The following is a 113,585-nucleotide window of genomic DNA, read 5'->3' as shown; positions in this document are numbered from 1 at the left end:
TCGAAAACCGTTGAGCGCGCAAGCGTTCCGAGGGTTCGAATCCCTCCCTCTCCGCCATCGTTCCGTCGAACGGCCTGCAAACGCGCGAAACGGCGCGTTAAGCCCCCTCAACCTGCCCCCTCTCCCTGGAACCCCGAACAACCTTCGGCGGGCGGCGTGCAACGCATCGCGCACCGGGACAATCCATCCCGACCATCGGGAGCCCACCGCAGCAACGGCGGAGCCGGCAGCGGTTCGGGCGGCTCATCGCCCTAACCTTTCAGCCGTTTCGTGGTGTCTTCATGCCGCTCGCCCCCTGCCATCCGTGCAAAGGCCGCGCGCCAGCCCTCTGCCAGTTGCGCCATGCCGGCCAACTCTGCCGCCTCTGCCACCGAGACCTCGCGCCGAAGCCGCGCCGCGGTGACGCGCGCGACGCTCCAGTCCGGACAAGGCCTTTCGATCAGCGTGAGATTATCCCCGACACCGACCTCTCCTGGTGCGAGCACCCTGTAATACCACCCCGTCCGTCCCGATGCCTGAAAACGCCAAGCCATCCGGTCGTCGCCCGTGTGGGCATTGAGCTTCCAGCAGGGTTGGCGCCCCTGGCTGATCTGCACCGTTGCCGTTCCCAGCTTGAACACGTCGCCGATGCAGACCGTGTCCTCCGTCAGACCGATGGTCGAGACGTTCTCGCCGAACCCGCCGGGGACGAGATCGTCGCGGGCCAGTTCGACACCCCAAGCGGCATAATGCTCGCCCGGATAATGATGAAGGGCCTTGTCCGGTCCGCCGTGCACCCTGAGGTCGGCCTGCGCGTCTCCGTCGAGACCGTTTTCCGTGAGCGAGACCGCCCGCGAAAGCAGCCGCTTTCTGATCGCAGAGGGTGGCTTCCCGGCCCAGCGGTCTTCGACGCCCCCAACGAACACGCCTTCAACGGTGATTTGGATCGTCATGCCGCAACCTGTTCGTGACAGATTTGGTCGCCCTCTTCGAGCGAAAGGGGCAGCGAAAGCAACGCGCAGAATGCACTGTCTTCCGTCCTGCGATGATACGCGCAGCCGCAACACAGCCCGAATGCGCGTCCGCCCCTCGCTGCCAGGCGGGATGTCAGGACCGTCGAGAGGGCTTCGGAAAGTTCCGCCTGCCGCTCAAAGGGCAGGGTTTCGATGGCCTCGACCAGCGCGGCCGTGCGGCCCGCCACGGCCTGCCCCGCAACGGTGAGATCGTACCGGATTGATCTCCTGTCCGCATCGGATCTGGTTTCAGACACATAGCCCTTCCGCATCAATGCCTTGAGCGTTTGCGACATCGTTCCGCGCGTTGTGCCGAGATACTCCGCGACGTGCGAGGGCGCACGCGAGAACCGGTTCGCGCGCAACAGATACTCGAGGGCCGAAATCTGCGCCGGGTTCAGGTCGTCCCCCCACGTCTCCGAAGCATCCAGGCGGGACAGGCGGTTGATGAGTGCGCGAATGTGAGCGGCATGCGTCATACAATATTAGTATCGACTCGACACCAAGCGTGCAATGGCCTAGAAGATATCGACTCGCTATCAGGAGGCCATCATGTTCCGAATTTGTCTGACGTCCGCTTGTGTCCTGGCTCTCGTCAGCGGCGCTTTCGCCGGCGAAAATCACGCCATCCACACAGACGGGGCCATTGTTTCGGAGGCCGACGGTCCCAGAACCGCCGCATTCGACATTCTCGCCGCCCATGCCCATCGCGACGGGCGTCTCGTGACATTCCACATGACGACAAACGGCGTCGCCGGTGCAGAACAACCAGAGCCGATCGGGACGCTCGGCGGCGCGCCGGTGTTCTCCTATGTCTGGCCCACCTCGCTCGACCCCGCGACCGTCGGCTTCGAAGGCGGCAGCGGCATCCTGGCTCTGGCAGCGACCAGCCACCCGGATTTTGACGACACCCCGCTCTTCGACGAAAACAACGATGGCGATCCGGCAAATGACGGGCTCTCGTGGCACAGCCACTGGGTGGTTCTGACACCGACCGAAGCCTGCGGTGACGGTGCGCTCGGCGTCAGGGACATCCCTGAGGGTGCAACGCCCGCCATGCCCGCAACATGGCCAGGCCTGCCGATCTTCATCGACAGCCCGGGCTACACGCCCCTGTTCGACGGACCGGAAGTCTCCATCACGGTGCCCTTCGCCGATCCGGACGCGGTCAGTGGAGCCACCTATGACGGCGTCACCTCAGCGCTGCGGGTGAATGCGAACATCCACGCACCGCTTCTTTGCGTGACGGATGTTTTCGATATCGCTTCAGGCGATCTCAGCCTGCCTGGCATCCTCGACTGATCCCGCAGGCGCGTCGCGTTCGCGCGGCGTGCCGTTGACGTATCGGAGACCGATATGGCCGGAACCTGGCTGCCAACCCTGCTTACGGACACGCCGCAAGATGGCTACGCCCTCGCGGTGAAACTGGCGCGTGTCGCCGTCAAGATGACTCAAGCAGATCCAACAATCCGCGAAGATCTGCGCACCGTGTACGAAAAGGACGCCGGTGCGCTCATTGCGGTCTCCTCGGTCGTCGCGACCCACTTTCAGACAGTCGCGGCGGCCAACAACTACTGGAGAGACCGATGAGCGAACGGCATAGGATGCTGCCCGACTGGACCGTGGATCAGTGGTTCAACGCGCCGAATCCCATCTCGCTCGGCGACCTGCGCGGCAAGGTCGTCGTGATAGAGGCGTTCCAGATGCTCTGCCCAGGATGCGTTGCACATGGATTGCCGCTCGCACAACAGGTCCACGACCAGTTCTCGCGCGACGACGTCGCTGTGATCGGCTTGCATACCGTCTTCGAACACCACGCTGCGATGACGCCGGTATCGCTCGAAGCCTTCCTGCACGAGTATCGGATTGGTTTCCCGGTGGGCGTTGACCGGCCGGGCGACGCAACCCTGCCCGTCACCATGGAGCGCTTCGCCTTGCGAGGCACCCCGTCCTTGTTGATCGTGGATCGAAAGGGGGTCCTTGCGGCTCATCATTTTGGCGAGATCAGCCCTCTCAGACTGGGTGCTGGAATCATGTCCCTCATACTGGCCGCGCCGCCATCTCACCCCGACCCCGGCTCGAACCCGTGTGACGGAACCGGGTGTATCGCCTGAACGCGGTGGAGAGACGCAAACCGGCGCTCCGGAGGACACGGTGGCCCGGCCGGCGTGGTGATGGAGATGCCGATCAACCAGGCCCAGAGACGCGCTGGCCGGCCGGATCCGCTTCACCCACTACAGCGACTTCGGCCCGTTCTACGCCAAGCCGATCATCGACATCGTCGCCGCCTACACGCATGCGCCGGCCTTCAACGAAAGCGGCGCGGGCATCTGGAACCTGCATTATGACAGCCAAGGCGATGCCCAGGTGGCGTTCAGCCCCAGCCTGGAGATCGGCCGGCGGATCGACCTGGGAATCGGTGTCCTGCGCGCCTACGCCCGGGCTGGACTGACCTACTGGAACGACAACGACTGGTCTCGGGATGTCACGTTCGAGGGAATGGCGGCCGGAGATGCCGGCCACGCCAACGTCTTTGACGGCAACGAATTCTATGGGCGTGGCACCCTGGGCGCGGAGCTGATCTCGACACGGAGTCTCGCCATGCGCTTCGAGTATCAGACTCGGGCAACGACGACTTCCTGAACCATGGTGTCTCGGGCCGGCTCAGCTTCCGGTTCTAGCCGGTCCGCTCTTGCCCGAGTTGCGGGGCGGCTACGCCCAGGTCTGACGGGGCGTCGTGCTCCGGCGCCACGGGCCTGACCGGTCTGCGGCGCCGACGGAGATGGGCGCGATTATAGCCAGAACGGGAATAATGAACTCGGCTGATCCGCGTTTATAGCCGCCGAGAGAGGCTTTAGGTTGGGGACAACAGACACCCCAACGGATTCCTCCCGTGAAAGCGATGACCCTCGAAGCCTATGGCGAGACCGCCCTCTTCCGGCCGGCAGACCTGCCCGATCCGCAGGTCCAGGCCGGCCACGTGGTGGTGGGGATTGCCGCGACAAGCGTGAACACCATCGATACGATGATCCGGTCGATGGGCAAGGACCTGCCGCTGGCTCCGGACCTTCCGGCGGTGCTCGGCATGGACTTCGCCGGCACGGTCACCGCGGTCGGTGACGGGGTCACCGGGTTCGCGATCGGCGACGAAGTCTACGGCTGCGCCGGTGGCCTCGCCGACCTGCAGGGCGCGCTGGCCGATTCCATCGTCGCCGACGCCCGCCTCATCGCCCACAAGCCGAAGAGCCTCACCATGCGCGAGGCTGCCGCCCTCCCGCTGGTCGGCATCACCGCCTTCGAGGGCCTGACCCGCGCCGGCGTGACGACGGACAAGAAGGTCCTGATCCAGGGGGCGCGGGCGGCGTCGGCCACGTCGCCGTGCAACTGGCCAGGGCCTTCGGTGCCGACGTCTTCGCCACCGGAACCGGCGCCGCGCAGATCTCGGTGATCGAGGGCTTCGGCGCCACGGCCATCGATTTCCGTGAAGAGACCATCGACGACTATGTCGCCCGCCACACCGGCGGCGCCGGCTTTGACGTGGTCTTCGACACGGTGGGCGGCGCCAACCTGACCAACTCGTTCGCCGCCGCTGCCCTCAACGCTCACGTCGCCACCACCGTCACGCTGCTCGAGCTCGACCTGGCACCGGCCCATCTGAAAGGCCTGTCGCTGCATGTCGTGTTCATGCTGATCCCGATGCTGCACGACGTCGGACGCGCCGAGCATGGCGCGATCCTGGCGAAGCTGGCCCACCTGGTGGACGCCGGTTCCCTCAAGCCGCTTGTCGACGACCAGGCCTTCGGTCTGGAGGACGCCGGGGCCGCCTACGCCCGGCTCACCAGTGGCCAGGCGATCGGCAAGGTGGTCATCGACGTCTGACCCGGGGCCGGACCGGCCCCTCTCGCCGCCGCCCTACTCTGCCGCGGGCGGCGTCGCGCCCAGGGCGTCCGCAAGGAACGCGACCACGTCGGGCACGGTGGCACCGAACAGCTCACCGCCGTGCCCAGCACCCTCGACAAGACGCACCTCCAGGAGGCCGGTGCCCGGCCGTCCAGCCAGGTGCTCGTGCAGGCGCGCGGTCTGAAGCGGCGACACCACCGCGTCTACGGTCCCATGCATCAACAGGGTCGCAGGCAGCGGCGTGTCCGGGTCAAGCCGTTCCAAGAAGGCCAGCGGGCTCGCGGCATCCGCCGCCTGCCGATCCTCGGCAGCGACCGCATTGATGAGGATGTCTTCCGGCGGTCGCTCGCCGCCCGGGAGCGGCCGGTCGGGCACGTCGTCACGCTGCCGGTCTGCAGCCAGGTTGAAGAGGTCGGATGGCGCGTACCAGGACACGAGCGCATCAAGCGCCGTGTCCGGATTGCCAGCCTGCTCGTAGGCGGCCCAGAGCGCCAGGTGCGCGCCGGACGATTGCCCCCAGACGGCAATTCGATCGGCATTGTAGCCATAGGTATCGGCGTTCTCGCGCAGAAACGAAAAGGCGGCCCGGAGATCCTCCAGCTGGGCCGGCCACGCCTGTTGGGTGCTGTACGTGTAGTCGATGGTCGCGACCGCCATGCCCGCGCTGGTGAGGGCGTCCACCCGATCGTAAAGCTCGACCTGCGTGCGGTCGTTTCGGAACCATCGCCCTCCGTGGACGAAAACGACGAGCGGCGGGCCCGTCATCCCCTCGGGCACGACGAGGTCGAGCCGGTTGCGCTCGCGGGGCCCATAGGAGATGTCGCGAACGGTATCCGCCATGGCACCGGTTCCCACACATAGAAGCGCCAGTCCCGCGCCGAATAGCCTGATCATAGCGTTGCCATTCCGGTTGCATGACGAGGCTGCCCAGCGGGGCCCCGCCGCAGATGTCATTCAGGACAAGATGGGGAGGAGCGGCCATCCCGCCATACCCCGCCGCGCCGGCGCGTCGTGGGGACGCACCTCTATCCGCGGCATCGGCAGACCCGTCATGGGGTTGTCGATAAATGCTTGTATCTGCCGGACAATCCGGGCCACATGGAGCCTGGTGGGTATTCTTGCGCCGCGCATCGTCATCGAACCGAGATCCCGGACGGAAGGGCTGACGCTTCCGGACGCGAACACGGCGGCGAAACAAAACGGCGCGGCGGATTGGCGATCGGACGCAGTGGCCTGCCCGGCTTTCTGGGCTGGGGACCGCTTGCCCCGATCGTGGCTGGAGTGGGCAAATGGGGTCTGGTGTGTCGCGCGGAAAACGGAAACCGGACCGCGCTGAGAGGGTCAAGGCCCAGTCCGCAAGGCCTCGCGCCGCAAGCCGCATCCGCCGGGTCGCGTCCTCTCTGCTCTTCCAGTCGACGGCGCTTGCGGGAACAATGGCCGGCATTCCGATGCCGATCTATTCGCGCGCCTATGCCCAGTCGGTGTCGTGTTCCCCGTCGGTCTCGAGCTACGTCCTGTCCGGCGGTAGCTCCGCCGCGCCCCCGAGCGATACGATTTCCAAGACGACGTTCACCTGCACGGTGTCGTCGAGCACCACGATCACCTCGCCGCAGTACGCCTACGGCGGGGCGTACATGTTCTACAAGGACCCGCCCCCTTACGGCGTCTACGATTCCGCCACGGGCTACTACAAGAACTACTACGGGTCGGGATCGGGCCAGCCTGGCCTGAACATCACCGTGACCAACACGGCGGATATCGACGTTACGGCATCCGCCGACACGGCGCTGATCCTGGCGCCGGGCACCTCGACGTCCAATCTCAGCGACCTCGCCAAGACCCAGTCCAACGCGCTGGCCGTGGTCTCGCGCGGCAGCCGCAACTGGAACAAGGACGCCAATGGCGGCGTCATCGGCAGCGGCGGCAATGCGGGCGCAATCTCCATTACCAACTCCGGCACGCTGACCAGCACCGTCGGCGGCGGCATCTATGCGCTGTCCCAGGCCGGCGACGGCCGCTCGGCCTACCGGGGCGGCAATGGCGGCGATGTCACCATCGTCACGACGGGAGACGTCACCGGGTCGAGTTCCGGCATCGTCGCCATCAGCCAGGGCGGCCGCTCCAGCGGCCCCGTCTACGGCTACTATTTCAACGCGCAGGCGGGCTCCGGCGGCAATGCCTCCGTCACCGCCTACGGATCGGTCTCCGCGACGAGCAGCGGCCCGGCGATCCTCGCCGCGTCCTACGGCGGCAACTCGCCCCGGGCGAAGAGCGGCTTCGCGGACAACACGCTGCTGCGCACCGAGTATTCGCTGAAAGGCGGCGCCGGCGGCAACGCGGGATCCTCGACCGTCACGGTGGGCTCGTCGGACACCCCGTTCGCGGGAACCATCGCCACCACCGCGTCCGGCAAGATCGGGACGGACAGCCCCGCGCGCGCGTCCGGCGCGGCCATCGCCGCCATGAGCGTCGGCGGCCAGGGCATTTCCACGGTCGCCGACGGAGGCGACTACACTAACTACTACACCGGCGGCACCGGCGGCGCCGTGACCGTCACCGTCACCGCGACCTCCGACGCCAAGATCACCACCAAGGGCGCCTCCTCGCCCGGCGTCATCGCCCAGAGCGCCGGTGGCGCCAGCAAGTCCGGGTACTATTCCAACACCTATGTCGGCGGCGACGCGGGCGCCGCGAACGTCACCCTGGGCGGTGGCGGCAGCATCTCCACGTCCGGAGACGGCTCCAGCGGCATCGTGGCCCAGTCGCTCGGCGGCGCCGGCCAGTCCACCTTCTACGACAGCTCCTACGGCAAGGCCGGCAAGGGCGGCACCGTCAACGTCACCAACGACTTCGCCATCACCACCGAGGGCGACCGCGCCCACGGCATCGTCGCCCAGTCGGCGGCCGCGGCCGCGGGCTACGGCATCCTGACCAACACCAGCGGCAAGGCCGTGGTCTGGGGCGACCAGAACGACAACTCGGTGGGCAGCGACGCGGTCTCCGTGACCAACCATGGCGCGATCGCCGTGCACGGCGTGGACGCCCACGGCATCGTCGCCCAGTCGCTGGGCGGTGGCGGCGGGCTGCTCGCCTCGACGACCGCCCTTTCCCGGAACGGCAACGGCTCCCTCGACAGCGGCGCCACGCAGCAGGTCGGCGGCTATTCCGGCAGCGCCGATGGCGCCTCGGTGACGGTGAAGAACTACGGCGCCATCACCACCTATGGCGGCTACGCCTCCGGCACCGCTGCGAGCACCAGCAGGTCGGGAGGCGGCAACCCGAAGCTCGGCGGCGGCATCGCCATCCTGGCGCAGTCCGTTGGCGGTGGTGGCGGCGTCAACACCGGCCTGGGCGCCTACGGGGTGATCGGCGGCGGCTACAGCTCCCAGAGCACCTCCGGCACGGGATCCAACGGCGGCACGGTGACAGTCACCAATGCCGGCGCGCTCAAGACTTACGGGTCGGAGGCGCACGGCATCGTCGCCCAGTCCATCGGCGGCGGCGGCGGCACGGGCCGCAACTCCGACGGCCTGTTCAAGGCGGTCGGCGGGGCCGGTGGTCCGGGCGGCACCGGCGGCGACGTCACCGTCAACAGCCAGGCCGACATCACCCTCTCCGGCGACTACGCCGCCGGCATCGTCGCGCAGTCCGTCGGTGGCGGCGGCGGCCAGGGCGGCAAGGCAAGCTCCTGGGGCCTGTTCTTCTCTGAGGCCACCGGCGGCACCGGCGGCGCGGGTGGCGACGGCGGTACGAGCAAAATCTACACCAGCTCCGGCACGACGATTTCCACCGGCGGCATCAACGCCATCGGCGCGCACGCCCAGTCGATTGGCGGCGGCGGCGGCACCGGCGGCGCTGCCAAGTCAAGCTCCGACGGGCTGTTGTTCGATTTCGCCATCGCCACCGGCGGCAACGGCGGCGATGGCGGCGATGGCGGCACCGCCTACGTCAAACATGACGGAGCGATCGCCACCAAAGGATACGATTCGGCCGGCATTCTGGTCCAGTCGATCGGTGGTGGCGGTGGCGCCGGTGGCGGCGCCACGTCGAAGGCGCTTGGCATCAGTGTTCCGGTCAGCGAAACCGGAACGGAGTTTTCCGCCACGATATCGATCGCCCATGGCGGATCCGGCGGAAGCGGCGGCAGCGGCGGCGAGGCCAAGGCAATCACCCACACCGATTCTTCGGTGACCACCAGCGGCGCCGGGTCCATCGGTCTGCACGTTCAGTCGATCGGCGGCGGCGGCGGTGCCGGCGGCGACTCCAGTGCCTCGTCCGCGTCGGTCACCCTGGCGGAGTTCTTCGAGAAGGAGGAAGGCGGCGACGACAACGACGACGAATCCGGCGGCGACGATTCCGGCGGAGGCGAGAATGCCAAATCGTCCGCCAGCAGCGGTGGCGGCGATGACGGGGGTGACGGCAAGAAGCCGGAGCCCAAGAACATCTCCATCAAGCTCGACGTGTCGCTCGGCGGCTCCGGCGGCGACGGCGGCGACGGCCAGACCGCGTTCGCCCATTCCTACGGGGCGATCACGACCACGGGCCAGTTCTCCGACGGCATCCTCGTGCAGTCTATCGGCGGCGGCGGCGGTCAGGGCGGGACGGGCGAGTCGGAAGCCGCGACCTACGGCGGCGGCACCTCGGTCGCCACGGCCTTCACCCTCGGCGGCAGCGGCGGCAAGGGCGGCCATGGCGGCACCGCCACCGGCGGCGTTGCCGGTTCGGGCATGGTCAGCACCAGCGGCACCGGATCGCGCGGCCTCGTGGTGCACTCGATCGGTGGTGGCGGCGGCTCGGCCGGCGGCGGCAGCGGCGACCTCGACGCGGGAACCACCCTCAGCGTCGGTGTCGGCGGGGCCGGCGGCGACGGCGGGGATGGCGGCAGCGTCTATGCCTGGAACGCTGGTACCATCAAGACGCAGGGCGACTGGTCGCATGGCCTCATCGCCCAGTCGATCGGCGGCGGTGGCGGCATCGGCGGTTCCGGCACCTCCTCGGTCAGCCACGAAAAGGAATTCGAGAAGAAGTTCGGCAAGGAGAAGCGTTCCGTCTCGCTCACCACGCAGCTGACCGGACAGACTGGTGGCTCCGGCGGCTCCGGCGGTGACGGCGGCACCGTTCTCGTCGGCAAGATGTCGCCGACCGCGTCCATCGCCGCGGGCAAGACCTACACCTACTCCGCCTTCTCGCCCGGCATCCTGGCGCAGTCCATCGGTGGCGGCGGCGGTGCCGTCGCCCAGTCGTCGAGCACCGATGCGGGAGACGACAACGACGTCCCGGATTTCAGCAAGCTGACGGTGAACGCCGCCACCATCACCATCGGCGCCTCCGGCGGCACCGGCGGCTCGGGCGGGTCCGTCAGCGTCTACGCCAATAGCATCTACACCAAGGGCTTCGCCTCGCACGGCATTGTGGCGCAGTCGATCGGCGGCGGCGGCGGCACCGGTATCTCGACCGGGTTCGCCATGAGCGATATCGATCTGAGTTTCGGCGGCACCGGGAGCGATTCCAGCGCCAACACCGGCGGCGCGGTCAAGGTCAGCACCGGTTCCGGCGTTGTCATCTCGACCACGGACAGCCGCGCCATGGGCATCATCGCCCAGTCGATCGGCGGTGGTGGTGGTCTGGGCGACGTCTCGCTGGGCACGGGCAGTGCAGTCAACGACGACAGCCTGTCCGATCTGATCACGATCTCCTCGATCGGCACCGATTCCGACCCGAAGGACACTACTTCGCTCGACGGCGGCACTGTCAGCATCGACCACTCCGGCACGGTATCCACCAAGGGTGAACGAGCGGTCGGTATCGTTGCCCAGTCGATTGGTGCGGGTGGCGGTTTCCTGACCGCGTCGGAAACCAGCATCAAGAGCGTGTCGTTCGTTTCCGAGCAGTCGCGGGGCGCCGGCTACGCAGTCACGGTCGCGTTGCAGGACGGATCGTCCATCGTTACCACCGGCGATGGCGGCATCGGCGTGCTCGCCCAGTCGATCGGCGGCGGCGGCGGCGTCTTTGCCGACCTCAACGCCCCGCTGACCACCTACTATGTCGCGTCGGAATCCAACTACACCTACGACAAGGGCGACGGCCGGCATTCCAGCGTGGTGACTGTCACGGTCGATTCCAACGCCTCGATCTCCACCACCGGCAACTATGCCCACGGCATCGTCGCGCAGTCGGTGGCTGGATCGGGCGGCATCTTCGAGAAGAACGGCAAGACCTACGCCGGCTCCCTCCACCGCAACGGCGAGAACAGCGAGGCGGGGGTTGCGGTGACCGTCAACGGCTCCGTCGCCACCAAGGCCGACAATGCCTGGGCGATCTGGGGCCAGACCCAGGACACCTACGTGAATGTCACGGTCGGGTCCGGCGGCTCCGTCGCCGGCTCGTCCACCTCGTCCGGCACCGGCGGTGCCATCTTCGCGGCAGTGGACAGCGACGGGTCGGTGAAGCTCGACAACTCCGGGACCGTCAGCGGCAACGTCGTCAAGTCGGTCGCCGGAAAGGAGACCTGGTCGAAGGACTACGCCGCCACGAACACGGCCTCATCAGCGGCCGACGGTGCCGTCCGCCTGAGCGCCGTACCGGCCACCGGCCAGGCAATGTTCCTCAACCAGGGCACCGGCACCTTCGTCACCGGTGCCATCGCCGACCTCGACACCGTTCTCAACGCCGGTTCGATCAACATTGGCGGAACCGACCGCTTCCTGCAGACCCAGGTCACCGGCGATCTCCTCGGCCTGGGCACAAGCGGCAGCGGCAGCGCCATCGACGTGAACGCCGCCGGCCTGAAGCAGGCGTTCGCGGCGGCCCACTACTATTCCGGCATCGAGCGCAGGATCTGGCGCGACGAAACGTCCAGCCGCGGCGGCCTCCTCACCGGCGTCGACCTCGACATGGAATATGGCGAGGCGGACCAGCTCATCGTGCGCGGCGACTTCGCCGGCACCTGGGGCGCCATGCTCGATCCCGAGGCGCTGCTGCCCAACACCCGCACCGACCTGATCAAGGTGCTGGGCACCGACACGTCCGATCTGACCGTGCTGTCCTCGCTCGTCTTCGACTTCACCGACGTGACCACCTCGTCGGCCGGTTGGAAGGGCTTCGAGGTCCAGAGCGCCACCTTCGCCAACACCGGCGTGGCGCTCGGCCGCAACGCGACGGGCGTCAGCAAGGGCCTGCAGAGCGCCTGGGACAAGATCGAGGACGGCTCGGCCCAGCCCATCCGCTATTCGCGCGACGAGATCTCCATCGCCAACGCCTTCGCCGCCTTCCACGCGGCCACGCCGGAGACACTCGAAACCATGTTGCGGGAGGTGGCCTCCGAGACCACCGTCGCCGGCCCCGCCGGATCGTCCAACAAGGCGATCACGGCGGCCAACAGTGTGCTCTCCTGCCCAGCCTTCACCACCGGAGCGGTCATGGACGAGGGCGAATGCGTCTGGGGCCGCTTCCTCGGCGGCCGCGCCACTCAGGACGCGACGAGCAATTCCACCGGCTACAAGGATGAGACCAGCGGCATCCAGACGGGCGGTCAGAAGGCGCTCGGCGACGGCTGGTTCCTGGGCGGCAGCCTCACCTATGAGGACTCCTGGCTGCGCAACGACGCGGGCACGGAAAAGGTTCGCTCCAGCGCCTTCACCGCCGCCGGCGCGCTGAAGAAGGAGGTCGGCCCCTGGCTGTTCGCGCTCGTGGGCGGCGCCGGCTACACGTGGAGCGATTCATCGCGCTACATGACGCTGGGACCGCTGTCCGCGGTGGCCGAGGCGGAGCCGAAGACCGCCACCTTCTTCGGCCGGGCACGGGCATCCTACGAGTTCACCTTCGACGAGCGCTTCTACCTGCAGCCCCGGGTGGATCTGGACGTCATCACCATCCACCAGGAAGGCTACCGCGAGAGCGGCGCTGGCGCGCTGAACCTCATTGTCGACGACGCCACCGCGACCCTGTTCGGCGTCACGCCGGGCGTCGAGTTCGGCCGGCGCTACGACCTGTCCGATGATCTGCCCGCGCGCCTCTTCGCCGGCGTCGGCGTATCGTTCATGTCGGATGACACGTGGGAATCCACTGCCCGGCTTGCCGGCGTCACCAACATGGAGCAGTTCACCACGGCCATGCCCATCGCCGACGTGGTCGGTCGGGTGTCGGCAGGTGTCGACCTGCAGAAGGTGCACGGCATGCAGCTCAAGCTGCAATATGACGGGTCCTTCGCCGACGGCTACCAGTCGCACGGCGGGTCGCTGCGCTTCGGCTACCGGTTCTGATAGACCGACGGGAAAGCCGCGCCGGGTCCGGCGCTCGCGCCTCCCCTGCCCGCCGTTGCGTCCCGCATCCACGCTGCGCCCGGCGCTTGCGAACCGATCGAGCATGACATGAGCGATACCAAGCCAGACGCGCCGCAGACCGAGGGCGATCCTTCAGGCGGAGCGGTACCGACCGACGCCGCCCCGGCTGAAGCCTCCCCGCAAGCCGCGGCCGACGCGCCCGGCGCGCAGCAGGATGCGCAGCAGCTGCAGACCAACATCAGCTGTTCGCGCGGCTTCCCGCAGTGGCTGGCAATGCACAACTGCTCGCTTGCCTTCACGTCCTATCAGACCGGCCAGCTCTTCCTGGTGGGCGTGCTGCCGAACGGCGCGCTGTCGATCCACCAGCGCAACTTCGTCCGCGCCATGGGGCTGATCGGCGACAGCCAGCGCCTGCTCCTGGCCGGTCTCGCCCAGATCTGGCGCTTCGAGAACGTGCTGGCGCCCAACGAACGCGCCAACGAGCACCACGACCGGCTCTACGTGCCGCGCCGCGGCCAGACCGTCTCCGACCTCGACGTGCACGAGCTCGGCATCGACACGGCCGGCCGGCTCCTGTTCGTGAACACCAAATATTCCTGCCTCGCCACCGACAGCGTCGTGCATTCCTTCAAGCCGGTGTGGCGGCCGCCCTACATTTCCAAGCTCGCGCCGGAGGACCGCTGCCACCTCAACGGGCTGGCGATGGAAAACGGCGTGCCGCGCTACGTCACCTCGGTCTCGACCACCGACATCGTCGACGGCTGGCGCAACCATCGCCGCGACGGCGGCGTGGTGGTGGACGTGGAGACCGACAAGATCGTCGCCGACGGGCTGTCGATGCCGCATTCGCCGCGCATCCACGACGGCGCGCTGTGGGTGCTGGATTCCGGCAACGGCTATCTCACCCGCATCGATCGCGAGAGCGGATCGCGCGAGCGCGTCGCGTTCTGCCCGGGCTTCCTGCGCGGCCTCTCCTTCCACGCCGGCCATGCGGTGGTCGGCCTGTCGCTCGCCCGCCACGAGGGCGTCTTCTCCGGCCTCCCCCTTCAGGAGGAGCTGGAGAAGCGCGGCGGCGACGCCTGGTGCGGCATCCAGATCGTCAACCAGCGCACCGGCGACATCGTCGAGTGGCTGAGGCTGGAAGGCGGCATCCGCGAACTCTTCGACGTGCGCGTGTTGCCCGGCGTGCGCTGCCCGATGGCCCTGCCGACCTTCGGCCCGGACCTCGCCAGCTTCATCACCATCGAGGCGCCCGACCGCCCCCTCTCCGAACGCGGCTGGCACGTTCCCGGCTGAACGCCCCCGCGACCGGTCCCCTCAACGAGAAAGGCGCCCCGGGTTTCCCCGGAGCGCCTTTTTTGGTGGGACGCGGAACGCGAAGCCTGCGTCCCTGTCCGCAATCAATGCCGGCGGAAGGTGCGGCGCTGGCCGGTCGGGCCGGAGCCTTCCGTCTTGTGGCGGAAGGTGATGCGCCCCTTGTCGAGATCGTAGGGGGTCATCTCCACCGTCACGCGGTCGCCGGCGAGCGTCCGGATCCGGTGCTTCTTCATGCGTCCGGCCGAGTAGGCCAGGATCTGGTGGTCGTTATCCAGCTTCACGCGAAAATTTCCGTCCGGGAGCACTTCGGTCACGACGCCCTCGAACTCGATCAGATCTTCCTTCGCCATACTCGTTCCTCTACCTGTTCTGGGAAGCGGCGGGTGCGGCGGACGACCGGTGAGGCCGACCGCGCGCCGGGCGCTTCGGTTGCATGAAGTTCACATCGCCGACGCCCGAAGCGCCGGCGTCCTGGCGTTTGCGCCCCTGGGGCTTGCCCTTGCCCGCCGGCCGATTGCCGCCGCGACGCTGCGGGGCCGACCCGTCGTCGTCGTGACGGCGCGGACCGCGCTGGTGCTCGCCGTTCGGCTTGGCTTCCGCGCGACCGCCGTCTTGACGACCGCCTTCGGAGCGGTTGCCACCGGTGCGGCCACCGGCCCCACGACCGCCGCCATTGCCGGAGCGCTGGCCACGGCCCTTGCCGTTGCGACCCGAAGGAGCAGCGTCGCCTTCGCCCGCGCCTTCCGGAGCAGCCAGGCCTTCCGGCGCGGCAACGACCGGCACCTTCTGCTTGATCAGCCGCTCGATCTGACGCAGCAGGCTGCGGTCCTCGGGCGAACAGATGGTGATGGCGCTGCCGTCGGCACCGGCGCGCGCGGTGCGGCCGATACGATGGACATACGTTTCCGGCACGTGCGGCAGATCATAGTTCACGACGTGGCTGATTGCCTCCACGTCGATGCCGCGCGCCGCGATGTCGGTGGCGACCAGCACCCGGATGGAGCCCTTGCGGAACGCCGTCAGCGTCCGGTCGCGCTGGTTCTGCGACTTGTTGCCGTGGATCGCCTCGGAGGGAACGCCCATCCGGACGAGGTTCTTCACGACCTTGTCGGCGCCGTGCTTGGTGCGCGTGAAGACCAGCGCGTGCTTGACCTCGTCCTTCTTCAGGACATGGACCAGTGCGTCGGTCTTCTTCGCCGGATTGACGAACATCACCTCCTGGTCGACGCGGTCCGCGGTCTTGGCGACCGGGGTCACCGCGACCTCGACCGGATCGGTCAGGATGTTGTTCGCGAACTGCGCGATCGCCTGCGGCATGGTCGCCGAGAAGAACAGGTTCTGGCGCTCCTTCGGCAGCTTGGCGACGATCTGCTTGATGGAGTGAATAAAGCCCATGTCGAGCATCTGGTCGGCCTCGTCGAGGACGAGGACTTCCACTTCGCTCAGGTAGAGGGCGCGCTGCTCGACCAGGTCGAGAAGCCGGCCCGGCGTGGCGATGACCACGTCGACACCGCGCTCGACGTCGCGCTTCTGGCGGCCGATGGACACGCCGCCGATGACCAGGGCGGTCCGCAGCGGCATCTTCGAGCCATAGGCCTCGAAGCGGTCCTGGATCTGGCCGCACAGTTCGCGCGTCGGCGACAGCACGAGGACCCGCGCGCCGCGGCCGCGGACGGACTTCTTGGTGGTTGCGAGATAGTGGAGGATCGGCAGCGCGAAGGCCGCGGTCTTGCCGGTTCCGGTCTGGGCGATGCCGAGAAGGTCACGGCCTTCCATGACCGGCGGAATGGCCTGCGCCTGGATCGGCGTCGGGGTAACGTGGCGCTCGGCTTCGAGCGCTGCGAGGATCGGCTGGTGAAGGCCGAGATCGGAAAACTGTGTCAAAGGTCTCTTTCGAAGAGTGACGGGAGACACGCAAGCAAAGCGCGACCCCCGGGATCAATCCCGGCCCTGGCCCTCATGGCTCAGCGGCGGCGGTCGATCGCATCGGAAATCAGACCGAGGCCATCCATCCGGACGGCGACTCGCTCTGGCGAGGTCGCGAGGACCCCGCGTGCCGGGCACTCAGCGAATATCATATGGGAGAAGCAGCCTCGGAGCTTGACGCCCCGTCCACGCGTGCTTGGACGGCTATATGGACGATTGCACTGCAAAATGCAATGGGTCGCATGTATTTGGCACACGCGTGCCGGTCACCTCGGGATCAGGAGTGCGGCCGCAAATCCCGGTTCGACCATCGTGACGCTTCCGTCCGGAAGGCCGAGAATCCGGTCTGTCGCCACGCCCAGCGCGACCAGCCGCGCCTCCAGTCGTTCTGCCGCAGGCGCGGCGTCCGGCGTTGCCGCAGCGCTGATCGCGTCCGCCACCGCATCGCGGCTCGAAGCGCCAAGGTGCAGCAGGATCTCCGCTGTCGCCTCCGGATCGGCCACGCGAAACGTGCCCTCGCGTGTGCCGTCGCGCAGAAGGTCGGCCACGAGCGGCTTCAGCACCGCGATCTGGGCGGTGTGGATGCGCTGGTAGAGCACCAGATTCTCGGGCCGGAACAGGGTTCGGAAGGCGGCAAGCAGCTCCGGCGCCTGCTCGCGCTTCATCGCACGCGCTTCGCCGAGGAAGGCATTGAAGCGCGTCAGTGCATCGCGCGAGGTATCGGCCAGTACCGGACGCGCCTTCTCTGCCGCTTCCCGTGCCAACCGCTCCGCAAGGGCCGTGAGCACGTCCTCCTTGGCGGCGAAGTGATGGTAGAAGCCACCCTTGGAGACGCCAGCCGCCGCAATAATATCGGCCACCGACGTCGCTTCGTAGCCGCGGTCGAAGAACAGCGTCTGCGCGCAGTCGAGCAGTTCGGCTCTACGGGCATCCGGGTGTTTGACCACGCGCGGCATCGAAGCGATCTCTCTTCACTCAATTTACAGACCGACCGGCGGTCGGTATAGTGACCGTCGGTCGGTAAAGACCCTATCGGCCAGCCTGAACACGGACAAGGCGCGCCCCATGACACTCGGCGAGACGGCGACCGGTGCCACGCTCCACGGCAGGGACCAGACGCAGGATCCGGACCCGGCCATCGATGTCCGGACCCTCACCTATGCCTATCCGGGCTCCGCGAAACCCGCCGTCGAGGCCGTATCGCTCACCATTCAGCCAGGTGAGATCTTCGGCCTGCTGGGCCCCTCGGGCGCCGGCAAGACGACCCTCCAGCGGATCCTGACCAAACAGCTTGCTGGCTACGAGGGCAACGCATCGGTACTCGGGCGCCCGCTGGGCGACTGGGATCGCGCCTATTTCGAGGAGATCGGCGTCGGCTTCGAGCTGCCGAACCACTATCTCCGCTTCACCGCCGCGGAGAACCTCGCCTTCTTCGCTTCGCTCTATGCTCGCCCCTGCCGCCCGACCGCTGAGCTTCTGGAGCGTGTCGGCCTGACGGACGCCGCCGACCGCAAGGTGGAAACCTTCTCCAAGGGAATGCGGATGCGGCTCAATTTTGTGCGCGCCATCCAGCACGCCCCCCGGATCCTGTTCCTCGACGAGCCGACTGCCGGGCTCGATCCCGTCAATGCCGGCATCGTGAAGCAGATCATCCGCGAGCTGCGCGCCGCGGGCACCACGATCGTTTTGACCACCCACAACATGAGCGACGTGGACGAGCTCTGCGACCGCGTCGCCTTCATGCTGGACGGACGGCTGGCGACTACTGACGCGCCCGAGGCACTCAAGGCCCGCTACGGCCGGCGGACGGTGACCGTCACGTTCAACGGTCCAAGCGGCCTTTCCCGCGAAACCTTCCCGCTGGACGGTCTGGGCAACGATGCCCGTTTCCTGGAACTCCTGCGCTCCGCCCGCGTCGAGCGCATCCACAGCCAGGAGGCGAGCCTCGACCGGGTTTTCCGGGAAGTGACCGGCGTGCACCTGGAGGCCGAGCAATGACCGCAGTCCGGATGCTGCCGACGCTGCTTGCCTGGGAGATGCGTGTCCAGGCGCGCGCGGGCATCTACGTCTTCACCGCGATCACGACGCTCGCCTTTGCCACGATCCTCGCGCTCTTGCCCGACGCCGCGCCCGATACGGTCGTGACCGCGATCCTGTTCCTCGATCCGGCTGTGGTGGGCACCGGCTTCGTGGCGGCCGCGATCCTGATGGACCGCAGCCAGAACACGCTCGCAGCCCTCGCTGTCTCCCCGGCCCGTACTGCCGACTATGTCGCCGCGAAGATGATCACCCTGACCCTCCTCACCGTGGCCGGCGGGCTGGTGCTTGCCGCGGTGGCTTACTGGCCGCTGTCTTCCGCCAGGGCCGTTCGGTTCGCCGCCGCCCTCACCGTCACCGGGGCCTTCGGCGTGGCAATCGGCGTCGTCCTGGTGGCCACCGCGCGTTCCATGAACCACTTCATCGCCCGCGCCTTCCCGCTCTCGCTCGTCCTCTACCTCTCCTTCCTGCCGCATTTCGGTGTCGTCGACGGCCCGTGGGCCTGGATCGGCTTCGGCTGGAATCCCGGCTACCCGATGCTTCTCGCGCTCCTCTGGGCGGCCGATCCGGCGCAGGTGACCCCGGGGGAAGCGGTCTACGCCTTCGTCGTCCTGACGGTCATGACGGCCGCACTCGCCGTCTGGTCCGTCCGCCTCGTCGCCACCAATGTCGCGCGGGGCACGGAATGACAGGCTCCGCCCTCCCCGGTCTCGCCGCGCTCGCCCGCCACGACCTGCGGACCATCGCCCGCGACGCGGTGATGCGGAACATCCTGGCGCTAATGATCGTGCTGGTCGGCGTGGCGGCCTGGGTGCGCGCCGCCGGCCTGTTCGAGGCCTGGTGGCTGCCGATCCAGATCGTGCTACTGCTCGGCTACATGCCCGGCTTCGGCTACGTCTTCGCCATGCTGCTGGTCGACGAGGTCGACGCCGGGGTGGACCGGGCGCTGTCGGTGACGCCCCTGCCCCGCGCCGCACCGCTGCTCCTGCGCACCGTGGCCGGCAGCTTCTTCGTCTTCGCCTACGGGCTCGTCATGGTGCTTGTCATCGGAATGGTCAATCTGCCGGTCTGGCAATGGCTCCTGCCTGTCGCTGGCCTCGCCCTCGCCACGCCCACCGCAACGCTCGCCATCCCGGCGCTCGCCCGCGATAAGGTCCAGGCGATGGGGCTCTTCAAGATCCTCAACCTCCTGACCCAGATCGCCGTGGTCTATCTCTTCGTGCCGCACGAAGCCTGGTATGCGACCCTCTTCTTCCTCGTGCCCTCCACCTGGTCAGTGGCCGGCATTCTCGCCTTCGTGGACGGCAACGTCGCCGCCGGACTTGCCTGGTCGGCCGGAGGGCTGGCTTTCGCGGCTCTTCTGCTCGCCGCTGCTGCCCGCCTGCACCGAAACCGGCGCCTGCTTGCGCCGGCCTGAGCCCGAGGGCGGTGTCACGCGCCGTGGAAGGCGGCCTCCAGCGTCGCGATGTCGAGCTTCTTCATCTGCATCATCGCCGCCATGAACCGGCCGACCGCAGCTGCGTTGCCGCTCGACAGCATGTCGCCCACCGCCGCCGGCACGATCTGCCACGACAGGCCGAACCGGTCCTTCAGCCAGCCGCAGGGCCCCTCTTCGCCGCCGTCGGAAAGCCGCGTCCAATAGTGGTCGACCTCGGCCTGGTCGGCACAGCGAACCGAGAGCGAGAGCGCCTCGGTGAAGTGGAACATCGGTCCGCCGTTCAACGCCATGAACTCCTGCCCGGCCAGCCGGAACGTCATCACCATCACCGAGCCCGGTTCGCCGGGTCCGCTGTCACCGTAGCGGGTGAGGCTCAGCACCTCGGAGTCGTCGAAGACGGACATGTAGAAGTCGACAGCCTCCTCCGCGTTGCGGTCGAACCAGAGGCACGGCGTGATCGTCTGAACGGAAGCCATGATCCTTTTCTCCGATTGCGCGGGGACTGTTGGGGCCCCGGTCTCTGTCTGGCCGGTCAGGCCGCGGCCTGCCTGCCTTCCTCGACGGGCGGAAGCAGAAGCTCGAGATAGCGGCCTAAATGGTCGAGGCATTCCCTCGCGGCGTCCGTGCCACCGCCGGCCTTGGCCAGGATGAAAGCCCCCTGGATCACCGCCTGGATGTGCCTGCCGAGGCCTTCAGCCGACCAGTCGGCCTCCGGCGCACAGGCCGCCTTGGCGGCCGCCGCCATCGCGCCGACCTCGTCGGCATGGGCGAGGATGTGTTCGCCGGCCGCCCGGCCGATCGCGGGATGGATCTCGTAGGTCTCCTGGACCAGCGTTCCGAGCAGGCAGGTCACCTCCGGCAGCGGCCCGTCCAGCAACGCCCGCCGCAGCGCCACGTAGCCCAGCAGCCTTTCGCGCGGGTCGGCGACGGCCCGGTAGGGCGCACCGGCAAACAGCGTATCGGCATGCTCGGAAAAGCGCTCCGCGGCGGCGACCGCCAGCTCTTCCTTGGTCTTGAAGTGGTGAAAGAAGCTGCCCTTGGTCACGCCCGCCTCGGCACACACGTCCTCGACGCGGGTGGCGGTGTAGCCCCTTGTGCGGAACACAATCAGCGCCGCATCCAGCAGTCTTGCCCGGGACTCCGTCTGTCGTGGCATCGTTCGCCCGCTCCATACCGATTGGTTGGTATCTTTCTATACCGACCAGTCGGTATGGATCAAGGATCGATCGCGCACATGGAACAGGGGAGCGTGCGTCCCGACGGGACGGCGGCCGTCAGCCCTCCCGCGCCAGATCGCCGGCCATCTCGACCAGGTGCGCCACCGTCGGCAGCGCCTCGCCCTTGCGCCAGACGAGCCCGGTCTCCACCTCCGGCGCCGCGCCGGAAAGCCGCAGGTAGCGCACGCCGGACCGTCCCAGGTCCGTCAACGACTGCGGCACCAGCGCCAGCCCCAGCCCCACCGCGACGAGCGCCACGATGGTCTGCATCTGGATCGCTTCCTGGAAGATCTGCGGCGCGGCGCCCCGCACCGCGTAGGCCCCCGTGACGATGTCGTGGAAATCCGGCGCGATGCGGCGGGGAAACAGGATCAGCGGCTCGTCGAGCACGTCGTCGAGATCGAGCGTGCCGCCGCGCCCCGGCGTCACTCGGCCGTCCGCGATCCACGCCTCCGGCACCGCCGCCACCAGCGGCTCGCGCACCAGCGGCAGGTAGTCGAGGCTCACGTGCAGCCCGGCCTGCGGGATGATCAGCCCGGCGTCGAGGCTGCCGGCCAGCAGCGCCTCGATCTGCAGGTCCGACGTCGCCTCCTGCAGCGCCACCTCCACCTCCGGATAGGCCGCCTTGAAGCGCGCCACGATGAGCGGCAGGATCGAGTAGTCGGCCGTCGACACGAACGCCAGCCTGAGCTGGCCGAGCTGGCCGCGCGCCAGCCTGCGCGCCACGTCCGGCAGCGCATCGGCCTCCGCCACCAGCCGGCGCGCATGCGCCCGCCATTCCGCCCCCACCGTGGTCAGCGCCACCGAGCGCTTGGTGCGGGCGAACAGCCGCACCCCCAGCTCCTCCTCCAGCGCCTGGATCGACTGGCTGAGCGGCGGCTGGGTCATGCCGAGCCGCTCCGCCGCGCGGCCGAAATGCAGCTCGTCGGCGACGGCGAGGAACTGGCGAAGCTGGCGCAAATTCATGGGCTTGAGTCCCGCATCGGCCGGCAGGCTTACTCATATCGAAAACGACCGAGTTGCGCAGGAATAATATATTTCCTGTTGGCTTTGGAAAGCGTCTAAGGTCCCTTTCGCAGCCGGCCCAGCGCCGGCCGGCTCCCGTGCCCGCGCCGCCCGCATCCGCTACGCGCCGCGCCGGGGCCGATCGAGATCAGGATCCGCAGGCCGCCTGCCCGGAGCGCACCGGGAGCGCCTGACCAGACAAGCCGACCGGGGAAGGAAACCGACATGGCCGCCAACGACCGTTCCAAGCACGTCACCCAGGGCGTCGAGCGCTCGCCCAACCGCGCGATGTACTACGCGCTCGGCTACAAGAAGGAAGACTTCTCCAAGGCGATGATCGGCATCGCCAACGGCCACTCGACCATCACGCCCTGCAACGCCGGCCTGCAGCGCCTGGCCGACGCCGCCGATGCCGCCATCCGCGCCGCCGGCGCCAACCCGCAGATGTTCGGCACGCCGACCATCTCCGACGGCATGTCGATGGGCACCGAGGGCATGAAATATTCCCTCATCTCCCGCGAGGTGATCGCCGACTGCATCGAGACCTGCGTCCAGGGCCAGTGGATGGACGGCGTCGTCGTCATCGGCGGCTGCGACAAGAACATGCCCGGCGGCATGATCGGCATCTGCCGCTCCAACGTGCCGGCGATCTACGTCTATGGCGGCACCATCAAGCCCGGCCGCTGGAAGGGCCAGGACCTCTCCATCGTCTCCGCCTTCGAGGCGGTCGGCGCCTACAAGGCCGGCAAGATGAGCGACGAGGACTTCGAGGGCATCGAGCGCAACGCCTGCCCGTCCTCCGGCTCCTGCGGCGGCATGTTCACCGCCAACACCATGAGCTCCTCCTTCGAGGCGCTCGGCATGTCGCTGCTCTATTCCTCCGACATGGCCAACCCCGACCAGGAGAAGGTCGACAGCGCCGCCCGCTCTGCCGAGGTGCTGGTGGAGGCGGTGAAGAAGGGCATCAAGCCGCGCGACATCGTCACCCGACAGTCCATCGAGAACGCCGTGGCGCTGATCATGGCGACCGGCGGCTCCACCAACGCCGTGCTGCACTATCTCGCCATTGCTGACGCGGCCGAGGTGGAGTGGACGCTGGACGACTTCGAGCGCGTCCGCCGCGAGGTGCCGGTGCTGTGCGACCTGAAGCCGTCCGGCCGCTTCATGGCGGTCGACCTGCACAAGGCCGGCGGCATCCCGCAGGTCCTCAAGATCCTGCTCAACGCCGGCCACATCCACGGCGATTGCCTGACCATCACCGGCCGCACGCTGGCCGAGGAGCTCGCCGACGTGCCGGACGAGCCGCGCGCCGACCAGGAGGTCATCCGGCCGATCTCCGACCCGATGTACAAGCAGGGCCACCTGGCGATCCTCAAGGGCAACCTCGCCGAGGGCGGCTCCGTCGCCAAGATCACCGGCCTGAAGAGCCCGGTCATCACCGGCCCGGCCCGGGTCTTCGACGACGAGAAGTCGGCGATGGACGCGATCCTCAACGACCGGATCACCCACGGCGACGTGCTGGTGCTGCGCTATCTGGGCCCGAAGGGCGGGCCGGGCATGCCGGAGATGCTGGCGCCCACCTCCGCCCTCATCGGCCGCGGCCTGGGCGAGACGGTCGGACTGATCACCGACGGCCGCTTCTCCGGCGGCACCTGGGGCATGGTGGTCGGCCACGTCACGCCGGAAGCCATCGAGGGCGGAACCATAGCGCTGGTGGAGGAAGGCGATTCCATCACCATCGACGCGCACGATCTGAAGCTGCAGCTCAACGTCGACGACGCGGAGATCGCGCGCCGCCGCGCCGCCTGGAAAAAGCCGGAGCCGCGCTACACCCGCGGCGTGCTCGCCAAGTTCGCCAAGCTGGCCAAAAGCGCCAGCGAGGGCGCTGCGACGAACTAGAGCAATCCCAGGAAAAGTGGGAACCGGTTTTCCGTCCGGGATTGCGATGAGAAAAACTTGGATGGCGACCTGACTTTCTAGGTCACCACTGCAATGCACAAAGGGCGGCCCATCGGCCGCCCTAAAGGCTGCAAATATCCAGCGTTGGGTATCCGTATTGTCGTGAATACCGCTATTTAGCGCCACCTGATCTGAGGATCCCAATCCGCCCTGGGTACTGGGCCTTCGGATTATCCCGCCAGCGAAACTCAACCACCACCGGAATGCGCCATTTTTTGGCAAGACGGTCGACTTCCTTCCAACAGTCAGACGCCGACTGCCCTTGAAGCGAAATGCCGAGGTCGGGGTGATACTTGAACCCATCTTCCTCGTACTGTGTCGCCCTTGCTGGAATTGATAGTTGGCGGACCAGATCCTCGCCTTTGCTCCCCTTTGCCTTCACCTGGCTAATGACGGCGAGCAAAATGGCAGACCAGTTTAGGTTCTGCGGTGAATGGCCGTTGATTGACGCGGCTAGCGGCTTTGTGAAGGCAAGTCCCGGGGCTGTGTCGAACTGCATCGCGCCATTGCTGGCAGTGGCAGCATCCTCACCTGATCCCTCGCCCCGCTCTATACCAAGTTCCTCCATCGCTATTTGGACGAGCCGGTCAATGGTCTCGCTTGGGGTCTTAGTGTCGTACCATGTCTTGAGGGTACTTAGATCGGCAAAGGTGGCATCGTTGACCCTAATTACCGGCATCATGTGGCGCTCCATCCGTTCGCTCGAGACGGATATGTTACATATTGTTTGAACCGGCTTCAACCAGAATATGTAACATATTATCGCACGAGAACGTCGGCCTTCCGGCTACACTTGGGAAGGGTGGTCGGCCACGTTGCCCCGGAGGCCATCGAGGGCGGCACCATCGCCCTAGCGAGCGAACGTGACTCCATCACCATCGACGCGGAGGAATAGGTCCGGCAGTTCAAGCTCTTGGGCAGTCGCGTCCGGACCGTCCAGTGCCCCATCGGATTCGCTAACAGCTGGGTGCTCACGCGATTACCAAACTGGCGGACGATCCTCTCCACCCCTCTCCCCCAAACTCCGCTCATTCCAGCGAAGGCTGGAATCCAGTTGCCGAGATTGCTGCAGGCGGCGAAGTGGGATGAGGCACTCGGCGGGCGGCTGCGCCCATCCTCCCGCACTGCAGCCCCGATCGTCCGCCACATCTGGATTCCAGCCTTCGCTGGAATGAGCGGAAGATGGGGCCGGCTCCAGGGACCCGACCAAGGCCATGCTGGACTGCACCCCGCCGCTCACGCGCCCTCCCCGCATACCCCCACCAGCGCGCGACCGCGCGCCGGCCGAGCAAAGCCAGGCGAAGTGGGAACCGGTTCGCCGTCCGGCTTTGCGACCCAAAAACCCAGGCCGCCCTCGCGGAGCCGATGCGCGCCAGCGCATTCGGCGTGAGCGGAAAACAAATCAGGCCGCAAATTCCACGTGAGCGCACCAAAAGCCAATCTCACCCCCATCTTATCCCCGCCCCCTCAATCCTCCCGTATCCTTCCTCCCGTCGCTTGACCCGCTGGGAGCCGTGTCCGGACCGTCCGCCACGTGGGTCGAGGGCCTGACGGCCTGGCTGCGGCCCGTGTAACGGACGGGCGGGCTGGGTGTACCGATGGCGTGTGGGTCCGCCGGGACAAAAGGCGGGACGCGCCGTGCATGGCCTCGAAGACGCGGTTCTCGCGAACCGCCCCAGTAGAGGTACTCGCGACTGCGCGGCGTCCGCGGCCCGGTGGAGGGGCGGAAGGTCCGACTCCTTCAGCCCAGGAAAGTGGGTGGCCGCATCGGTTCGAACGTCAGGGTGGGGCGCCGAAGGGCGACCGCAAAAATACAAATCGGATGGCCGCCATTTTGCGCCCCACCGATCCCTGTTTCTGGAAAACCCCGGCCGGACGCGGCGCGGGGGTGATGGTGTTTGTTTTGCCCCTCACGCCGAGTGCGCTTGCGGTTTTTTCCGCTCACGCGAATTCGCTTCGCTCATCGCTCCGCGAGGGCGGCCTCCGGCCGGCGCGCGGTCGCGCGCTGGTTGGTGCTGTCCGGAGAGGCAGAGGTTGGTTCACACCGACCGCTGCCTCAAATCTCCGCTCATTCCCGCGCAGGCGGGAATCCAGGGCTGCGGGCTGAGGCCTGCCTGTTTACCCCTCCCTCCCCTCACCCGGCCCGCTGCCCGCGCGCGTACGCCACCGGCGGCATGCCGACATGGCGGGTGAAGGCCACGCTGAAGGTGCTGGCGGAGGCGTAGCCGACGCGCTCGGCGACCTGGGCGACGCCGGCCCGGCCCTGGCGCAGCAGGTCCTTGGCGAGCGCCATGCGCCAGGAGGCCAGATAGTCCATCGGCGCGGTGCCGACCTCGCGGCGGAAGCGTTCGAAGAAGGTGGAGCGCGACAGCCCCGCCGCGCGGGCAAGCGCGGCCACCGTCCACGCCTCGGTCGGCCGGGCGTGCATCTGGCGCAGCGCGATGGCGAGCCGCGCGTCGGCCAGTCCGCGCAGAAGCCCGGGCGGCGCGTCGGGCCCTGTGGTGGAGCGCAGCGCCTCGATGAGCATCACCTCCAGCAGTCGCTCCAGCACCACGTCGCGGCCCGGCCGGGCGGCGCGCGTCTCGCCGGCGATGAGCTCCAGCAGGGTGGTCAGGCGGCCCTCGCCGACGACGTGCACCACGCGCGGCAGGAGCGGCACCAGGAGGCTCGCATCGTCGGAGCCGAAATGGCAGTGGCCGACGAGCATGCGCGCGTCGGGCGGCGCCTCCGGGTCGCCGAGCCGGAACACGCCGGGGCGGATTTCCGTGCGTAGCGAGCGGGTGCCGTCGGGCGGCGGCGGCAGGCTGGTGGTGGTGAAGTCCTGGGCCATGGGCACCAGCACGAAGTCGCCCGCGCCGATGCGCACCGGCGCCTCGCCCGGGATCTTCAGCAGGCAGTCGCCCTCCAGCATGGCGCAGTAGAAGGGCCGGCCGACATCGGTGCGGCGCACGATCCAGCGGCCGCCGGCGATCACCTGCTTGGAAAAGGAGGCGCTCGGCCTGAGCAGCCCGACGATCTGGGCAAGCGGGTCGGACATCTGGACGAATCCCAATGAAATTCGGACTTGGAATTATAGATCGTCCGGCGTTTGCCGCCTAGCCTCTCGTCATTCCCCCCACGGAGGCTCTGTCCATGACCACCACCCAAACCGTTCTGATCACCGGCTGCTCGTCGGGCTTCGGCCTGGAAACGGCCCGCCTCTTCCACGACCGCGGCTGGTCCGTCATCGCCACCATGCGCACCCCGCGCGAGGGCCTGCTGCCCGTCTCCGACCGCATGCGGGTCCTGCCGCTCGACGTCACCGACGCGGACAGCATCGCGGCCGCCGTGGCCGCCGCCGGCCCCATCGACGTTTTGGTCAACAACGCCGGCGTCGGGCTGCTCAACGCCGTCGAGGGTCTGTCGGACCGGATGATCGGTGAGGTGTTCGACACCAACACGCTCGGCACCATCGCCATGACGCGCGCCGTGCTTCCGCAGATGCGGGAGCGGCGGTCGGGCGTCGTCGTCAACGTGACGTCGACGGTCACGCTCCTGCCGCTGCCGCTGCTGCAGGTCTACACGGCCAGCAAGGCGGCGGTGAACGCCTTCACGGAGTGTCTGGCGCTGGAGCTGGAAGGGTTCGACGTGCGCGCCCGCATCGTGCTGCCCGGCCGGGCGCCGGACACCGCCTTTGCCGACAATGCCCGCGAGCGCATGGGCTTCGACATTCCCGAGGCCTATCAGCCGATGGCGCAGGCCGTTTTCGCCGCGTGGCAGCAGGAGGCGGGCGACCTCACCCTGTCCGGCGACGTGGCCGAGGCGGTGTGGCGGGCAGCCACCGATCCCGCCTGCCCGATGCGGCTGCCGGCTGGCGCCGATGCGGTGGCGCTCGCGAACGCCGCCTGAGGCGGGATCACCCCTCGCCTCGGCCGCGCCGGATGCGAGAAAACGGCCAGAAACGGCGGGACCGGGGCACCTGTGCCTCGGTCCGTTCCGGAACCGCCTGTTCCGACAGCGGTGGCGCGCCCTCTGGCGGATAGGCGATACTGCCCTCGATGGCGGCAATCTCCTCGGCGGTGAGATTGGGAAAGGGCAGCCGCCCCTCCCTGCGCCAGGCGGCGACCGTGTCGCCCGCCTCGCCGCCCCGGTCGGTGTCCACACCGGGGTCGCGGCCCAGATAGAGCGTCCGGCCGGGGAAGGCGAAGTCGGTTCCCGCCGCCTCGACGATGTCCGCCAGCCGCAGCATCACGTCCTCCTGGGCGGCCAGGAAGTCGGGCCACTCGGTTTCCTCGATCTGGGCGTAGACCTCGATCTCGAACCGGTTGTCGACGATGCCGGTGAGACGCGCCCGGGCCGTTTCCGTGCTGACCCTCGGATGGGCGGCAAGCAGCTTGCGGATTTCGGCGAGGATGTAGCGCAGCTGATCCGGCGTCGTCTCGGAGCGCAGCGCGAAGGTCTCGCGCATCAGCGCCCTGTCGCGGCGGGTGAAGTTCTCCAGGTGGAAGTTCACGAACTCGGAGTTGGGCACCGCCACCAGCGTGCGCTCCAGGGTCCGGATCGTGGTGGCGCGCAGGCCGATGTGCTCGATGGTGCCGATGCGCCCGTCGAAGCGGCCGATCTCGCCCACGTCTACCGGCCGGTCCGCGAACAGGATGAATCCGGAGATGACGTTCTCCAGGGTGGAACGGGCCGCCAGCGCGATGGCGATGCCGCCCATGCCAAGGCCGGCGAGCGCCGCGCCGTAGGGGATGCGCAACGCCTCCGCCAGAAGCAGGATATTGGCGCTGATCACCAGCACCTTGATCACGCCCACCAGCAGCGACGCGAGAATGTCGCCGCGCGCGCTGATCAGCCCGGCATCGGAGAAGCCCGCGCGGCCGCGGTCGATCAGCCAGAATTCGAGCGGAATGGAGCCGAGGATCAGCGCCAGCACCGCCAGCGTCTTCACCACGCCTGCAAACTGCGACGGCAGGCCGAGCACGGTCATGCCTGCATAGGCGACGGCGCCGAAGGCCATCAGACGGATGCCCCACACCACGTGCGCCCGGGCGCGGTAGCCGGCGTCGCGCCGCCACAGCCGGGCCAGCAGCACGACCAGTGCACCGATGACGAACGCCGCCAGCGCCGCGCCGATGAACACCGCCGTCAGCGCCACCCACTGCCAGATCTCCAGCGGCCCGACCGAGCGCAATCCGACCGGGGCCACCGAGGCGATGAGCGCACGGATGCGGAAATACGGCGCCTTGGAGTGGGCGTCATACGGCAGGATGCGCACCGCCGGAGGGAAGTTCTCCGTCGCCGCGTACAGCGAGCGGATGGATCGCAGCGTTTCCGGCGTGAACTTCCAGCGCACCCCGTCGCTGGTTGCCACCGGCGCCAGCACGATGTCGCCGGCCGGGTGGGTGAAATAGACGAAGGGTTCGCGGGAGCGCGGATCATTGGGGATGACCTGGAAGATCACCTCGCTGATCCGGGCCAGCACCTCGTTCAGATACTCCGCGACCAGCAGCGCCTCGCGATCTCGGATGACCGGCGGCATCTCGGAGAGATCCAGCGTGCTGATCGCCACCTCCTGCGTGGCCGGGCCTGCCCGTATGGCGTCGAGAAAAGTCTCCATTGTGCCGCGCGGGGTGGTCATGTCGGCGCCTGCGGCTCCCGCGACGCGTTTTCCCTCTGATTCCTCAAGAATGCTGTCGAGCATGGTGCGGACGTCGTCCGCCGACGGCGCGACCATGAACCATTGCTGGCCGAGTCGCTCGAACCGGAGATCCAGGGTGCGGCCGTCATAGCGCGTCAGCGTCACCACGGACTGATCGCCCTCCGGCCGCTCGGCGTCGAAGATGTCCGGATCGACGGTGAACTGGTCCATGAGAAGCGCCAGCGGACCGAGCTCGCGGACGTGATTGACCTCCGCGCCGTCCGGAAACAGCAGCAGCGCAATCAGGTCGTCCTGATATTCCAGCCGGCCGTTCTGCACCGCCTCGGCCGCCACGAGGAACGTGCGCAGCGTCTCCGCCGGCGTCGCCTGCAGCGCACGCAGGTTGCGGTCATGGTCCGGTTGAATGCGGGCGCCGCTCCACCACTGGTTCTTGCCGAACCGGCCGACGAAGCTCTGGCCATCGTCGGCAAGAATGAACTCGAACGAGCCGGACCCTTTCGGCGCGGTCCAGGTGCCTGTCAGCGTATTGCCGTCGACTGCGCCCTCCAGCCGGCCGCTGTAGGCGGAATAGCGGCCAGTGACCTGATCGCCGTCCTGGCGCAGGTAGAGCCGGGCACCACCCCCCAGCCAGCGCGTATCCCAGGTTCCGGTCCAGTCGGCTGCGGCGGCCGGTGCGCCGGCCAATCCCATCGCCAGCACGAGCGCGGCGAGCGCCACCAGCACCACGGTGGCCGGCGCCTTCGGCCTCCGGCGGTGTCCGGCGGGCTGCGACGGCAGGGTGACGGCAAACGGCATCGTCGGTCCTTCGCTGTGCACGGGCGAGCTCCGGCCAGCCTAGTGCCGTTCCTCCTCACACAGAAGTGGCAAGCGAATTCAACCCGTTGCTCCAACGCCGCCCGCGACGGCGAACCGGATGCCGCGTCGCCGGACGCCCCGGTCCCGTCCTTACGCCGGAAACAGGATTGCCGGATCGCCGGACCCGGCGGGCCTACCAGCTGCCCAACCGACGCAGCTGCGGCGTCTTCTTGTGGACGTGGTCGCCCATGCGCCCGAGCAGGCCAACCAGGGCGTCTAGCGCGTCGAGCAGGAACGGCCCCTTGTTCAGCATCACGCATTCTGCGCGAACCGCCATCGCCGCGTCGGTGAGTTCCGCGCGGTTCGGCACGCCCTTCTTGACGAAGTGCTCCAGAACCTGGGTCGCCCAGATCACCGGCACCTGCGCCGCCTCCCCGATCCACAGGATCTCTTCCTGCATTTCCGCAAGCCGGGCGAAGCCGATCTCGATGGCGAGGTCGCCGCGGGCGATCATGATCGCCACCGGCTGCTGCGCCCCGGCCCGCACCACGATGCCCGGCAGATTGCGCACCGCCCGTGCCGTCTCGATCTTCAGGACCAGACCAATCTCCTCCCAGCCGTCTGGCCGGGCCACGGCGAGCGCGGTCTGCAGGCGGGCCACGTCTTCGGCGGACTGGACGAAGGAATATTCGACCGCATCGGCGTGCTGTGCCACGAACGCGAGGTCTGCCTCGTCGCGCTCCGTCAGCGCCGGCACGGAAAGCGCGGTGTCGGGAAAGTTCAGCCCTTTCTCCGGCTTCAGCTTGGCGTCTCCGCCATCGCAGCGCGTCACCCGGAGCGTCAGCACGCCCGCTTCCGAGGTTTCCGCCACCGCCGCGATCTTGCCGTCGTCGATGAAGACGCGTTCGCCGGGCCGCACCGCCTCCAGCGCCTCCACCAGCGTGCATTCGACAGCTGCGGTGACGCCCGGCTCGAGGGTCGCCGGCAGGGCGCCGGGAGCCACGACCGCGATCCGGTCGTCCGCCCCCACCCGCTTCCGCCCCTCGCGCAGCATCAGCGACCCGGTACGGATCTTCGGCCCGGCCAGATCCATGAACACCCGCATGCGGTGGCCGGTCGCAGCCTCCGCGTCGCGGGCATGCGCGATCATCCGGCTCCAGGCCGCGGCATCGTCATGGGCACAGTTGATCCGGATGGCGTCGACACGGCGCTCCGCCAGTTCCAGCATGAAAACCGGATCGTCTGCCGCCAGGCTCGGACACGTCACCATAAGCGCGGTCGGACGGCCGGGTGGCCGCGCCCCGAAAAGGCGGTCGGCCCGCGCCTTGAGCCGTTCCTCCCCGGCGAAGAAGACCGCTTCATCGCCGGGCTGGTCCACCGGCTCGCCGCTGAGGGCCGACAGGGCTGCCCGTACGGATCCGAGCGTCGGCTGGACACGGCTTTCCAGCCGGCCCAGGGAGGACAGTCCGAGTGCCATCAGCGAGCGCTGCAGCGGCCGCAGATCATGCTGTCGGAGCGCCAGGTAGGCGGCCAGGTTCTCCACGCTGCCGCGGAATTCGGGGCGGATATCCCATGCCTTCCAGTCCGCAAGCCGCGCCGTCGCGGCCCCGCCGACCTCGTCGATCAGGCCGTCGACGTCACGAAGCAGGCGGGCGGGATCCGGCATGGCACGTTCCTCGGCGGTTTGCGGCGCGCCATTGGCCGACGGCGCCACCGTCACTCTTCCACCAGCCTTAGGAACGCTCGGCTGCGCTTTTATGACCCCGCGGTCCAACCTCGTGACGGCCGAACCAATGGCCGAGGCTTTCCTACCAGTTTTCCCGCGGCGCCAGGCGCCCCGCGCTGACAAGCGGCGCCCGGTAGTTGCGGCGCATCGCGACCATCCGCATCGAGAAGGCGCCCAGCATGACAAACAGCGTGGCGGCGATGATGACCGGCAATGTTACCCAGGCCAGCGGCTCGATCCACACGATGAACACCGAGTAGACGGCGCCCCAGAAGACGCTGATCTCGGCGTAGAAGGCGCCTTTGAGCGTCGGGTTGTCGGCCCGCGCACGCACCACATCACGCACGATCCCGCCGCCGGAACTCGTCAGTGCCGCGAATGCCGGTCCCCAGAGCCAGAGCGGATCGGCGTCGTATCGGTGCGCCACCAGAACGCCGATCACGGTGAAGGTCGCCAGGCCGATGGCGTCGGACACGCCGAGAAGCGTCATCGGAGGCAGGCGCCTGCGCTGTTGCACGAACCACGCGACCAGATCGAAGAAGACCAGCGAGCGGCCCCGCAGCCTATCGATGGTCTTCAGGAAGCCGATCGACAGGGCCACCGTTGCCAGGATGAGCAGCACATAGACGGGAGATTCGATGATGGCGGGTGGCGACCGGTCGAGGATCACGTCGCGGATCAATCCCCCGCCGACGCCGGGCAGAAGCGCCATCACCAGGCAACCGAAGAAGGAGTAGTTTTCCTCCCGCGCGATGATCACGCCTGACAATGCGAAGGCGAAGGTCCCGAGGAGATCCACGGCCAGGAACCAGTCCTGCCCGGCAAGAGCCTGAAGATGATGATCGATCAACCCCGGCCTCCACAGCCTGCATCCCACATTCACCCGGCATACCATCCTCGGGTTGCAGGATTTCGACAAGGGGCATCTGGGATGAGGCAGGCGGCCGCACACGGTGAAAGGGCGCCCCGGTTTCCCGGAGCGCCCCGTCGGTGTCAGTCATTCGATCCGAAGTCGGAAACCGTGCGGGTTACGCGGTCTCCACCTCGGCCTCGATCTGCTTCTGCTTGGCCGATGAAGCCTGGATCTCGATCTGCCGGGGCTTCTTGGCCTCGGGGATCTCACGCTTCAGCTCGACATGCAGAAGACCGTTCTCGAGGCTCGCGCCGTTGACCACAACGTGGTCGGCGAGCTGGAAGCGCCGCTCGAACGCGCGGGACGCGATGCCGCGATAGAGAATGTCCTTGTTCTCCTCGCTCTCGGCCAGCTTCTCGCCCTTCACGGTGAGCGTGTTTTCGCGGACCTCGATGGAGAGGTCGTCGTTCGCGAATCCCGCAACGGCCATCGTGATCCGATAGTCGTTCTCGGCGGTGCGCTCGATGTTGTAAGGCGGATAGGTCGAGCCCGCATCGGGGGCGCCCACCTGGTCGAGCATCGAAAACAGCCGGTCGAAGCCGACGGTCGAACGATAAAGGGGGCTCAGGTCGTAATGACGCATGGATGTCCTCCAATGAAGCGACGTTGAATCCTCCGGTCCGGTTTTCTGCCGGATGACCCGCCCTCCAATCCGTGGCAGAGCGGTAACCCCGAAGGCGCGGACCCTCTACGGGCGTCCGCGTTTCGTGATATGGGTTCATCCTTTCCGGGGTGCAAGAGTTCCGAAGGCGCCGAGAATGGCCGAAAACGCTGCCGAGCCGACCCTCGTCGACATCGAGGAAAACCCGCTTCCTAAGGGCGGAAAATCCGGGTGGCTCTACTTGTCGAGGGGCAAGGTCTGGCTTCGGGCAGCCTATTGGCCGGCTGCTGTCGACGAGCCGGAGGGAACCATCGTGCTGGCCACCGGCCGGGCCGAGTTCATCGAGAAATATTTCGAGACGATCGAGGATCTGCTGGCGCGCGGCTTCGCCGTTGCCGCCTTCGACTGGCGCGGCCAGGGGGGATCGAGCCGCCTATTGCGCAACCCGGCCAAGGGCCACGTCGCCAGCTTCGACGACTATGTCGACGATCTGGAGGCCGCCGTCGCAGGCGCTGCCGCGCAAGGCCTGCCCCGCCCCTTCTATCTTCTTGCTCATTCGATGGGCGCCACCGTCGCCCTGCTCGGCGCCTCGCGGCTCGCCGACCAGATCGAGCGGATGGTGCTGACTGCCCCCCTCATCGAGTTCGCGGACAGGCGCGCCTCCAGCCCCTGGGCGAAGACGGTCGGCGGATTCGCCGCCGGGATCGGTCTTGCCCGGCGGTCAGTCCGGCCGGGCCGCGCACCCGCGCCCCAGGACATGCCGTTCGACGGCAATCCCGTGACATCCGACCAGCGCCGCTTCGCCCGCGCTCAGGCGGTTCTGCGCACCGAGCCACGTCTTGGCCTCGGGGCGCCGACCATCCGCTGGTACGCGGCGGCCAACCGCGCCACCCGAGCCCTCACGGAGCCCGGCTACGGCGAAGAGATCAAGATCCCGACCCTGGTCGTTGCCTGTGGCACGGACGAGGTGGTGTCCGTTCGCGCCATCGAACGCTTCGCCAAGACGCTGCGCGCCGGCGGCCGGGTCTTCATTCCGGGCGCCCGCCATGAGATCCTGATGGAGCGCACCGCGTTTCGCACCCTGTTCTGGGCGGCCTTCGACGCCTTCGTGCCGGGCTCCGATCTGCGGCTGGCCACCGACATCGCCGCTCCGAAGGTGAAGATTGCGCCGCCGGCGAAGGCTAACGGAGCGCCTGCTGCCGCCGGCGTGGCGCTTGCGCCCGCAGCGACCGAGGCGGAGGACGCGGAAGGCTCTGCCGTGGAAACGGCAACGGCCGAGGCGCCTTCTCCCGAAACCGCCTCGTCCGAGGCCATCGCCGACGCCGTCGAGGCCGGAAAGGCGCTTGAGGCAGACGACAAAACGCCCGAGATCGGGCCTTCGGCCGAAGTGCAGTCGGCGCCGAAAGCCGAGGCCGGGCCGGATGCCGATACCGCGTCAGAAACGGGGACCAGCGCCTTGGCCGGGTCTGACCCGGCCCGCCAGCCAGAGCCCGCCGAGCCGCCCGCCACCACGACGGAAGACCCCGTTGCACTGGCGCCCGCCGCGCCCGATGCCGCGGAGAGCGAACGCCAGGGCTTTTCCTTCTTCCGGTGGCGCAGGCGCACGCAACCGCAGGCTGCGACAACCGGCGCCGACAGCGGCAACGGCGGGGACAATGTCCCGGCGAATGGCACGGACGATATGGCGGCGACGCCCGTCGCGACCGACCCTCCAGCCTCGCCGGAAGATACTGCCAGCAAACCCGATCCTGACCATGTTTCGGCCGAAGCGGCGCTTGTCGCGGCCACCTCTCTGGTCGCCGAGGCCACGCGGGCAGACCAGCCTGGGGAGAGGACGTCCGACGCGTCCGAACCGGCGTCTGGGGATGCCGGCGGGACCACGGACGCACCCGCGCCGGAGGCCAGTTCGACGGGAGCCGGCGACGCAGCGGCTGCCGACGACGCAACAGCGACCGGCAAGCGCAACGGCCGGGTCGGTCGGCTTTTCCGTCGCCGCGGTAACGGATCCGATTCAGCGAACACCTCCGCGGGCGAAGACCAGCTTCCGAGCGAGGCCGCCCCAGCCTCCGTTACTCCGGACGATTTGCCGGAGACAGGCGCGCCGGCCGAGCCCGGAAGCATCGATCCGGCTCAATCGCAAAACGATGGCAAGGCGGAGACCACGACCGCGACCATCAGCTTTGTGACCGCTGCGCCAGCGACGGACGAGCCGGTACCCGCCGCGACCGACAGTGACGCTCGCGGCCAGGTCGACACACCGGGCGATGCGGCCACGTCCGCGAAAAGGGAAACCCGGGTCGGCGCGACAGGCGAAGCCGGGACCGAATCCACCATAGACGCACGGAGCGCGGAGCCAGATGCTGCCGGCATCCCTGCCGCGGCGCAGCCCGACGGTGCCATCCGCTCGCGCAGGTCCATCGGCGAGGCCGCCCGCCCGACACCCCGCCCGGTGAAGCGCGGGCGCGGCAAGTCCGGCAAGCGCTAGGGGCGGCCGGCATGTCCATCTGGTCGCGCATGACCGCGGCGGTTCAGGATATCCAGACCGCCAGCGCAGACATCGTTGAGCGCCTCGTGGAGGGGGTCGCCGGCACCGAGGAGGAGCGCCATGCCGTGGCCTTCACGGCGGCCATCGTCGCGCTGGCCGCCAAGATGGCCAAGGCCGACGGCGTGGTCACATCCTCCGAGATCGCCGAGTTCCGGCGCAACGTGCAGATCCCGGAAGGCGAGGAACGCAACATCGAGCGCCTCTTCCGGCTGGCCCAGCAGGATGTGGCGGGCTTCGAGATCTACGCCGAGCGCATCGCCCGCCTGTTTCCCGACGACCCGGCCTTCCGCGGCGATGTCATTGACGTGCTCTTCAACATCGCCGCCGCCGACGGGATCGTCCACGAACACGAGCTCGGCTTTCTGGAGGAGGTCTCGCGCATCTTCGGGATCGACGAGACCGAGTTCCGGCGCATCCGCGCCCGACACGTGCGTCAGGGCGAGCACGACCCCTATCACGTGCTCGGCCTGGAACCGGACACCGATCCCGAGGAGATCAAACGGGCCTATCGCAAGCTCGTCGGCGAGCACCATCCCGACCGGATGATCGCCCGTGGCGTGCCGGCGGAGTTTGTCGACATCGCAAACGACCGGCTGGCAGCGATCAACGGCGCCTACGAACAGATCCGTCGCGAGCGCGGGATCTCCTGATGAGCGAAACCGAACCCGGCGCCGGTGGCCCAGGCCGCGATCCGCACGCCGCATGGCGTCCCTCCCCCAACACCGATTCCCGGGAAGGCGTTCGCCCGTCGCTGGTCATCCTCCACTATACCGGCATGCCATCGGCCGAAGGCGCGCTTTCCTGGCTTTGCGACCCGGCCTCCAGGGTCTCCTCCCACTATTTCATCTTCGAGGACGGTCGCATCGTGCAGTCGGTCGATGAGGCTGACCGCGCGTGGCACGCCGGCGTTTCCGGCTGGCACGCGATCCGCAACGTCAACGCCGCTTCCATCGGCATCGAGATCGCCAATCCCGGCCACGACCACGGCTACGTGGACTTCCCCGACGACCAGATCGAAGCGGTCCGGGGCTTGGTGCTGAGGATCATGGGCCGCTGGGGCATTCCCGGTCGCAACGTCATCGGCCATTCCGACGTCGCGCCGGGCCGCAAGATTGATCCCGGCGAACGCTTCCCGTGGGAGCGGCTCGCCCAGGCCGGCATCGGTGCCTTCGTGCCGCCGGTCCCGGTGACGGAAGACGGGCCCGCTCTGCGGCCGGGCAATCGCGGCGAGATCGTGGCCCGCATCCAGCGCGGGCTCGCGGCTTTCGGCTACGTGCTGGACGAAACGGCCCGTTACGACGAGCGCACCGCAACGGTGGTCGCCGCATTCCAGCGCCATTTCCGTCCCGAGCGCATCGACGGGATTGCGGACCTCTCCACGCTGGAGACGCTCGACCGGCTGCTGTCGCTCGACCGCTAGCGTTCTGGGCAGGCGCGCCCCCACCGACCGCACACGAAAAAACGGGCCGGCGCACGGCCGACCCGTTTCAGGCTCGGGCACGAGGCCCGAAGCGCTTCGATCAAGAAGAGGTTCAGCCCTTCACGACGCCGAGCACCTCGCCGCTGCGGGCGTCAACGACCACCGTCTGGCCATTGATGTTGGCGTAGGCGTAGTCGGGATGGTTCGGAACCTTCACGACCTGCACCGTCTGCGGCAGCGGTTCGCCGATGCGAACCGGCTGCTGGACATTGGTGCGGGGCGCCGGGTTGTTCACGGTGTAGGATCCCACCTCGCGGGGGACCCGCTTCACCACGTGCGCCCGGTTCACCTGGCCCTGCTTCATCTCGCCTTCGGCCGTGTCGACGGACGCGCCGGCGGTGCCGCCGACGATTGCGCCGATGACGGCGCCGGGCGGGCCACCGATGACAGCGCCGGTTGCGGCGCCGCCGGCCACACCGGTCACGGTCGCGTCCTGGGCCATCGCGGGCGCCATGCCGGCGGCTACGGCGATGGTTGCGGCGGATGCGAGAGTAAGAAACTTGTTCATGGTCGGAACTCCTTGCTGTGATTGCCGGCCCGACCGCGAGCAAAGCCCGCGCAGGCCGGTCGTTTCAGCGTCTGGCAAGACCTTGCATCGTCGATGCTTGGCTCTTGCCTGTTCACGGGGCGGCTAACGGCACGCCCCCCGCAGATGTTCCGAAAAAAGTTTTGCTCGGTTCGCTTTAACAGCGGTGTTGGCGCGTACATTTGCCAGCGCGTCCCGGCATGAGGAAACAGATGGCCACATCGTTGTCCGACGGTTGCGGTCCAAATATTCGCAGCCCCGAACAAGCGCTTTGGTTGCAACAACGGCGTGAGTCGACTTTCCTCGCAAAGAGGACTAAATGTATTAGGCACCTAAATGAGTAACAAAAGGTGCCAAATTTTCTTTCTGGCGCTATTGTGACGCTCAACTGGGACGAGGGATTCGAGGAAGAGCGATGGGGGACGGGAACAAGGCGGCAGCGGATCAGCTCGAACACGAGATGGTCCTGCTCACGCGGCTGCTCGAAGCGTTGACGCGGCGTCGCAATTATCCGCTCGATCGCGCGCCCTATCTTTTGCTGCTGCAGCTGGCGGAAGGCGCCAAGAACATCAATGAACTCGCGACGACGCTGGCCCTGGACGGCACCACGGTCACCCGCCAGATCGCGTCGATGGAGGCCCGCGGCCTCGTCGAGAAGACATCGGATCCGTCCGACGGGCGCATCGCCCGGGTGGCGCGCACGGACAAGGGCGCACGTCTGGTCGAAGACATGCGCCAGGTGCGGGTTGAGCGGGTGAAGGAGCTCTTCACCGACTGGAGCGAAGAGGACATGTCGGCCTTCGCCAACTATTTGGCGCGCTGCAATCTCGATCTTTACGCCTATATCGAGACGGTCTCCCGCTGAGAGCTCGGACGGCGGCTCTGCCTCTATCCGGCGCCTGACGTCCTTCAAACGATCCGCAGCCGTTGGCCGCTCGTAAGAGCAGGCAACGGTGCTTCGCGCCGCCCGACAGCCAACGCGGATCCCAGCCTTGTCCCGAGACACTTCCGGATTACCGGCCAATACCGGCCGTCTTACCCGTGCGGGCGCATGGGCGTGGATCGCCACCGTCGAGTTCTTCGCCATCCAGCTCGTGGCGCAGACCGCGGCCCCCGCTTTTTCCATGACGCGCCACGATATCAGCGCCCTCGGCATTCCGGTCTGCGGGCAGCCGGTCGCCGTCTGCTCGCCGCTGCATCCTTTGTTCGACGCCGGACTGATCCTGGTCGGCATTCTGACCACGGCCGGCGCGCTTCTTACCTGGCGCGCCTGGCCCGGCGGCGCGATCAGCCGGGTCGGGCTCGGCCTTCTGGCGATCGCCGGGCTCGGCGCCATCGTTGCCGGGGTGGCCGATGTCCACACCCGCCCGACCGCCCACGCCATCGGCGCCTCCCTCGACTTCGGTGCCGGTGGTCTCGGAATGATGATGATGGGCCTCGCCTGTCGCCGGCGCGCGCCCGGTCTCGCCTGGTTCAGCGCTGCTGCCGGCAGTATCGTTGTGGTTGCCTTCCTCCTCTACGCCACAGGGCTCTATCTCGGCATCGGCCGCGGTGGGATGGAGCGGGTTGCCGCGATCTCCGCCACGCTCTGGTTCGTGCTGACCGGCGTCTGGCTTCTCGGCCGCATCCATCGCTCGAATCGTGCCGCCACCGCAGACCGCTGACCTGCGGCGTCCGCGCAACACTCGCCGCCTTCCCGCGCGCCCGTGTGCAAAGGGAAGTTGCACATCTTCTGCGCGTGACGAATGATCGAAGCGGAGTCGCGCGACGAGGTGGGGGCGGGCCGTGAACACTGCAGCGAAAACCGTCCGGCGCTGGGGCATCGCCGGAGCGCTGGCGCGCGAACTGAAAGCCGCTGCGCCCTTCGGCGCCATGGCGATCGCCTTCCTGCTTCCCATCCTCGTGGCTGCCCCTGCCACCGCCCAGACCTGGTCGCTCTACGACAATGGCGGCGTGTCCTATGCCATCGATCCGGTCAACACGCTGCAGGACCGGTTCAAGTACGATATCTCGGTCGCCCCTGGCGGTGGGGACAGCCGCTCGGTCACCGTTGAGATGGACACCGGCTCCACCGGCATCGTCGTCTCCGCCCATCTCATTTCCCATGACGTCAGCGCACTGCAGGGCGAGGCCGGCTGGGCCTACTACAACTCGTCGGGCCTCCTGGCGACGGGCGTCCTGGTGGACTCCGACGTCACCTATCGCACCACCGATGGCGGCACGATCACGGCGAGCGTTCCGGTGCTGGCCGTCACGGGGCTGCACTGCCTGGGAGTGGGCGACAATTCCGCCAACTGCAACGAGAACCAGACCATCACCATGATGGGCGTCGGCTTCGGCCGGAACACGCTCGGCGAGGATCCCGACGGCAGCATCGATGCGCAGGCATCGTCCGCCGACAAGACCGTGCGCGCGGCACTGGCCGGAAGCCTCCGCAACGCCGGCACGACGTCGCTTGCCTACAACCCGTTGATCCACGTCGAGGCGCGCGGCGACGCCACCCTCAACCAAGGCTACATCATCCGCGACGGCAAGATCGAGGTCGGCCTGACCGCATCCAATACCGGTGGCTTTGCCTACGGGAAGCTCTCGCAGGCGACGGCCGCGGACGGCTCCGGCAACTGGACCCAGACGCCCATGGCCGTCCAGGTCGGCACGGTGGGCCCGACCTCGGGCCTGCTTTTGGCCGACACCGGCGTCACCGACGGTTTCGTGCATCTGCCCGGCGCGCGTCAGTCCGGCGCGGTGCCGGCCGATACCGTCGTCACCGTCCAGGTTCTCGATGCTGGCGACCTGGTGTCCTATTCCTTCACCGTAGGAACCCAGTGCGCGCAGAACTCGCCACCCTCCCCCTGCAATCCGCAGGGACCGAGCAGCATTTCCTATGTCAGAGGCGAGGCGGATGCCTCCTTCCTCAACACCAGCATCTACTTCTACCAGGGCTTCTCCTACCTGTTTGATCCGACCAACGGCTATGTCGGGGTCGCCAACGCGATGAAGGCCGGCACGAACGTGGTCGTCACGCCGGTGATCTCCGCATCCGGCCAGATCGACTTTGCCGACCCGTTTACCACGGACATGCCGGTCTTCCTGCGCAACGCCTCGATGATCGCGGCCGCCGACACCGCCACCTTCAACGCCGCCCTTACCGGCCCCGGAAGCCTGACCCTCAACGGCGCCGGCACCGTGACGCTGAACGGGGCGAACTCCTATTCCGGTGCCACCATCGTGCAGAGCGGCACCCTGGCCGTCACGCGGTCTCTCGCCAGCGCCGTGACGGTTCAGTCCGGCGCCACATTCGATCTGTCCGGAACGCTGGCCGTTTCCGGCACGAGCGCCCCGGTGGTCACGGTGGATAGCGGCGGCTTCTTCGACCTGACCGGCTCGGTGACCGGCGACGTCAGCAACGCCGGCACCTTCACCCACAACGGCACGCTCTCCGGCACGTTGACCTCCACCGGCCGCGTTCAGGGCACCGGTACGGTAGCCACCCTTTTCATTGCCGACGGCGGCACCCTCGCCACCGGCAACTCGGTCGGCACCATGACGGTCACCGGCAACTACACGTTCGGCCCCGGCGCCACCCGTGAGGTCGAAATCGAAGCCGGCGGCTCGATTGACCTCCTCGAAGTCGGTGGCATCGCGACCCTTGCCGGCGGCACGGTCGATGCCGTCGAGAACCCCGCCTTCGTTCCGATCCTCGGCGAGAGCTACGCCTTCCTCCGCGCGGCCGGCGGCATCAGCGGCACCCACGATACGCTCGAAGGCGGGCTCTTCCCGGACGCAACATACCCGTTCCTCACGACCGGCCTCGCCTATTCGGCAACAGAGGCCGCGCTCGAAGTTGTGCGCAGCGGCGTCACCTACGAAAGCGCCGGGATCACCGACAATCAGAAATCCGTCGGTGCGGCTCTCGACACGTTCGTGCCGGACTCTGCCCTCGACCTGCCGCTCACCCACCTGACCGCTTCCCAGTATGACGTTGCGGCGGACCAGCTGTCCGGTCAGATCTACGCCTCGGCCCTGACGACGCTTCAGAACGATGCGACAATCGTCCGCGACACCATCCGGACGCGCCTCGGCACCGCCTTCGCCGAAATGGCGGACGGGTCCGCCTTCGCGGCCAACGGTGCGCCCGCCGCGCCGCTCGCTGGGCTGACCGCCAGCGCCTGGATCTCCGGTTTCGGAAGCTGGGGCGACACGGAGGCGAGCTTCAACGCCGCCGAACTCACAACCTCGCTCGCCGGCACCCTCGCCGGCCTCGACGCGTCCGTCCATCACTGGGGCCGGGTCGGCCTTGCCGCCGGCTACGGATCGAGCCGCTTCAAGGCGGCGGACCTCTCCACATCCGGCACCGCCGGATCGGCCACCATCGCCGCCTATGGCGGTGCCGAGATCGGCAGCGTGCGAGCCAGCCTCGGCGGCACCTGGTCCTGGCATGACGTGGAGACGAACCGTGTCGTCAGCTTCCCCGGCTACTACGAGGCGGACGACGCCGACTATTCCGCCACCACCGGCCAGATCTTCGGCGAGGGTGCGGTGAACCTCGGCTTCGCCCCCGTGGACCTGGAGGCCTTTGCCGGCCTCGCCTTCGTCTCCACCTCCACCGGCTCCTTCACCGAAGGCACCGGCCTGACCGCGCTGTCGAGCTCCGGCAACACCCAGTCCAACACGCTGTCCACCCTCGGTGTCCGCATCGCCAAGGTCCTGCCGCTCGGCGGTGGCTGGGTGCGTCCGCACGCGACGCTCGGCTGGCAGCACGCCTTCGGCGACGTCGAGCCGGAAGCCGACCTCGCCTTTGCCCAGAGCGGTGCCGGCTTCACCGTGATCGGAGCGCCGATTGCCCGCGACGCCGCTGTCTATGGGATCGGGCTCGACTTTGCTGCATTCGACAGCGCCGAACTGTCCGTCCGCTACGATGGCCGCATCGGCAGCGGCACCCAGGAGCACTCGGCCTCCGGCCAGCTCTCCTTCACCTTCTGATGGAGAGCCTTCAGCGTTCCATCGAGAGACTGTGATCCGCCCAGCGCGGTTTTCCTGCTATTGTCGATCTCGTTTCCAAGCGCGTTTCGGGGCGTAAGGGCGCCCTTGTCGGGGCGCCAAACCCATCGACCACTTCGCAATCCGAGGAGTCGATTGGATGGCTGACGAGAAAAGGGATCCCTTTCACCCCTACGTGCAGGAACTGCAGGGGCAGGAAGGAGACATCGACAGCAAGATCGCGATGATCGAGGCGATCCTGAAAGGTGTCGATGTCGATGCAAGCTACGACGGCCGCTTCAAGGAAGCGAAGGCGTGGCTGAAGGAACTCAAGAAAAAGATCGCCGAGCGCAAGATCGAGGACCTCGAGAAGGAACTCGAGGATCTTCAGGGCCTCGCCCAGAATCCCGGCGGCTTCAATCCGCCACCGCCCCCTCCCCCCTGGATCTGGCCGTGGCCCTGGCCCCCGCCGCCCGGTTTTCCCGGCCCCGGCTCGGGCACGCCCGGCGTCATCAATGTCGGCATCGTCACTCCGCCGAGCGATTCCAAGTACAAGGTCGGCCTCGCCGAGCGGGATTTCATTGTCGCCCGCTCGAAGTCGAAGGTCTGGGTCTGGGATCCGCTCGCCCTGGTGTGGGCAGCGGAGCTCGACGCCAGCGACGAGATCGTCGAGATGGACAAGGTGGACGGCACGGTTGCAGTACGGACCGCCACGAGCCTCTGGCTCTTCCACCCGCTTGACTATCGATGGCTGGGACCGCTCGATGCGGAGATCGTCGAGGTCACGGCCTACAACCTCGCTTTTCCCACGGTGGTGAAAGCGGAGGGCTAGGCCCGGTGCCCCCCGATCCGCCGACGTCGGGCAAATCGGTACTCGGCGTCGCGGATTGACAATCCGCTTCACGTCTCTACCCAGCAGGATCGTGGACGGTCCGGGGCCGGGTCGAGCGTAAAGGGGATCGGGTGATGACGGCGGACGGCAAGGTGAGCGGCATCCGGGCACGGATGGCGGACGAGGTTGGCGACGCGCGTCTGTTCGACCTCGCCGTGTCGCGGGCCCGGTCCCATGTCGCCGCCGGCGCGGACAAGCCGCCCTTTCCGTCGCCGCATGCCATCGCCGCGCTGACCGGCTTTCGCGAGCCTCTGCCGGAAACGCCCGGCGACGGCGCAGCGATCGTGGACCGGCTCGACCGCATCGGCGGCCCGGCCGCGGTCAACCATCTCGGCGGACGCTATTTCGGCTTCGTGGTCGGAGGCGTCGTGCCGGCCGCCCAGGCCGCGCGGCAGCTTGCCGACGCCTGGGACCAGAATGCGGCCTTGCACGTGCTGTCACCGGTCACCGCCGCCCTCGAGGAGGTGACAGAGGGCTGGCTGCGCGCGCTGTTCCGCCTGCCCAGCGAGACCGTGGCCGGGTTCGTGTCCGGCAGCTCCATGGCGATCTTCTGCGCGCTGGCCGCCGCCCGCCACCGGCTGCTCGCGCGTCAGGGCTGGGACGACAACGAGGACGGGCTCGCCGGTTCGCCAGGTATCCGGATCGTCACCAGCCGCCAGATCCACGGCACCATCCTGAAGGGGCTCGCCCTGCTTGGGCTCGGCAAGCGGTCGATCGAATGGGTGGACTGCGACGACCAGGGCCGCATCCTGGCTGACAGGGTACCGGAACTCGACGAACGCACGCTCCTCATCCTGCAGGCCGGCAACGTCAACTCCGGTTCGTTCGACGATTTCGCCACCCTCTGCGCCAGGGCGCGCGAGGCCGGCGCCTGGGTGCACGTGGACGGCGCCTTCGGACTCTGGGTGGCGGCGTCCGACCGGTTGGGCCATCTGTTGGACGGGGCCGAGCTGGCCACCTCCTGGTCGGCCGACGCCCACAAGACCCTCAACGCGCCCTACGAGAGCGGCATCGTGCTGTGCCGCGACCGAGAGGCGCTGGCCGGCGCCATGCAGGCGTCGGGCTCCTACATCCTCTACAGCGAGCGGCGCGACGGCATGCTCTATACGCCAGAGATGTCGCGGCGGGCCCGTGCCGTCGATGTCTGGGCGGCGCTGAAATATCTCGGTCGTTCCGGTCTCGGCGAGCTGGTGGACGGCTTCCACGCCCTCACCTGCCGGATGCGCGACCGGCTGGCGAACGCGGGCTTCACGATCCTCAACGACGTTGCCTTCAACCAACTTCTGGTGGCCTGCGCCGACGACGCGGAGACGGAAGCGGTGCTGACGCGGATCCAGGCATCCGGCGTGTGCTGGGTCGGCGGCGCGCGGTTCCGCGAGCGCGCGGTGATCCGCTTCAGCGTCTGCTCGTGGGCGACCACGCCGGACGACATCGACGCCAGCGCTGCCGCGTTCGTAGAAGCCCTCACCGCCGTGCGGGGGCGGGTCGCGGCCGAATGAGGATCGGGATCAGGCCCAGTATTCCGGGCGCATGATGGCGTCGGCGCAGCGCACCGTGCCGGCGGCGTCCCGCAGGGCGGACTCACAGGTGGAGCGAACCATCCAGGCGTCCCTGTAGGCCTCGGGAAGCTCGTGCGGCGGATCGAGGCCTTCCGGGATTGCCGGCGAGAAGCCGAAGCGGCCGTAATAGGCAGGATCGCCGAGCACGAAGACCAGCGAGACGCCATCGGTGGCAAGGCGCGCCAACCCCTCCGCCACGAGAGCGCGGCCGACGCCCGTGCGCTGGCGGTCGGGAACGATGGCGAGCGGTGCCAGCAGCGACGAGACCGGCCTGTCCTGCCCGTCGATGCTGGCCTTGGTGAACAGGATATGGCCGATGGGTTCGGCCTCGTCGAGGGCGATCAGCGACAGGGTCGGGGCCGCGCTTGGATCGGTCAGAAGGTCGCGCACCAGCGCGGCCTCCACCGCGCTGCCAAACGCCCGGCTCTCCACGTCGAGAACCTGGTCGAGATCGGCCTGCGTTGCCGTGCGTATGATCATCGAACTCCACTCGCAGCCGCCCAAGGCGCCCTGCGCGCTACCCTCGCGCCTCGCGCGTTCGCTGAAAAGCCCCCTTTGCGATCACTTTTTTCGCCGGCAAACGAACCGGAGCGGCTGCGCGGCGGGTGCGCGGCGGCGGCTGCGCGATTTTGCGCAGTGTTGCGCGGTTCTTCGCAGATCCACGCAGTGCGCGCACGCAAAAGGCCGGCCGCGGGGGGGGACGCGGCCGGCCCAGTGCGACCGGGACCGGAATGGAGAGAAGAGCCCCGGTCAACGGACCCCGGGGGAGGGGAAACGGGGTCCGAATCGATGCAAGCCCGATCAGGCGGCTTCGGTCTCGTTCAGGAACGGATAGTCGGTGTAGCCCTCGCGGCCGCCGCCATAGAAGGTGCTGCTGTCCGGCTCGTTGAGCGGGGCGTCCTGCTTGAGCCGCTCTGCAAGGTCGGGATTGGCGATGTACGGCCGGCCGAAGGCGACCAGATCGGCCTTGCCGCTCTCCACCATGTCGATGGCCAGGGTCCGGTCGTAACCGTTGTTGGCCATGTAGACGCCATCGAACCGGGCCCGGAGCGCCGCGATGGACTGGCCCTCCTCCAGCTCGCGCGGCCCACCGGTCTGACCCTCGATCATGTGCAGGTAGGCCAGCCCGAAGCCGTTGAGGATGTCGACGGCATGCTCGAAGAGCGGCATCGGGTCGGAATCGCTGATGTTGTTGGCTGCGGAGAACGGGCTGAGGCGAATGCCGACCCGGTCCGCGCCCCAGATATCGACGACCGCCTCGACCACTTCGCGCATCAGCCGCGTACGGTTCTCGACGGAACCGCCGTATTCGTCCGTGCGCTTGTTGGCGCCGTCACGCAGGAACTGGTCGATCAGGTAGCCGTTGGCAGCATGGACCTCGACGCCGTCGAAGCCGGCCTCCAGCGCGTTGCGGGCTGCCTTGCGGTAGTCTTCAATGACGCGTGGAATCTCTGAAAGCTCGAGCGCCCGCGGCGTCGAGGTTTCCACGAACTGCTCGCCGTCGAACGTCTTGGCACCCGCCGAGACCGCGGAGGGAGCGACCGGCGCCTGGCCGTCAGGCTGCAGGCTGGTGTGGGAGATCCGGCCGACATGCCAGAGCTGCAGCACGATGCGCCCGCCCCTGGCGTGGACGGCATCGGTCACCGCCTTCCAGCCGGCGACCTGGGCCGCGCTGTGGATGCCCGGCGTCCAGGCATAGCCCTTGCCCTCGGGGCTGATCTGGCTTGCCTCGGTGACGATGAGACCGGCACCGGCGCGCTGGGAATAGTAGTCGACGTGGATCTCGTAGGGCGCGTCGTCCTCGGCCCGGGCGCGGTTGCGCGTCAGCGGCGCCATCACGATCCGGTTCTTGAGGTCGATGGCTCCGGCCTTCAACGGCGTAAAGAGCTTCGCGGTGGTCATGGGAGCAGGCTCCAATCGATGGCGGTCCTGAGAAATCTCAATTCAGGACTGTTCAGTCCAAAAATAGGTACGCCGGTGCGTTTCGGAAGGGGTCATCTCACCGGGATGCGTTGAAAAGCGTCTGGGCTTCCGACAGCGCGGCGGAGATCGCCTCGGGCGAAAGCCCGGATTTCCTGAGCGTCACGGTCCCGATGGCCAGGGCGGCGAGTGCCCGGGCGCGACCGGCTGCCGCATCCGGATCGGCGGGCGAAAGCGCTTCCGCGAACAGGTGTTCGATGCGCTCGATGTGCTGGCGGCCTACCGCCGCCACCTCGTCGTTGTGGGGTGCCATTTCGGTGATGCAGTTGACCAGCATGCAGCCACGCGGCCCGCCATTCGGGTCGGCGAGCGCCGCGAGCATGGCCGGCACCGGCTCGCCGTCCGGGGTGTGCGCAATTTCTGCCAGCGCCGCCAGCGCCTGCTCGGAATAGGCGGAGAGCGCAGCAATCAGCACCTTCTCCTTGGAGCCGAAGCCGGCATAGAAGCTCGACCGGCTCAGCCCCATCGCGGCCGTGAGCTCGTCGAGGCTGGTGGCCTCGAACCCCTGGGTCCAGAAAAGCTGCAGGGCCGCGTCCAGCGCCGCCGCCTCGTCATAGGCGCGCGGGCGGCCGGGCCCCTGGCGGTGGCGGGACGGTTTGGTGTTCATGGGTTGACAATATGGACCGAACGGTCCGGAAATCAATCGCCACAGGCCTGCGAGGGGTTCCGCATCGGCCGGAAGACCCCAAATGCAGGGGCGGTTGCGTCAACGCGTGAGGCCTTCGATGATCCCCTATTCCCTGCTCGACCTGTCGCCCATTCCCGAAGGCGGCAGCGCGGCCGACTCCCTGCGCAACAGCCTCGATCTGGCGCAGCACGCCGAGGGCCTGGGCTACAACCGCTACTGGCTTGCCGAGCACCACAACATGGCGGGCATCGCCAGCGCCGCGACGGCGGTGCTCATCGGCCAGGTCGCCGCAGCGACGTCGACGATCCGCGTCGGCTCCGGCGGAATCATGCTTCCCAACCACGCGCCGCTGATGGTGGCGGAGGCGTTCGGCACGCTCGCGACCCTGTTTCCAAACCGCATCGACCTCGGCCTCGGCCGCGCCCCCGGCACCGACATGGCCACCGCCCGGGCGCTGCGCCGCAATCTCGGCGGCGGCGACACGTTCCCCCAGGACGTGCTGGAGTTGATGGCCTATTTCGACGATCCGAGCCCTGAGATGACGGTGTGCGCCATTCCCGGCGTCGGAACCCATGTGCCGCTCTGGATGCTGGGCTCCAGCACCTTCGGTGCCCAGCTCGCCGCGCATCTCGGCCTGCCCTACGCCTTCGCCTCGCACTTCGCGCCGGCGGCGCTGGAACAGGCGGTGGAGATCTACCGCAGCACCTTCCGGCCCTCCCGCCAGCTCGATCGCCCCTACTTCATGCTGGCGATCAACGTGTTCGCCGGCGAGGACGATGCGGAAGGCCGCTACCTGATGTCGTCCATGCAGCAGGCATTCGCCAACCTGCGCACCGGCAAGCCCGGTCCCCTGCCCCGCCCGGTGGAGGATGTCGAGGCGCATCTCGATCCGCGTGTTATCGGCATGGTGCGCGAGGCGCTGTCCTGCACCGCTGTCGGCGGGCCCGACAGCGTCGAGGCACAGCTCGGCGCGCTCGTCGGGCGCCTCGCACCGGACGAGGTGATCCTGGCCGGGCAGATCCACGACCACGCCAAGCGGCGACGCTCCTTCGAGATCGCATCGGAGGCCATGCGCGCGCTGTCGATTCCCGACGCCGCGGAGTAGCGCCCTACCCGATGACGTGGATCGGCGCGCCGTCGAGCCAGGCGCGGATGGCCTCCACCGTCTGCCCGTAGAAGACCGCATAGGTCTCGCGGGTCACGTAGCCGATGTGGGGCGTGAGCAGCAGCCGCGGCACGAACCGGAGCGGATCGTCGGCCGGCAGCGGCTCGCGGTCGTAGACATCGAGCGCGGCGCCGCCGATGCGCCCCGCCCTCAGGGCCGCGACCAGCGCGTCCTGATCGACGAGCGGACCCCGCGAGGTGTTGATCAGGCTGGCATCCGGCTTCATGCGGGCGATCTCGTCGCCGCCGGCGATATGCCGGGTGCGGTCGGACAGTCGCAGGTGAAGGCTGACGAAGTCGGACGTCTCGAAGACCTCCGCCTTCTCCAGACGCGTGGCGCCGGCGGCGCGGGCGGCCTCGTCGGTGAGATTCTGGCTCCAGGCCACCACCTCCATGCCGAAGGTGACGCCGAAGCGGGCCATTTCGCTGCCGAGCCGGCCAAGACCCAGAAGACCGAGCCGGGCGCCGCGCAGATCGCGCCCCAGCCCGTGCTGCCAGCCGCCTTCGGCCATCGACCGCATCTCGCCCGGCAGGCCGCGGGCCAGCGCCAACACCATCAGGAAGGCAAGTTCCGCCGTGGCATGGCCCGGCGATACCGTGCCGCAGACCATGACGCCGTGGTCGCGGGCTGCCGGCATGTCGACGGCGGCGTTCTTCATGCCCGTCGTGACGAGAAGCCTGAGGGTCGGCAGCCGCTCGAAGAGCGACCGCGGGAACGGGGTGCGCTCGCGCATGATGGCAACGATCTCGAAGGGCGCCAGCAGCTCGGCAACCGCGTCTTCGTCGTCGATGGGGCGGTCGAAGACCGTGATCTCCGCGTCCCCCAGGACCGACCAGTCGGCCATGTCCAGCGCCACGCGCTGGTAGTCGTCGAGGATGGCGATCCGGGTCATGGGGGCGACAGCCTTTCCTGGAGCACGGCCGGCGGCCGGTCAGGTCAGCTGGCGGCCCCGGGCGACGGTGACCACCCCCGACAGGAGGAAGGCCACGAACGCAGCGGCAACGATAGTCGGCCCGGTGGGCGTATCCCAGACGAAAGACGCATAGAGGCCCCCGAGCGCCGATGCCGCGCCGATAAAGGCGGCAATGATCGCCATCGCCTCCGGCGTTCGCGAAAAGGGTCGCGCCGCGGCGGCCGGGATGATGAGCATGGCCGTGATGAGAAGCGCGCCAACCACCTTGATGGCGACCGCGACCAGAAGCGCCAGGGCGACGGTCAGGACCAGCTGCTCGCGCCTTGGCCTGAGACCGCTGGCAAAGGCCAGATCCTGGTCGAGCGTGGCCGTGAGCAGCGCCTGCCAGCGCCAGCCGATCAGAGCAAGCACGGCCAGCGCCCCCGCCCAGATGACGGCCAGGTCCTGCTTGCCGACGGCGAGAATTTCGCCGAACAGGTAGCCTTCCAGATCGAGCCCGTTGCGCGCGGTAAGCGCAAACGCCACCAAGCCGATGGCCAGGGCGCCGTGGGCAGCCACGCCGAGCAGCGTGTCCATGTGGAAGGTTCGCCCCGCCAAACCGGACACGGTGAACGCCATCACAGTGGTCACGAGAAGCACGCCGGCGAAGACCGACACGGAGAAGGCCAGCGACAGCGAGACGCCGAGGATGGCGGCGTGGGCGGTGGCATCGCCGAAATAGGCCATCCGGCGCCACACGACGAAACACCCAAGCGGACCGGCTGCAACCGCCAGGCCGAGACCGGCGAGGCCGGCACGCACGAGAAAATCGTCAAGCATCGACGGCAGTGCCCTCGCTCTCGGGATGATGGTGATTGTGCTCGTGCTGGTAGAGCGCAAAGGCGCCCTGCGTTCCGCTGCCGAACAGCGCTCTATATTCCGGCGCCGCGGAGACGACCGTCGGCGTACCCTCGCAGCAGACATGACCGTTGATGCACAGCACCCGGTCCGACGCGCTCATCACCACGTGCAGGTCGTGACTGACCATCAGGACCGCGCAGCCGACTTCCTGGCGCACGGTTTCGATCAGCCGGTAGAAGGCGGCGGTGCCGGGCTGATCGAGGCTCTGGGTGGGCTCGTCGAGCATGAGGATGTCGGGCTTCGACAGAAGCGCGCGCGAGAGAAGCACCCGCTGGAACTGGCCGCCGGACAGCGCGCTCATCTGCCGCCCTCCGAGCCCGCCGACCCCCACATGCTCCAACATCGTCTTCACCTCGCGGGCGTTGCGGAGAACTGGCAGATTGAGGAACCGCGCGACCGTAAGGGGCATCGTCGCGTCCAGCGACAGGCGCTGGGGCACGTAGCCGACCACAAGCCCGGGCGCACGCCGCACGCTGCCCGCAGACAGTCCGATCGCTCCAATCAGCGACCGAATGAAGGTGGACTTGCCCGAGCCGTTCGGCCCGACAACGGTGACGATCTCGCCACGCTCGATCGAGAAGTCGACCGACTGCAGGATCCGTCGCCCGCCAAGGTCCACGCTGACCCCCGACGCCTCTATCAGGCCCATGTCCGCTCCACTGAATTCCGGCTCCCGCCGGGTTCGCACCGCGTCCCCGTGATCCCACATCGCCGTCGCGCGGTCCACGCGATCGATTCGGGGATTCGGCAAGAAGGGGCTGGACAAGCGCGGCCGGCCGGGGCCATAGGGTATGTTATAATGTTACATTTCGTCGGCAGGCGATCAAGCCTCCGACCAGCTACGACAGGAGAGTTTCGGGGATGAGGATAACGAAGGCGCGTTTCCTGGCGGTGGCGGCGGCAGTGACCGTGACCGGTACACCCGCCCTGGCCGAGCCGGTCGTGGTGACCGATATTCCGCCGGTTCATTCGCTGGTTGCGCGGGTGATGCAAGGGGTCGGCGAACCGACGTTGATCCTGCCGCCGGGTGCCTCGCCGCACGGCTACGCCATGCGCCCCTCCGAGGCCGCCGCGTTGTCGGACGCCGACGTCGTCTTCTGGGTCGGACCGGAGCTCACCCCCTGGCTCGACCGTGCGATCGAGACGCTGGGCACCAACGCCAAGGCTGTCGAGCTTCTCGAGGCCCCGGGCACGGTGCATCTGGAGTTTCGGGAAGGCGCGACGTTCGAGGCCCACCACCACGGCGACGAAGAGCATGACGGTCACGGGCACGACGAGGCCGGTCACGACGATCATGACCACGACGACCACGGCGATGGCGCGCACGAACACGCCGAGCATGATCATGACGGGGACGAAGACCACGCCGCTCACGACGATCACGAGGGGCATGATCACGATGACCATGAGGGGCATGGCCACGACGAGCACGCCGACGCCCACGGTCACGACCACCACGGCGTCGACCCGCACGCCTGGCTCGACCCGGAGAACGGAAAGGTCTGGCTGACGGCGATCGCCGAAACCCTGGCCCAGGCCGACCCTGACAACGCCGACGCCTACCGGGCCAATGCCGCCGACGCTTCCGGCGAGCTCGACGCCCTGACCGACACGATCTCAGGCACCCTGGAGCCCGTGCGCGGCAAGCCGTTCATCGTCTTCCACGACGCCTACCACTATTTCGAGAACCGCTTCGACATCGAGGCCGCCGGCGCCGTGTCGCTGAGCGATGCCTCCAAGCCGGGACCGGCGCGGGTGAAGGAGATCCGTGACACGATCGTGTCGCTCGGCGCGGCATGCGTGTTCGCGGAGCCGCAGTTCCCGCCGGCCCTGATCACGACCCTGATCGAGGGGACCGACGCCCGCGAGGCCACCCTCGATCCGCTCGGAACGGAGATCGAGCCCGGCCCGGCACTCTACCCGGCGCTGCTCACCGACCTGGCCGCCAACCTGAGCGACTGCCTGGACTGAGCCAAACACGAAAAACTGTTATTCGATAACGCCCGCAGGCAGCCGCCTGCGGGCGTTATCTATTGAAGGGCGCGCAACCCCCGCCGCACAATCCCCCCCTGCCTCGACGCGACCGCGTTGACACGCATGTACTACCGTAATACCGTTATGCGAACGTTTGCATAAAGACAGCCTGAAAAGGGCGTCGGGCCGGGCAAACCGGCCAAACCAAACGACAAGCGTTCCACCGGAGGCCACAGCCGCCGGTGATGGGGAGGGACCTAGAATGCTGGATGCCGCGTGGGCAGGCCTAGTCGCGCTCGGAACTCCGACGGCCATCTTTTTTACCGTCGTCGGAATCGTTTACGGGATTGTCATCGGACTGCTACCAGGCCTTGGCGGCATCGTCGCCATGGCGCTGTTGTTGCCGTTCACCTGGGGGATGGACTTCGCGGCGGCCATGTCGCTGCTGATCGGCGCGCACATCGCGACCATCTGGGGTTCGTCGGCCACCAGCATCCTGTTCCGCGTCCCCGGCGCGGCGAAGAGCGTCGCGCTCATCTTCGACGGATACCCGATGACCCAGCGCGGCGAGGCGAGCCGCGCCCTCGGCGCCTCCGCCATGGCGGCGGTGCTGGGCGGTGTCTACGGCGCCATCTTCCTGGCCATCTCCATCCCCATCACCCGCCCGGTGATGATGGCGCTCGGCCCGGCGGAATATCTGATGCTGGCGCTCTGGGGCCTGACCATCATCGCCACCTTCTCCGAAGGGTCGCTCCTGAAGGGCATGACCGCTGCCTGCCTGGGCGTGCTCACCGCCTTCATCGGCATGGACGTTGTCACCGCCACGCCGCGCTTCACCTTCGACAGCGTCACGCTGATGGACGGCATCTCCTTCCCCGTCGCGATGATCGGCCTGTTCGCCGTGTCGGAGATGATGAAGCTGATGATCAAGGGCGGCACGCTGATCGAGCGCACCGTCACGGAGGAGAACAGCTCGGTCTGGCAGGGCGTGCGCGACGCGTGCAGCCACTGGGGGCTCGTCATCCGCTCCAGCCTGCTCGGCCTGTGGATCGGCGTCCTGCCGGGCATCGGCCAGTCGGTCGGCTCCATCGCCACCTACGCCCAGGCGCTGCGCACCTCCAAGCATCCGGAAACCTTCGGCAAGGGCAACGTGGAGGGCGTCATCGCCCCCGACGCCTCGCTCGGCGCCAACGAGGGCGGCGGCCTCTTGCCGACGCTGGCGCTCGGCATCCCCGGCGGCGAGGGCATGGCCATCCTGCTGATCGCCTTCATCGGGCTGGGCGTGGTGCCGGGCCCGCAGATGCTCACCCACAATCTCGACCTGGTCTACACGCTGGTCTGGGTGGTGGCGATCGCCAGCATCGTGACCGGCATTTTCGCCATCCTGCTGACGCCGATCCTGGCCCGGGTGCCGACGCTCAATCCGAACGTCATCGTGCCGCTCGTGCTGGCCGTGTGCGTCGTCGGCGCCTACTCCGACCGCCAGGAAGTCTCCGACGTGATCGTCGCCGGCGTCTTCGGCGTGCTCGGCTACATCATGGACAAGTACCGCTACTCGCGGGCGAACTTCGTGATCGGCATGGTGCTGGCGCTCCTGATCGAACGGAACCTGCACATCTCCGTCTCGCTCTACGGCGACTGGTTCATCTTCCAGCGCCCGGTGGCCCTGGGGATGCTGTTCCTGATCATCTTCACCACCGCCTGGCCCTTCTACAAGAACTGGAAGCGCGACAAGGAACTGAAGAAGGTCGCGCAGGCCGAGCACGGGAGCGCGTCATGAGCCGCCGCTGGCAGGAAAACATCGTCGCGGCAGGCTTCCTGCTGCTGTTCGTCGGCGTCCTCCTGGAGACGATGAACTACGGCCCGCGCGCGAGCATGGTGCCCAACATCATCGCCGGCATCGGCGCCGCGCTGATGCTCGCCCAGCTGATCCTGCAGAACGTCCGCTCGCAGGACTCCCTGCAGGTCGACCTTCTGGAGCTGATCTCCGCCCGGGCCACCGGCGACGAGGAAGCGCTGCCGGAACACATGCAGCAGAGCCTGAAGGAGGCCAAGGCCAAGAAGGCCGGCGCCGACGCGGAGCAGCCCACCGGCATGTTCCGCCCGGGCAGCCTGCCGCGCGAGCTGATGGCGATCGGCGTGGTGTGCTGCGCCATCGGCCTGTTCTTCCTGATCGGGCCGATCCCGACGATGTTCGTCTTCACCTTCTCCTACCTGACGCTGTCCGGCCATTTCGGCGTGATGCGCGCCTTCCTGGTCTCGTCAGTGTTCACACTGTTCGTTTACGGGCTCTTCCATGCCTGGCTTCGCATCGACATGGACAAGGGCCTGTTCGATCTCGGTTTCGGCCTCTGGTGAGGCGGGAGGACACCGGGACATCACCGCGCTTCCAACCACCACCAACAACACGCGCAAAGCGGAACCAAGGGAGAGAAGCATGACCAAAAGGGAGGGAACTATGCAGTCACGAGCCAGAACGGTCCTTGCGGGGATCGCCGCATCGGCGGTCATCGCCGGAGCCACCGTCACCGGGGCCTTCGCCCAGTCGCCCTACGAGGGCGAGGACGTCACGCTCATCATTCCGAACTCGCCGGCCGGCCTGATGTCGCAGTACGCCCACACGCTGGCGCCGCACATCGCGGAGAATCTCGGCGCCCGCAACGTGCGCGTCGTCAACCACCAGGGCGGCGGCGGCCTCAAGGGCTCCAACATCCTCTGGGAAAGCGACCCGGACGGCATGACCTTCGCCATGACCAACGTGCCGACGCTGCTGGTCGCCCAGCTGGCGGAAAGCCCGGGCGTGCAGTTCAACGCGACCGACTTCACCTATCTCGGCCGCGTGCAGGCGGATCCCCGCCTGATGTTCACCGGCAAGCCGTCGGGCCTGAAGACCATCGAGGACGTGCGCAATCTCGACCGTCCGTTCGTGTTCGCCTCGCAGGGGACCGACGAGGACTTCTACACGATGGTCGTGCTGGCCGACGCGCTCGGTTACGACCTGAAGATCGTCACCGGCTACGAGGGTGACGCCGACACCTCGCTGGCGGTCATCCGCGGCGACGCCGACGGTCACATGACCACCTGGACCCAGTCGGCCCCGGCCGTCGAGGCCGGCGACAAGTATGCCGTTCTGGCCACCACGTTCGAGCGCTACGAAGGCGCCCCGGACGTGCCGACGGCTCTGGAGATCATCGAGGATCCGAAGCAGAAGGAAAACATGCAGGCGATCAGCTCGATCCTGGTTCTCGGCCGCGGCTTCTTCGGCCCGCCGGACATGGACCCGGAGGCCACCGAGGCGCTGCGCGCCGCGATCGAGAAGACCCTGACCGATCCGGAAGTGCTCAAGGAAATGAAGGAAAAGGGCCTGCCCGTCTCCTTCAACTCCGCCGACGCGCAGAAGGAGAATGTCGACCGGGTGTTTGCCAACGGCAAGAACCTGACGCCGATGTTCAAGGAAGCGGTCACCAAGATCCAGTAACCGGGCGCCGGGACACTGGCCCCTTCCCGTCCGGGCGGCTCTGCCCGTCCGGACGGATAGACCGACCATCCGTTCGCCGGACTTGCTGACTGACTTCGCAAGTCCGGACGGAAAACCGGGAACCACTTTTCCTGGACTTGCTCTGAGAACTTCCAAAGGCCACCGGACGGCCTTGGGCCGCCTCCCCGGAGGCGGCCCTTTTTCTGGGCGGAGGCGCCCCATGGGAGGGTTGAGCGATGGATGCCCTGACCGCGCTGACGAGCGAATTCGGCACCTGGACACTGGTGGCCATCGCCGTCGCCGCCCTCGTCACCTCCACGATTCACGGCACGGTCGGCGTCGCCGGCGGCTTCCTCATGACGGCGGCGCTGTCGCTGATGATCGGTGTGCGGCCCGTCGTGCCCGTCATGAGCATCGCGCTGGTCATCAGCCACGGCGCCCGCAGCCTGATGAACGTCGCCGACTTCGACCGGCGCGTCTTCCTGGCAATCATGCTGCCGGCCTTCCCGATGATCTTCCTGGGCGGCATCATCTACGCCATCCTGCCGGTGAACTGGGTGGCCCTGCTGCTCGGCCTGATCATCCTGGGCTCGATCCCGCTCAGGCGCTGGGCCCGGGCGCGCAAGATCGAGGCGGGAACGCGAACCCTCGCCGGAGCCGGCGCCGCCTACGGCAGCCTGGCCGGCGCCTCGATCGGCTCGGCCATGCTCCTGTCGCCGTTCATGCTGGGCGCCGGCCTGACCAAGGAAACCTTCGTCGCGACCATGGCGGTGATCTCGCTGGCGACGAACATCACCCGCATCCTCGCCTTCGGCAGCGCCGATCTCCTGACCGGCGACTACGTGATGCTGGGCCTGGCGGTGGGCGTCATCATGATCCCCGGCAACTGGATCGGCCGCACCTTCCTGAGGCGGATGGCACCGGCAACGCACAGCCTGCTGATCGACCTGTTCGCGATCATCGGCGGCGCCAACTTCCTGTGGCTTGCCTGGTCAGGCTGGAACGACTGATCCCGGCCGCAATCGCCTTCGCCGGCAGCCGGTCACGCCGACACGCTGGCGTTCGGGTCCAGCACGTGGCGGTGGACGCCGCGGCCGAGCCCCAGCTCCGGATAGATCTCCGACAGCCGGCACCCGTGATAGTAGGCGCGCTGGTAGGCGGGACGCGCCTGGATGCGGGCGAGCCACTCCGCCACGCGCGGATGCTTCTCCTCCCAGAGATATTCCAGGCCGATGTCCTCGTTGCGGTCGATGAGCGGCGCCACCGCGATGTCGGCCAGCGTGTACTGGTCGCCCATCAGCCACGGGCCGCCATTGGCCTCCAGCATCGCGTCCATCCGGGCGACGGTGGAGCGAAGGTCGCGGAAGGCCGCCTCCATCACCTCGGGCGGGAAGCCGTTCTCCTTGCTCATCGTCTTGTAGAAGCCCGACTTCACCGGCCGCTTCCGGGTCTTCTCGTCGAACTCCTCCTGGCTCATTGCCTGGAACTTGATGCGCAGGCCGCCAAACTGGAAGGAGGGGAAACGCGAGGCCGGCGTGGTGACGAGATCCACGTAGACCAGCCAGGCGCGCAAGGTCGCCTGGTCATAGGGATCGGCCGGCATGAGCGCCGGCTCCGGCGCGATCTGGTCGAGATACTGCATGATGACCGACGACTCGATGATCGGCCGTCCATCGCTCATCAGCGTCGGCACGACACCGTTCGGATTGAGCTTGAGATACCAGTCTGAGAGATGGTCGTGGTTCTTGGAGACAAGGAGCTTGTCCTCCCACTCCAGCCCCTTCTCCTCCAGCGTGATGCGCACCTTCAGGCTGCAGGTCGACTGGGAGAAATTGTAGAGCTCGAGCTTCATCGGAACGCCTCCTCGTGTCCTCCGCGGGCCGCCTTGTTCCCATGACCGGGCCGGCTGCCTCGCGGACGGGAGGATAGCGCGCCGGAAGACGCGAGTCGATGATCGTATTACGGTCTTACGGAGATGGGCGACCTTACCCCTTGGCCAGCGCCTTGAGGTCGGTGGAGAGGTCGGTGGCGGCCTCCGGCGGCACGGGAACGCCCCTTTCGATGATCCTGCGCGCGGCCATGTGATCACCCGGCGCGTTCACCGATTCCACCGCAACCAGCCGGCCCTGCCGGTACAGGAAGACGGAGAACTTGTCGTCGGCCGGAAGGCCGCGCAGCACCGCCTCGTCATAGCCCGTCGACAGCCCGGCGATCTGCAGCCGCGCCGGACCCTGGTTGCTCCAGAACCACGGCAGGTTCGTATAGGGGGCCGGATTGCCGGTGAGCCGGCGGGCCACCGCGCGGGCCTGGTCGTTGGCGTTCTGCACCGACTCCAGCCGGACCGACCCGCCGGTATAGGCGCTCGGGAAGAAGGCGCAGTCGCCGATGGCGGAAATGGCCGGATCGGCAGTCAGCAGCATCTCGTCGACGACGATGCCGTCGGCGACCTCCAGCCCGGCCTGCCGGGCGATCTCCACGTTCGGAACCACCCCAGCGGCAAGCAGCACCGCGCCGGCCTTCAGGCTCCCCCCGTCGGAGAGATCGACGAGGGCGCCGGCGCCCTCGTGGCGCACGCCGGTGACGCCGGTGTTCAGGTGAACCTTCGTGCCCATCCGCAGGTGCAACGCCAGGAACCAGTCCGAGACCGTCTCCGACACGGCCCGTGCCATGACCCGGTCCGCCATCTCCACGACGTCGACCACCTTGCCCTTTTCCCTGAGGAAGGCTGCCATCTCCAGGCCGATGAAACCGGCACCGACCACGGCGACGTGCTCGAGCTCCGGCGTGCGCGACAGGATGGTGCGGCAATGGTCGAGGCCGCGGAGCTCCATCACGGCTGGATCGTCGAGCCCCGGCACCGGCGGCCGCCGGTTGCGCGCGCCCGTGGCCAGAACCAGGTGGTCGTAGCCGAGGCTTTCGCCATCCTCGAAGCGGACGGACCGATCGTCCCGATCGATCTCGGCGACCCGGGCGCCGAGCTTCAGCTCGATGCCCATCTTCTCATAGAGCGCTTCTGCCTTCAGGAGCAGCGGCTCGCCGCCCCCGCCCTTGAGGTAGTCCTTGGAGAGCGGCGGCTTCTGGTAGGGAAAGTGCGGCTCGTCGCACGCGAGCACGACACGGCCCTCGAAGCCTTCCTTGCGAAGCGCATGGGCGAGTTCGGCGCCGGCATGACCAGCCCCGACGATGACGACGGTTTGGTTGAGCATGGCAGGTTTCTAGCCGCCTCCCCCGCCCTTGGCCAGACGGTTCGGGCGGGCCCGCTCAGCCAGCTGCTCGGCCAGGCGATCGACGAATGCCACCTGGGCCGGGATCAGCTTCGGCCGGGCCTCGTCCATGGTGAACCAGCCGGCCCGATCCACCTCCGGAAAGGTCTGCAATCGACCGCTGCGCGGCGGCCACTCCATCTCGAACTCGATGCTGCGCACGGCCGCGACGTCGACGTCCCCCTCCAGCGCGAAGGCCACGACGCGCTTGCCGGCGCGCTGGCGAACTTCGCCAAGGGCATCGAGATCGCCAACCGCCGGTACGCCAAGCTCCTCGAAGAACTCCCGGCGGGCGGCAGCTTCGTGGCTCTCGCCGTCGTTCACCTCGCCCTTGGGGATGGACCAGGCGCCCCGATCCTTCCGGCGCCAGTACGGGCCACCAGGATGGACCAGCAGCACCCGGACCGCGTCCCGGTCGAACCGGTAAAGCAAGATTCCTGCACTCGTCGTCATGCGCCTATACTCACCGCGCCGGCGACACCAACACAATGCCAACCTGACCGACACAGGCAAGATTGGCGCAAGCTCGGTTCTGCACTGTGTGCTCGCAATCGCGCGCGATTCCGATCAGAGCGTGCGACCCTATCGCGTTGGCGAAAGGGGGGCGCCACGAGTGCATCTCCCGCCGGCACAGATGAACAAACACGCCGGCGGCAAGACCCAGCGGCGACAGCCAGGTGTGCGAGGAGCGACCGGTGCTCGAGGTCAGCCTAATCCTGTTCGAGAATGTCGGATTGCTGGCATTCGTCGCCGTCGTGTACACCATCGCGCCGCGCCGCCTGCCGCAGATTCCGCACGCGCTTCTCGTCGGCCTCCTGTGCGGACTCGGCGCCGTGGTCGCGATGCTGAAGCCGATCGATCTCGGCAACGGGGTCATCCTGGACACCCGCGGCTCGATGATCATGCTGGCGGGCGGGTTCGGCGGCCCGGCGGGTGCGCTGATTGCAGCCGCCATCGCCTCGGCCGTCCGCGTCTATCTTGGCGGAATCGGCGTGGCGGCCGGCGTGGCCTGGATCGCCAGCATCGCTGCCCTGAGTTCGATTGCCTATAGAGTGCTGCGGCCGCACCGAGCGCCGATGACGCACAAGTCACTGGCGATCTTCGCATTGCTGATGCCTGTGCCGTCTGTCTTCACCATCTTTCTCCTGCCCTGGGAGTACGTGGTCCACTTCTTCACCATCAGCGGCGCCCCGCTGAGCGCGGCGCAGATGATCGGCGTCTACCTGCTCGGCACGATCATGATGCAGGAAGACGAGCGCGTCGCCGCGGAGCGGCGCATCGAACAGCTGGCTGTGACGGACGAGCTGTCGAGGTTGCCCAACCGCCGCGCCTTCTACGCACGGCTGGCGGAGGAATGGCAGCGCCACACCCGCTACAAGGTTCCCTACAGCGTGCTGATGCTCGACATCGATCGCTTCAAGGCGGTGAACGACCGGTACGGGCACCAGGTTGGTGACGCCGTGATCGCCCACCTCGGCGAGATCCTGAGCCAGTCCTGCCGGATTTCCGACCTGCCCGCCCGGGTCGGCGGCGAGGAGTTCGCCGTGCTCCTGACCCACACGGAGCCGGAGGCCGCCACCATGCTGGCGGAGCGGATCCGCAAGAAGATCGAGGAAACCGACTGCATCCTCGACGACCGGCGGATCCCGTACACCGTGAGCGTCGGCGTCAGTTCCAGCGACGACTTTCCGTTGTCGCCCGACGAAGTCATGTCCGCGGCGGATTCCGCGCTTTACGATTCCAAGCGCAAGGGCCGCAACCGCGTGTCCGTTGCCGGCGCGGAACTCACCGACGCCGTGCGCGCGGTGAACACGCGGGTCGCCCTCGAGCGGGCACAGGGCGTGCCCGACGCCAATGGCGAGCCCCGGCCAGCCACGCCCGGTGGGCACGGCGGCTAGCCCCACCGACCGGGACGGATCCCGGCCCGCCTGCCTGCCTCCCACTCTCAGGACACAGGAACACCCGGGTGCCCGACAGGTGCCTGCCGCGCAATCAGTTCGTGGCGAAGGACAGCCTCGTCCTGCATCCGATTTAAGCGGTATGCGTCGATTCTAGACAATGTCCTCTATAGGAGTTGACGCCTAATCCCGACCCAAATACGTTTTTTGTGACAGGTCCATGAGAGGACTGTGACGAGAGGGGCACGGCGCGGGTGAGCGAAGCGGGCGGAACGGACAGCACGGCAGCGCCCCGGCGCGCGCGGACGTCCAAGCACCGGCGGATCGCCGAGCAGCTTCTGAACGCCATCGAGTCCGGCCGCTGGCGCCCCGGCGAGCAGCTCCCGTCCGAAGAACAGCTCGCGACCGAGACGGCCAGCAGCCTGGGCACCGTCCAGCGGGCGCTGCGCAATCTGGTGGAAATGGGCGTCGTGGAGCGCCACCACGGCCGCGGCACCTTCGTGTCCGGCGCCCGCGCCCAGGAGCGCCAGCTGCGCCATTTCCGCTTCACCGCGGACGGCGGCACGGAGCTGCTGCCGGTCTATTTCAACATTCTCGACATCGAGATCACCCGGGACACCGGTCCTTGGAAGGACTTCCTGCAGGACCCGACCGACAGCTTCGTTCGGATCCGGCGGCTGGTCTCGGTGAACAAGGAATTCGAAGTCTTCAGCGAGATCTACCTGCCGGAGCACCGCTTCGCCGAGCTCGCCACGATGAAGACCACGACGCTCGACGGCGTGTCGATCCGCGACATGCTGGCGGAGCGCTTCAATGCCCCGACCCTCAACATCCGCCAGACCATCGTCTGCCAGACGCTGCCTCCGCGCGTGACGCGGCTCATCGGCCAGCCGGCCGGCTGCTCCGGCATCGTCTGGACGATCTGCGGCATGACCTATCGCGACACCCCGATCACCTGGCAGCGCGTCTTCGTGCCGCCCAGCGACCGGGTCCTGGAAATGGGCGCCGCCCCCCTCGGAGAGGGTGCCGGCAGGCGCTGACCACCATCGGCGCGCCTCGGCCGTCCCCGGACGCCCGTGGCCGCCCGATAACGAGAGCGGGCACAACCGAGCCCGCCGGACGAGACGGTCTCCGGAACACCGGGGATTTCACTCCAGAGTCAGGAGACAAGACGATGACATTCGGACCTTCCCTGAAGACCGCGCGGACGCTGGGCCTGAAGGCCGGCATTCTCGCCACCGCCGTCCTGATCGCCTCCGCCGCCGTGCCGGCCGCGTTCGCCCAGGACATGCCCGAGATGGACCTGAAGTTCGGGCATCCCTACAACGAGAACCATCCGCTCGCGAAGGGCGCCCAGAAGTTCGCCGACATCATTGCCGAGAAGTCGGGCGGCAACATCGAGATCGCCGTCTACCCGAACTCCACCATCGGCTCGTCGCGCGACCTGGTGGAAGCCATGCAGATCGGCGCGGTTGACTTCGCCCTGGTGCCGACCACCAACGTGGCCAGCTTCTACCCGCCGCTGGACATCTTCTACCTGCCGTTCCTGTTCCGCGACAAGGAACACGCCTACGCCGTCGCCGACGGCCCGGTGGGCCAGGAGCTGTACGAGGACATGCTGGAGAAGATCGGCATCCGCACCCTCGGCATGTACGAGAGCGGCTTCCGCACCATCACCACCCGCGACAAGAAGATCGAGACGCCGGACGACATGAAGGGCGTCAAGTTCCGCGTGGTGAACAACCCGCTGAACGTCGCCACCTTCAAGGCGCTGGGCGCCAACCCGACGCCGATGGCGCTGTCGGAGGTCTTCACCGGCCTGCAGCAGGGCACCGTGGACGGCCAGGACAACCCGGTCGGCAACGTGAAGGCCTTCGGCTTCGACAAGGTCCAGAACAACATCACCCTGTCCAACCACCAGTGGGCCGGCATCATGTTCCTGACCAACGAGGGCATGTGGAAGGATCTGCCGGACGAGGTGAAGGAGCTGTTCGCCGAGACCGCGCTGGAGACCCAGGAGTGGGAGCGCCAGGCCCTCAACGACCAGGAAGGCGAGTACCTCGCGGAGATGGAAGCCAACGGCATGACCGTGACCCGGCTGACGCCCGAGCAGAGCAAGGCCTTCCAGGACGCCATGGAGCCGGTCTGGACGGAGTATCGCGAGAAGCTCGGCGACGAGCTGATCGAGAGCGCCGTCAGCGCGCAGTAAGCCGCGCCACACCGCAAGCGTTGCCGCCGGGACCCACCCCCCGGCGGCGATCCCTGGCGAAGGGCCCGCCCGCCCATCGGCCGCGACCGGAGCGAGATCCGGCTTCCCCCGGACAGCGTCCGGACCGATGGTGACGCGAACCGACCCTTCATCGACCAGGACAAGGCCACCATGACACCGCCGACCGACACCATTATCGAGACCGTCGACCAGCTCCGCGAGGCTTACGCCGAGCCGCACGACTTCGTCCGCCAGAAATGCATTCCGCGCCTGGACGACTACTGCCGCCGCTGGATTGCGATGTCACCCTTCATCGTGCTGGCCTCAGCCGACGGAGCCGGTGGCGTCGACGTCTCGCCGCGCGGCGGCTCGCCCGGATTCGTGCGCGTCGCCGACGACAGCACGCTGCTTCTGCCCGACCTGCCGGGCAACAACCGGCTCGATACCCTGACCAACATCCTCGCCTCGCCCGGCGTCGGCACGATCTTCTTCGTGCCGGGCTTCGAGGAGACGCTGCGCGTCAACGGCACCGCCGAGATCGTGCGCGACGAGGACCTGCGCGCCAGCTTCGCCGACCGCGGCAAGCCGGCCGCGGCCGTGCTGCGCATCACCGTGCGCGAGGTCTACTTCCACTGCTCCAAGTCGCTGAAGCGCTCCGGCATCTGGGACGCGGCGACCTATCCCGACCGCTCCACCTTCCCCTCGCTGGTGGAAGTCGTCACCGACCAGATCCGCGCCAACACGCCGGACGAAGCCCGCAAAGGCGACACCGGCGACGGAGCCAGCCCACAATGACCCCTAGTCCCGCCCATTCGGGCCGACCCATCCCCCGCAAGGTGCGTCCATGAGCATGGTCCGCAAGTGTCTCGATCTCAGCGAAACGGCGCTGATGGCGATCTGCATCGCGATGTTCGCGGTGATGGTCGCCCTCGGCATCGCCACGGTGTTCTTCCGCTTCGTGGTGGAGAGCTCGCTGGCCTTTCCCGACGAACTGATCCGCTACCTCTTCATCTGGCTGGTCTTCCTGGGCGCGGCGATCGCGCTGAGGCGCAACTCCCATGCCGCCATCGGCGTGCTGGTGGAGTATCTGCCGGCACCGCTGAAGCGCGGCGCGGTGATGCTCGCCTCGCTGGCCAGCGCCGCCTTCTTCGCGGTGCTGATCGTCAAGGGCATCGAGCTCACCGAGCGCGTCGGCCCGCAGATCTCGCCGGCGCTGGAAGTATCCATGGCCTGGGTCTACGCGGCGGTGCCGGTCAGCGGCGTCTTCCTGCTCGTCTACACGCTGGAAATCCTCGCCTGGCAGCGCTCCGCCCCTGCCGACAAGCTCAGCACGCTGGGCAACTGACCATGCCGCTTCCCGCAACCGCCCCCACCCGGATCGCCCGCCCATGACGACCACCGTGATCTTCCTGGTCCTGATCGGCCTGATGAGCATCCGCGCGCCGATCGCCGTTGCGCTCGGCCTTTCCAGCCTTGTCGGCCTGCTCCTCAGCGGCATCAGCCTGGAAATCATCGTCCAGCGCATGGTGGCGACGAACAACTCGTTCCCGCTGCTGGCGATCCCGTTCTTCATCCTGGCGGGCGAGATCATGTCCACCGGCGGCATGTCGCGCCGGCTGGTGAATTTCGCCGGCGCGCTGGTTGGCCATTTCCGCGGCGGTCTCGGCGCCGTGGCGGTGCTCAGCTCGTCCTTCTTCGCCGCGCTGTCGGGCTCCAATGCCGCCACGGTGGCGGCCATCGGCGGCGTGATGAACGAGCCGATGGCGGAAAAGGGCTACCGGCCCTCCTATACCGCCGCCACCATCGCGGCTGCCGGCGTGACCGGCATGATCATCCCGCCCTCGGTGCTCCTGATCCTCTACGGCGTGGTCACCGGCGTTTCCATCGCCGACCTGTTCCTCGCCGGCATCGGACCGGGCGTGCTGATCTGCGTCAGCCTGCTGATCCTCAACTGGGTCCTCGCCCGCAAGGAGAATGTCGAGACGGAGCCCTTCAAGGGCGGCGGCGAGATCTGGCGCACCTTCAAGGCGGCGATCCGGCCGCTGCTGATGCCGGTCATCATCCTCTCCGGCATCTATGGCGGCGTGTTCACGCCGACGGAAGCAGCCGTGGTGGCCGTCTTCTACGGCCTCGTGGTGGGCATTCTGTTCCGCGAGTTCACCATGGAAGGTCTCTACCGCGCCTTCGGCCGGGCGGTGGTTTCCTCGGCGGTGGTGATGTTCATCATGAACGCCGCGGGCCTGTTCGCCTGGCTGATCACCATCAACCAGATCCCGCAGTCGATCTCGACCTACCTCGCCGGCGCCGCCGGCAGCCAGATCGTCTACCTGCTGTTCGTCAACGTGTTCCTGCTGTTCGTCGGCTGCCTGATGAACGCGGCCGCCGCGATCGTGATCTTCACCTCGATCCTCTACCCGGCGGCGATGGCCTTCGGGGTCGATCCCGTCCTGTTCGGCATCATCGTCGCGGTGAACCTGTCGATCGGCACCGTGACGCCGCCCCTGGGCGTCGACCTGTTCATCGCGTCCGCCATCACCAAGGTCTCCATCGAGCGGATCGTGGTCGCCATCTGGCCCTACATCCTGGTGCTCCTGATCGACCTGCTGCTGATCACGTTCGTGCCGCCGATCTCCACCTTCCTGGTGCGGCTCTTCTCCTAGATGGCCGCGCGCCGCGCGCGACCATCCGTTTGTCCAGTACGCCCTTCGAGGATTTGACCCCATGACCGAAAGCCGCCCGGCGACCCGTGAGAGCGACCGCCCCTGGGAAGACATGGACAGCGGCGTGATCCGTCACGCCATTCGCAGCGACCAGCTCGGCCATGCCGAGATCAGCCCCACCGGCCGTTTCGAGGCGGGCTCTTACGCCTCCTTCACGCTGACCTACACCGCCGGCGTCTTCGGCGTGGACGATTCCGGCAGCCTCAGGATCTGCTTCCGCTTCGCCTCCGATCAGAGCACCCCCCAGTTCGACGATCCCGAGGGCGCCAACTACTGCACCGTGGATGCCTCCAACGGCGCCGTGCTGCAGGTGCGCTGGGACCCTAAGGCGAACGTCCGCCCCTGGGACCGCACGCTGTGGATCAAGGTGGTGCGCGGCTACCTGAAGGAAGGCGAGACCATCACGATCCGCTTCGGCGTCACCGATCACGGCGGACCGGGCATGCGGCTGCAGACCTTCTGCGAGGACACGTTCGAGTTCCGCGTGCTCGCCGATCCGATCGCCACCTTCAATTTCCAGCCGCTGCCGGTTCAGCCGACCATCGCCATCGTGCCGGGCAAGCCGGAGCGCTTCGTCGCCGTCATCCCGACGCGGCGGCGGCCGGGCGAAACGTTCGCGCTGAAGATCAAGGGCGAGGATCGCTGGGGCAATCCGTCCGATCAATGTTTAGAAACCTTCCGCCTGGAGGCCACCGGCCCCATCGAGGGCCTGCCGGAGACGGTGAGCCTCACCCCCGGAGCCTTCGCGCTGGAGATCCCGGGGCTTTCCATGCCGGAGCCCGGCACCACCTCGATCATCCTGCGTGACGCAGCCGGCGCGGTCGTCTTCGAGACCAACCCGCTGATCGTCGAGGACACGCCGCTCGTCCATTTCTGGGGCGACCTGCACGGCCAGTCGGAGGAGACCATCGGCACGGGAAGCGCCGAGGGCTACTTCGCGTTCGCCCGCGACCGGGCCTTCGTCGACGCGTGCGGCCACCAGGGCAACGACTTCCAGATCACCGACGCCTTCTGGGGCGAGCTCAACCGTCTCACGGAAGCGTTCGACGAGCCGGGCCGGTTCGTCGCCCTGCCCGGCTATGAATGGTCGGGCAACACGTCGCTGGGCGGCGACCGCAACGTCTACTTCCCCAACGAGAACCGCGTCATCCGACGCTCCTCGCACGCCCTGATCGAGGGCGGCGACACCGACGGGACCGACTGCACCACCGCACGCGAGCTGTTCGAGGCGTTCGCCCGGGAGGGCGAGGACGACGTGGTTTGCTTCGCCCATTGCGGCGGCCGCTACGCCGACATCGGCTACGCCCACGACGGCCGCTTCGAGCGGTCGGTGGAGGTGCATTCCTCGTGGGGGACCTTCGAGTGGCTGCTGCACGACGCCCTCGACCTGGGCTACCGGGTCGGCGTCGTCACCAACTCCGACGGCCACAAGGGCCGTCCGGGCGCCAGCTATCCCGGCGCCGGCAAGTTCGGCGCCATTGGTGGTCTCTCCTGCTACCTGATGGAGGACCTGTCCCGCCTGGCGCTCCTGGATGCGCTGCGCAAGCGCCACCACTATGGCACGACGGGCGGCCCCGGCGGGCGCACCATCATCGACCTGACGGCCGGCTTCTCGGCCACCGGCACGCTCTATCATGACGATCCGGCGCTCTTCCCCGGCACCGAAGGACGCGCCGCGACCGAGGCGCTGATGGGCGACATCGTCCACTTGCCCGAGGGCGACATGGCGCTGTCCGTCTCGGTGGCCTCCAACTCCCCCATCGAGCGCGTCGACATCTTCAACGGGCGGGACCTGGTGGACACCATCCGCCCCTATGGCGAGGCCGATCTGGGCGCCCGGGTACGGGTGCTCTGGGAGGGGGCTGAGTATCGCGGCCGCTTCCGGGAGGTCATCTGGGACGGCGACGCCACCTTCGAAGGCAATCGCATCACCGCGGCGCAGCCGGTGAATTTTCTCAACCCCGACAAGACGCTGGAGCGCAAAGGCGACGACGGACTGTGCTGGAAGGCGCTGACCACCGGCAACTATGGCGGCTTCGACGCCTGGCTGGCCGACGGTACGGCAGGCACGTTGGCGCTGTCGACCCCGCTTGTCTCCGCGCGCATCGCCGTGGCGGACATCGGGCTGGAAGACACGCTCTACGACGCGTCAGGCGACTTGCCGCGCTTCGTGCGGATCTTCCGTCTTCCGGACGACAATGCGCACAAGAGCCTGACCTTCAAACGGTCGATCCCGCTGAAGGCGGACGGCGACAACGCGGTCTATATCCGCGTCACGCAGGAAGACGGCACCCGTGCCTGGACGAGCCCCGTCTACGTCTATCGCTGATCGGAAAGGGGTAGCGCGCCGACACGAGCGCGGCCGGCCGCCACCGGCCGCCGCACCGATCGGCCGACCGGCCGACCTAGTCGGTCTGCGGCTTGGCGGCGGCGTTGCCCGGCACGACGGCCTGGGCATTGTCGTTCGACAGCGACGACTCGGCCCGGTCGAGGGCCTTGATGAGGTCGCGCTTGTGCACCGGCTTGCTGAGCAGCGCCAGCGGCTCCGGATCGAACTCGCGGATCGCCTCGACCTGGTCGGACAGGGTGCCGCTGGCAAAGATGCAGCGGACGTCGAACTCGGACTTCAGCTTTCGGGCGACATCGACGCCACTGTCACCGCCGGCAAGACGAATGTCCATCACGGCAACATCCGGGCGAACGGCTTCGGCCTCGGACACGGCCTCCGCCATGGTCCGGGCAATACCGGTGACTTCATGACCGGCATCCTGGATCTCGAACTCGAGATCCTCGGCGACCAGCCACTCGTCTTCCACAATGAGAACGCGCATACCATGCTCCCTAATGATGTGAGAACGCCCCACGGGAGATTCCGTTCCACCGGCCGAAACTTACCAGCAGACATGCATGGAACGGTTGAGGACGGACAGCGGTACGCAGTGCGGTTTTCTGCCTACCCGACGACGCGTTGACGGGCAACCCCACCTGCCTCAGCCGTGTGCGTGAACCGACCCCGGTCATCAGCGCGCAGCGGTCAGACCGATCAGTCCGGCCAGCATGGCGCCGGCAGCCACCAGGACCGGCCAGAAGAAGGCCGGGTAGCCGAACAGCACGATCGCGAAGAGCCAGATCATCGCCAGGTTGGCGACGAACCAGGCCCGCGCGGACGGCGGGCCGGTCACGGCATCCCTGAGGAGCCAGCCGAAGACGGGAATGGCGTAGGCGAGGCGCAGCATGAGCGTGTCCGTTCGGGTTGCGGGCCGGGACCTGCTGTCCCGTCGGTCACGGATATAGGGCCGGAAAGACGGCTGCGACATGCGACACGTTTCCGGGATTCCCCAGGTCAGGTCGACAGCTCCGCGTCGGCGATCAGCTCGCGCAGCAGCAGCCGGGTCGCCGGAAGCATCTGGCCGGAGGGGCGACGCACGATGGCGAGCCGACGGCGCCATCTCGCCGCCTCCAGCGGCAGCGGACGGATCAGCCCCTGCGCCTCCTCCATGGCGAACAGCGAGCGGGTGAGCATGGTCAGGTAGTCGCCGGACAGCACCACCGCCTTGAGCGCCTGGGCGGAGTTGCTGGCCATCGTCTCCTTCGGCGGCTCGAGCCCGGCGCTCTGGAACATCGCCCGGTAGCCGTGGCGGTTGACGTTGCCCTTTTCCGGCAGGATCCACGGGTAGGCGGCGAGATCAGCGACGGTAAGCCCGGACCGCGCGAACAGCGGGTGGCCGCTGCGGGCGGCGGCACAGACCTCCTCCTCGCCGAGCGGCGTGACGAGCACCGAGGTGTCGGCAAAATCGGCCGGCTGGCCGACCACGGCGAAGTCAACCTCGCCGCGCGTCACTGACGCAATCATCTGCTCGCCCAGCCCCTCCACCACCCGCACCTGAATGCCCGGCGAGACGGCGAGTGCCCGCCCCAGCGCCCGCGGCAGCAGGCTGGCGGCGGCGCTCGGCACCACGCCGATGCGCACTAGACCGGTGGCCGCGCCGGCGAGGAGCCGGATCTCCTCGACCACCCGCTCGGTTTCGAATTCGTGCTGTTCGGCGTAGGCGCGCAGCACTTCGCCGAAGCGGGTCGGCTCCATTCCCTGGGAGTGGCGGACGAACAGCGGGACGCCAAGCCGCGCTTCCAGCCGTTTCAGCGACCGGCTCAGCGCCGGCTGCGTCATGCCCAGCGTCTGGGCGGCGGAATTGATGCTGCCGTGGCGCAGAATGCCCAAGAAGACAGCAAGCTCGCGATGGTTCAGGCCCATGCAGGATTGTTATAACAAAGGCCTCGAAATGCAATGGCTGCACCTGCGCACGGTGGTCTAGCCTTTGACCATGGACCGTTCGATCCTGAGGGAGGGGAATTCTCGGGTCGAGCGGCGGAGAGGGGCAGGAGCAGGTGCGCGAAACCGTCTTCCTGAACTATACCCAGGACGAGCTGGACCATCTCTACGACCAGCGCGCCTGGGCACCGAACGCCGGCGCCGTGCTCGCCGAGTGGCGGGACGCCGTGGCGCCGGCCCGCGCCTCGGTCACCGGCTATGCCGAGCACGCCTATGGTGGGCGGCCGACGGAGGTCCTCGACCTCTACCCCGCACAGACGACGCCCGCGCCCATCCACATCCACATTCACGGCGGAGCGTGGCGCGCCCAGTCCAAGGACGACGGAGCGATCCTGGCGCCAGCCATGACGGCGGCGGGGATGCACTTCGTCGTCCCCGACTTCGACCTTCTTCCCCACGTCCGCATGCCCGACATGATCGACCAGCTCGCCCGGATGGTCGGCTGGGTGCACGTCAACGCGGCGCACTTCGGCGGCGACCCCGACCGGATCCTGCTGTCGGGCCATTCGTCCGGCGCCCACCTGGCGGCGGTGCTGGCAACCCTCGACTGGCCCGCGCACGGGCTGCCGGCCGACGTGATCAAGGCGCTGGTCTGCGTCAGCGGCGGCTACGATTTGGAGCCGGTGCTTCTGAGCGCACGCCGCGAGTACATCAATCTCACGCCGGAGGAGGCCGACCGGCTGAGCCCGCCCCTGCAGGCGGAACGCATCGGCTGCCCCGTCTGGGTGCTGTGGGGCGAGAAGGAGACGCCGGAGTTCATCCGCCAGGGCGAGGCGTTCGCCGCCGCCCTGGCCAGGGCCGGCCGGCTGGCGGGCGGCGGCCTTGTCCACGGCCTCAACCATTTCGAGATCGTGGGTGCCATGGCTGTGCCCTCTAACCCGGTCCATCAGGCGGTGGTGGATGCGCTCACCGGTGCCGGCGGCGACCGGACCCCGGCCCCAAATTCATCCGATTTCAGGCGGAGTGCCGCACAATGACCGTTGGCGCACACGGATCCGATGCCTTTCTCGGCGCTGTGCGCAGCGGCCTCGGCGACGCCGCGCTCGACACCGATGCGGCCACGCTGGAGCGCTACGGCACCAGCCGGCTGCCCGGCGGGCCGCGGGGGCCGCTGGCGGTGGTCTGCCCGGCCTCCACCGAGGACGTGGTGGCGCTTGTCGATCTCGCCCGCACCCACCGGATCGCGCTTTGGCCCGTCAGCGCCGGCGAGAACATCGCGCTCGGCGAGCGCGCGCCGATCCATGCCGGCCAGGTGGTGGTCGACATGGGCCGGCGGATGAACCGGGTTCTGGAGATCGACGAGACGCTGGGCTTCGTCGAGATCGAGCCGGGGGTGACGTTCCAGGGGCTCTACGACGAGCTGCAGCGCCGCGGCTCGGACCTGATGATCTCCACCACCTCCGGTCCGCCGACCGGCAGTCTTCTCGGCAACGCGCTCGACAAGGGCGCCGGCCACACGCCGTCCTTCGACCAGTTCGGCTCGCTGTGCGGCATGGAGATCGTGCTCGGCACCGGCGAGGTGATGCGCACCGGCGACGGCTCCTATCCGGGTGCGGCCACCTGGCACCTGTCGCGCTATGGCTACGGGCCGGTGGTCGACGGCCTGTTCGCCCAGTCGAACCTCGGCGTCGTCACCCGCGCCGGCCTCTGGCTGCAGAAGCGGCCGCCGGTCATCCGCTCCTTCTTCTTCGCCTTCCCCGACGACGGCGATCTCGGCGAGATCTTCGAGAAGGTCCGGCCGCTGCGTCAGAGCGGCCAGGTGGCGATGCCGGTGAAGGTGACGTCGGATCTCTACGTGGCCGGGACCGAGGAGAGCTATCCGTTCGACGCCATGGGCGGCCGCACGCCGATCTCCGACGAGGCCCGCAATGCGCTCCAGGAGAGGCACGGCATCGGCGCCTGGATGGTCGGGGCGGCCATCTACGGGGCGAGCGAGGCCGACGTCAACGCCCGCATCGACCGCATCCGCGCCCTCATGGAGGCAGGCGGCAGGGCCCGCTACATCCCGCACGAGGAAGCCATCGAACGGCCGATGCTGAAGGCCCAGGTCGACTTCTTCTCCGGCGTGCCCACCAGCCACGAGCTCGGGCTCCTGAAATGGCGCGACCGGGCCGGCGGCAAGGGCCGCGGGGCCACCTGGTACCTGACCACCTGCCCGATGCGCGGCGCCGACGCGACCGCCATGCAGGCGCGCTCCCGGGCGATCCTGGCGGAGCACGGGCTCGACTATCTGGCCGCCTTCGGCTGCGGGCCGCGCGGCGCCCGGGCACTGCATCTCATCATCTTCGACCGGAGCGACCCGGAAGAGTGCGCGCGGGTTTCCGCATGCTACCGGGCCCTGTCGAATGCGCACGGCGCGGTCGGGCTGCCGGTGTCGCGGACGTCCCTCGATTTTCAGCAGGAAGAAATGGACCGTCGGGAAGTCGTGCCGTCGGTCCTGCGCCGCCTGAAGGCCGTGCTCGATCCCGACGGGATCATCGCGCCCGGCCGATACGGCGTCTGACACAAGAACCACGACAAGCCAGACCAGAGGACCAGGAGCAGACGGATGAACAGGAAGCTACTCACGGGACTGTCGGCGGCGGCGCTGTCGCTGACCATGGGCGTGACCGCCCACGCGCAGCAGGCGGCCATCGGCACTCTGCCCCAGGGCGCGCTCGGCTATTCCATCGCGGCCGCGGCCGCCAACGTCATCAGCCAGAACTCCGACGTGGCGGCCACCGCGGTCCCGACCGGCGGCTCCAACGTGGTGCTGCCGCAGGTCAACAGCGGCGAGATGGAGTTCGGCACCTCCAACACCGTCGAGACCGTCTACGCCGTCACCGGTACCGGCAACTTCGAGGGCCGGCCGCTGGAGAACCTGCGCGTCGCCGCCGTGCTGGTGCCGTTCACCGTCGGCCTCGTGGTGCGCGAGGACTCCGACTACCAGAGCGCCGCCGACCTCAAGGGTCAGCCCTTCCCCACCGACTACAGCGCCCAGAAGTTCGTCGAGATGTGCCTGAAGGCGACGCTCGCCGCCGAGGGCATGACGGTTGCCGACTTCGAACCGGTCTCCGTGCCGAACTTCGCCAAGGCCGTCGACCTGCTGGTCGCGGACCGTGTCTCCGGCGCCTACACCGCTCCCGGCTCCGGCGTCATCCGCCAGGCCGACGCCGACATCGGCGTGCGCTTCATCGGCATCAAGGCGACGCCGGAGGGTGAGAAGGCCATGCAGAAGGTGGCGCCGGGTTCCTACTTCGCCGAGGTGAAGCCGTCGCCGGCCGCCGCCGGCGTCAAGGAGCCGGTTACGCTGCTCGGCTACGAGTACACGCTGCTGGTCGGCAAGGACGTGCCGGACGACGTCGTCTACGCCGCGGTCAAGGCGCTCTACGAGCACCCGGACGCGCTGGCCGAGGCGCACGGCATCTACAAGCGCTGGGATCCGGAGCGGATCTACGTGCCCATCGACGCGCCCTACCACCCGGGCGCGGAGAAGTTCTTCAAGGAAGCCGGCCTGATGAACTAGGCCAGCGGCTTCGGCATCCGCCGTCCGGCAGCGGGGACCCATGGTCCCGGCCGCCGGGCGGCCCTCGCCCCGCAGCGGACAGCGCCCCACGCCCATGCCCCACTCTCTCGCCGCCCGCCTGATCGTCGGCCTCAGAACGGCCTTCGCGCTTGCGCTGCCGCTGCTGGCCTTCGCCTTCATTCTCGGCCTGCAACGCGAGCTCGGCCTGTCGCTGTACGACGAGCAGTTCCTGGCGGCGATGCTGGCGATCGCCATCGCGCTCGCCTTCCTGACCTATCCGCTGGTTCCGGCTCCGCGCGAGGAAGGCGCGCCCGGCCCGCTCCCGCGCTGGTACGATCTTCTCGCCGCCGCCGTCGGCTTCGCGGTGCCGATGTACGTCGCCATCCGCTACGCCTGGCTGGTCGACGAGGCGGCCTACGATCCAGGCGTCGCGCTCGTGCCCGGCGCGCTCCTGGTGATCCTGCTCCTGGAAGCGCTGCGCCGATGTGCCGGCCCGGTGCTCACCGGCATCACCGTCGTCTTCGTGGCCTACGGGCTGTGGGGCAATTTCGTGCCCGCGCCGCTGCAGGGCCGATCGATCTCGCCGGAACGGCTGGTCTCGCAGGTCGCGCTCGACCCGAACGGCATCCTCGGCAAGCCGCTGATGATCGCGGCGACCGTGGTCGTCGCCTTCGTCTTCTTCGGCATGATGCTGACCCGCGCCGGCGGATCCACCTACTTCACCCAGCTATCCATCGCGCTGATGGGCCGCTTCCGCGGCGGATCCTCCAAGATCGCCATCGTCGCGTCCGGCCTGATGGGCTCGATCTCCGGCTCGGCGGTCTCCAACGTGGTCTCCACCGGCGTCGTGACCATCCCGCTGATGCGCCGCGGCGGCTACGCCCCGCAGACGGCCGGCGCCATCGAATCCGTCGCGTCCACCGGCGGCCAGCTGATGCCGCCGATCATGGGTGCGGCCGCCTTCCTGATGGCGGAGTTCCTGCAGATCCCCTACGGCGACGTGGCGCTGGCGGCGCTGCTGCCGGCGATCCTCTACTATGCCGCGCTGTTCATCCAGGCGGACCTGTTCGCCGCTCGCCTCGGCATCACGGCGCTGCCGGCCTCCGAGATCCCGCCGGCCGGCCCGACCTTCCGCTCCGGCTGGTTCTTTCCGATCCCGTTCGCCGTGCTGCTCGGCGCCCTCTTCTGGTTGCACGTGCGCGTCGAGGAAGCGGCATTGTGGTCGTCTGCGGCGCTGATCGTGCTCGCCTTCGCGCTCGGCTATGCCGGCAGCCGGATGCACCCGAAAGAGATCCTGGAAGGCCTGAGGGAGACCGGCGTCGTGTCGCTGGCCGTGGTGTTGATTTCGGCCGCCGCCGGCATCATCATCGGCGTCCTCAACCAGTCCGGCCTGTCCTTCAACCTGACGCTTCTCCTGACCCAGGTCGGCCAGAGCAGCGTCGTGCTGCTGCTGGTCATCGCGGCGATCGTCTCCATCGTGCTCGGCATGGGCATGCCCACCGTCGGCGTCTACGTGCTGCTGGCCACGCTGGTGGCGCCGTCGCTGGTCAAGCTCGGCATCGAGCCCATCGCGGCGCACCTGTTCGTGCTCTATTTCGGCATGATGTCGATGATCACCCCGCCGGTGGCCATCGCGGCCTTCGCGGCAGCCGGCCTTGCCGGATCCAACCCGATGCGCACGGCGCTGGAGGCCACCAGGCTCGCCTGGCCGGCCTTCATCGTGCCCTTCCTGTTCGTCGCCGCGCCGAGCCTGCTTCTGATCGGATCGACGGTTCAGGTGATCCTGGCGGCCACCACGGCGCTGGCCGGCGTGTGGCTGGTCTCCGCCGGCTTCATCGGCCATTTCGTGGAGCGGCTGGCGCTGCCGATGCGGGCGGCCTTCGTCGCGGCCGGCGTCGGGCTGTTGATCCCGGCCGGCGCGTTCGAGGGGGCCGCGCTCGTCGACATCGTCGGAGCGGTACTGGGCGCAGTCCTGGTCGGCTGGCAGATGTGGCGGGCGCCGAAGGCAGCCGCCGCGAAATCCTGACCGGTCAGGACGGCGCGTCGGTGACGGCAGAGAGCGCCGGATAGAGCGCCCGGTAGCGGGCATATGCTGCGTCAAAGGCGTCGGTCAGCGACCGGTCCGGCTCGGCCGAGTGGGCGATCGCGGGCGGCGTGCAGACGGCGGCCGGATCGGCGCCGGTGGCCGCCATGAGGCCGAGCCGGGCGCCCCCGAAAGCCGCCCCAAAATCGCCCTCCGCCGGCAGGTCCACTGGGATGCCGAGGATCGTGGCGATCAGGCCGGTCCAGGCCGAGGCACGGGAGCCGCCACCCACCGCCGTCACCCGTTCGGGGCGGGAGCCGGCCGCGCGCATGGCCTCCAGGCAATCCCTCAGCGCGAAGGCCACCCCCTCCAGCACCGCCCGGGTCATTGCCGCCCGGTCGTGCTCGTGGGCAAGGCCGACGAAGACGCCGCGGATCGCCGCATCGTTGTGGGGCGTGCGCTCGCCGGAGAGGTAGGGCAGGAAGGTGATGCCGCTCGGAGGCGTGGACGCCTCGCCCAGCTCCGCCAGGAGCGCGGCCGGGGTGGAGCCGGAAATGCGGGCGAACCAGTCGAGCGAGGCGGCGGCCGACAGGATCACCCCCATCTGGTGCCAGCGGCCGGGTAGCGCATGGCAGAAGGTGTGAACCGCCGTTTTCGGGCTTGGCAGATAGGCCGCGTTGGCGGCGAAGAGGACGCCCGAGGTTCCCAGCGACACGAAGGCGGAGCCCGGCTCGACCGTTCCCGCGCCGACGGCGGAGGCGGCGTTGTCCCCTGCCCCGCCGGCCACCGCGACCGGTCCGTCCATGCCCCAGCGCGCCGCGAGCTCCGGCCTCAGCGTGCCCGACACCTCGGTGCCCTCGACGAGGCGCGGCATCTGGTCGGCGCGCATGAAGCTCGCATCGAGGAGCGTCTGTGACCAGGCGCGCGCGCCGGTGTCGAGCCAGCTCGTACCGGCGGCGTCGGACATCTCGCCGACATGCTCACCGGTCAGCCAGAGCCGCAGATAGTCCTTCGGCAGCAGCACCTTGGCCGTCGTCGCGAAGATCTCCGGCTCGTGGGTCTTCACCCAGACGAGCTTCGGCGCGGTGAAGCCGGGAAAGACGATGGTGCCGGAGATCGCCCGGAAGCGCGGATCGGCATCAAGCGCCGCCGCCTCGGCGTGGCTGCGGGTGTCGTTCCAGAGGATGCAGGGCCTGAGCGGCCGGTCGGAGGCGTCGAGAAGCGTCGCCCCGTGCATCTGACCGGAGAGGCCGATGCCCCTCACCGCGGCAAGCGCCGACGCGTGGTCGCGGCGCAGGGCGTCGATGGCAGCCTCTGCGGCCGCCACCCAGTCGGCCGGATCCTGCTCGCTCCAGCCCGGATGCGGTCGCGAGACGGTGAGCGGCGCGGTGGCCGAGCCGACAGGGCGCTGGTCCCCATCGATCAGCAGCGCCTTCAGCCCCGACGTGCCGAGATCGATCCCGAGATACATGCTGCCGGCCTACCGGCCGCTCTCGATGTAGCGCGTGAGGACAGCTTCCGTACCGTCCTCCCAGAGCGCGCCGAGGGCATGGGCGAACGCGGTGCGAAAGGGCTCGGCCTTCGCCACATCGCCATAGACCTCGGCCATGCCGAGCCACGCGTCCGGATCGGTGCGCGCCTGGCGCGCCAGCGGCGCGAGCGTGTCCCAGTTCGGGTCGTTCGGCTCGATGACCGCGCCGCTTTCCGTCTCGCCGTAGCAGTAACGGCACCAGAGCGCGGATTCGAGCGCCAGGCCGGTGACGCCCGCCCCCGCCTTCAGCCGGTCGGCAATCGTGGGAACGATGAATTTCGGCTGACGGTTGGAGCCGTCCAGGCAGAGCCGGCGCACCGTGTCGCCGATCTTCGGATTGGCGAAGCGGCGCTTGATCTCGCCGAAATACCAGTCGAGGTCGGTGTCCGGCACCGGCGGCACCACCGGCATGATCTCGGTGCGCTCGATCTTCTCCAGGAAGGCGGACACCAGCGGGTGCTGCATCGCCTCGTGGACGAAGTGGATGTCGAGGAGGCCGGCCGGGTAGGCGATGACCGCATGTCCGCCATTGAGGATGCGGATCTTCATGAGCTCGAACGGCGTCACGTCCGGCACGAACTGGACGCCAACCGTTTCGAGCGCGGGCCGGCCCGCCGGGAAATTGTCTTCCAGAACCCACTGGGAGAAGTCTTCGCAGAAGACCGGCCACGCGTCGTCGATGCCGAACGTATCCGACAGAAGCTGGCGCTCGCGGTCGCCGGTTGCGGGCGTGATGCGGTCGACCATGCCGCTGGGGAAGGCGACAGTCTGAAGGATCCAGTCGGCGAAGGCCGGGTCGGACAGCCGGGCGACACCCGCCACCGCGTTGCGCGCGACAATGCCGTTGTGGGGGATGTTGTCGCAGGACATCACGGTGAAGGGCTCAAGGCCTGCCGCCCTGCGCTGCTTCAGGCCGGCGGCAATGAGACCGAACACGGTCTGCGGCGCATCGGGATTGGCCCCGTCGGCGACGATCGGCGGCTGGGTGGGGTCGAAGGTCCCGGTGGAATCGATGAAGTAGCCGCCTTCGGTGACAGTCAGCGACACGATGCGGATGGCCGGATCGGCGAGCCGCTCGATGATCGCCGCGACGTCCCCCACGGGCAGCATGTCGATCATCGCCCCGGTGACGCGCGCACGGCTTTCCTCCGCCGACTGCTCGACGACGGTGGTCAGCCAGTCCTGGCCTTCCAACGCGGAGCGCATCGCCGCATCGCCCGGCATGACGCCGGCTCCGACGAGCGCCCAGTCGTGGTCGCGGCCGGTGGCGAAAAGATCGTCGAGATAGACGGCCTGGTGGGCCCGGTGGAAGTTGCCGACGCCGAAATGGAGAATGCCGGCGGCCAGCCCAGCCCGGTCGTAGGCCGGAACGGCGGCCTGGTCCTCGATGGCGGGAAGCGCGGCGGCGGATAGCCGAGTGGTCATGGTGGATCCTTGCAGCCGGAGCGCGGCGGGAGAGCCTCAGCTCATCCAGTTGCCGCCGTCGACATTGTAGGTCTGGGCAACGATATAGTCTGCCTCGGAGGACGCGAGGAAGACAGCCATGCCGGTCAGGTCCTCTGCCCGGCCCATGCGGCCGAAGGGAACCGCCTCGCCGACAAGGCGCTTCTTCTCGCCGATCGGCCGGTTCTCGTATTTCGCAAACAAAGCATCAACGCCGTCCCAGTGCTCACCGTCGACCACGCCGGGGGCGATCGCGTTGACGTTGATGCCGTGGCGGATGAGATCCAGCCCGGCCGACTGGGTGAGGCTAATGACAGCGGCCTTCGTGGCGCAATAGACGGCGACCAGCGCCTCGCCGCGCCGGCCGGCCTGGCTCGCCATGTTGACGATCTTGCCGCCCTCGCCCTGCGCGATCATTCGCTTCGCCACCGCCTGCAGCATGAACAGGGTGCCGGAGACATTGATGGCGAACAACCGGTCGACGCTTTCGCGCGAGATCTCGACGATGGGCGCGAGATCGAACAGGGCGGCGTTGTTGACCAGAATGTCGATGCGGCCGGTGCGCGCCACGACGGACTCGACCGCGGCGTCGATGGACGCCTGGTCGGTGACGTCCAGGGCGACGGCATAGGCGGCCTCGCCGATCTCCCGGGCCGTCGCCTCGGCGCGGTCGCGATCGATGTCGGCGATGGCGACGGTGGCGCCCTCGCGCACGTAGGCCTCGGCGAAGGTACGGCCGATGCCGCGGGCGGAGCCGGTCACGACGGCCGACTTGCCGGCAAGGCGGGTCATCGGAGGGCCAGCCCCTCGGCGTCGAAGCGGTGCAGCTTGTCGGTCTGGGGTGTCAGCCAGACGGTGTCGCCGTGGCGCACCGGGAACTCGCCGTCGGCGCGGGCCGTCAGCGTGCCGAGACCCTCGGTCTGGACGTGCAGGAAGGTATCCGAGCCCAGGTGCTCGGACACGCTGACCTTGCCCTTCCAGGCGCCGTCGGTGGTGGAGAGCGCCATGTGCTCGGGGCGGATGCCGAGGGTGTGGGCGTCGTGCTTCTTCGCCTCGGCGCCCTCGATGAAGTTCATCTTGGGCGAGCCGATGAAGCCGGCAACGAACAGGTTGCGCGGCTGCGCGTAGAGCTCCAGCGGCGTTCCCACCTGCTCGATCCGGCCGGCCTGCAGCACCACAATCCGGTCGGCCATGGTCATCGCTTCGATCTGGTCGTGGGTCACGTAGATCATGGTGGTCTCCAGGCTGTTGTGCAGCTCGGAGATCTCCAGGCGCATGTTCACGCGCAGCGCGGCGTCGAGGTTGGAGAGCGGCTCGTCGAACAGGAAGGCGGCCGGCTCGCGGACGATGGCCCGCCCGATGGCGACGCGCTGGCGCTGGCCGCCGGAGAGCTGGCCGGGGCGGCGATCCAGATAGTCGGACAGGTTGAGCACCCGGGCGGCGTCGGTGACGCGGCGCTCGATCTCCGCCTTGTCCAGGCCCGCCATCTTCAGCGGGAAAGCGATGTTCTTGCGCACGCTCATGTGCGGATAGAGCGCGTAGGACTGGAACACCATGGCCAGCCCGCGCTTGGCCGGCGGAACTTCGGTGGCGTCGCGGCCGTCGATCTCGATGGTGCCGGAGGAGACATCCTCCAGCCCCGCGATCAGGCGCAGGAGCGTCGACTTTCCGCAGCCCGAGGGGCCGACGAAGACGATGAATTCCCCGTCGCGGATCTCCAGGTCGAGCGGCCGGATGACATCGACGTCGCCGAAGCTCTTGGTGATCTGCCTGAGCGAGATGTGCCCCATTGTTCGAGGTCCCTTATTTCACGGCGCCGAAGGTGAGGCCGCGCACGAGCTGCTTCTGGCTGAACCAGCCGAGGATCAGGATCGGCGCGATGGCCATGGTCGAGGCGGCGGAGAGCTTGGCGTAGAACAGGCCCTCCGGGCTCGAATAGCTGGCGATGAAGGCGGTCAGCGGTGCGGCCTTGGCCGCGGTCAGGTTGAGGGTCCAGAACGCCTCGTTCCAGGCGAGGATGATGTTCAGGAGCATCGTCGAGGCGATCCCCGGCACCGCCATCGGCGTCAGCACGTGGATGATCTCCGCCTTGAGGCCGGCGCCGTCCATGCGGGCGGCTTCCAGGATCTCGCCGGGGATCTCGCGGAAATAGGTGAACAGCATCCAGATGATGATCGGCAGGTTGATGAGCATCAGGACGATCACCAGCCCGCCCACCGTGTCGAGCAGCCCGAGATTGCGGAAGATCAGGTAGATCGGGATCAGCACGCCCACCGGCGGCAGCATCTTGGTGGACAGCATCCACATCAGGACGTCCTTGGTCCGCTTCGCCGGCACGAAGGCCATGGACCAGGCGGCGGGAATGGCGATGACCAGCCCGAGCACCGTGGAGCCCAGCGAGATCACCACCGAGTTCCAGAAGTGCCGGAAATAGTTCGAACGCTCCTGGACCTCGACATAGTTTTCCAGCGTCCAGTCGAACAGCAGGAAGGACGGCGGCGAGGCGATCGCCTCGGCTTCCGTCTTGAAGCTGGTCAGCACCGTCCACAGCACGGGGAAGAAGATCAGGATGCCGATCGCCCAGGCGAACAGCGTCATCCCCAGCTTGCGGCGCGAAGAGGCGGATCTGGCCATCGGTTCCCCCTGCCCTTCTAGACGTCGAGATTCTTGCCGATCATCCGCATCAGGAAGATCGCGACGATGTTGGCGAGGATGACGGCCACGACGCCGCCGGCGGATCCGCCGCCCACGTCGAACTGCAGCAGCGACTGGGCGTAGACGAGATAGGTGATGTTGGTGGTGGCGTAGCCGGGTCCGCCATTGGTGGTGACCAGGATCTCCGCGAACACCGACAGGAGAAAGATCGTCTGGATCAGCACCACCACGGTGATGGCGCGGGCCAGGTGCGGCAGCATGATGTGGAAGAAGCGCCGGACCGGGCTCGCCCCGTCCATCTCGGCGGCCTCCAGCTGTTCGCTGTCGAGCGACTGCAGCGCGGTGAGCAGGATCAGCGTGGCGAACGGCAGCCACTGCCAGGCGACGATCAGGATGATGGAGGCGAGCGGCGCCTGGCCCAGGAAATCGAAGGGCTGCAGGCCCAGGCCCTTGGCGATGTTCGCGAACAGCCCGTTGACGGGGTTCATGAACATGTTCTTCCAGACCAGCGCCGACACGGTGGGCATCACGAAGAAGGGCGCGATCACCAGGATCCGGACGATCCCCTGCCCCCACATGGGCTGGTCGAGCAGAAGGGCGAGCAGCACGCCGCCCACGATGGTGATGACCAGCACGCCGCCGACCAGCACCAGCGTGTTGATCAGCGCGGCGAAGAAGGCCGGGTCGGTCAGGAAGAAGCGGTAGTTGAGGAAGCCGATGAACTCGTTCGTTCCCGGCATCAGGAGATTGTAGCGCTGGAACGAGAAGTAGATCGTCATGGACAGCGGGATCGCCATCCAGCCCAGCAGCAGCAAGACGGCGGGCGAAATCATCAGCCGCGCTGCGGATCGCGAATGAGCCGTAGCCATCGCCGGACACTCCCACTCGGGGCAGGTTGCACCCTGCCACTCATGCGTTGGAGACCGGGCGTCCCCGCGAACGGAGACGCCCGGTGGGAGGAAGACTACCCTATTTCGGGTAGCCGGCCTTCATCATTTCGCGGTTCGTGACGTTCTGGGCGTTCTGCAGGGCCTGATCGGCCGACATCTGCCCGGCCAGCGCGGCGGAGAACATTTGGCCCACCGCCGTGCCGATGCCCTGGAACTCCGGGATCGCGACGAACTGGGCGCCGGTATAGGGGATCTCCTGGACCGACGGCTTCTTGGTGTCGACCGCGTTGATGGAGTTGAGGGTCATCTCCGCGAACGGAGCGGCCTTCTGGTACTCCGGGTTCTCGTAGAGCGAGGTGCGGGTGCCGGGAGGCGCCGCGGCCCAGCCTTCCTGCTCGGCGACGAGATCGGTGTAGCCCTTGGAGGTCGCCCAGGCGACGAAGGCCTTCGCGGCATCCGGAGAGTTCGTCGATTTCGGGATGGCGAGGTTCCACGACCACAGCCAGTTGCCGTGGTTGTCGACGCCCTCCTTGTTAGGGAACTGGGCGAAGCCGACCTTGTCGGCGACGGTGGAATCGTCCGGGTCGGTCACGAAGGACGCAGCCACCGTGGCGTCGATCCACATGCCGCACTTGCCCTGCTGGAAAAGGGCGAGGTTCTCGTTGAAGCCGTTCGACGAGGCACCGGGCGGGCCGTAATTGTTCATCATGTCGAGATAGTCGGTGAGCGTCGCCTTCCACTCCTCGCTCTCGAACTGCGGCTTCCAGTCCATGTCGAACCAGCGCGCGCCGTAGGAATTCGACATGGCCGTGATGAAGGCCATGTTCTCGCCCCAGCCGGCCTTGCCGCGCAGGCAGATGCCGTAGATCTCGTTGTCCTTGTCGGTCATCGCCTCGGCGGCGGCCTTGATGTCGGCCCAGGTCGGCTGGTCGGGAATGGTAACGCCCGCCTTCTCGGCGAGGTCGGTCCGGTACATCAGCATCGCCGACTCGCCATAGAACGGCGCGGCGTAGAGCGTGTCGTCGACCGACAGGCCGCCCGCGATCGCCGGCAGGATATCGTCGGCGTCATAGCGCTCGGGCATGCCCTCGAGCGGCAGCAGCCAATCCTGCTTCGCCCACAGCGGCACCTCGTAGTTGCCGATGGTCATGACGTCGAACTGACCGCCGTTGGTGGCGATGTCCTGGGTCACGCGCTGACGGAGCGTGTTCTCCTCAAGCGTCACCCACTCCAGCTCGATGTCGGGATGATCCTTGGTGAAGGCATCCGCCAGCTTCTGCATCCGGATCATGTCACCGTTGTTCACGGTGGCGATGGTGATCGTCTCGGCGTTGGCCGCCGTGGTCAGGGCCAAAACGGATGCGGCGCCGACCAGCCATGCTGGATAGCTCATGCTTTCCTCCCGTTGCCGCGCGACGCTTGCTTCAGGCCGCGCTGGTTGTGCCTGGCCCGGACGGCCTCATGCCGCCGGTGGTCTGTCCAGATCTCGGACGATGCCCACCGCACCGCGCCCGAACCTCGGTTCAAACCTTTTGCCTGTCAAAACTACATCACCTCGTCCGACCAGAGTCAATAATTAAATCACTTTGATTTTGCAATTAACGCGCACCCCGGCCCGCGCGGCGTTTCGTGGCTTTACGCCGACAGTCGCCAGGCCGGACGGCGAGCGCCGCCGGGCCGAATACCCGGCAAGGATTGCGCCGCGCGCCAACAATCGCAAGACGCGACGTCGGCTGCCGCCAATCTCAGGTCGCCGCCGGGATCAGCTCCACGCGCCTTGGCAGGTCGGCGCCGCGCCGCGTGCAGGTGATGGCCGCGGCATCGGAAGCGAACCCGAGAAGACGGCGCACGTCTGCCTCCGTGAACGCCGTCAAGGCCTCCCGCGCGTGCGCGTCCGTTTCGGCGAGATGGGCGATGGTCGCGGCCATGAAACTGTCGCCGGCGCCGACCGTGTCGGCCACCTCCACTGCACGGCCGGGCTCCGTGACGGTGCCAAAGGCGCCGAACGCCTGCGCGCCGGTGCGGCCGCGCGTCACGATCACCAGGGCGGCGCCGGCCTCAAGCCAGGCGGCCGCGGTGTCGTCCGGCGAGCGACCGGGGAAAAGCAGCTCCAGATCCTCCTCGCTCACCTTCACCAGGTCGGCCAGCGCCACGAAAGCGGCGACCCGCGCGCGCCAGATGTCAAGATCCGGCTCCACCGTCAGCCGCACGTTCGGATCGAGCGTCAGCAGTTGCTTCCCCTTCTGCCGACCGAAGAGACCAAGCAGGCTGGCGCCGGTCGGGTCGGCCACCAGCGAGTAGGAGCCGGCATGAAGCCCCCACACGTCGGTGCCGATGGAGGGAAGCGCGTCGGCTTGAAGGCTTCTGTCCGCGGCGTTGTCACCGTAGAAGGCGTAGACCGGGCTGCCGTCCGGCCCGAGATCGACGAGGCTGAGAGTGGTCGGCCGGTCGGTGCGACGCAGATAGGAGGTGGCGACACGCTCGCGCTCCAGCGTGTCGTAGAGCCGCTGGCCAAGACGATCGGTGGAGAGGCCGGTCAGCAGGGCCGCGGCATGGTCCAGACGCGCCAGCCCCACCGCCACGTTGAACGGCGAGCCGCCGACCCGCGCATCGAAGGTGAGGCCGGAAGCGCCCTCCCGGCCGAAAAAATCCCACAACGCCTCGCCGCAGACGACGAACATGCCTCCCGCTCCTTCTTCTTGTGGCTTGGGGCCATGCTTGCACGCCTTGGCCCGTGGCTCCACAAAGAGGAGCCGACTTCGGACCCAGCCACATGAAGGTCGGCCCGTCAATAATTAAATCATATTGGTTTTTTTAATTTCGCAAGCTAGGGTGGGACACCGGCTTTCGGCAACAGCGACCGGCGGCGATGGACGCACCGTCCGGCGACGCCCAAAATGATCCCGACCGCGTCCCGGGACGACGCGGGAACCAGGTCAAGACGGTCGCAACCGACAGGCGCGCCTGCGGGCTATCGGCAGGCTACGGGGAGGACACAGGGGCAAACGCATGCGGGGCGGAGATACCAGCGGACTACGCGCCTACAACGAGCGCCTCATCATGGACGCGCTGCTGCGCGCGGGCGCCCTGTCAAAGGCCGAGCTTGCCCGCGAGACGGGACTGAGCGGCCAGGCCGCCTCAGTCATCGTCAACCGCCTCCTGGAAGAAGGCCTGCTGATCAAGCGCGACAAGATCCGCGGTCAGATCGGCCAGCCGTCCACCCCGATCGCCCCCAACCCGGACGGCGCCTTCTCGCTCGGCGTGAAGATCGGCCGGCGCTCCACGGAAGCGATCCTCGTCAACCTCGTCGGCGAGGTGATCGAGGCCAGCGTGGAGAGCTACGAGGCCCCCCTGCCCGACCTGACCATCGGCTCGGCCATTCGCCAGGCCGGGCGGCTCCTCGACAACGCCGCCCCGGAAACCCGCTCGCGGGTGGTCGGGCTCGGCATCGCGATGCCGGGCGAGATCTATGCCTGGTCGAAGGAGCTGGGGCTGGAACCCGGTGCCCTGGACGGCTGGCGCAACGCCGACGTGGCCGGCGCGCTGGAAGAGGCGACCGGGCTGGACACCGCTCTGCAGAACGATGCCACGGCGGCTTGTGCCGCGGAGATGATCTCCGGCGCGGCTATCACCAGCCCGAGCGCCCTCTACATCTATCTCGGCACCTTCATTGGCGGCGGCATCGTCATCGACGGCAAGCTCTATCCCGGCGCCCAGTGGAATGCCGGCGCCGTCGGCTCCATGCCGGTGGGCGATTTCCGGCCCGGGCACCAGCCCGAGCAACTGATCCACAGCGCCTCGGTCATCAAGCTGGAACACGCCCTCGCCGATGCCGGCATCGACCCGTCGGCGGCGCTGGCCGGCGAGGCCGGAGACGGTGCCACGCCGCTGTTCGAGGCCTGGGCGGACGCGGCCATCCCCGACCTGTCGCGCGCCGTCGTGTCGGCGCTGTCGATCATCGATTTCGAGACGGTGGTGGTGGATGGGCTGCTGCCCCCGCCCTGGCGCGATGCCATCGCCGAACGCCTCGCGGGCGCCCTTGCGGGCTTCAACCGCGCCGGCCTGGCGCCGACCCGGGTGCGCACCGGCTCCATCGGTCCGATGGCGCGGGTGCTCGGCGCGGCGATGCTGCCGCTGCACGAGCGCTTCTCGCCGGATCCGGGCCTGCTGGTCCGCATCGCGGCCGACGGCGGCACGCGGGCGCGCGCCGCCGACGACTAGCATCCGGCGTCGGCGCCTCGAAAGGACGCACGCCGCCGGCCCCGCAATCAGGCGAAGGTCGCCTCGACCGCCGTCTTCACCTTGCCGGCGATCAGGTCGGCTTCCTCGCGGCTCAGGCAGAGCGGCGGAGCGAAGCCCGCGATATCGCCCTGCGGCATGGCGCGGGAGATCACGTTCTCGCCGGCCAGCGCCTGCACCACGCGGGCGCCCGCCTTCTCCGAGGCATCGAAGTAGGTGCGGCTGTCGCGGTCCTTCACGAACTCCACCGCAATCAGCAGACCCTCGCCGCGCACCTCGCCCACGTGCGGGTGGTCGCCGACGGCGTCGACGAGCGCCTGCTTCAGGTAGGCCCCGGTCTCGCCGGCATTCTTCACCAGGCCCAGCTCGTCGATGAGCTTCAGGTTGGCAACGCCGGCCGCCGCGCCGATCGGGTGCGCGGAGTAGGTCCAGCCGTGGCCGATCGGGCCGAACTCGTCGGTGCCCTCTTCCAGCACCTTCCACACCTTGTCGGAGACGATGGAGCCGGACAGCGGCGCATAGGCCGAGGTGAGGCCCTTGGCGATGGTGATGATATCCGGCCGGATGCCGTAGTGGTCGGAGCCGAACATGGAGCCCAGGCGACCGAAGCCGGTCACCACCTCGTCGGCGATCAGCAGGATGTCGTGCTTGTCGAGCACCGCCTGGATGGCCGTCCAGTAGCCGGCCGGCGGCGGCACGAGGCCACCGGTGCCGAGCGCCGGCTCGCCGATGAAGGCGCCGATCGTGTCCGCGCCCTCGCGCTCGATCAGCGCTTCCAGCTCGGACGCGCAGTGCGCGACGAACGCCTCCTCGCTCATGGAGGTGTCTTCGCGGCGGAAATAGTAAGGCGCCTCGGTGTGGATCACCTGGGCGAGCGGCAGGTCGAACTTCTTGTGGAAGAGCTCCAGCCCGGTCAGCGAGCCGGTCATCAGGCCGGAGCCGTGATAGCCGCGCCAGCGCGAGATGATCTTCTTCTTCTCCGGCTTGCCGCGGATGTTGTTGTAGTACCAGACCAGCTTGACGTTGGTCTCGTTGGCGTCTGAGCCGGACAGGCCGAAATAGACCTTCGACATGTTCGCGGGCGCCCGGTCGAGCACCATCTTGGCCAGCGTGATGGAGGCCTCGGTGCCGTGTCCGACATAGGCGTGATAGTAGGCCAGCTCGCGCGCCTGCTCGGCGATCGCCTCGGCGATCTCGGGGCGCCCGTAGCCGACATTGACGCAGTAGAGGCCGGCGAAAGCGTCGAGCATCTTCCGCCCGTCACGGTCCTCGATGTAGACGCCCTTGCCGCCGGTGATGATGCGCGACGGAGTCTCGCCGCGGGCATGCTGGGCAAGATGGGTGGAGGGATGGAAAAAGGTCTCGCGATCCCACTCGGCGAGCTTGTCGTTGGTCAGCATGTCGTGGCCCTCTTGGTGTCGGGGGTGTCGGAAAGCGGTCGACCGATATCGTCCCAATCCTCCCATCCGGGGAAGCGCAGCGGCTCCTCCCCGTCCAGGCCGGCGAGACGCTCGGCGAACGCGGTCTTGGATTGCTCGAGCTGGCGGCTGAATTCGTCCGCGCTCGCATAGGAATAGCCGTGGCCCTGGATGCCGAAACTGGCGTGCGGACGCAGCACGGAAAAGCCCATGTAATGGAGCGAGAACTGCGTGGACCAGAGAATCGCGTCTAGCGAGCCGCCCCGGCCGCCGCTGACGAAGCTCGGCTCCGGTGCCCCGGAGGTCACCGAACACAGCGCCCGCTTGCCGCGGAAATAGCCCCGATCGTAGCGCATCTTGCTGGTGTAGAGCCCGCCGCTGACGAACACCCGGTCGAACCAGCCCTTGAGCATTGCCGGCACCGAGTGCCACCAGATCGGGAACTGGAAGACCACCAGGTCGGCCCGCTCCAGCCGCGCGATTTCGCGGGAGATGTCCGGGGACAGCGTCTCCGTCTTGAACGCGTTGCGCTGTTCGGCAAGCGGCGCAAACACCTCCGCGTCGACCGGCTGGGCATAGTTCTCCCGCTTCTCGACCGGATCGAACCCCTCGCCATAGAGATCGGAGATCTCGACGGTGTCGCCGCGGCCGCGGAACATCTCGGCGCCGACCTGCACCAGCGCCGCGTTGAAGGAGCGCGGCTCGGGGTGGCAATAGACGAATAGGACGGTCATCGTTCGGTCCTTCGGCTCAGCCCCAGTTGCGACAGACGTACTTGATGTCGGTGAAGGCCTCCAGTCCGTAGCGGGCGCCCTCGCGGCCCACGCCGGACTGCTTCATGCCGCCGAACGGGATAGGCGCGCCGGTGACCTTGGTCCGGTTGACGGCGACCATGCCGAAGGCGAGCCGGCGGCTGACCCGATAAATGCGGCGCGGGTCCTGGGTGTGGAGGTAGGCCACCAAGCCGTACTCGGTGTCGTTGGCGATCGTGACCGCCTCGTCCTCGGCGTCGAAGGGGGCAATGGCCGCCACCGGGCCGAAGGTCTCCTCGTGGAAGATCGCCGCCTCGACCGGCACGTCGGCGAGCACCGTCGGCTCGTAGAAGAGATCGCCCTGGGGCGAGCGCTTGCCGCCGGTCAAAAGCCGCGCACCGCGCGCCAGCGCGTCAGCCACGTGCGCCTCCTGCTTGGCGACGGCGCGGGCGTTCATCAGCGGTCCGAGATCGAGATCGTCGATCCCCGGACCCAGCGTCAGCGCCGCGGTGCGCTCGGCGAAGCGGCGGCAGAACTCGCCGTAGACCGGGCGCTCCACCAGGAAGCGGTTGGCCCCGAGGCAGTCCTGGCCGGTCGTGGCGAACTTCGCCTTGATGGCCTCGTCGACGGCGAGGTCGAGATCGGCGTCGGCAAAGACCAGGAACGGCGCGTGGCCGCCCAGCTCCAGCACCAGCCGTTTCACAGTGTCGGCGGACTGGCGGTAGAGCAGCCGGCCGACCTCGGTGGAGCCGGTGAAGGAGAGCGCCCGCACCCGGGCATCCGACGTCCAGGCGCCGACGATCTCGGGGGCGCGGCCGGTGACGACGTTGAAGACACCGGCCGGAAGGCCGGCGCGGTCGGCGAGCTCGGCCAGCGCCAGCGCGGAAAGCGGCGTCTCCTCGGACGGGTGCACCACCACCGTGCAGCCGGCGGCAATCGCCGCGGCGGCCTTGCGGGTGATCATGGCGCACGGAAAGTTCCAGGGGGTCACCAGGGCGGCGACCCCGACCGGCTCGCGCCACAGTTCCACCTCGGCATCGGCGAGATGCGAGGTCACGCCCTCGATGTTCGGGCGCTTCGCCTCTTCCGCGTAGAACTCCACGAAGGACGCCGCGTAGTCGATCTCGCCGCGCGCCTCCGACAGCGGCTTGCCCTGCTCGATGGTCATGATGCGCGCCAGGTCCTCGCGGTGCGCGATCATCAGGTCGAACCAGCGGCGCAGGAGACCGGTGCGCGCCTGCGGCAGCGACAGCGACCACTCGGCGAAGCTCCGGTCGGCGGCGGCGACGGCGTCGACAGCCTCGGCTGCGGACAGCCGGGCGACTTCCGCGATGATGCGGCCATCGGCCGGGTTGGTCACCTCGATCGTGGCGCCGGTGGCCGAACCGACCCAGCGGCCGTTGACGTAGGAGAAGCTGCGCACGAGCGCCCGATCGGCGAGATCGGCCATGAGCGTGTCGCGAATGGTGTCGGTCGCAATCATCGAACGCCTCCCTTCAGGTGAGGCCCGAAGGATACCGGCGACCGGCAGACGATCTTTCTGTTCGGCGCGGACGCGGCAGAGGAATCCTCTGAACTTCGCCGCCTGCGGCGTCAGTTCTCCTGCGCCCCGGGTGCGACCAGGTCGGCCAGCGGCGGCGGGCCCGCCTTGACGTCCTTGGTGACGATGTAGGTGAAGTAGCGCTTGAGGCCGAGCTCGGAGGCGAGCAGCTGGTCGACGAGGCGCTGGTAGCTGTCGATGTCGCGGGTGACGATCTGCATCAGGTAGTCGAAGCCGCCGCCGATGGCCCAGCAGCAGACGATCTCGTCATGGCGGGCGACCGCGCGCTCGAACGCCTGAAAGCTCTCCGCCCGGTGGCTCTCGAGCTCCGCCACCACGAACACCACCACGTGCGGCGCCACCTTGGCCAGCACAACGTCGGCCCGGTAACCGCGGATCAGGCCGGCCTTCTCCAGCCGTCGCAGCCGCTCCCAGCAGGGCGTGGCCGACAGGTTCACCCGGCGGGCAAGGTCGACCTTGGAGATCCGCCCCTCGCGGCTGAGGATGGCCAGGATCTGCAGGTCGCGGTCGTCGAGGGGAATGCTGCTCATCCGCTCAGGCTCATAGGGCAGGAAACCTTGTCAATCTAGCCTCCTCATGCAGGATAGTCTCATGACAATGTGGCCTCCCGATCCGTCAACCCTCACGCGGCCGGTCTACCGGTCGCTGGCCGAAAGCCTCATCGAGGCCATCAAGGCAGGCGAACTGCGCCAGGGCGACCGGCTCCCGACCCACCGCGATCTGGCCGAGACGCTGGGCATCAGCGTGCAGACGGTCAGCCGCGCCTACGAGGAGCTCGACCGCGCCGGCGCCATTTCCGGCATGGTCGGCCGCGGCACCTTCGTGCGCGGATCCCTGTCGGATACCCGCCCCCCGTGGCACCGAATCGGCGCCGACGACGAGGTCGTCGACTTCTCCATGCTGACCCCGGTTACGGGGGAGATCCACCGCGAGCGCATGCAGGCGGCCCTGGCGCAGCTGGCCCGCGACCTGCCCTCCGACGACCTGTTCTCCTTCCGGCCGCGCGCCACCCTATCGACCCACGCCGAGGCGGCGCTCGGCTGGCTGCGCCGCTGCGGCATCGAGACGGACCGGGGCCGGGTGCTGCCGACCAACGGCAACACATCGGCCATGACGGTGGCCCTGATGACCGCCGCCGGGCCCGGCGACCTCGTGGTCTGCGAGGATCTCACCCACCACACGCTCAAGGCCCTTTGCGCGTACCTGTCGCTCGACCTGCGCGGCCTCGCAACGGACGCGGAAGGGATCGTGCCGGACGCCTTCGAGAAAGCCTGCCGCGGCCGGGCCGTGCGGGTCTTGTTCTGCATGCCGGCCGGCCTGAACCCGAAAGCAGCCACCATGAGCCCGGCACGCCGCGCGGCGCTGGTGGAGATCGCCCGCCGGCACGACGTCACCATCGTCGAGGACGATGCCTGGGGCCCGATCCAGCCCCGGCGTGCGCCGCCAATCGCCGCGCTCGCCCCGGAACGCACCTTCTACTTCACCAGCTTCACCAAGCCGATCCTGCCGGGCCTGCGCTATGGCTGGCTGGTGGCGCCGGAGACGCTCGTTTCCGCGACCAGCAACCGCCACCTGGTGACCAGCTGGATGGCGACGCCGCTGATGGCGGAGATCGGCACGCGCTGGCTGCGGGACGGCACGGCGGACGAACTGCTCGCCTGGCAGATGGCGGCGCTCGGCGAGCGCAACCGGCTCGCCACCGAGGCCCTCGCCGGGCTCGCCCCGAAAACCAGCCCGAACGGGCTGCATGTCTGGCTTCCGCTGCCCGACAACTGGGACGAGGACGCCTTCGTCGCCCACGCCCGCAGCGAAGGGGTCGCGGTCGCGGCCGGCTCGTCCTTCGCCGTGGACCAGACGGCGCGGCCCGGCGGCATCCGCATCTGCCTCGGCTGCTCCAGCGAGGTTGGGCTCGGCCGCGGGCTGGAGGTGATCGCGCGGCTGGTGCGCAACCAGCCCGAACCGGCGTTGCTCACCAGTTAGCCCGCCCTTCAATCGAACCATTCGCGGCCAGCCGCATTAGTGAACAGGACATTCGGCGAGCATGTTCCCGAATTCGCGGGATCATTGTGCCGATATTCTGGGCAGCCAATTGTCATGAGTAAGAAATAGATTGACGTGGCTTTGTCCTGATTTAACTCTAGGCGCGTCGGATGTGACGAGGGGGGCACTTCGTGACCGGCTTTGTGTTTTCGTTCCTGACCGCACGGGAGCTCCGTCCGACGTTCGGGTGGAGTCCGCTTGCCATGCGGGCCCGCGCGCGGTGCAAAACCGCCGGTTCCCATCAGGCCTGATGAACGACCCCACCCCCCAACGAAGAAGGACCAGCGATATGCGACGTACAGCACTTCTCACTGCCGCCGCGGCCGGCGCCCTCCTGATCGGCGCGGTCAGCTCTTCCCAGGCGGACACGTGGCGCTACGCCTTCGAAGAGGCGATGGAAGAGGTTCAGGGCAAGTACGCCCAGAAGTTCAAGGAAGAGGTCGAGGCCAATTCCGACCACACCATCCAGCTCTTCCCGTTCGGCACGCTCGGCGAGTCCGCCGACATCATGGAGCAGGCCCAGGCCGGCATCCTGCAGTTCGTCGACCAGTCGCCGGGCTTCACCGGCGCCCTGATCCCCGAGGCGCAGGTCTTCTTCGTCCCCTACCTGCTGCCGCAGGACCAGGACACGCTGAACGCCTTCTTCCGCAACTCCAAGGCCATCAACGAGATGTTCCCCGAGCTCTATGCCGAGCAGGGACTCGAGCTTCTCAAGATGTTCCCCGAGGGCGAGGTCTGCATGACCACGCAGAAGCCGGTAAACAGCCCGGCCGACCTGGAGGATGTGAAGTTCCGGGTGATGACCAACCCGCTGCTGGTGGAGAGCTACAAGGCCTTCGGTGCCACCCCGACCCCGTTGCCGTGGGGCGAGGTCTACGGCGCGCTGCAGACCGGCATCATCCAGGGCCAGGAAAACCCGGGCTTCTTCCTGGAATCCACCAAGATGTACGAGGTGACCGAGGTCGTCACCTGCATCGGCCACAACAACTTCACCACCGCCGTCATGGCCAACAAGGACTTCTATGACGGTCTGTCCGACGCGGACAAGAAGGTGGTCCAGGACGCGTCCGACGCCGCGTTTGAATATATCCTCGACTACCAGAAGAACCTTCAGGAAGAATCCCTGAAGAAGATCAAGGAGGCGAAGCCCTCCATGGAGATCAACATTCTGGCCGAGGACGCCCGCAAGCCCTTCATGGACACGGCCGACGACGTCGAGGCCGCGTTCATCGAGATGACCGGCGACAGCGGCAAGAAGATCCTGGAGCAGATGAAGGCGGACCTGAAGTCCGCTTCGTCCCAGTAAGTTGGCTACCGTCCCGGGCGCCGCGGCGCCCGGGACATCTCTGCCTGTCCAGATGGGGAACGACGCGGTGACCGACGATCCTGACGCCCATGCGCAATCGCACGGCGAGGCGCACATGACCTCCGCCGATCAGCCGGATCTCGGCGAGTACAAGTCATCGCTTCCCGGCTTCCTGGGCACCATCGACATGGCGATCGCCCGCATCGAAGCCGTGGCCCTGGCCGGCGGCGTGCTCCTGATGGCGGCGAACACGATCTCCAACGTGCTCGGCCGGTTCGTCTTCCAGCAGAGCATCTTCTTCTCCGAAGAGCTCAACCGGATCCTCATCATCCTGATCACCTTCGCCGGCATCAGCTACGCGGCGCGCCACGGCCGCCACATCCGCATGTCGGCGATCTACGACGAGATGCCGCCGCACCTGCGCAAGGCGCTGATGGTGGTGATCGCGCTCGTCACGGCAATCTTCATGTTCGGCCTGTGCTACTACGCCGTCGGCTACATCATCACCCAGGCCGGGCGCGGCCGCGTGCTGCCGGCGCTGCAGATCCCCGTCTGGTGGATCTATCTCTGGGTGCCCGTCGGCTTCTTCATGACCGGCGCACAGTACCTGCTCACCGCGATCAAGAATCTTCTCGAGCGCGACATCTATCTCTCCACGCACGTGCTGGAGGGCTACGACGACGACGAAGTGGAGGTCTGACCCATGGCGACCACCATCTTCGGCGTGATGATCGTCCTGCTGCTGCTCGGCTTCCCGATGATGATTCCGCTCATCATCGGCGCCTTCATCGGCTTCTATTCGCTGTTCGGCGGCTTCGGCCAGCTTGAGACGATGATCCAGCAGATGCTCGCGGGCATCCGGCCGGCCTCGCTGATCGCGGTGCCGATGTTCATCTTCGCCGCCGACATCATGACCCGCGGCCAGTCGGCCAACCGGCTCATCGACCTGGTGATGACCTTCGTCGGCCACGTGAAGGGCGGCCTCGCCGTCTCCACCGCGGCCGCCTGCACCATGTTCGGCGCGGTGTCCGGCTCCACCCAGGCCACCGTGGTCGCCATCGGCGGTCCGCTGCGCCCGCGCATGCTGAAGGCCGGCTACAACGACAGCTTCGTGCTGGCGCTCATCGTCAATGCCTCCGACATCGCCTTCCTGATCCCGCCGTCCATCGGCATGATCATCTACGGCGTGGTCTCCAACACCTCGATCTCCGAGCTGTTCATCGCCGGCGTCGGCCCGGGCATCCTGATCCTGCTGCTGTTCTCCGGCTACAGCATGATCTACGCCATCCGCAACAACGTCCCCACCGAGCCGAAGGCAAGCTGGGGCGAGCGCCTCAAGGCCACACAGCGGGCCCTGTGGCCCCTGGGCTTCCCGGTGATCATCATCGGCGGCATCTACGGCGGCATCTTTTCGCCGACCGAGGCGGCGGCCGCCTGCGTCCTCTATGCGCTGATCCTGGAAATGATCGTTTTCCGCTCGATCAACTTCAAGGCGCTTTACGAGACCGCCAAGTCGACCGGCCTGATCACCGCCGTGGTGTTCATCCTGGTCGCCGCCGGCGCCGCCTTCTCCTGGGTGATCTCCTTCGCCCAGATCCCGCAGACCATCCTGGAAGCGGTCGGCGTCGCCGACATGGGCCAGATCGGCGTCCTGTTCGTCATCTCCATCGCCTTCTTCGTCGGCTGCATGTTCGTCGATCCGATCGTGGTGATCCTGGTGCTCGTCCCGATCTTCGCGCCGGTGGTGCAGTCGGTGGGCATCGACCCGGTTCTGGTCGGCGTCATCATCACCCTGCAGGTGGCCATCGGCTCGGCGACGCCACCCTTCGGCTGCGACATCTTCACGGCGATAGCCGTGTTCAAGCGGCCCTATATCGAGGTCATTCGCGGCACGCCGCCGTTCATCCTCATCCTGCTCTGCGTCTCGGTCGCCCTGATTTTCTTCCCGCAGATCGCGCTGTTCCTGCGCGACCTGGCCTTCGGCAAGTGAGGACGTGATGTTCCGACGGATACTCGTTCCCTGTGACGGTTCCCAAGGCGGCGAACGGGCGCTGTTCAAGGCGATCGAACTGGCCAAGCTGTGCGAGGCGGAGCTGATGCTCCTGACCATCTACCGCCACCACAGCCTGCTGGAGGCCTCGTTCTCCATGGTGCGCCCGGAAGATCCCGGCAATCTGGACGATGCCATGCGCGGTCACGCCAAGGAGGTGGTGGATTACGCCAAGCGGGTCGCCATCGACGCCGGCGTCACGCCGCGCGCCTTCGTCAAGGCGGGCCAGCCGGCCCGCGGCATCGTCGCCTTCGCCGCCGAACACGACTGCGATCTCATCGTCATGGGCAGCCGGGGCCTGGGCTCCATCGAGGGCTACCTGCTGGGCAGCGTCTCCCACAAGGTGACGGGCCTCGCCGGCTGCCCCGTGATGGTCGTCTGACGCCACGGAGAACGGGGTTTTCGTCATGCTGTCCCGTTCCGTCACCCCACAGACCATCGAGACCGGGCGGCTGACGCTTCAGCCGGACGCCGCCATGCGGCGCATCGGCCTGCTGCTGCTGGCCACCGACTTGCGCACGGAAATCGACGCGGCGCGGCTGCTCGCTGCCCCGAACGTCGCGGTCCATTCCACGCGCGTCGCCTTCGACAACCCCACCACGCCGGACAATCTCCGCCAGATGGAGCCCCGGCTCGCCGACGCCTCCCGGCTGCTGGTCCCCGGCACCGACCTCCACGCGATCTACTACGCCTGCACGTCCGCCTCCGCGGTGATCGGCGACGACGCCATCGACCGCACCATCGCAGAGGCGCATCCGGACGTGCCGGTCGTGACGCCGACGCGGGCGGCGCTCGACGCGTTCCGGGTGCTCGGCGCGCGGCGCATCGCCCTGGTGACGCCTTATGTGGAGGAAACGGCGATACCGATGATCGCCTATTTCGGGCGCTTCGGGATCGAGGTAACCACCGCCGTCTGCTTCGGCTTCGAGGACGATCGGGTGATGGCCCGGATCACGCCCGAAAGTCTGCTGGAGACCGCGGCAGGCGTCGACCTGGCGTCGGCCGACGCCGTGTTCGTCTCCTGCACGGCGCTGCCGTCGGTGGAAATCGCCGCATCCCTGGAGCAACGCGTCGGACTGCCCGTGGTGACCGCCAACCAGGCCGCACTCTGGGCGCTGCGCGGCCATGCCGGCATCACCGGCGACCCCGGCGGCGCCGGCAGCCTGTTCGCCCACCCGCCGGGCTGATCCGGCGCGTCCGCGTCGCGAACGGAACGATGATTGACGTTGGCGTTAAGCGCGCCCACACCGGTTCGACTAGACCACTTGGCCAGACCCCGTTTCGTCCCCGCGCCCGAAGGCCGGGATCCCACAAAGGAGCCACCGAGAATGCCCGTTGGAGTGACGCTTCCCTTCAGCCGCGAGGAATATGCCAATCGCCTGAAGAAGACGCGCGAGGCCATGTCGGAGCTGGGCGTCGACGTTCTGGTGGTGGTCGACCCGTCCAACATGGCGTGGCTGACCGGTTACGACGGCTGGAGCTTCTACGTGCACCAGGCCGTGCTCGTCTTCCACGACGAGGAGCCGATCTGGTGGGGCCGCAACCAGGACGCCAATGGCGCGCGGCGCCGCGTCTACATGGATGACGACCGGATCATCGGCTATCCGGACGTCTACGTGCAGGCCAAGGACCGCCACCCGATGGACCATCTGGGCGGCGTCATCGCCGACCACGGCTACTCGAAGGCGCGGATCGGGCTCGAGCTGGAGAACTACTACTTCTCCGCCGCCGCCTATCTGGCCCTCAACACCAGCCTGCCGGATGCCAAGGGCGTCGACGCCACCGGCGTCGTCAACTGGCAGCGCGGCCGCAAGTCCGACGCCGAGATCGTCTTCATGCGCCGCGCCGCGCGGATCGTGGAGCGCATGATGCGCGCCGCCATGGACAAGATCGAGGTGGGTCTGCCGAAGAACGAGCTGGTCGCGGAGATCTACCGGGTCGGCATCGAGGGCGCGGCCGAGGCCGACGGCGCCAAGTTCGGCGGCGACTATCCGGCCATCGCGCCCCTGCTGCCGTCGGGCACCGAGGCCGCCGCGCCGCACCTGACCTGGGACGACCGTCCGTTCCGCAAGGGCGAAGGCACCTTCTTCGAGATCGCCGGCTGCTACTGGCGCTACCACGCCCCGCTGTGCCGCACTGTGTTTCTCGGCACACCGCCGGACTCCATCCGGGAGGCGGAGAAGGCGCTCATCGAGGGGCTGGAGGCCGGTCTCGACAAGGCGCGCGCCGGCAACCGGGCCTGCGACGTGGCCAACGCGCTGGCCGACGTGCTGCGCCGCCACGGCATCGAGCGCAGCGCCCGCTGCGGCTACCCGATCGGCCTCTCCTATCCGCCCGACTGGGGCGAGCGCACCATCTCGTTCCGCGAGAGCGACGAGACCATCCTGGAGCCGGGCATGACCTTCCACTTCATGCCGGGCCTGTGGATGCAGGACTGGGGCCTGGAGATCACCGAGAGCATCCTGATCAAGGACAGCGGTCCGGCCGAGTGCCTGGCCAACTATCCGCGAGAAATTTTCGTCAGGGATTAGGTCCGACATCCATCATGCTCGACGAGACCCGCCGGACTCTCTCCGACCTGATCGGGTTCCCGACCGTTTCGGCGGACGGGAACCTGGAGCTGATCGCCTATGCCGCCGCGGCCCTCGACGGGCTCGGCGCGCACACCCGCACGACCCTCGACGAAACCGGCACCAAGGCCAACCTGTTCGCCACCATAGGGCCCGACGTGCCCGGCGGCGTGGTGCTCTCCGGCCACACGGACGTGGTGCCGGCCGACGGCGAATGGACCGACGATCCGTTCACCGCGGTGGAGCGCGACGGACGGATCTACGGGCGCGGCGCCTGCGACATGAAGGGCTTCATTGCCTGCGCGCTGGCTATGGCCCCGGCCTTCGCCGCGGCGCCGCTGAAGCGGCCGGTGCATTTCGCCTTCACCTACGACGAGGAGGTCGGCTGCTTCGGCGCGCGGGCGCTCATGGAGGCGCTCGCCGAGTGGCAGGTGAAGCCGGCGACCTGCATCATCGGCGAGCCGACGCTGATGCGCATCATCGAGGGCCACAAGGGCTGCTACGAGTACACCACCGCCTTCACCGGCGTGCCCGGCCATGCCTCCGAGCCCGACCGCGGCGTCAACACCATCGCCTATGCCGGTCGCTTCCTGGGCAAGCTTGCCGAGATGGAAGGCGCCCTGAAGGCGCGGGCGCCGGATGGCAGCCCGTTCACCCCGCCCTGGACGACGCTGCAGCCCGGCGTCATCCGCGGCGGCATCGCGCGCAACGTCATTCCCGACGCCTGCGAAGTGGAGTGGGAGATGCGGCCGGTGAACGCCGCCGACGCCCGCTTTGCCCTCGACCGGATCCGCTCGTTCCTGGACGAGGAGATCGATCCGGAAATGCGCGCGAAGGCGGCCGAGGCCGGTGTTTCCACGCTGACCGTCGGCGAGGTCGACGGGCTGGAACCCCTGCCCGACTCCGAGGCGCTGGCCCTGGTGCGCGAGCTCACCGGCGGCAACTCCGCCGACGTGGTGTCCTTCGGCACCGAAGCCGGCCTGTTCCAGACCGCCGGCATCTCCACCGTGGTGTGCGGGCCGGGCTCCATCGAGCAGGCGCACAAGCCCGACGAGTTCGTCGCGCTGGAGCAGCTGCAGCTCTGCCTGGACATGCTCGGCCGGCTGGAGCGCAAGCTGTCCGCCTGATTCACGTCCGGCGCGGTTCGCCGACCTCGTAGACGCGGATGTCGCGGTCGCCGATCCCGAGCGCCGGCCACGCATCGCGCCACTCGGCGATGTGGTCGGTGGTGAAATGCCGGTCGAGCGCTGCCTGGTCGCTCCACAATTCCTTGATGTGGACGAGGCCGGGATCGAAGAGGTCCTCGGCGTAGCAGTATTCGTGGCATCCGTCCTCTGCCCGGCTCGCCTCCACCACCCGTTTCATCGCGAGACGGGCGTCGGGCAGGTTCTGGGCGGGAAGACGAATGGTTCCGACGATCAGCAGCATGCCCGAACTATAGGATCGGACGGGGCCGGGCGAAAGCACCGGCATTCCGTTCCGGTTTCGGCGGGCATTACGCGCCGCACCTGATCCGGCGCACGGCCAGCACCGCTCACACCGCCATCGTCGAGCCGGCACCACGCTCGCCGCACACCTTGCGGGCGAGCGTGGCGATCGCCGTGTCCTGGGCGCCAGTGCCCGTGAGGTCACAGATGGTCACATCATCCGGACTCTTGCGGCCCGCAACCTTGCCGGCGACCACGTCGCCCAGCTCCGGCGGCGGCGCGCCGGCCCAGGTGCCGGCTGCAAGCGCTGTCCTGAGTTCGCCCAGCGTCTCGCACTGGCTCACCCGGTCGCAGACATAGAGGTCGGCGGCGGCAAGCGCGGCAGGATCGATCTCGTTCTTCTCGCCCTGGTCGGACCCCATGGCGGTAACGTGCAGTCCCGGATGCAGCCACTCCGCCTTGAGGATCGGGTCGCGCGCCGGCGTCGTCGTCACCACGAGCTGGCTGTCGGCCACAAGCCGCGCCGGATCGGGCTCCGCCCGCGCCTCGATGCCCAGGCGCGCCGCGATGTCGGCGGCGCAGGCCGCCGCCTTGTCGCCGTCGCGGCCCCAGACCAGCATCCGCTCGAAGGGGCGCACCAGATGGGCGGCCTCCATCTGCAGCCGCGCCTGGACGCCGGTGCCCATCACGCCAGCCGTCGTCACCTGCTCGGGCGCCATGTGCTTCGCCGCCACCGCGCCGGCGACGGCCGTGCGCACATCGGTCAGGTAGCCGTTGTCGAGGAACAGCGCCTCGACGAGGCCGGTCTTGGCGGAAAACAGGATCATCAGCCCGTTGAGGCTGGGCAGGCCGAGCTTCGGATTGTCGAAGAAGCCGGGGCTGACCTTGATGGCGAAGCCGTCGAAACCGGGAATGTAGGCGGTCTTCACGTCCACCTCGCCGTTCGCCGCCTCGATCGCCATAGACAGGATCGGCGGCATCACCACGGTGCCGGAGGCAAGCGCGGCGAACGCCGCCTCAACCGTTTCCACCGTGGTCAGGTCCAGCCCGACGGCCTCGCGCAGCTCGCCTTCCGTGACGATCACGATCTCATGCGGCATAGGGCTGTCCTTCAATGGTGAGGTCGCCGAGCGTCACGTCCTGGCCGGTGACGATGCGGGTGAAGACGGTCATGTCGACGCTGCGCCCGGTGATGATGGTGGCAATCGGACCGCGAGCCTCCGGCAGCTTGCCGGCCTGCAGAGCGGCGATACCCACCACGCAGGCGCCCTCGGCCACCAGCCGGTCCTCGAAATAGAGCGTCTGCATGGCCCGGTAGATCTCGTCCTCGGTCACGAGGACGGTGTCGTCGAGATAGTCGCGGCAAAGCTCGAAGGTGAGCGTGTTGTCGAGCCCGATACCGCCGCCCAGCGAGTCCGCCAGGCTCGCCACCTCCTCCACCTCGACCGGATGCCCGGCGGCGAGCGAGGCGTGCATGGCCGCGCCGCGATCCATGGAAATGCCGATCACCCGGGTCTTCGGGCTGATCGTCTTGACCGCGAAGGCGATGCCTGCGGCGAGCCCGCCGCCCGACAGCGGCACCAGCACCATGTCCAGGTCCGGCCGGTCCTCCATCAGTTCGAGCCCGATGGTGCCCTGCCCGGCCACGACGCGCGGATCGTCGAAGGGCGGGATGTCCACCAGCCCCTCCTCCTCGCACAGGCGGCGCGCCTCCACCTGGGCCTCGTCCTGGCTGTGCCCGACGATCCGGACCTCGGCGCCGAGCGCCTTGATGCCGTCGATCTTCGCCTGGGGCACCAGCTCCGACATGCAGATGACGGCGCGCAGGCCCCGGTCGCGCGCGGCATAGGCCACGCCGCGCCCGTGGTTGCCGGTGGAGCAGCAGGTCACGCCTGCCACGCCTTCGGGCAGGCCGAACACGGCGTTGGTGGCGCCGCGCAGCTTGAAGGCGCCGGTCGGCTGGCCGATTTCCAGCTTCAGGAGAAATTCCTGGCCGGCCAGTCCCGTCAGGTACGGCGACGGCACCAGCGGCGTGCGGACGGCGGTTGCCTGGATCCGGCTGCGCGCGGCCAGGATGTCGGCGAGCGTGACGCTCAAGCGGGCCTCCGGTGGGCTCGGGAACGCGGGGCAGCGGCCGGCCCTCCGGCCGCCGGCTCATCAGCCAGAGGATCGGCGCGCGGACCGCCGAGGTCAACGCGGAAGCCGCGGAGATTCCTCTGTTTTCCGCAACGTGGACCGGCCGGCGCGCCCATGTTGCCGGAGGATCTTTCTGGACCGACCGCGCAGCCACCGGACTCGCATGGGGCCGTCATGGGTCTGAGCCCGCCCGCACGGCGTCGCCCCACGGCTGCCCATGGCGCGCGCCCCTACCTGCCTTGCCCCGCCCCCACCGAATGCCGGGCGCAGAAGGCGGTGAGCGCCGCCACGGGTGCTGCGCCCTCGGCGATGTCGGCGGGATCGGTGCCGATCAGCGTGACGGCGGCCTGCGCCTGGCCCTGCCAGTCGAGGATCGGCGCCGATGCGGCCACCAGCCCCGGGATGAAACGCCCGTCGACGGTGGCGTGCCCGGCTGCCCGGATGCGTTCGCCGAGCACCCGCGCGCCCTTCATCGTCGGCTCCATGTCGGCCACCAGCTCCGGGCGTGCCCTGGCGCGCCCCAGCTCACGCTTCAGGAGCGGTGCGGTGACGCTGTCGGGTAGCCAGGCCAGAAAGACCCGGCCGCTGGCCGACGACAGGAGCGGCATCACCGTCCCGAGCCCCAACGACGTCACCACGAACGCCGTGGCCCGCTCCCAGCGCACCACCGTCGGACCGGCATTGCCCCAGACCACGAGCAGCGCCGTCAGGCCTGTGTCCGCGGCGAGCCCGGCCAGGTCGTCGGCGGTGGAATTGACGAAGTCGTGCCGGTTGAGCGCGGAAAGGCCCAGCTCGATGGCGCCGCTCGCCAGGTCGTAGCGCCCCGAGCGGCCTGTCTGGCGCACCAGGCCTGCGTGCTGGAAGGAGGCGAGATAGCGGTGCACCTTGGAGACCGGCATGCCGCACTCGCGGGCGAGATCGGTCAGCGTCGTCGGCCCGTCGAGCCGGCCCATCGCCATCAGAACGCGCAGTGCGGCGTCCAGCGACTGGATGCCGCCGGTTGCGTCTCCGGAGTGCGCCTCGTCGTCCTTCGCCCGTCGGCTCATGTGACCGCCGGCTGCTCGAGATAGGCCTTCAGCGGCGCGGTGGAGGACAGCCCCAGCGCCTCGCCCTTGCGCACGAACATGCCACGCGTCTCGAAGCCCTCCAGCACCACCCGGTCCCCGACGCTGCCGCGATAGGCGAAGCGGACCGCCCGGTCGTGCCACTCCGCACCGGTGACGGCCACGGTCAGCTCGTCGCCGTCGGTCGCCGGCGAGCGAAACTTCGAACCGACTTCGACCAGCCCCATTCCGACGATTCCCAGCTCCGCGCAAAGGTCCTGATGACCCCGCCCGCGGCTGCGCAGCAGCGCGTGGAAGGTCGCGTCGAACCAGCGCAGATAGTTGGGATAGAAGACGATTCCGGCCGGATCGCAGTCGCCGAAGCGGATCACGTACGACGTCTGGAACATGGAACAATCGGTCCTTCTGATTTTCACAATACGCAAGCAATTGCATCAAATGCAATCACGCCCTATGGTCCGGCGCAATGCCGCGTCGTCAATAAGGCATGAGGGAGAACCGCCGTGAAGTCGCTATCGTCCGTCGAGATCCTCGGGGGCGGGCCGGCCGGCCTGCATGCCGGCATTCTTCTCATGGAGGCCTTTCCCGGCGCGCGCGTTCGCGTCACCGAGCAGAACCCCGCCGGGGCGACCTTCGGTTTCGGCGTCGTCTTTTCCGAACAGGCGCTGGACTTCCTCAAAGCGGACGATCCGGCGACGCACGCGCTGATCACGCCGGAGATGGAGCGCTGGTCCAACATGACCCTCGTCCACCGGGGCGAGACGGTGACCATCGACGGGGTCGGCTTCTCCGCCATCGGCCGGCTCGAACTCCTCAAACTCCTGCAGGCGCGCGCCCGCGACGCCGGCGTGGATGTGGCCTTCGACCGGCGCATCGACAGCGTCGACGCCCTTCAGGCGGATCTGATCATCGGCGCCGACGGTCTGAACTCGCTGGTGCGGCAGTCCGACGAGGCCGCCTTCCGCCCGTCCCTCGAGCATTTCGACAATCATTTCGCCTGGTTCGGGACCACGCTCCCCTTCGACACCCTCACCCAGACCTTCCGGCAGACGGATCGCGGCACCTTCAACGCCCACCATTACCGCTACGCGCCGGGCATGAGCACCTTCATCGTCGAGTGCGACGCCGCCACCTTCGAGGCGTACGGGTTCGCCGGCATGGACGAGGCGTCGACCGCGCGCGTCTGCGAGGGGATCTTTGCCGACACGCTGCAGGGACACCCGCTGGTCGCGAACAACTCCATCTGGCGGCGCTTCCCGCGCCTGTGGTGCGAGACCTGGGTCGCCGGCAACCGTGCGCTGCTGGGCGACGCCGTCCACACCGCCCACTACTCCATCGGCTCCGGCACCCGGCTTGCCATGGAAGACGCCATCGCGCTGGTGAAGGCGCTGCGGGCGGAGGAGAGCGTCGATGCGGCGCTCGCCGCCTATCAGGCGGAGCGCCAGCCGATCGCGAAGAAGATCGTCGACGCAGCCAACACCTCCGCGCTTTGGTACGACCGCTTCCCGGAGTGGATGGAGCGCGACCCGCTCGACTTCGCCTTCTCCTACATCACCCGTTCCGGCCGGGTGGACATGGACCGGCTGCGCCGCCTCGCTCCGGGCTTCATGGCGGCCTACGAGGCGCACAAGGCCGGCGCCTCGGCGGGTGTCCCGGCCGCGATTGCCGATCCCGTCACGGATACGCCCGGCGACGCCGAGATCGGCTTTTGCAAGGCCGATCACCCCAATTGCAGCGCGGTCCTGTTCGACAACCTGGCGCGCAATCCCGACGCGGTCGCCGTCACCGGGCCGGCCGGATCGATGACCTACCGCGCGCTGTGTGCCGAGGCATCCCGATGGGGCAACGCGTTCGCCGCCGCCGGGCTCAGGCGCGGCGAGCGCATCGTCTTCTTCCTGGACGACACGCCGGTCTATCCGGCCGCCTTCTTCGGCGCTGTCCGGGCGGGCTTCGTGCCGGTACTCCTGAACACCCAGGCCACGCCAGACCTGCTGCGCTTCTTCGTGGCCGACACCGGTGCCCGGCTGGCCCTCTGCGAAGCCTCGCTGGCGGAGATCTTCCGCGACGACGAAATGCGGGCGAACGGCCTGGAGCGCACCATCCTGGCCAATGGCTCCGGCCCGCTCGATGGCCCCTTCGAGCACGCGGCCGGTTTCCTCGCCGGTCAGCCGGAGACGCTGGCCTGCGCCGACACCGGCCCGGACGACATGGCCTTCTGGATGTACTCGTCCGGCTCCACCGGCCGGCCGAAGGGCATCGTCCACCTTCACCACGACATGGCCTACACCCAGGCGTCCTACGCCACCCACATCCTGGAGCTGTCTCCGGATGACGTCTGCTTCTCCATCCCGAAGATCTTCTTCGCCTACGGCTTCGGCAACGCCTTCACCTTCCCCTTTTCCGTCGGCGCCACCACCGTGCTGATGCCCGGCCGGCCGGAGGCGGAGCGGGTGCTGGATGTCGTCGAGGAGTTCGGGCCCACCGTCCTCTTCGGCCTGCCGACCCTCTACACGGCGCTTGCCCGTGCCGAGAGCGCCGGCCGCCGCGACCTCTCCTCCATCCGGCTCTCGGTCTCGGCGGCGGAAATCCTGTCGGCGGACGTCTTCAACGCCTGGAAGGAGCTGACCGGCAAGGGGCCGGTGGAAGGGCTGGGCTCCACCGAGCTGCTGCACGTCTACCTGTCGAACACCCAGGAGGCACAGCGCCTCGGCTCTGCCGGCAGGCGTGTGCCGGGCTACGAGGTGGTGCTGCGCGATCCCGAGGGTCGCGACAGCGCGCCGGGCGAGGAAGGCGTCATGTGGGTACGCGGCCACTCCTCCGCGCCGCTCTACTGGAACCGGCCGGAAACCACCGGGACGACCATGCGCGGCGACTGGATCTACACCGGCGACCGGTTCGTGGAGGAGGACGGCTTCTACTTCTTCCAGGGCCGCGCCGACGAGCTCATCAAGGTGTCCGGCCAGTGGGTCTGGCCGCTGGAGGTGGAACGCTGCCTTAACGAGCACCCACACGTCCAGGAGTGCGCCGTGCTGGCGCACGAGTTGGAGGACCGGCGCATGACCCTGCGCGCGGTCGTGGCGCTGAGGGCCGGCCACGCGCCCGGTCCGGACGAGACCCGCCTGTTGCAGGACCACGTGAAGGGGGCGCTGATCGCCTACAAATATCCGCGCATCGTCGACTATGTGAGCGAGCTGCCGAAGACCGGCACCGGCAAGATCGACCGGCAGGCGCTCCTGAAGGCCGGCGAAAGCGGATGACGCGGCCCGCCCTGTCCATTCCCACCGACGCGACCCCGGACACCGTCACGGGTTCACGTTTTCCCTGAAATGACGCATGAAGGCGGAGAAGGATCCGCCGTCCCGGCCAGGAGACCAACCGGCGTGCAGCGCACGCCGGGCCATCGCCGGGAGCGAACGCGATGAACGAGGAGACACCGATGCTGTTCGACGTACCGGCCACGCCCGCCGTCCCGGTGAAGGGGGAGGCCTCCGCCTATCCCGTCCACCGCATTTTCTGCGTGGGGCGCAACTACGCCGCCCACGCCGCCGAGATGGGCTTCGAGGTCGACCGCGAGGCACCGTTCTACTTCACCAAGCCGGCCAGCGCGATCGTCCACACCGGCGCGACGATCCCCTACCCGCCGGGCACCCAGAACTACCACTACGAGATGGAGCTGGTGGTCGCCATCGGGAAGCCGGTCTTCAAGGCCGACGAGAAGGAAGCCGCAAGCGCCGTCTACGGCTATGCCGCCGGCCTCGACATGACCCGCCGCGACCTGCAGCTCGCGTCGCGCGAGAAGGGCCGCCCGTGGGACCTCGGCAAGTCCTTCGAGAAGTCCGCCATCATCGGCGAGATCACCAAGGCGGCCGACTATGGCGAGATCGGCCGCCAGCGCATCTGGCTGACCGTCAACGACGAGACCAAGCAGGACTCCCACCTGAAGGACCTGATCTGGAAGGTGCCGGAGCTGATCAGCCACCTCTCCGGCTATTACCACCTGATCCCGGGCGACCTGATCTACACCGGCACGCCGGCGGGCGTCGGCCCGGTCGTCGCCGGCGACGTTCTGGCGGGCGGCATCGACGGCCTCGCCGGGATTTCGCTGACGATCGGTGACCCGGAATGATCTTCCACGGCTACTTCCGCTCCTCGTCGGCCTATCGCTGCCGCATTGCCTTCAACCTGAAGGGCATCGAGGTGGATTTCCGTCCGGTGCACCTGAGGAACGGCGAGCAGAAGTCCGAGGCCTACCGGGAGCTGAACCCGCAGGGGCTGGTCCCGGCCCTGGAGGACGGCGACACGGTGCTCACCCAGTCGCTCGCCATCATCGAGTGGCTGGACGAGACGCACCCCGAACCGAAGCTGCTGCCCGGCGACGCCGTGCAGCGGGCCAAGATCCGCGCCTTCTCGGAGGTCATCGCCTGCGAGATCCATCCGCTCCAGAACCTGCGCGTGCTGCAATACCTCAAGACCGAGCTCGGCCAGGACCAGGCGCGTGCCGACGCATGGTGCCAGCGCTGGATCGGCGACGGGCTTGCCGCCTGCGAGGCGCTGCTCGCCCGCGAACACCGGGGCGGGCCGTACTGCTTCGGCGAGACCCCGACGCTCGCCGACATCTGCCTGGTGCCGCAGGTGTTCTCGGCGGAGCGCTTCGGCGTCGACCTCACCGACATGCCGCGCGTGCGGGCGATCCACGAGGCCTGCGAGGCCCTGCCGGCCTTCGCCGACGCGCATCCGTCGAAGCAGCCCGACGCGGACGCCTGAGGCGCCTGTCTCTGATCCATCGCGATGTCGAGATCGACGGCGGCGCCCCTAGGCGCCGCCGTTTTTCGTGGCCTCCCCGCCGCTCACACGCCGGCCCTCCACGCCCTGCGGCGGCTCAGCCTCCGGGCCCTCCCGGCCCGTTCATCCTTCTGCCAACCGCGACCGCCAGCATGGATCCCCGCGGCACCCGGGCCCTGTCCGCCCGCGTTGACATGAAACATGAATCATGCGTCATAATAGACCCATGCCGGTGCGGCCCGTAAGAGGCCGGCCGGGGTCGGATCGACCGCGCGGGGGAGACGCTTTCCGTCCGCATCGGACGCGCCGCATGGACACCCACAGGGAGGGATTCCAGATGAAACGCCTGATCGCAGCCGCGTCGGCTGCCGCGCTGCTTCTTGCCGGCGCAACCGCCGCTTCCGCCCAGTCCGAGCCGCTGAAGATCGCCCACGTCTACGGCAAGACCGGCGCGCTCGAGGCCTACGGCAAGCAGTCCCATATCGGCCTGATGATGGGGCTGGAATACGCCACCGACGGCACCATGGAAGTGGACGGCCGCACCATCGAGGTCCTGGAGAAGGACACCCAGGGCAAGCCAGACGTCGGCAAGGCGGCGCTGGCCGAGGCCTATGGCGACGACGAGGTCGACATCGCCGTCGGGCCGGTTTCCTCCGGCGTGGCGCTGGCCATGCTGCCGGTCGCAGAGGAATACGAGAAGGTTCTGATCGTCGAGCCTGCGGTCGCCGATTCCATCACCGGCGCCAACCGCAACCGCTACATCTTCCGCACCGGCCGCAACTCCTCCCAGGACGCCATCGCCAACGCCGTCGCGCTGGGCGGCGAGAACGTGAAGATCGCGACGCTGGCCCAGGACTACGCCTTCGGCCGCGACGGCGTCGCCGCCTTCAAGGACGCGCTCGACGGCACCGGCGCCGAGCTGGTGTTCGAGGAATACGTCCCCACCGACACCCAGGACTTCACCGCCTCCGCGCAGCGCATCTTCGACGCGCTGAAGGACGAGGACGGCCGCAAGTTCCTGTTCGTGATCTGGGCCGGCGGCAACAACCCGATCGGCAAGATCAAGGCGATGGCGCCGGAGCGCTTCGACATCGAGATTGCAACGGGCGGCAACATCCTGGCGGCGATGGCCGCCTACAAGGAACTGCCCGGCATGGAAGGCGCCACCTACTACTACTACGAGATCCCCAAGAACCCGATCAACGACTGGCTCGTGGCCGAGCACCAGAAGCGCTATGGCGAGCCGCCGGACTTCTTCACCGCCGGCGGCATGGCGGCGGGTCTGGCCATCGTCGAGGCGGTCCGAAAGACGGGCGGCTCCACCGACACCGACGAGCTGATCGCGGCGATGGAAGGCATGGAGTTCGAGACGCCGAAGGGCACCATGATGTTCCGCAAGGAGGACCATCAGGCGCTCCAGTCCATGTACCACTTCAAGATCGACGTGAAGGACGACGTGCCGTGGGGCATCCCGGTGCTCGTCAAGGAACTGAAGATCGAGGACATGGACATCCCGGTGCGCGACTGAGCCATTCCGGGAAAAGCGGGACCCGGTTCTCCGTCCGAACTTGCGTCGGGAGAACCGGTCGTCCGCTCGCACCCTGCGCCACCCAGGTGGCTCCAGCCCCGGCGGGGCGGCGTCATCGCCCCGCCCCTCCTCCCGCTCCCGCCGCGCGAAGGCCATCCGCCCCATGAGCGAGCATCCGGTCCTTGAGACCCGCGACCTCACCATCCGCTTCGGCGGCCACGTTGCCGTCGATGCCGTCTCGGCCACCTTCGCCCGCGGCAGCCTGACGGCCATCGTCGGCCCGAACGGCGCCGGCAAGACCACCTACTTCAACCTCATTTCCGGCCAGCTCCCCGCCACCCGCGGCCAGGTGCTCCTCAACGGTGAGGACATCACCCGGCTCGGCGTCGCGGAGCGGACCCGCCGGGGCATCGGCCGGGCCTTCCAGCTCACCAACCTGTTTCCGAACCTGACGGTGCGCGAGAATGTGCGCCTGGTGGTACAGGCCAAGGCCAACCGGGGCTTCGACCTCTTCTCCATGGCGGCGCGCCACACCGAGCTCATCGAGAAGGCGGACCACGTGCTCGCCCAGGTGCAGCTCGATGACGTGGCCGATCAGAAGGTCGCGTTCCTGTCGCACGGCAACCAGCGCAAGCTGGAGGTCGCGCTGCTCATCGCGCTCGATCCGGACGTTCTGATGTTCGACGAGCCAACAGCCGGCATGAGCGTCGACGAGGTGCCGGTCATCCTCGACCTCATCACCGCGATGAAGGCCGATCCCGGCCGCACCATCCTGCTGGTGGAGCACAAGATGGACGTCATCCGCTCGCTGGCCGACCGGATCATGGTGCTGCACAACGGCCAGCTCGTCGCCGACGGCGACCCGGCGGAGGTGATCGCATCGCCCATCGTGCAGCAGGCCTATCTCGGCGTGGAGGCGGAGGATGCCTGAGCCGCTGCTGACGCTCGACGGCGTCCACACCCACATCGACCAGTACCACATCCTCCAGGGCGTCACGCTCGAGGTGCCGGCCGGCGGCGTCTCGGTCCTGCTCGGCCGCAACGGGGCCGGCAAGACCACGACGCTGCGCACCATCATGGGCCTCTGGCACGCCTCCTCCGGCACGATCCGGTTCGACGGGCGCGACATCACCGCGCTCGCCACCCCGGACATCGCCCGGCTCGGCATCGCCTACGTGCCGGAGAACATGGGCATCTTCTCCGACCTGACGGTGCGCGAAAACCTGGTGCTCGCCGCCACCTCCGGCCCGCCCGCCTCCGACCGGCTCGACTGGCTGTTCGGCCTGTTCCCGCCGCTGAAGACCTTCTGGGACAGCGCCGCAGGCACGCTGTCCGGCGGCCAGAAGCAGATGCTGTCGATTGCTCGCGCCATCATCGAGCCGCGCCGGCTCGTCCTCGTCGACGAGCCCACCAAGGGTCTGGCGCCGGCCATCATCGTCTCCGTCCGCAAGGCTCTGCAGGAGTTGAAGGAGACCGACACCACCATCCTCCTGGTGGAGCAGAACTTCCAGCTCGCCAGCCGGGTCGGCGACACCGTCTCGGTGATGGACGACGGCCGCATCGTCCATTCCGGCGCCATGGCGGAGCTTGCCGGCGACCGGGACATGCAGGAGCGGCTGATGGGGCTCAGCCTGGAGGCGCACCAGTGAGCGGCACCGCGATCCGCCCGAAGTTCGAACGGCCCAGCCTGTCGGAGATCGCGCGGGAACGCGCGCCGCTGGCGCTCGTGCCGGTGCTGGCGCTTGCCGGCTTCGTCTCCATCGGCAGCTTTCCCACCTGGGTGACGCTCACCGTTGCCGGTCTCGCCATGGGCATGATGATCTTCATCATGGCCTCCGGCCTGACGCTGGTCTTCGGGCTGATGGACGTCATCAATTTCGGCCACGGCGCCTTCGTCACCGTTGGCGCCTTCGTCGGCTTCACCGTGCTCGGCCTGCTGGCCGGCTGGACCTCCGATCCGTCCGTGCTGATCAACCTCGCCGCCGTTTTCCTGGCGATCCTGGCGGCGATGGGGATCACCGGCCTGCTCGGCTACGCCTTCGAGCGGGTCATCGTCATGCCGGTCTACGGCAGCCATCTCAAGCAGATCCTGGTGACGATGGGTGGCCTGATCGTCGCCCAGCAGCTCATCCACGTGATCTGGGGGCCGGACGCGATCCACATCTCCCGACCCGAGACGCTGCAGGGCTCCTACATCGTCGGCACCGCGCTGGTGGAGAAGTACCGGCTGCTCGCCGTCGTCATCGGCCTCGTCCTGTTCGCCGCCATGACCTACATCCTCAACCGCACCAAGATCGGCCTCTTGGTGCGCGCCGGCGTGGAGAACGGCGAGATGGTGGAGGCGCTCGGCTACCGGATCGGCCGGCTCTTCCTCGGCGTGTTCATGGCGGGCTCGGCGCTGGCCGGCCTCGGCGGCGTCATGTGGGGCCTCTACCAGCAGACCATTACCGCCCACATGGGCTCGGAGATCATGGTGCTGGTGTTCATCGTGGTCATCATCGGCGGCCTCGGCTCCGTCGGCGGCTGCTTCATCGGCGCCATGCTGGTCGGGCTCCTGTCCAACTACGCCGCCTTCCTGTTCCCCAAGCTCGCCCTGGTCTCCACCATCGCGCTGATGATGATCGTGCTCATGTGGCGGCCGCAGGGGCTCTACCCGGTCGTGAAGGCGAAGTGAGGCGGCGATGATCACAAGGCTTCTCTCCGGCGACCGTCCCGGCAGCCCGATCCTGGCGATCGTGCTGCTGGCGATCTTCCTCTGTCTCGCCTTCGCGCCCTTCCTGTTTCCCGGCACGCGATCGCTGGAAACCGCGGCGCGCATCTGCATCTTCATCGTGCTGGTGGCGAGCTACGACCTGCTTCTGGGCTACACCGGCATCGTCTCCTTCGCCCACACCATGTTCTTCGGCATCGGCGCCTATGGCGTCGCCATCGCCATTTCCGCCTGGGGGCCGAGCTTCACCTCAATCCTCGTCGGCGGCGCCGCAGGCGTGGCACTGACCATGGTTCTGGCGTTGCTGATCGGCCTCTTCTCGCTGCGGGTGCGCGCGATCTTCTTCGCCATGGTGACGCTTGCCGTCGCCAGCGCCTTCGCCGTTCTGGTCTCGCAGATGTCTTGGCTCACCGGCGGCGAGGACGGGCTCAACTACGCCATCCCGGGCGTCTTCAAGCCGGCCACCAAGCTGATGGACGGGCGCCTCTTCGGCGTCCGCCTCGATGGCAAGCTGCTGCTTTACTATTTCGTCTTCGTCTCCTCGCTGGTCCTGTTCCTGGTGATGCTGCGGATGGTGAACTCGCCCTTCGGCCGCGTGCTGCAGGCGGTGCGCGAGAACGCCTTCCGCGCCGAGGCGATCGGCTACCGGGTCGTGGTCTACCGCACTGCCGCCACCGTTCTGTCGGCCAGCATGGCGGCGCTCGCCGGGGTGCTGATCGCCGTCTGGCTGCGCTACACCGGCCCGGCCACCACCCTATCCTTCGAG

101 protein-coding genes and 1 tRNA gene (2 of these 102 cut by a window edge) are annotated in these 113,585 nt (G+C 68.0%); 57 read left to right on the top strand and 45 right to left on the bottom strand.

The genetic code is table 11. From position 1 onward, the window contains the following. Positions 1 to 57, top strand: a tRNA-Ser gene (locus tag C507_RS0110280) (it extends 33 nt beyond the left edge of the window). Between the two features lie 194 nt (positions 58 to 251). Here C507_RS0110280 and C507_RS0110275 read toward each other — a convergent pair. Both C507_RS0110275 and C507_RS0110270 read right to left on the bottom strand, forming a co-directional pair. Beyond that, positions 252 to 932, bottom strand: coding sequence for an MOSC domain-containing protein (locus C507_RS0110275; protein WP_018699609.1), 681 nt, complete (start codon positions 930 to 932; stop codon positions 252 to 254). Further along, entirely contained in the window at positions 929 to 1,471 is a 543-nt protein-coding gene (locus tag C507_RS0110270; RefSeq protein ID WP_018699608.1) for a MarR family winged helix-turn-helix transcriptional regulator, read from the bottom strand. Before C507_RS0110270 ends, C507_RS0110275 begins: the two co-directional genes overlap by 4 nt. A 73-nt stretch (positions 1,472 to 1,544) precedes the next feature. Here C507_RS0110270 and C507_RS0110265 point away from each other — a divergent pair, with 73 nt between their 5' ends. The 6 genes from C507_RS0110265 to C507_RS23445 all read left to right on the top strand — a co-directional run bounded on the left by C507_RS0110265 (position 1,545) and on the right by C507_RS23445 (position 4,871). Then, positions 1,545 to 2,294 carry a hypothetical protein gene (locus C507_RS0110265; RefSeq protein WP_018699607.1) on the top strand — a complete coding sequence of 250 codons (750 nt, stop codon included), beginning with the start codon at positions 1,545 to 1,547 and terminating at the stop codon, positions 2,292 to 2,294. A 54-nt stretch (positions 2,295 to 2,348) separates the two neighbouring features. Then, the gene (locus C507_RS0110260) at positions 2,349 to 2,582 is read left to right on the top strand and encodes a hexameric tyrosine-coordinated heme protein (RefSeq protein WP_018699606.1); all 234 of its coding nucleotides are present in this window, start codon (positions 2,349 to 2,351) and stop codon (positions 2,580 to 2,582) included. Further along, positions 2,579 to 3,106, top strand: a complete 528-nt coding sequence (locus C507_RS0110255) for a redoxin domain-containing protein (protein WP_018699605.1) — start codon at positions 2,579 to 2,581, stop codon at positions 3,104 to 3,106. The genes C507_RS0110260 and C507_RS0110255 overlap by 4 nt, the downstream gene beginning before the upstream one ends. Before the next feature lie 94 nt (positions 3,107 to 3,200). Next, positions 3,201 to 3,635 (top strand): autotransporter domain-containing protein, encoded by a 435-nt coding sequence (locus C507_RS22755; protein WP_083923456.1) that lies wholly within the window; start codon positions 3,201 to 3,203, stop codon positions 3,633 to 3,635. 259 nt (positions 3,636 to 3,894) lie between these two features. Continuing rightward, on the top strand, positions 3,895 to 4,440 hold the full coding sequence (locus C507_RS23450; protein WP_245559674.1) for an alcohol dehydrogenase catalytic domain-containing protein: 546 nt from the start codon (positions 3,895 to 3,897) through the stop codon (positions 4,438 to 4,440). Further along, entirely contained in the window at positions 4,371 to 4,871 is a 501-nt protein-coding gene (locus tag C507_RS23445) for a zinc-binding dehydrogenase (protein WP_245559667.1), read from the top strand. Before C507_RS23450 ends, C507_RS23445 begins: the two co-directional genes overlap by 70 nt. A 33-nt stretch (positions 4,872 to 4,904) precedes the next feature. Here C507_RS23445 and C507_RS22385 read toward each other — a convergent pair whose 3' ends face one another. Further along, positions 4,905 to 5,732 carry an alpha/beta hydrolase gene (locus C507_RS22385; RefSeq protein ID WP_018699603.1) on the bottom strand — a complete coding sequence of 276 codons (828 nt, stop codon included), beginning with the start codon at positions 5,730 to 5,732 and terminating at the stop codon, positions 4,905 to 4,907. A gap of 593 nt (positions 5,733 to 6,325) precedes the next feature. On the opposite strand from C507_RS22385, the gene C507_RS23355 reads away from it, so the two are divergent. Beyond that, positions 6,326 to 13,153, top strand: a complete 6,828-nt coding sequence (locus C507_RS23355) for an autotransporter outer membrane beta-barrel domain-containing protein (RefSeq protein WP_018699602.1) — start codon at positions 6,326 to 6,328, stop codon at positions 13,151 to 13,153. A gap of 108 nt (positions 13,154 to 13,261) precedes the next feature. Next, positions 13,262 to 14,470 (top strand): TIGR03032 family protein, encoded by a 1,209-nt coding sequence (locus tag C507_RS0110230; RefSeq protein ID WP_018699601.1) that lies wholly within the window; start codon positions 13,262 to 13,264, stop codon positions 14,468 to 14,470. A gap of 104 nt (positions 14,471 to 14,574) precedes the next feature. On the opposite strand, the gene infA is transcribed toward C507_RS0110230, so the two are convergent. The 3 genes from infA to C507_RS0110215 form a co-directional block, all read right to left on the bottom strand. Beyond that, positions 14,575 to 14,841, bottom strand: coding sequence for a translation initiation factor IF-1 (gene infA, locus C507_RS0110225; RefSeq protein WP_018699600.1), 267 nt, complete (start codon positions 14,839 to 14,841; stop codon positions 14,575 to 14,577). 10 nt (positions 14,842 to 14,851) lie between these two features. Beyond that, positions 14,852 to 16,375 (bottom strand): DEAD/DEAH box helicase, encoded by a 1,524-nt coding sequence (locus C507_RS0110220; protein WP_018699599.1) that lies wholly within the window; start codon positions 16,373 to 16,375, stop codon positions 14,852 to 14,854. Positions 16,376 to 16,683: 308 nt separating this feature from the next. Beyond that, positions 16,684 to 17,373 carry a TetR/AcrR family transcriptional regulator gene (locus C507_RS0110215; protein WP_018699598.1) on the bottom strand — a complete coding sequence of 230 codons (690 nt, stop codon included), beginning with the start codon at positions 17,371 to 17,373 and terminating at the stop codon, positions 16,684 to 16,686. 109 nt (positions 17,374 to 17,482) lie between these two features. On the opposite strand from C507_RS0110215, the gene C507_RS0110210 reads away from it, so the two are divergent. From C507_RS0110210 to C507_RS0110200, 3 genes are read left to right on the top strand one after another with little or no spacing between them, the layout of a single operon-like run. Then, entirely contained in the window at positions 17,483 to 18,415 is a 933-nt protein-coding gene (locus C507_RS0110210; RefSeq protein ID WP_018699597.1) for an ABC transporter ATP-binding protein, read from the top strand. After that, a complete protein-coding gene (locus tag C507_RS0110205) occupies positions 18,412 to 19,143 on the top strand; it encodes a hypothetical protein (RefSeq protein ID WP_018699596.1) in 732 nt (243 codons plus the stop codon). The genes C507_RS0110210 and C507_RS0110205 overlap by 4 nt, the downstream gene beginning before the upstream one ends. Beyond that, complete coding sequence (locus tag C507_RS0110200; RefSeq protein ID WP_018699595.1) at positions 19,140 to 19,871, top strand: hypothetical protein; 732 nt, start codon at positions 19,140 to 19,142, stop codon at positions 19,869 to 19,871. Before C507_RS0110205 ends, C507_RS0110200 begins: the two co-directional genes overlap by 4 nt. 14 nt (positions 19,872 to 19,885) lie before the next feature. Here C507_RS0110200 and C507_RS0110195 read toward each other — a convergent pair whose 3' ends face one another. The 3 genes from C507_RS0110195 to C507_RS0110185 all read right to left on the bottom strand — a co-directional run bounded on the left by C507_RS0110195 (position 19,886) and on the right by C507_RS0110185 (position 22,075). Next, positions 19,886 to 20,368 carry a VOC family protein gene (locus tag C507_RS0110195; protein ID WP_018699594.1) on the bottom strand — a complete coding sequence of 161 codons (483 nt, stop codon included), beginning with the start codon at positions 20,366 to 20,368 and terminating at the stop codon, positions 19,886 to 19,888. A gap of 56 nt (positions 20,369 to 20,424) precedes the next feature. Beyond that, entirely contained in the window at positions 20,425 to 21,048 is a 624-nt protein-coding gene (locus C507_RS0110190) for a TetR/AcrR family transcriptional regulator (RefSeq protein WP_018699593.1), read from the bottom strand. Positions 21,049 to 21,166: 118 nt separating this feature from the next. After that, positions 21,167 to 22,075, bottom strand: coding sequence for a LysR family transcriptional regulator (locus tag C507_RS0110185; RefSeq protein ID WP_018699592.1), 909 nt, complete (start codon positions 22,073 to 22,075; stop codon positions 21,167 to 21,169). 264 nt (positions 22,076 to 22,339) lie between these two features. Here C507_RS0110185 and ilvD point away from each other — a divergent pair, with 264 nt between their 5' ends. Beyond that, a complete protein-coding gene (ilvD, locus tag C507_RS0110180) occupies positions 22,340 to 24,013 on the top strand; it encodes a dihydroxy-acid dehydratase (RefSeq protein WP_018699591.1) in 1,674 nt (557 codons plus the stop codon). 172 nt (positions 24,014 to 24,185) lie between these two features. Here ilvD and C507_RS0110175 read toward each other — a convergent pair whose 3' ends face one another. After that, on the bottom strand, positions 24,186 to 24,755 hold the full coding sequence (locus tag C507_RS0110175; RefSeq protein WP_026318991.1) for a T4SS efffector SepA family protein: 570 nt from the start codon (positions 24,753 to 24,755) through the stop codon (positions 24,186 to 24,188). Here C507_RS0110175 and C507_RS23660 point away from each other — a divergent pair, their 5' ends adjacent. Further along, the gene (locus C507_RS23660; RefSeq protein ID WP_425386851.1) at positions 24,756 to 24,968 is read left to right on the top strand and encodes a dihydroxy-acid dehydratase domain-containing protein; all 213 of its coding nucleotides are present in this window, start codon (positions 24,756 to 24,758) and stop codon (positions 24,966 to 24,968) included. It abuts the gene before it with no gap. Between the two features lie 1,239 nt (positions 24,969 to 26,207). Here C507_RS23660 and C507_RS0110165 read toward each other — a convergent pair. Next, positions 26,208 to 27,110, bottom strand: a complete 903-nt coding sequence (locus C507_RS0110165; RefSeq protein WP_018699588.1) for an AraC family transcriptional regulator — start codon at positions 27,108 to 27,110, stop codon at positions 26,208 to 26,210. Between the two features lie 95 nt (positions 27,111 to 27,205). Between C507_RS0110165 and C507_RS0110160 the strand changes: the two genes are divergently transcribed. Beyond that, positions 27,206 to 27,961 (top strand): SDR family NAD(P)-dependent oxidoreductase, encoded by a 756-nt coding sequence (locus tag C507_RS0110160; RefSeq protein ID WP_018699587.1) that lies wholly within the window; start codon positions 27,206 to 27,208, stop codon positions 27,959 to 27,961. A 7-nt stretch (positions 27,962 to 27,968) separates the two neighbouring features. On the opposite strand, the gene C507_RS22380 is transcribed toward C507_RS0110160, so the two are convergent. The 4 genes from C507_RS22380 to C507_RS0110140 form a co-directional block, all read right to left on the bottom strand. Then, positions 27,969 to 30,530, bottom strand: a complete 2,562-nt coding sequence (locus tag C507_RS22380) for a mechanosensitive ion channel domain-containing protein (RefSeq protein WP_156829243.1) — start codon at positions 30,528 to 30,530, stop codon at positions 27,969 to 27,971. Positions 30,531 to 30,702: 172 nt separating this feature from the next. Further along, positions 30,703 to 32,175: a pyruvate kinase gene (locus C507_RS0110150; RefSeq protein WP_018699585.1), complete on the bottom strand. Its 1,473-nt coding sequence runs from the start codon at positions 32,173 to 32,175 to the stop codon at positions 30,703 to 30,705. 142 nt (positions 32,176 to 32,317) lie between these two features. Next, positions 32,318 to 33,085 (bottom strand): trimeric intracellular cation channel family protein, encoded by a 768-nt coding sequence (locus C507_RS20985; protein WP_018699584.1) that lies wholly within the window; start codon positions 33,083 to 33,085, stop codon positions 32,318 to 32,320. Between the two features lie 178 nt (positions 33,086 to 33,263). Continuing rightward, positions 33,264 to 33,731, bottom strand: coding sequence for an Hsp20 family protein (locus C507_RS0110140; RefSeq protein WP_018699583.1), 468 nt, complete (start codon positions 33,729 to 33,731; stop codon positions 33,264 to 33,266). Positions 33,732 to 33,906: 175 nt separating this feature from the next. Between C507_RS0110140 and C507_RS22375 the strand changes: the two genes are divergently transcribed. The 3 genes from C507_RS22375 to C507_RS0110125 are packed head-to-tail and all read left to right on the top strand — an operon-like array spanning position 33,907 to position 37,714. Then, the gene (locus C507_RS22375; protein ID WP_018699582.1) at positions 33,907 to 36,234 is read left to right on the top strand and encodes an alpha/beta fold hydrolase; all 2,328 of its coding nucleotides are present in this window, start codon (positions 33,907 to 33,909) and stop codon (positions 36,232 to 36,234) included. An 11-nt stretch (positions 36,235 to 36,245) separates the two neighbouring features. Continuing rightward, positions 36,246 to 36,944, top strand: coding sequence for a TerB family tellurite resistance protein (locus tag C507_RS0110130; protein ID WP_018699581.1), 699 nt, complete (start codon positions 36,246 to 36,248; stop codon positions 36,942 to 36,944). Continuing rightward, positions 36,944 to 37,714: an N-acetylmuramoyl-L-alanine amidase gene (locus tag C507_RS0110125; protein WP_018699580.1), complete on the top strand. Its 771-nt coding sequence runs from the start codon at positions 36,944 to 36,946 to the stop codon at positions 37,712 to 37,714. Before C507_RS0110130 ends, C507_RS0110125 begins: the two co-directional genes overlap by 1 nt. A 112-nt stretch (positions 37,715 to 37,826) precedes the next feature. Here C507_RS0110125 and C507_RS0110120 read toward each other — a convergent pair whose 3' ends face one another. Next, complete coding sequence (locus C507_RS0110120) at positions 37,827 to 38,282, bottom strand: DUF1236 domain-containing protein (protein ID WP_018699579.1); 456 nt, start codon at positions 38,280 to 38,282, stop codon at positions 37,827 to 37,829. A gap of 433 nt (positions 38,283 to 38,715) precedes the next feature. Between C507_RS0110120 and C507_RS0110115 the strand changes: the two genes are divergently transcribed. From C507_RS0110115 to C507_RS0110095, 5 genes are all read left to right on the top strand, one after another. Further along, positions 38,716 to 39,165: a MarR family winged helix-turn-helix transcriptional regulator gene (locus tag C507_RS0110115; protein WP_018699578.1), complete on the top strand. Its 450-nt coding sequence runs from the start codon at positions 38,716 to 38,718 to the stop codon at positions 39,163 to 39,165. Between the two features lie 127 nt (positions 39,166 to 39,292). After that, positions 39,293 to 39,964 carry a DUF998 domain-containing protein gene (locus C507_RS0110110; protein ID WP_018699577.1) on the top strand — a complete coding sequence of 224 codons (672 nt, stop codon included), beginning with the start codon at positions 39,293 to 39,295 and terminating at the stop codon, positions 39,962 to 39,964. 121 nt (positions 39,965 to 40,085) lie between these two features. Further along, positions 40,086 to 43,283: an autotransporter outer membrane beta-barrel domain-containing protein gene (locus tag C507_RS0110105; protein ID WP_018699576.1), complete on the top strand. Its 3,198-nt coding sequence runs from the start codon at positions 40,086 to 40,088 to the stop codon at positions 43,281 to 43,283. Between the two features lie 157 nt (positions 43,284 to 43,440). Next, positions 43,441 to 44,112 (top strand): hypothetical protein, encoded by a 672-nt coding sequence (locus C507_RS0110100; RefSeq protein ID WP_018699575.1) that lies wholly within the window; start codon positions 43,441 to 43,443, stop codon positions 44,110 to 44,112. 134 nt (positions 44,113 to 44,246) lie between these two features. Continuing rightward, positions 44,247 to 45,671, top strand: a complete 1,425-nt coding sequence (locus tag C507_RS0110095) for a pyridoxal phosphate-dependent decarboxylase family protein (RefSeq protein ID WP_018699574.1) — start codon at positions 44,247 to 44,249, stop codon at positions 45,669 to 45,671. A gap of 9 nt (positions 45,672 to 45,680) precedes the next feature. Here the strand turns inward: C507_RS0110095 and C507_RS0110090 are convergent, their stop codons facing one another. The 3 genes from C507_RS0110090 to C507_RS0110080 all read right to left on the bottom strand — a co-directional run bounded on the left by C507_RS0110090 (position 45,681) and on the right by C507_RS0110080 (position 48,318). Next, positions 45,681 to 46,211 carry a GNAT family N-acetyltransferase gene (locus C507_RS0110090; RefSeq protein WP_018699573.1) on the bottom strand — a complete coding sequence of 177 codons (531 nt, stop codon included), beginning with the start codon at positions 46,209 to 46,211 and terminating at the stop codon, positions 45,681 to 45,683. Positions 46,212 to 46,532: 321 nt separating this feature from the next. Further along, the gene (locus C507_RS0110085) at positions 46,533 to 47,633 is read right to left on the bottom strand and encodes an alkene reductase (protein ID WP_018699572.1); all 1,101 of its coding nucleotides are present in this window, start codon (positions 47,631 to 47,633) and stop codon (positions 46,533 to 46,535) included. A gap of 97 nt (positions 47,634 to 47,730) precedes the next feature. Beyond that, positions 47,731 to 48,318 (bottom strand): TetR/AcrR family transcriptional regulator, encoded by a 588-nt coding sequence (locus C507_RS0110080; RefSeq protein WP_018699571.1) that lies wholly within the window; start codon positions 48,316 to 48,318, stop codon positions 47,731 to 47,733. Positions 48,319 to 48,436: 118 nt separating this feature from the next. Between C507_RS0110080 and C507_RS0110075 the strand changes: the two genes are divergently transcribed. Then, positions 48,437 to 49,444 (top strand): LLM class flavin-dependent oxidoreductase, encoded by a 1,008-nt coding sequence (locus C507_RS0110075; protein ID WP_018699570.1) that lies wholly within the window; start codon positions 48,437 to 48,439, stop codon positions 49,442 to 49,444. A 4-nt stretch (positions 49,445 to 49,448) separates the two neighbouring features. Here C507_RS0110075 and C507_RS0110070 read toward each other — a convergent pair whose 3' ends face one another. Genes C507_RS0110070 through C507_RS0110060 form a run of 3 tightly spaced genes read right to left on the bottom strand, consistent with a single transcriptional unit; the run spans position 49,449 to position 51,966 of the window. Further along, on the bottom strand, positions 49,449 to 50,396 hold the full coding sequence (locus C507_RS0110070) for a D-2-hydroxyacid dehydrogenase family protein (RefSeq protein ID WP_018699569.1): 948 nt from the start codon (positions 50,394 to 50,396) through the stop codon (positions 49,449 to 49,451). 39 nt (positions 50,397 to 50,435) lie between these two features. Beyond that, positions 50,436 to 51,236: an iron chelate uptake ABC transporter family permease subunit gene (locus C507_RS0110065; RefSeq protein WP_018699568.1), complete on the bottom strand. Its 801-nt coding sequence runs from the start codon at positions 51,234 to 51,236 to the stop codon at positions 50,436 to 50,438. After that, positions 51,229 to 51,966, bottom strand: a complete 738-nt coding sequence (locus tag C507_RS0110060; RefSeq protein ID WP_018699567.1) for an ATP-binding cassette domain-containing protein — start codon at positions 51,964 to 51,966, stop codon at positions 51,229 to 51,231. The genes C507_RS0110065 and C507_RS0110060 overlap by 8 nt, the downstream gene beginning before the upstream one ends. A gap of 212 nt (positions 51,967 to 52,178) precedes the next feature. On the opposite strand from C507_RS0110060, the gene C507_RS0110055 reads away from it, so the two are divergent. The 5 genes from C507_RS0110055 to C507_RS0110035 all read left to right on the top strand — a co-directional run bounded on the left by C507_RS0110055 (position 52,179) and on the right by C507_RS0110035 (position 57,779). After that, positions 52,179 to 53,288, top strand: a complete 1,110-nt coding sequence (locus C507_RS0110055; RefSeq protein ID WP_018699566.1) for a zinc ABC transporter substrate-binding protein — start codon at positions 52,179 to 52,181, stop codon at positions 53,286 to 53,288. Positions 53,289 to 53,553: 265 nt separating this feature from the next. Next, positions 53,554 to 55,071, top strand: a complete 1,518-nt coding sequence (locus tag C507_RS0110050; protein ID WP_018699565.1) for a tripartite tricarboxylate transporter permease — start codon at positions 53,554 to 53,556, stop codon at positions 55,069 to 55,071. Further along, the gene (locus C507_RS0110045; protein ID WP_018699564.1) at positions 55,068 to 55,649 is read left to right on the top strand and encodes a tripartite tricarboxylate transporter TctB family protein; all 582 of its coding nucleotides are present in this window, start codon (positions 55,068 to 55,070) and stop codon (positions 55,647 to 55,649) included. Before C507_RS0110050 ends, C507_RS0110045 begins: the two co-directional genes overlap by 4 nt. 100 nt (positions 55,650 to 55,749) lie before the next feature. After that, positions 55,750 to 56,769 (top strand): Bug family tripartite tricarboxylate transporter substrate binding protein, encoded by a 1,020-nt coding sequence (locus C507_RS0110040; RefSeq protein WP_018699563.1) that lies wholly within the window; start codon positions 55,750 to 55,752, stop codon positions 56,767 to 56,769. 236 nt (positions 56,770 to 57,005) lie between these two features. Then, positions 57,006 to 57,779 carry a sulfite exporter TauE/SafE family protein gene (locus C507_RS0110035; RefSeq protein ID WP_018699562.1) on the top strand — a complete coding sequence of 258 codons (774 nt, stop codon included), beginning with the start codon at positions 57,006 to 57,008 and terminating at the stop codon, positions 57,777 to 57,779. A gap of 32 nt (positions 57,780 to 57,811) precedes the next feature. Here C507_RS0110035 and C507_RS20975 read toward each other — a convergent pair whose 3' ends face one another. From C507_RS20975 to C507_RS20970, 3 genes are all read right to left on the bottom strand, one after another. Then, positions 57,812 to 58,621 carry a glutathione S-transferase family protein gene (locus tag C507_RS20975; RefSeq protein ID WP_018699561.1) on the bottom strand — a complete coding sequence of 270 codons (810 nt, stop codon included), beginning with the start codon at positions 58,619 to 58,621 and terminating at the stop codon, positions 57,812 to 57,814. A gap of 133 nt (positions 58,622 to 58,754) precedes the next feature. Further along, the gene (locus tag C507_RS0110025; RefSeq protein WP_018699560.1) at positions 58,755 to 59,975 is read right to left on the bottom strand and encodes an NAD(P)/FAD-dependent oxidoreductase; all 1,221 of its coding nucleotides are present in this window, start codon (positions 59,973 to 59,975) and stop codon (positions 58,755 to 58,757) included. A 9-nt stretch (positions 59,976 to 59,984) separates the two neighbouring features. After that, positions 59,985 to 60,485 (bottom strand): NUDIX hydrolase, encoded by a 501-nt coding sequence (locus C507_RS20970; RefSeq protein ID WP_040400876.1) that lies wholly within the window; start codon positions 60,483 to 60,485, stop codon positions 59,985 to 59,987. A gap of 242 nt (positions 60,486 to 60,727) precedes the next feature. On the opposite strand from C507_RS20970, the gene C507_RS0110015 reads away from it, so the two are divergent. From C507_RS0110015 to C507_RS0109985, 7 genes are all read left to right on the top strand, one after another. Continuing rightward, on the top strand, positions 60,728 to 61,930 hold the full coding sequence (locus tag C507_RS0110015; protein WP_018699558.1) for a GGDEF domain-containing protein: 1,203 nt from the start codon (positions 60,728 to 60,730) through the stop codon (positions 61,928 to 61,930). Positions 61,931 to 62,184: 254 nt separating this feature from the next. Further along, positions 62,185 to 62,970 (top strand): GntR family transcriptional regulator, encoded by a 786-nt coding sequence (locus tag C507_RS0110010; protein WP_018699557.1) that lies wholly within the window; start codon positions 62,185 to 62,187, stop codon positions 62,968 to 62,970. Positions 62,971 to 63,104: 134 nt separating this feature from the next. Next, positions 63,105 to 64,139: a TRAP transporter substrate-binding protein gene (locus C507_RS0110005; RefSeq protein WP_018699556.1), complete on the top strand. Its 1,035-nt coding sequence runs from the start codon at positions 63,105 to 63,107 to the stop codon at positions 64,137 to 64,139. A 171-nt stretch (positions 64,140 to 64,310) separates the two neighbouring features. Then, positions 64,311 to 64,934 (top strand): MSMEG_1061 family FMN-dependent PPOX-type flavoprotein, encoded by a 624-nt coding sequence (locus C507_RS0110000; protein ID WP_018699555.1) that lies wholly within the window; start codon positions 64,311 to 64,313, stop codon positions 64,932 to 64,934. Positions 64,935 to 64,983: 49 nt separating this feature from the next. Beyond that, positions 64,984 to 65,484, top strand: a complete 501-nt coding sequence (locus C507_RS20965; protein ID WP_051089739.1) for a TRAP transporter small permease — start codon at positions 64,984 to 64,986, stop codon at positions 65,482 to 65,484. A gap of 43 nt (positions 65,485 to 65,527) precedes the next feature. Continuing rightward, complete coding sequence (locus C507_RS0109990; RefSeq protein ID WP_018699553.1) at positions 65,528 to 66,799, top strand: TRAP transporter large permease; 1,272 nt, start codon at positions 65,528 to 65,530, stop codon at positions 66,797 to 66,799. Between the two features lie 61 nt (positions 66,800 to 66,860). Next, positions 66,861 to 69,188 carry a DUF3604 domain-containing protein gene (locus tag C507_RS0109985; protein WP_018699552.1) on the top strand — a complete coding sequence of 776 codons (2,328 nt, stop codon included), beginning with the start codon at positions 66,861 to 66,863 and terminating at the stop codon, positions 69,186 to 69,188. Positions 69,189 to 69,264: 76 nt separating this feature from the next. Here C507_RS0109985 and C507_RS22370 read toward each other — a convergent pair whose 3' ends face one another. The 3 genes from C507_RS22370 to C507_RS0109970 all read right to left on the bottom strand — a co-directional run bounded on the left by C507_RS22370 (position 69,265) and on the right by C507_RS0109970 (position 71,111). After that, on the bottom strand, positions 69,265 to 69,690 hold the full coding sequence (locus C507_RS22370; RefSeq protein ID WP_018699551.1) for a response regulator: 426 nt from the start codon (positions 69,688 to 69,690) through the stop codon (positions 69,265 to 69,267). A 189-nt stretch (positions 69,691 to 69,879) separates the two neighbouring features. Beyond that, positions 69,880 to 70,095 (bottom strand): hypothetical protein, encoded by a 216-nt coding sequence (locus C507_RS0109975; RefSeq protein ID WP_018699550.1) that lies wholly within the window; start codon positions 70,093 to 70,095, stop codon positions 69,880 to 69,882. A 107-nt stretch (positions 70,096 to 70,202) separates the two neighbouring features. Beyond that, a complete protein-coding gene (locus C507_RS0109970; protein ID WP_018699549.1) occupies positions 70,203 to 71,111 on the bottom strand; it encodes a LysR family transcriptional regulator in 909 nt (302 codons plus the stop codon). Positions 71,112 to 71,245: 134 nt separating this feature from the next. Between C507_RS0109970 and C507_RS20955 the strand changes: the two genes are divergently transcribed. The 4 genes from C507_RS20955 to C507_RS0109950 all read left to right on the top strand — a co-directional run bounded on the left by C507_RS20955 (position 71,246) and on the right by C507_RS0109950 (position 76,720). Next, entirely contained in the window at positions 71,246 to 72,166 is a 921-nt protein-coding gene (locus tag C507_RS20955; RefSeq protein ID WP_018699548.1) for an alpha/beta hydrolase, read from the top strand. Next, positions 72,163 to 73,692, top strand: coding sequence for an FAD-binding oxidoreductase (locus C507_RS0109960; protein WP_018699547.1), 1,530 nt, complete (start codon positions 72,163 to 72,165; stop codon positions 73,690 to 73,692). The genes C507_RS20955 and C507_RS0109960 overlap by 4 nt, the downstream gene beginning before the upstream one ends. A 45-nt stretch (positions 73,693 to 73,737) precedes the next feature. Further along, positions 73,738 to 74,694 (top strand): TAXI family TRAP transporter solute-binding subunit, encoded by a 957-nt coding sequence (locus C507_RS0109955; protein WP_018699546.1) that lies wholly within the window; start codon positions 73,738 to 73,740, stop codon positions 74,692 to 74,694. Between the two features lie 94 nt (positions 74,695 to 74,788). Beyond that, positions 74,789 to 76,720 carry a TRAP transporter permease gene (locus C507_RS0109950; RefSeq protein WP_018699545.1) on the top strand — a complete coding sequence of 644 codons (1,932 nt, stop codon included), beginning with the start codon at positions 74,789 to 74,791 and terminating at the stop codon, positions 76,718 to 76,720. Between the two features lie 4 nt (positions 76,721 to 76,724). Here the strand turns inward: C507_RS0109950 and xylB are convergent, their stop codons facing one another. The 8 genes from xylB to C507_RS0109910 form a co-directional block, all read right to left on the bottom strand. Next, entirely contained in the window at positions 76,725 to 78,188 is a 1,464-nt protein-coding gene (gene xylB, locus C507_RS0109945) for a xylulokinase (protein ID WP_018699544.1), read from the bottom strand. Positions 78,189 to 78,197: 9 nt separating this feature from the next. Beyond that, entirely contained in the window at positions 78,198 to 79,673 is a 1,476-nt protein-coding gene (locus C507_RS0109940) for a mannitol dehydrogenase family protein (RefSeq protein WP_018699543.1), read from the bottom strand. 36 nt (positions 79,674 to 79,709) lie between these two features. Further along, positions 79,710 to 80,483, bottom strand: a complete 774-nt coding sequence (locus C507_RS0109935; protein ID WP_018699542.1) for an L-iditol 2-dehydrogenase — start codon at positions 80,481 to 80,483, stop codon at positions 79,710 to 79,712. Next, positions 80,480 to 81,481, bottom strand: a complete 1,002-nt coding sequence (locus tag C507_RS0109930) for an ABC transporter ATP-binding protein (RefSeq protein ID WP_018699541.1) — start codon at positions 81,479 to 81,481, stop codon at positions 80,480 to 80,482. The genes C507_RS0109935 and C507_RS0109930 overlap by 4 nt, the downstream gene beginning before the upstream one ends. Positions 81,482 to 81,494: 13 nt before the next feature. Further along, entirely contained in the window at positions 81,495 to 82,325 is an 831-nt protein-coding gene (locus C507_RS0109925) for a carbohydrate ABC transporter permease (protein WP_018699540.1), read from the bottom strand. A 17-nt stretch (positions 82,326 to 82,342) separates the two neighbouring features. Continuing rightward, positions 82,343 to 83,215, bottom strand: a complete 873-nt coding sequence (locus C507_RS0109920; RefSeq protein WP_026318988.1) for a carbohydrate ABC transporter permease — start codon at positions 83,213 to 83,215, stop codon at positions 82,343 to 82,345. 100 nt (positions 83,216 to 83,315) lie between these two features. Next, a complete protein-coding gene (locus tag C507_RS0109915) occupies positions 83,316 to 84,629 on the bottom strand; it encodes an ABC transporter substrate-binding protein (protein WP_018699538.1) in 1,314 nt (437 codons plus the stop codon). A gap of 352 nt (positions 84,630 to 84,981) precedes the next feature. Further along, on the bottom strand, positions 84,982 to 85,917 hold the full coding sequence (locus tag C507_RS0109910) for a carbohydrate kinase family protein (RefSeq protein WP_018699537.1): 936 nt from the start codon (positions 85,915 to 85,917) through the stop codon (positions 84,982 to 84,984). 328 nt (positions 85,918 to 86,245) lie between these two features. Between C507_RS0109910 and C507_RS0109905 the strand changes: the two genes are divergently transcribed. Further along, on the top strand, positions 86,246 to 87,457 hold the full coding sequence (locus C507_RS0109905; RefSeq protein ID WP_083923444.1) for an ROK family transcriptional regulator: 1,212 nt from the start codon (positions 86,246 to 86,248) through the stop codon (positions 87,455 to 87,457). Between the two features lie 47 nt (positions 87,458 to 87,504). Here C507_RS0109905 and C507_RS0109900 read toward each other — a convergent pair whose 3' ends face one another. The 4 genes from C507_RS0109900 to C507_RS0109885 all read right to left on the bottom strand — a co-directional run bounded on the left by C507_RS0109900 (position 87,505) and on the right by C507_RS0109885 (position 91,736). After that, positions 87,505 to 88,875, bottom strand: a complete 1,371-nt coding sequence (locus C507_RS0109900; RefSeq protein WP_018699535.1) for an aspartate aminotransferase family protein — start codon at positions 88,873 to 88,875, stop codon at positions 87,505 to 87,507. Further along, a complete protein-coding gene (locus C507_RS0109895; protein WP_018699534.1) occupies positions 88,869 to 89,627 on the bottom strand; it encodes an NAD(P)H-dependent oxidoreductase in 759 nt (252 codons plus the stop codon). The genes C507_RS0109900 and C507_RS0109895 overlap by 7 nt, the downstream gene beginning before the upstream one ends. Positions 89,628 to 89,643: 16 nt before the next feature. Next, positions 89,644 to 91,128 carry an NAD-dependent succinate-semialdehyde dehydrogenase gene (locus C507_RS0109890; protein ID WP_018699533.1) on the bottom strand — a complete coding sequence of 495 codons (1,485 nt, stop codon included), beginning with the start codon at positions 91,126 to 91,128 and terminating at the stop codon, positions 89,644 to 89,646. Between the two features lie 110 nt (positions 91,129 to 91,238). Beyond that, positions 91,239 to 91,736: an Lrp/AsnC family transcriptional regulator gene (locus C507_RS0109885; protein WP_018699532.1), complete on the bottom strand. Its 498-nt coding sequence runs from the start codon at positions 91,734 to 91,736 to the stop codon at positions 91,239 to 91,241. Between the two features lie 61 nt (positions 91,737 to 91,797). Between C507_RS0109885 and ehuR the strand changes: the two genes are divergently transcribed. The 8 genes from ehuR (at position 91,798) to argE (ending at position 100,299) form a co-directional block, all read left to right on the top strand. Further along, positions 91,798 to 93,186: a MocR-like ectoine utilization transcription factor EhuR gene (gene ehuR, locus C507_RS0109880; RefSeq protein ID WP_026318985.1), complete on the top strand. Its 1,389-nt coding sequence runs from the start codon at positions 91,798 to 91,800 to the stop codon at positions 93,184 to 93,186. A gap of 349 nt (positions 93,187 to 93,535) precedes the next feature. Then, positions 93,536 to 94,552: a TRAP transporter substrate-binding protein gene (locus C507_RS0109875; RefSeq protein WP_018699530.1), complete on the top strand. Its 1,017-nt coding sequence runs from the start codon at positions 93,536 to 93,538 to the stop codon at positions 94,550 to 94,552. A gap of 67 nt (positions 94,553 to 94,619) precedes the next feature. Further along, the gene (locus tag C507_RS0109870; protein ID WP_245559666.1) at positions 94,620 to 95,252 is read left to right on the top strand and encodes a TRAP transporter small permease; all 633 of its coding nucleotides are present in this window, start codon (positions 94,620 to 94,622) and stop codon (positions 95,250 to 95,252) included. Positions 95,253 to 95,255: 3 nt separating this feature from the next. Then, a complete protein-coding gene (locus tag C507_RS0109865) occupies positions 95,256 to 96,542 on the top strand; it encodes a TRAP transporter large permease (RefSeq protein WP_018699528.1) in 1,287 nt (428 codons plus the stop codon). Positions 96,543 to 96,549: 7 nt separating this feature from the next. After that, the gene (locus C507_RS0109860) at positions 96,550 to 96,984 is read left to right on the top strand and encodes a universal stress protein (protein ID WP_018699527.1); all 435 of its coding nucleotides are present in this window, start codon (positions 96,550 to 96,552) and stop codon (positions 96,982 to 96,984) included. Positions 96,985 to 97,009: 25 nt separating this feature from the next. Beyond that, a complete protein-coding gene (locus tag C507_RS0109855; RefSeq protein ID WP_018699526.1) occupies positions 97,010 to 97,789 on the top strand; it encodes an aspartate racemase/maleate isomerase family protein in 780 nt (259 codons plus the stop codon). A 141-nt stretch (positions 97,790 to 97,930) separates the two neighbouring features. After that, a complete protein-coding gene (gene doeA, locus C507_RS0109850) occupies positions 97,931 to 99,133 on the top strand; it encodes an ectoine hydrolase DoeA (RefSeq protein ID WP_018699525.1) in 1,203 nt (400 codons plus the stop codon). Positions 99,134 to 99,147: 14 nt separating this feature from the next. After that, positions 99,148 to 100,299, top strand: a complete 1,152-nt coding sequence (argE, locus tag C507_RS0109845) for an acetylornithine deacetylase (protein WP_018699524.1) — start codon at positions 99,148 to 99,150, stop codon at positions 100,297 to 100,299. Position 100,300: 1 nt separating this feature from the next. Here argE and C507_RS0109840 read toward each other — a convergent pair whose 3' ends face one another. From C507_RS0109840 to C507_RS20950, 5 genes are all read right to left on the bottom strand, one after another. Continuing rightward, positions 100,301 to 100,600, bottom strand: a complete 300-nt coding sequence (locus tag C507_RS0109840) for a putative quinol monooxygenase (RefSeq protein ID WP_026318983.1) — start codon at positions 100,598 to 100,600, stop codon at positions 100,301 to 100,303. Positions 100,601 to 100,706: 106 nt separating this feature from the next. Beyond that, a complete protein-coding gene (locus C507_RS0109835; RefSeq protein ID WP_018699522.1) occupies positions 100,707 to 101,699 on the bottom strand; it encodes a cyclodeaminase in 993 nt (330 codons plus the stop codon). Next, positions 101,689 to 102,696, bottom strand: a complete 1,008-nt coding sequence (gene eutB, locus C507_RS0109830) for a hydroxyectoine utilization dehydratase EutB (protein WP_018699521.1) — start codon at positions 102,694 to 102,696, stop codon at positions 101,689 to 101,691. Before eutB ends, C507_RS0109835 begins: the two co-directional genes overlap by 11 nt. A 269-nt stretch (positions 102,697 to 102,965) precedes the next feature. Further along, positions 102,966 to 103,781: an IclR family transcriptional regulator gene (locus C507_RS0109825; RefSeq protein WP_018699520.1), complete on the bottom strand. Its 816-nt coding sequence runs from the start codon at positions 103,779 to 103,781 to the stop codon at positions 102,966 to 102,968. Then, entirely contained in the window at positions 103,778 to 104,188 is a 411-nt protein-coding gene (locus C507_RS20950) for an acyl-CoA thioesterase (protein WP_018699519.1), read from the bottom strand. Before C507_RS20950 ends, C507_RS0109825 begins: the two co-directional genes overlap by 4 nt. A 114-nt stretch (positions 104,189 to 104,302) precedes the next feature. Between C507_RS20950 and C507_RS23600 the strand changes: the two genes are divergently transcribed. The 8 genes from C507_RS23600 to C507_RS0109780 form a co-directional block, all read left to right on the top strand. Next, positions 104,303 to 107,056 carry a benzoate-CoA ligase family protein gene (locus tag C507_RS23600; protein WP_018699518.1) on the top strand — a complete coding sequence of 918 codons (2,754 nt, stop codon included), beginning with the start codon at positions 104,303 to 104,305 and terminating at the stop codon, positions 107,054 to 107,056. A 161-nt stretch (positions 107,057 to 107,217) separates the two neighbouring features. Next, positions 107,218 to 107,925 carry a fumarylacetoacetate hydrolase family protein gene (locus tag C507_RS0109810; protein WP_018699517.1) on the top strand — a complete coding sequence of 236 codons (708 nt, stop codon included), beginning with the start codon at positions 107,218 to 107,220 and terminating at the stop codon, positions 107,923 to 107,925. Further along, positions 107,922 to 108,563, top strand: a complete 642-nt coding sequence (gene maiA, locus C507_RS0109805; RefSeq protein ID WP_018699516.1) for a maleylacetoacetate isomerase — start codon at positions 107,922 to 107,924, stop codon at positions 108,561 to 108,563. Before C507_RS0109810 ends, maiA begins: the two co-directional genes overlap by 4 nt. A 355-nt stretch (positions 108,564 to 108,918) precedes the next feature. Continuing rightward, a complete protein-coding gene (locus C507_RS0109800; RefSeq protein WP_018699515.1) occupies positions 108,919 to 110,109 on the top strand; it encodes a substrate-binding domain-containing protein in 1,191 nt (396 codons plus the stop codon). A gap of 163 nt (positions 110,110 to 110,272) precedes the next feature. Continuing rightward, entirely contained in the window at positions 110,273 to 111,040 is a 768-nt protein-coding gene (locus C507_RS0109795; protein WP_018699514.1) for an ABC transporter ATP-binding protein, read from the top strand. After that, positions 111,033 to 111,758: an ABC transporter ATP-binding protein gene (locus C507_RS0109790; protein WP_018699513.1), complete on the top strand. Its 726-nt coding sequence runs from the start codon at positions 111,033 to 111,035 to the stop codon at positions 111,756 to 111,758. Before C507_RS0109795 ends, C507_RS0109790 begins: the two co-directional genes overlap by 8 nt. Then, positions 111,755 to 112,783: a branched-chain amino acid ABC transporter permease gene (locus C507_RS0109785; RefSeq protein ID WP_018699512.1), complete on the top strand. Its 1,029-nt coding sequence runs from the start codon at positions 111,755 to 111,757 to the stop codon at positions 112,781 to 112,783. Before C507_RS0109790 ends, C507_RS0109785 begins: the two co-directional genes overlap by 4 nt. Positions 112,784 to 112,790: 7 nt before the next feature. Beyond that, positions 112,791 to 113,585 carry the 5' portion of a branched-chain amino acid ABC transporter permease gene (locus C507_RS0109780; RefSeq protein WP_018699511.1) on the top strand. It continues 267 nt past the right edge of the window, so only the first 795 of its 1,062 coding nucleotides appear in the window; it begins with the start codon at positions 112,791 to 112,793; its stop codon lies off the right edge, out of view.

This window comes from Amorphus coralli DSM 19760 (genome assembly GCF_000374525.1).
Taxonomy (GTDB): domain Bacteria; phylum Pseudomonadota; class Alphaproteobacteria; order Rhizobiales; family Amorphaceae; genus Amorphus; species Amorphus coralli.
The sequence above is the reverse complement of the archived record's forward strand: the minus strand, read 5'-3'. Positions and strand labels throughout refer to the sequence as shown.

What these genes read in the sequence shown, in the direction of transcription:
- C507_RS0110275 (WP_018699609.1), bottom strand. Translation starts at nt 932, where the DNA reads ATGACGATCCAAATCACCGTTGAAGGCGTGTTCGTTGGGGGCGTCGAA.
- C507_RS0110270 (WP_018699608.1), bottom strand. Translation starts at nt 1,471, where the DNA reads ATGACGCATGCCGCTCACATTCGCGCACTCATCAACCGCCTGTCCCGC.
- C507_RS0110265 (WP_018699607.1), top strand. Translation starts at nt 1,545, where the DNA reads ATGTTCCGAATTTGTCTGACGTCCGCTTGTGTCCTGGCTCTCGTCAGC.
- C507_RS0110260 (WP_018699606.1), top strand. Translation starts at nt 2,349, where the DNA reads ATGGCCGGAACCTGGCTGCCAACCCTGCTTACGGACACGCCGCAAGAT.
- C507_RS0110255 (WP_018699605.1), top strand. Translation starts at nt 2,579, where the DNA reads ATGAGCGAACGGCATAGGATGCTGCCCGACTGGACCGTGGATCAGTGG.
- C507_RS23450 (WP_245559674.1), top strand. Translation starts at nt 3,895, where the DNA reads ATGACCCTCGAAGCCTATGGCGAGACCGCCCTCTTCCGGCCGGCAGAC.
- C507_RS22385 (WP_018699603.1), bottom strand. Translation starts at nt 5,732, where the DNA reads ATGGCGGATACCGTTCGCGACATCTCCTATGGGCCCCGCGAGCGCAAC.
- C507_RS23355 (WP_018699602.1), top strand. Translation starts at nt 6,326, where the DNA reads ATGGCCGGCATTCCGATGCCGATCTATTCGCGCGCCTATGCCCAGTCG.
- C507_RS0110230 (WP_018699601.1), top strand. Translation starts at nt 13,262, where the DNA reads ATGAGCGATACCAAGCCAGACGCGCCGCAGACCGAGGGCGATCCTTCA.
- infA (WP_018699600.1), bottom strand. Translation starts at nt 14,841, where the DNA reads ATGGCGAAGGAAGATCTGATCGAGTTCGAGGGCGTCGTGACCGAAGTG.
- C507_RS0110215 (WP_018699598.1), bottom strand. Translation starts at nt 17,373, where the DNA reads ATGCCGCGCGTGGTCAAACACCCGGATGCCCGTAGAGCCGAACTGCTC.
- C507_RS0110210 (WP_018699597.1), top strand. Translation starts at nt 17,483, where the DNA reads ATGACACTCGGCGAGACGGCGACCGGTGCCACGCTCCACGGCAGGGAC.
- C507_RS0110205 (WP_018699596.1), top strand. Translation starts at nt 18,412, where the DNA reads ATGACCGCAGTCCGGATGCTGCCGACGCTGCTTGCCTGGGAGATGCGT.
- C507_RS0110200 (WP_018699595.1), top strand. Translation starts at nt 19,140, where the DNA reads ATGACAGGCTCCGCCCTCCCCGGTCTCGCCGCGCTCGCCCGCCACGAC.
- C507_RS0110195 (WP_018699594.1), bottom strand. Translation starts at nt 20,368, where the DNA reads ATGGCTTCCGTTCAGACGATCACGCCGTGCCTCTGGTTCGACCGCAAC.
- C507_RS0110190 (WP_018699593.1), bottom strand. Translation starts at nt 21,048, where the DNA reads ATGCCACGACAGACGGAGTCCCGGGCAAGACTGCTGGATGCGGCGCTG.
- C507_RS0110185 (WP_018699592.1), bottom strand. Translation starts at nt 22,075, where the DNA reads ATGAATTTGCGCCAGCTTCGCCAGTTCCTCGCCGTCGCCGACGAGCTG.
- ilvD (WP_018699591.1), top strand. Translation starts at nt 22,340, where the DNA reads ATGGCCGCCAACGACCGTTCCAAGCACGTCACCCAGGGCGTCGAGCGC.
- C507_RS0110175 (WP_026318991.1), bottom strand. Translation starts at nt 24,755, where the DNA reads ATGATGCCGGTAATTAGGGTCAACGATGCCACCTTTGCCGATCTAAGT.
- C507_RS0110165 (WP_018699588.1), bottom strand. Translation starts at nt 27,110, where the DNA reads ATGTCCGACCCGCTTGCCCAGATCGTCGGGCTGCTCAGGCCGAGCGCC.
- C507_RS0110160 (WP_018699587.1), top strand. Translation starts at nt 27,206, where the DNA reads ATGACCACCACCCAAACCGTTCTGATCACCGGCTGCTCGTCGGGCTTC.
- C507_RS0110150 (WP_018699585.1), bottom strand. Translation starts at nt 32,175, where the DNA reads ATGCCGGATCCCGCCCGCCTGCTTCGTGACGTCGACGGCCTGATCGAC.
- C507_RS0110140 (WP_018699583.1), bottom strand. Translation starts at nt 33,731, where the DNA reads ATGCGTCATTACGACCTGAGCCCCCTTTATCGTTCGACCGTCGGCTTC.
- C507_RS22375 (WP_018699582.1), top strand. Translation starts at nt 33,907, where the DNA reads ATGGCCGAAAACGCTGCCGAGCCGACCCTCGTCGACATCGAGGAAAAC.
- C507_RS0110130 (WP_018699581.1), top strand. Translation starts at nt 36,246, where the DNA reads ATGTCCATCTGGTCGCGCATGACCGCGGCGGTTCAGGATATCCAGACC.
- C507_RS0110125 (WP_018699580.1), top strand. Translation starts at nt 36,944, where the DNA reads ATGAGCGAAACCGAACCCGGCGCCGGTGGCCCAGGCCGCGATCCGCAC.
- C507_RS0110120 (WP_018699579.1), bottom strand. Translation starts at nt 38,282, where the DNA reads ATGAACAAGTTTCTTACTCTCGCATCCGCCGCAACCATCGCCGTAGCC.
- C507_RS0110115 (WP_018699578.1), top strand. Translation starts at nt 38,716, where the DNA reads ATGGGGGACGGGAACAAGGCGGCAGCGGATCAGCTCGAACACGAGATG.
- C507_RS0110100 (WP_018699575.1), top strand. Translation starts at nt 43,441, where the DNA reads ATGGCTGACGAGAAAAGGGATCCCTTTCACCCCTACGTGCAGGAACTG.
- C507_RS0110095 (WP_018699574.1), top strand. Translation starts at nt 44,247, where the DNA reads ATGACGGCGGACGGCAAGGTGAGCGGCATCCGGGCACGGATGGCGGAC.
- C507_RS0110090 (WP_018699573.1), bottom strand. Translation starts at nt 46,211, where the DNA reads ATGATCATACGCACGGCAACGCAGGCCGATCTCGACCAGGTTCTCGAC.
- C507_RS0110085 (WP_018699572.1), bottom strand. Translation starts at nt 47,633, where the DNA reads ATGACCACCGCGAAGCTCTTTACGCCGTTGAAGGCCGGAGCCATCGAC.
- C507_RS0110080 (WP_018699571.1), bottom strand. Translation starts at nt 48,318, where the DNA reads ATGAACACCAAACCGTCCCGCCACCGCCAGGGGCCCGGCCGCCCGCGC.
- C507_RS0110075 (WP_018699570.1), top strand. Translation starts at nt 48,437, where the DNA reads ATGATCCCCTATTCCCTGCTCGACCTGTCGCCCATTCCCGAAGGCGGC.
- C507_RS0110070 (WP_018699569.1), bottom strand. Translation starts at nt 50,396, where the DNA reads ATGACCCGGATCGCCATCCTCGACGACTACCAGCGCGTGGCGCTGGAC.
- C507_RS0110065 (WP_018699568.1), bottom strand. Translation starts at nt 51,236, where the DNA reads ATGCTTGACGATTTTCTCGTGCGTGCCGGCCTCGCCGGTCTCGGCCTG.
- C507_RS0110060 (WP_018699567.1), bottom strand. Translation starts at nt 51,966, where the DNA reads ATGGGCCTGATAGAGGCGTCGGGGGTCAGCGTGGACCTTGGCGGGCGA.
- C507_RS0110055 (WP_018699566.1), top strand. Translation starts at nt 52,179, where the DNA reads ATGAGGATAACGAAGGCGCGTTTCCTGGCGGTGGCGGCGGCAGTGACC.
- C507_RS0110050 (WP_018699565.1), top strand. Translation starts at nt 53,554, where the DNA reads ATGCTGGATGCCGCGTGGGCAGGCCTAGTCGCGCTCGGAACTCCGACG.
- C507_RS0110045 (WP_018699564.1), top strand. Translation starts at nt 55,068, where the DNA reads ATGAGCCGCCGCTGGCAGGAAAACATCGTCGCGGCAGGCTTCCTGCTG.
- C507_RS0110040 (WP_018699563.1), top strand. Translation starts at nt 55,750, where the DNA reads ATGCAGTCACGAGCCAGAACGGTCCTTGCGGGGATCGCCGCATCGGCG.
- C507_RS0110035 (WP_018699562.1), top strand. Translation starts at nt 57,006, where the DNA reads ATGGATGCCCTGACCGCGCTGACGAGCGAATTCGGCACCTGGACACTG.
- C507_RS20975 (WP_018699561.1), bottom strand. Translation starts at nt 58,621, where the DNA reads ATGAAGCTCGAGCTCTACAATTTCTCCCAGTCGACCTGCAGCCTGAAG.
- C507_RS0110025 (WP_018699560.1), bottom strand. Translation starts at nt 59,975, where the DNA reads ATGCTCAACCAAACCGTCGTCATCGTCGGGGCTGGTCATGCCGGCGCC.
- C507_RS20970 (WP_040400876.1), bottom strand. Translation starts at nt 60,485, where the DNA reads ATGACGACGAGTGCAGGAATCTTGCTTTACCGGTTCGACCGGGACGCG.
- C507_RS0110005 (WP_018699556.1), top strand. Translation starts at nt 63,105, where the DNA reads ATGACATTCGGACCTTCCCTGAAGACCGCGCGGACGCTGGGCCTGAAG.
- C507_RS0110000 (WP_018699555.1), top strand. Translation starts at nt 64,311, where the DNA reads ATGACACCGCCGACCGACACCATTATCGAGACCGTCGACCAGCTCCGC.
- C507_RS20965 (WP_051089739.1), top strand. Translation starts at nt 64,984, where the DNA reads ATGAGCATGGTCCGCAAGTGTCTCGATCTCAGCGAAACGGCGCTGATG.
- C507_RS0109990 (WP_018699553.1), top strand. Translation starts at nt 65,528, where the DNA reads ATGACGACCACCGTGATCTTCCTGGTCCTGATCGGCCTGATGAGCATC.
- C507_RS0109985 (WP_018699552.1), top strand. Translation starts at nt 66,861, where the DNA reads ATGACCGAAAGCCGCCCGGCGACCCGTGAGAGCGACCGCCCCTGGGAA.
- C507_RS22370 (WP_018699551.1), bottom strand. Translation starts at nt 69,690, where the DNA reads ATGCGCGTTCTCATTGTGGAAGACGAGTGGCTGGTCGCCGAGGATCTC.
- C507_RS0109975 (WP_018699550.1), bottom strand. Translation starts at nt 70,095, where the DNA reads ATGCTGCGCCTCGCCTACGCCATTCCCGTCTTCGGCTGGCTCCTCAGG.
- C507_RS0109970 (WP_018699549.1), bottom strand. Translation starts at nt 71,111, where the DNA reads ATGGGCCTGAACCATCGCGAGCTTGCTGTCTTCTTGGGCATTCTGCGC.
- C507_RS0109960 (WP_018699547.1), top strand. Translation starts at nt 72,163, where the DNA reads ATGACCGTTGGCGCACACGGATCCGATGCCTTTCTCGGCGCTGTGCGC.
- C507_RS0109955 (WP_018699546.1), top strand. Translation starts at nt 73,738, where the DNA reads ATGAACAGGAAGCTACTCACGGGACTGTCGGCGGCGGCGCTGTCGCTG.
- C507_RS0109950 (WP_018699545.1), top strand. Translation starts at nt 74,789, where the DNA reads ATGCCCCACTCTCTCGCCGCCCGCCTGATCGTCGGCCTCAGAACGGCC.
- xylB (WP_018699544.1), bottom strand. Translation starts at nt 78,188, where the DNA reads ATGTATCTCGGGATCGATCTCGGCACGTCGGGGCTGAAGGCGCTGCTG.
- C507_RS0109940 (WP_018699543.1), bottom strand. Translation starts at nt 79,673, where the DNA reads ATGACCACTCGGCTATCCGCCGCCGCGCTTCCCGCCATCGAGGACCAG.
- C507_RS0109935 (WP_018699542.1), bottom strand. Translation starts at nt 80,483, where the DNA reads ATGACCCGCCTTGCCGGCAAGTCGGCCGTCGTGACCGGCTCCGCCCGC.
- C507_RS0109930 (WP_018699541.1), bottom strand. Translation starts at nt 81,481, where the DNA reads ATGGGGCACATCTCGCTCAGGCAGATCACCAAGAGCTTCGGCGACGTC.
- C507_RS0109925 (WP_018699540.1), bottom strand. Translation starts at nt 82,325, where the DNA reads ATGGCCAGATCCGCCTCTTCGCGCCGCAAGCTGGGGATGACGCTGTTC.
- C507_RS0109920 (WP_026318988.1), bottom strand. Translation starts at nt 83,215, where the DNA reads ATGGCTACGGCTCATTCGCGATCCGCAGCGCGGCTGATGATTTCGCCC.
- C507_RS0109915 (WP_018699538.1), bottom strand. Translation starts at nt 84,629, where the DNA reads ATGAGCTATCCAGCATGGCTGGTCGGCGCCGCATCCGTTTTGGCCCTG.
- C507_RS0109910 (WP_018699537.1), bottom strand. Translation starts at nt 85,917, where the DNA reads ATGTTCGTCGTCTGCGGCGAGGCGTTGTGGGATTTTTTCGGCCGGGAG.
- C507_RS0109905 (WP_083923444.1), top strand. Translation starts at nt 86,246, where the DNA reads ATGCGGGGCGGAGATACCAGCGGACTACGCGCCTACAACGAGCGCCTC.
- C507_RS0109900 (WP_018699535.1), bottom strand. Translation starts at nt 88,875, where the DNA reads ATGCTGACCAACGACAAGCTCGCCGAGTGGGATCGCGAGACCTTTTTC.
- C507_RS0109895 (WP_018699534.1), bottom strand. Translation starts at nt 89,627, where the DNA reads ATGACCGTCCTATTCGTCTATTGCCACCCCGAGCCGCGCTCCTTCAAC.
- C507_RS0109890 (WP_018699533.1), bottom strand. Translation starts at nt 91,128, where the DNA reads ATGATTGCGACCGACACCATTCGCGACACGCTCATGGCCGATCTCGCC.
- C507_RS0109885 (WP_018699532.1), bottom strand. Translation starts at nt 91,736, where the DNA reads ATGAGCAGCATTCCCCTCGACGACCGCGACCTGCAGATCCTGGCCATC.
- ehuR (WP_026318985.1), top strand. Translation starts at nt 91,798, where the DNA reads ATGACAATGTGGCCTCCCGATCCGTCAACCCTCACGCGGCCGGTCTAC.
- C507_RS0109875 (WP_018699530.1), top strand. Translation starts at nt 93,536, where the DNA reads ATGCGACGTACAGCACTTCTCACTGCCGCCGCGGCCGGCGCCCTCCTG.
- C507_RS0109865 (WP_018699528.1), top strand. Translation starts at nt 95,256, where the DNA reads ATGGCGACCACCATCTTCGGCGTGATGATCGTCCTGCTGCTGCTCGGC.
- C507_RS0109860 (WP_018699527.1), top strand. Translation starts at nt 96,550, where the DNA reads ATGTTCCGACGGATACTCGTTCCCTGTGACGGTTCCCAAGGCGGCGAA.
- C507_RS0109855 (WP_018699526.1), top strand. Translation starts at nt 97,010, where the DNA reads ATGCTGTCCCGTTCCGTCACCCCACAGACCATCGAGACCGGGCGGCTG.
- doeA (WP_018699525.1), top strand. Translation starts at nt 97,931, where the DNA reads ATGCCCGTTGGAGTGACGCTTCCCTTCAGCCGCGAGGAATATGCCAAT.
- argE (WP_018699524.1), top strand. Translation starts at nt 99,148, where the DNA reads ATGCTCGACGAGACCCGCCGGACTCTCTCCGACCTGATCGGGTTCCCG.
- C507_RS0109840 (WP_026318983.1), bottom strand. Translation starts at nt 100,600, where the DNA reads ATGCTGCTGATCGTCGGAACCATTCGTCTTCCCGCCCAGAACCTGCCC.
- C507_RS0109835 (WP_018699522.1), bottom strand. Translation starts at nt 101,699, where the DNA reads ATGCCGCATGAGATCGTGATCGTCACGGAAGGCGAGCTGCGCGAGGCC.
- C507_RS0109825 (WP_018699520.1), bottom strand. Translation starts at nt 103,781, where the DNA reads ATGAGCCGACGGGCGAAGGACGACGAGGCGCACTCCGGAGACGCAACC.
- C507_RS20950 (WP_018699519.1), bottom strand. Translation starts at nt 104,188, where the DNA reads ATGTTCCAGACGTCGTACGTGATCCGCTTCGGCGACTGCGATCCGGCC.
- C507_RS0109810 (WP_018699517.1), top strand. Translation starts at nt 107,218, where the DNA reads ATGAACGAGGAGACACCGATGCTGTTCGACGTACCGGCCACGCCCGCC.
- maiA (WP_018699516.1), top strand. Translation starts at nt 107,922, where the DNA reads ATGATCTTCCACGGCTACTTCCGCTCCTCGTCGGCCTATCGCTGCCGC.
- C507_RS0109800 (WP_018699515.1), top strand. Translation starts at nt 108,919, where the DNA reads ATGAAACGCCTGATCGCAGCCGCGTCGGCTGCCGCGCTGCTTCTTGCC.
- C507_RS0109795 (WP_018699514.1), top strand. Translation starts at nt 110,273, where the DNA reads ATGAGCGAGCATCCGGTCCTTGAGACCCGCGACCTCACCATCCGCTTC.
- C507_RS0109790 (WP_018699513.1), top strand. Translation starts at nt 111,033, where the DNA reads ATGCCTGAGCCGCTGCTGACGCTCGACGGCGTCCACACCCACATCGAC.